This window comes from Photobacterium indicum (genome assembly GCF_003026215.1).
Classification (GTDB): domain Bacteria; phylum Pseudomonadota; class Gammaproteobacteria; order Enterobacterales; family Vibrionaceae; genus Photobacterium; species Photobacterium indicum.
The window spans coordinates 346,029-461,371 of record NZ_PYOC01000001.1; the positions used below are offsets into that span (position 1 = coordinate 346,029).

The following is a 115,343-nucleotide window of genomic DNA, read 5'->3' on the forward strand; positions in this document are numbered from 1 at the left end:
CAGTTGAGGACATTATTAACCAAACGACACCTATGTAATTAACCCCAGACCGGTTTAAGCAAGAGCAGCAAACTCTGTTAACAATAGCTGCTCTTCTTTCTCCAAGCGAGCAATGGGATTTGCGTATGAGGAATGCTTGTCTGTGTTTAATGGTTTAGGTTGGCAGTCTATATCGTAATATCTTAGGCTGCGCCGAAGAAACGGATAAGCGGCTTCATTACGTTTGTGGGAGAAATAGAAATCTAGTGTTTCACCCTGTTTATTGATACTACGGTAAAGATAGTGCCATTTCCCTTTCAGGTAGGTTTCATCGAGCTGCCACGATGAGTCAGTCCGGATGAATTGATGGCGACGATGGCAAAAGAGCACAAAGTAGAACCGCTGAGGATTAGTTTTATCAATGCTCTTTATCTAATACAAGATGAATTTATCTGGTGTGATGGGCGAAGTCCGGGGACGATTCCGAAAAAGCTGAAAGCCCTGAGAGAGAATGGTAGACGGTTAATCTTACCAAAGAAAAGAAAGCGGCCTTCATACCTACGAGCAGTATTACAAAGACCGAGAAAATAGCCGAATAGAAAAGCCACTCGCTCTTAAGCGAGTGGCATTAAGTGTAAACTCGGGTTTTATAGATAATTAGTTTTTATCGAGAAAGAGACAAATAGTTCTTTCTACCGTTGTTTATTCAACAATTAAGCAAGAAGCTCTTTTGCTGTATCAACAACGTTTTCAACTGTAAAGCCAAACATCTTGAATAGCTCGCCTGCTGGTGCAGACTCACCAAATGTTGTCATACCGATGATGCGACCGTCGAAGCCTACATACTTGTACCAGAAATCAGCAATACCCGCTTCAACTGCGATACGTGCAGTCACATCAGACGGTAATACAGATTCACGGTAAGCAGCATCTTGCTTATCGAATGTATCTGTTGCTGGCATAGATACAACGCGAACTTTACGGCCATCAGCAGTTAGCTGGGCGTAAGCTTCTGTTACTAACTCAACTTCAGAACCTGTTGCGATAAGGATAAGCTCTGGCTTGCCTTCACAATCTTTCAGGATGTAACCACCCTTCGCGATATCAGCAACTTGTGCATCTGTACGTGGTTGTTGTGCTAGGTTCTGACGCGAGAAGATTAGCGCTGTAGGGCCATCTTTACGCTCGATTGCCAGTTTCCAAGCAACAGCAGATTCAACCTGATCACATGGACGCCATGTGCTCATGTTTGGTGTTAGACGCAGTGAAGCAATTTGCTCTACTGGCTGGTGCGTAGGACCATCTTCACCCAGACCAATTGAGTCGTGCGTGTACACCTGAATGTTCTGAATTTTCATCAGTGCAGCCATACGCATTGCGTTACGTGCGTATTCCATGAACATCAGGAATGTTGCACCGTAAGGTACGAAACCACCGTGTAGCGCCATGCCGTTGATGATAGCGGTCATTGCGAATTCACGTACACCATAGTGGATGTAGTTACCGCTAAAGTCGCCAGCTTCTAGTGCTTTTGAACCCGACCACATCGTCAAGTTAGACGGTGCAAGGTCAGCAGAGCCGCCCATGAATTCAGGAACAAGCTTACCGAATGCTTCCAGTGCGTTTTGAGACGCTTTACGTGAAGCAATGTTTGCTGGGTTCGCTTGAAGATCTGCGATGATTTTACTTGTTTCAGCTTCCCAGTTAGCAGGAAGATCACCAACAGAACGACGCTTAAATTCAGCGGCTAGTTCAGGGTGAGCCGCTGCGTATGCTGCAAACTTCTCGTCCCATGCTGATTCTTTTGCAGAGCCTGCTTCTTTCGCGTCCCATTCTGCTGCAATGTCAGTAGGGATTTCGAAAGGACCGTGGTTCCAACCAAGGAATTCACGTGCCGCTGCGATTTCTTCAGCGCCTAGAGGAGCACCGTGACAATCGTGTGTGCCCGCTTTGTTTGGAGAACCAAAACCGATAATAGTCTTAGCACAAATAAGCGTTGGCTTACCTGTTTCAGCTTTTGCTGCTTCGATTGCCGCGTTGATTGCGTCAGCATCGTGACCATCAACCGCAGGAATAACATGCCAGCCGTACGCTTCAAAACGCTTAGGTGTATCGTCAGTGAACCAACCTTCGACTTCACCATCGATAGAGATACCGTTGTCATCCCAGAAAGCAACCAGCTTGCCAAGACCCAATGTACCCGCTAAAGAACATGCTTCATGAGAGATACCTTCCATCATGCAGCCATCACCTAAGAAGGTGTAAGTATGGTGATCAACAACCTTGTGACCGTCACGGTTGAATTGGTCTGCCATTGCTTTTTCAGCAATCGCCATACCTACCGCGTTAGTAATACCTTGGCCTAGTGGACCTGTTGTTGTTTCAATACCAGGTGCGTAACCGTATTCAGGGTGGCCCGGTGTTTTAGAGTGAAGTTGACGGAAGTTTTTCAGGTCGCTAATCGACAGGTCGTAACCCGTTAGGTGCAATAGTGAGTAAATCAACATTGAACCGTGACCATTAGAAAGTACGAAGCGATCGCGATCAGCCCATAGTGGGTTTTGTGGGTTGTGGTTCATGTGGCTGCGCCACAGTACTTCAGCAATATCTGCCATACCCATTGGCGCACCAGGGTGACCAGAGTTAGCTTGTTGAACACCGTCCATGCTTAGGGCACGGATTGCATTTGCCAGCACTTTGCGAGAAAGACCGTTATGTTCCATATTTATTTCACCAAAAAATTTAAACAATTCAAAAGTAAGAAAGCGGCTGGAAGGCCGCTTTCTGAAATACAATAAAGTCTTATAGACGCTCTGCGATCATAACTTCAAGCTTACCTTGGTCAACCGCAAAGTTACGGATACCGTCAGCCAGTTTTTCAACAGCCATTGGGTCTTGGTTATGTTCCCATAGGAATTCAGCGTGTGTCATTGCTGCTGGGCGTTCTTTAGTGCCATTGGTGTCAATCAGCTTTTCAACAACTTCACCCGTTGCTTCTTCAAGTTCTTGAAGTAGGTTAGGGCTGATAGTTAGACGATCACAACCAGCAAGCTCAAGAATTTCGCCGATGTTACGGAAGCTCGCGCCCATAACAACTGTTTTGTAGCCATACGCTTTGTAGTAGTCGTAAATGCTTGTAACAGAAACTACGCCAGGATCTTCAGATGGTTCAAAGTCACGACCTTCTTTCGCTTTATACCAGTCCATGATGCGACCAACGAAAGGAGAAATTAAGAATACACCAGCTTCAGCACAAGCACGTGCCTGAGCGAAAGAGAATAGAAGTGTTAGGTTACAGTTAATGCCTTCTTTTTCTAGGATTTCAGCGGCGCGAATGCCTTCCCAAGTCGACGCTAACTTAATAAGGATACGATCGTTAGTGATGCCAGCATCGTTATACATTTTAATAAGCTGACGTGCTTTAATTACACTGCCTTCTGTATCATAAGAAAGGCGTGCATCAACTTCTGTTGAAATACGACCAGGTACAACTTTTAGGATTTCTTTACCGATGTTAACGGCAAGCATGTCGCAGGTGTCTGCAACTTGCTGAGTTTTGTCATTGCTTTGTGCTTTAGCGTAAGCAATAGAAGCGTCGATAAGAGGAGCATATTCAGCAATCTGAGCTGCTTTAAGAATCAACGATGGATTTGTCGTTGCATCTTCAGGCTGATATTTACTGATTGCTTCGATGTCGCCAGTGTCAGCAACAACAGTGGTTAGTGCGCGCAATTGTTCCAGTTTAGTGCTCATATATCTCGACCTTCAACGTATTTGGGCTTGTCTCAATGCTAGCTTAAATTGGAGCTAGCAAAAGTATATTCACGAGTTCTTAACGTAATTCCTGCAAACCAAAAACATACCTGGTGAGCAAATGGGTTAGCTAAGAGCAATTGATGTTTCGATAATTGTCTTTTTGCAGGAATTTGTCAATTATCAACTGCATCAAAGCGTGCTTGGGTCTCATTTTTTATCAGCTAGGTCCTGTTTTTTGCTTAATTTGCTGTTTGAATGGACGGTTTCACTGTTTGTTCAGCGTAGCAAATGAATGAGCAAGTGATCTGTGTTGTGAGCGGATGCTCATTAATGGTGAGCAATTACTGTTGATTATGAGATGTCATAGGAGTGATGGTAGATAAGTTATCAAGCGTATGGACCAAATGATAAGTCGATCCATACGCTATTATGATGGCTTTAATTACAGGTTTATATTGCTGTAACTGTTATTTGTTGGTGAATTTCTTTTATTACGCACTGCAGTTCCTTCGCGAGTAATGCGATTTCGTTTTCTGGCGGCAATGCTTTTATTTTGACTTTCTTTTCGACGGTTTGAGCGGCTTGACTAACCTTAAATGCACCTATGCTGCCTGATGCTCCTTTTAATGAGTGGCTAATTAATATTGCCGCATCAAAGTCAGACTGTTTCAGTGCTTGTTCAAATTTACTGACATCATTAGCGTGCTCTTGTGCAAACATCATTAAAAATTGAACAACAATGTTATGGTCGTCGTCCATCATGTCTAGCAAAGTGCTCAACTCGATGTGCTTAAATTGCGTTGGGTCGAGGGGGATATCGAATGATTCAAATGAATGATCGGCGTTGCTTTGTTCACTGACTGGCTCAATATCGTGTTCGGTTGTAACGATCTCTGCCTCTTCAATATTGTTATTCATCAATAGCGAACTAGATGCTTTCGCGGGCATTGTCGGCGTAATGTCTTCTGGCTCAGCTCTTAGTGAGGCCATTGCCGTAATCTTGCTTTTGAATCGTTGTAATGCATCTTGCAATTTACGTTCATCAAGTGGTTTGGTGATAACGCAATCTGCCCCTGCATTGAGCATGTTTTTTTGGGTTTCTTCAAATACATCGGCAGTACATGCAAAGATGGGTATTTGGCAAATAGCGGAATTAAGAGCACGAATACGTTTAGTGGCTTCAATGCCATCCATTACTGGCATGTGATTATCCATTAAGATCACATCAAAATATTCGTGTTCGAGTATTTTGAGTGCTTCCGCACCATTTTCTACCGCGTGTGTATTAAAGCCATATTGTTTAAGGAATGACTCGATGATGAGCACATTCAAATTATTATCTTCAACAATAAGTACTTTTAAACCAATAAAAGCACAGCGATCAAATTCAATGTTTTGTTGTTTTTCTTGTTTATAGTAGCCTTGTTCGACCACTAAGGTAATGGTAAACGTTGAGCCTTTACCATATGTACTTTCTAACTGAATATCACCATTCATTAGGTTTACCAGCTGCTTAACAATACTTAAACCTAACCCTGTGCCACCAAACCGACGACTGGTTGATATTTCTGCTTGCGAAAATGGGTCAAAAATTTGCTGCATACGATCTTCAGCAATACCAATCCCTGTATCTTGAGCGGTAATAATGAGTTTTCTTTCTCTAGGGTTGTCGCATTGTTCTTGGTTTAACGACACCCTTACTTCACCTTTATCAGTAAACTTAATAGCATTGTTAATCACATTAAACAGTATTTGGCGAATACGAGATTTATCAGCAAAAAACCAACTGTTAGAGTCAAAGTGACATTGAATGGAGAAATCGAGACCTTTCTCTTTTGCTAGCGAATAGTAAGTGCTTTCAATTGTGCCGACTAAATCTGTAATACAGAAATTGGCTTTATTGAGTTTGAACTGTCCTTGTTCAATTTTAGAGAAATCCAAAATGTCGTTGAGTATCGACATCATGTGCTTACCTGAATCGAGCAATGTCAGAAGGTGATGTCTTTGTTCTTGCGTTAGGTCTGTTTTTAACAGTAACTGCGATAGCCCTAGCATCCCATTCATTGGGGTACGAATTTCATGCGAGAGGTTGGCCAAGAAGGTGGATTTCGCGCGATCAGCGGCTTCTGCTTTTTCTAATGCTTGGTTCAACCGCTGTGTATCATACGCAATTTTTGTCGCGCCTTGATTCAGTGCTTCTTGCAGTACTTGAAATTCATGTGGACCTTTAAGGGTATGCTGACTGGTGTAGTTACCAAGCTTAAAATGTGCTGCAAAACGTGTGAGTTTTGCTAGCGGTACGGTGATTCGCTTTGTAAGTACAATCGACAAAACCATGACAATACAAGCGGTAAACAATAGCGCCAGCATGAAATACCGGTAAAGGTAATCGATAGCTTGGGTTGCGACATGTTGCGGTGTAATAGTAACCAACGACCACTGTGATTTATTGTTATTGTTGAGGGTATTAAGGGGAGAAACTGTCGTAAGTAATTCATCGCCATAACGATTGGTGTAATGAGAAACACCATATTGCATATTGTTCTCACTAAATGCACCCGCACTATAATTCTGTTTAAAGTCGTTGAATACTTGTAGTGACCGTCCTTGATTTCTACCAGAAAGAATCGTATTACCATCATTGTTGATGATTAAAACATATTCAGCACTGGCGATGTTGTCGGAAAAGTAGGTTAGACTTTCATTAATCTCATTTAAAAGGTATTCAACGACGAGGTAACGGTCATCGCTCGCGGCTGTATCTGAATCATTGTTCACTTTCGTAATGAGTAGCAAGCAAGGTACAGAAATGAGATCTTGTGGCACCGAAATGAAAACATTATCGCCTGTCGCTGCCATTTGTTTAATGGCAGACTCAATGTTTATTAGGCCGAATTTGCGTAGTTCATTATGAAGAGTAACGGTTTCTAAAGAACGGGAGGAACGGCTAATAAAAAAGTCATCTCCTTTTTTCTCAACAAGGTGAATGGCATTAAAAGCTTGATCAACCTCAGTGAGCTTGGTCAGGTAGTGACTGATAAACCCTTGGCTGTCTGATGCAGGATATGACGCTATAGGTGCATCTTGCTCGAATATTGGTGAACTGGACAATACCTTTAAGCTTAATAATCGATTAGCGATAATATCATCGATGTTTTTGGCTGCAATGTTGGTGGGGCTACTGATCCCTTTTGCTATTTGCCCCAATGCCACAGTCGACAGTTTCTCACTGCTGATCCAGCTGTATAAGAAGGCTGGAATAATACCAACAGCTAACATGCTGGCTAATAAAATAGGTTTAATTTTGTTTGGAATTAACCGCATAACATCTCTTTTTATGAAATCCATTTCAATATCGAACGAAGGCACGTAGTGAGTACACGCTAACCATTACAGCATGAATAACGACTGAATGCCGATATTAACAATATTTATACATTTAGTATTGACTCTCTTACTAACAACTTTATCTATATCTGAATAATATGTGAAGATACCGATGCTTATCTGTTGATTATTGTATGCTAAGACGGGAAAGAAAAGCGGATTGCAAGGCAGGTTTTAGGTATATGCCCGCCTTGCTGGCAGAGGTTGTAAGGTAACGCATTGTAAAAGAGTTAATTAAGCAACTGTTCCAGTGTTAATGGGGCTGGCGTGAGTCCAACTTGTTGAGCTGGCGTTAGGCCTGATCGATCTTGATGGCAAAGGTTATGCCATGCTCGATAAATATCCAGTAAAGGTAGCAAACCTGCAGGGCGAAGCTTACGACGCGGTTCATTCACTAATTGCGAAAACTGATCATGGAATCGTTTTTGATATTCGCTAATACTGCGGTGTGATGCCAGCTCTAACCATTTAGCTTCGTTACCTTTGTCACCGCCTAAATGACTTATCCCTTTGTTTATTTCACCATGACGAGTAAATGCCCAGCGATCACGCCACCATCCCATTAATACGATATCAACACGCCCAGCTACTTGACCGCGTTGCCAGCCTGTATCTTCTACGACGTAAAGTGGGTTAATGGTTTTATTCTTAATCCGATCAATAAAAACAGAGACACATGCAGAGCGCAATAAGGTTTCTTGAGGCATAAATATTGCCAAAGATTCATTATATTCAAGCATTTGTGATAAGTGCAGATAATGCGCATAGACTGTATATTGTGGGCGGATTAAGCACCCTTTTGAAGGGTAATTAAACCGTGCAATATTACTGAGTGGATCTTCCATATTGGTACGATCTAATACTTCACGATACATCGCATCAACGCGCGCTAAAATACCTTGAGGGTGTGATGATGGTACTTCTACCAATTTAGGCGCAGGAGCTGCCATAAAGCGGGTATCATTTTTATATGGGTCGTGACTTTCGCTCGGATTTTGGACATCACTTTGGTGATAATTAACATGCTGCCCGACGATGTAGCCTGATGTGGCTTCACCGGTTGCAATCCATAACACACCATTATCACTATTAGGCTGTAATGGCTTCATGTCTGTCGCTAAGCTGAGTGTTTGTGCATGTTTAAACAAGCGAGCATCAAACATCGAGAGTTGACGACGGCAACGGCTGGCAATGTGTGAAAGCTGATCGTAGAACGATTTTGGGTTCATGCTCAAACGGCGGCAAATATCGCGGACAGAATAGCCAGTGAAAAGCATTGCGAGTAACTTCTGTTGCACAAGGTGTTTGCCATTAAAGCCAGACCAGCGATCCACGAAGGTTGTTTGACAGCATTTACAGCGGTAACGCTGTCGATCACCACTGTAACCAAAAGCATGGTAAAGGTGACGATGTGTCAGAACGGGTAAACCAAGGTTATCGCAGTCGGGATTGCAGCAGGCGGGTAAACCACTACTTTGCGCGACTTTTAGGCGAGTGACTTCAGCGACTACATCATGATTATTTAATACTGGTGGAAAAGCACCACACTCACGACATATTAATGTAGGACGATTAGGGTTAGTACGTTGCATAACATAGTGTTGTTCATCTTTGGAACCAAAGTTTTTGCAACTGACAGTTTTGCAATGATTTAGCTGTAAAGATTCATATGCTGGAGGTAGCAAGGTATTGTCTATGTTTGAGTGAAGTGTTTTCATCATAACAGCCTAACCCTATCCTTGTGCTGGAGCAATAAGATTGGGGGAGAAGGGCACTGGACAAAAGGCAGTAAACCTTCTGTCCAGTACGGCATTAGCGTTGTGCAAGTTAGTTGTTATTTTGTATTAATCGCTGAGAAAGAATCGACATGATTGTTTTCCCAATTCAAATTGTGTAAGACGCCACATTTTACAAAAAGTTGAGCTGCGATAATGCTCAATAACAACCTCCTTGTGACACTAACTTTTCCCTTTTTCGTATTTCTGTTTTTTTTGTTAATAGCGATGACATTGCGATTTTAATCAATGTCATTGATATTAATTCTGCGTTGGCAGAAGGGCGGCCAGAGAATCGGGGAAAACCCTAACCGCAATATCTTATTTTTACGCCTGAAGTTACGTAGCCTAGATGTTTACTGCTGTTTCTAGTGCCACATTCATCATTTCACCAAACGACTTTTGGCGATCTTCAGAGCTTAGTTTCTCACCACGTTTAATGTGATCAGATACGGTTAGAATAGTCAGTGCTTTAGCACCTAGTTCAGCGGCAACACCATAAATACCAGCCGCTTCCATATCGATACCTAGCATGCCTAGCTTTTCCATCTTATCGAAAAGGCCTTCTTCTGGGCTGTAGAATAAATCGGCAGAGAAAATGTTACCTACACGTACATTCACGTTCTGTAGGCGTGCTTGCTGTACAGATGTTTCTAGTAAGTGGAAATCAGCGATTGCAGCGAAATCGTGGTCATTAAAACGAATACGGTTCACTTTAGAGTCAGTTGATGCACCCATACCAATGATAACGTCCATTAATTTAACGTCGTCGTGTACGGCGCCACAGCTACCAACACGAATGATGTTTTTCACACCAAAATCTTTGATAAGTTCATGAACGTAAATAGAACATGAAGGGATACCCATACCGTGACCCATTACTGAAACGCGCTTACCTTTGTAAGTGCCAGTAAAACCTAGCATGCTACGTACGTCACACACTTGTTTTACATCTTCCAAGAAATTCTCAGCGATGAATTTTGCGCGAAGCGGATCACCTGGCATTAAGACTGTTTCTGCAAAATCACCAAGTTCAGCATTAATATGTGGAGTAGCCATAATTAGGTCCTAGAAATTTGATTAGAATAGATGAGTCTGTAAGTTAATACTTACGAGAAAAAGCGTTCAATAACTGTTTGGTAGGCAACACCACCAAGGTAAACACCTACGATTCCCATAATGCCAGACAATACGGGTGGTGCCGGTAACGGCAGTTTAACCGCAGTAAAGAATGCGCCGACAATAAAGCCAGCAAAAATAGCAAGCATGATCTCGCTCATGTGTTTACCCTCTGTGTGTTACATATCTACATAAAAAAGTAACGGTAAATAGGCTGCTCTATTGGTCCGATTTTTATCGGAAGGCGCCTTTAATCAATGCCAATTTAAATTGGTAAAGCTTACCGTTTGTTGTGTGGCTAGTTTATGGAACTGCTCTTTCTTGTCTCGAGATCATGATCACATTTTCATTTCTTCACTAACAAAAATAGCACCTTGATAACCAAATCTGTTGAAAGCGAGAGGGGAATCGTTTGCTAAAGCTCGATTTGTTGGTGCTGAATAAATTATTAATGATGTAAATATCAGTTGTTACCTATTGAATTGAAATGATTTTTGTTTTGATGTTCTGTGTGGTGAACAATATGAATACAAAATATGAATAATGTGATCTTGTAATGGTTTTCATTGGGTATTTACTGCTAATCCTGATTCGGGGTAAATTGTTTTACCCGCCTTGATTGTTTCGACAACCTGAATGGTATCTATCTCGCCAGCAGCGACAGTGAGTGGATTTTTATCGAGTATGACAAGGTCTGCGACTTTGCCTGCTTCTAATGATCCTTTTTCTGATTCCTCAAAAAACTGGTAAGCCGCATTGATGGTGATCGCTTTCAAAGCTTGAACCGGTGATATTCGTTCATCGGTACCAATAATAGTGCCCCCCCGAGACAGTCGGTTGACTGCCGTCCATACCATAAATAAAGGGTTTAAAGGGGTCACCGAGAAATCGGTATGGTTAGTGAACCGTAATTCTTGCTTTAAAGCTGACTGCATAGGATTGGACGTAAAAGCCCGTTCTTTACCTAAACTATTTACCTGTGCATCACCCCAGAAAAAAGCATTGTTGCTAAAAAAACTAGGGATAAGCCCAAGCTTTTTAAACTGATTAAAGTGAGAAGGGCGCATGAATTGTGAATTGACCACAACATGACGTTGGTTTTGTTTGTGATTGATTTTGAGTTCATAGTTAACTTGAATGACTGTGTCGATTGCAGCGTCACCATTCGCAGAGGTGTATACGGGTAAACCCTGTTCAACACTATATTGATAATATTGTTTGAATTTACTGTAAGGCATGATTGGCTCACTACGCCAAGCGGAATTCGTGTTATCCAGATTATCTGGGTCAGCATTTCCGGTTAAATACGGTTGGGTAAACCAGGCCCCTTTGCTTTGTGGCGAGCCATCCATGATAAGTTTCATTCCCCCGAGTTTTAAATGATCGGAGTATTGCGCGGGTTCAACGGTATTTTTGTCTAGAATGCTTTTTATATCGGTGAATAAAGGCAGTGAAATAACATCGAGGAAGAGTTGTTTATTCACCGCTGCTTGTTGTAGTAATTCAAACTCTTTCTGTAACGTTGAGCTATCAACAATCGTAGTGTAGCCATATTTTGCGTATTCCATTTGGGCTCGAAATAGAGAACCCAATAAAGCTTGTTCATCAGGTTTAGACAGTGTTCGATAAATAGGGAGAAAAGCAGCCTCCATTACTAAACCAGCGGGTTCGTTTGTGCCTTTAATCCGGCTAATAATACCGCCATAAGGAGTAGGTGTTTGTTCATTAATGTTGAAAGCTTCAAGCGCGAGTGAGTTCAGCACTGCACCATGGTTTGATACATGCATGATCATGACTGGATTCTCGGGAAAAACAGGATCAAGTTCATTGATCGTTATGTCGTATAACTCTTCTAATGCGGTGGGATCGTAACCATAAGCGATGATCCATTCTCCTTTTTTGATCGCGTGTTGTTCTTTGTGTTTAAGCAATGCTGCAAGCAAATCTATAAAGTTTTCGATTATGCCAACAGGGGGAGCTGAAATATTCGCCCAATTATTAATTTTAAGGACGGTTGTGAAGTGGCTGTGAGCATCAATAAAGCCTGGTAGCAGGGTTTTCCCCTTTAAATCGATGACGGTAGTGTTAGCATTACGGTAAAAATTGATTGTCTCTACATTACCTACAGCAATGATTCTTCCATCTGTAATTGCGAGTGCTTCTGCTGTTTCAGGGATTGCCATGGTTAAAATATTACCATTCAAATAGATAGTATCGGCTGAGGAAATATTGTCGGCATGCTGGTGTTTATCATCACAACTTACAGTAATCAGAATTATGGCGAGAATAGAAAAAACAATAAATAATCTGTTTAGCCTCAGACGTACATTTAATGCGTTATACATCTACATCACCTTCGCAATATTTTATTAGATCTTAGACGATAAATTCTTACTGCTGATATTGGCAAAATAATAAAAGGTTGAGCACGAAACACAGGATGTAAGTTGGCTTAGTTAATCAATATGGGCTAAAAGTTATAGATAGGAAAAAGCCCCTTTTATTTCATATTGATAGCTAAACGAAGGAACGTTGTAATGAAGAAATTATTGCTTGCTGCTACGCTCGTATTGACTTGCCTACCTGCTAGTGCCGATATACTAGGGATTTCTGTTGGTGCAAGTGCGGGTGCATCACGCGTTGACTATAAAGGTAACACTGATACTGGGTATGAATATGGTATTGATGGCACTTACCATATTAATGATATTTTTAGTGTGAATGTCGGTATCGTTCAGGGTAGTGCAGATGTGGATGATGATATTTCATCATTTAAAAATGACATTGATTATACCGCTGTACCAATCACGCTTCGTGGTGATTTACCGTTATTGATTGGTAGCCTTTACGCTAAAGCTGGTACGAGTTATTACGATGTTGATATTTCAAATGCGAGTTTTAAAGATGATGGCTGGGGATTTACTGGCGGAGCAGGCTTTGTTTTAACATTAATCCCACTAATCGATTTAACCCTTGGTTATGAGTATCGAGATATGGGTGAAGTTGAAAATAACGCCGTTGTTCTAGGTGTTGGCTTTAGACTTTAAATCAGCATAAAAGAAAGCCCATTAACTTATAACAACGAGTTGATGGGCTTTTTAATTTGCTGTTGAACATCAATGACGGATTAATGATCAAGGTAAAGGTAATTCTGCCAACTCTTCATCCGAATAAGGACTTTACGCATAATAGAGACATGCTCAAAGCTATCGGAATAAACCGCAATTTCAACACTCGTACCACGTGGTAGATTATATTGTGAAATATCATCGGTAATACGCAATGTTACCAATGGACGCCCTTGACGACGTAGAGCGTCAGTACCGATTAGCGTACCTTGTGCTTGAATTTGGCTTTCCCCTATTGCAGGAAGAACACCGACGACTTCACCTTGGAATGTTTTACCAGGTAATGCCTTGAAAATGAAATCAGCTTTAAATCCCTTTTCTAAGCGTAGCAGTGAGTTTTGTCGAAAAGCACCGACAAAAAAATCTTCTTCTTGGTGAAGAAAGGTCATTACAGGGCGTAATGGTACTGGCACTGCCATCATACCGGGGCGTAAGGTAAGCTGTGTAACGTAACCATCTGTTGGCGCTGTTACAACGGTTTCCTGAAGGTTGAATTGTGCTTTGGTTAATAGTGCACGAATTTGGGCAACCTTGGTGTTATCTCCCATTATTTCTGATTCAAAAGCCAGTTTTGCGCGGCGCTCTTCAGCTTTTGCTGCTTCCAATGACGCTTCTGCACTTAAGTAGAATTGGCGACGGTTATCAACATCTGATTGAGTAAATGCGCCTTTTTTATAGCCTTTTTCATAACGTTTGAATTGCTGTAACGTACGATCGCGTTCGGCTTTGGCTTTAAATGTTGTTGCTTGAGCAGCTTTATATGAAGCCTCTAGCCCTAACACCAATTGTTTTGCTTCGGCTAGCGAGGCTTGTTGTAAATTCACTTCTGCTTGAAAAGGCGTTGGGTCTAGTTTGAATAATACCTCCCCTTTTTTCAGTAGCACATTAGCTGTTACAGGTACTTCAATAACTTCACCTCGAACACCTGGAACAATAGGCGTTGTAACATAATATTGACCGCCAAGTGCCGTATGAGGGTGGTTATAGTTCATTAATAGAATCAGTGTGCCAACTAATGCAATGCCACCTAATACCGCTGTCGGTACAGTCCACTTGTTTAATGGGATTTTAAATATTTTAAATACAGCAATACATAATGCGGTATAGGTAAGAATAAGTAGTAAATCCATTAGATATCCTCCCCTTGTTGTGCTGCTTGAGCTGGTGGTCTTTTCGCTTGTGCTACTTCAAGCTGAGCCACTTTTTCAGTCAATTTTTCGACTTGTTCGGTTAATTGCCCTATTTCATGGTGAAGTTCACTTTGCTCGTTTTGAATTTTAGTAAAACCCCAGCCACGATCTTCTCTCCATAATGTGGACCAAATCCATAAGAAAGGCCATATAGCGTGTAATGTGAACAAGCTTACCCATCCTGCATAGTGGATAGCATCTTGGTGAGGGTGATTACGTTTTTTAGAAATTTCATAAGGGATATCGTGTATTGCAATGACGCCATAAAAAATGACGATAGCAACAAAGAAAAGTAACCCTAATGCGAAATAGTCGAGAAACATCCGTGCTCCTTAAAGTCTCTATTTGCAATGTAACGCTGGTAAGCCATAAGTTGTAACGTTGTTTAGCCTTGATTATTAACGTAATTTGTTAATAAGTTAACATTAACATCACAGTTGCATATATTGTAGTTCTAAATGATCTTTTATTCTGAAAAAAACAGATAAGTCATTGTCTTATAAGATTTCACATCAACATGACGCTTATTGTTATAAGCGAAATGAAAGATTATTCGGTAGGTTTTTTAACTCTTTTCTTCTTACAGAAGAATCACGCATTAAATTCAGTATTTTGTGCTTCAGAATTAGGAAACCATGCCGCTATAAGAGGTGAGTTACTTTTTTGTTTGAGGATGTATGCCAGATTTTATTATGTGGTTAGGATTACTTGTAGTGCCACTGATTTGGGGAGTGGTCAGGTATTCCTTTGTGGTGAAAAAGAAAGAAGAGCAAGCGAAGCAACAAGCATTGAAAGATGAAAGATACCGATTAGTTTTAGAAAAAGCGAAGATCGCAGAGCGAGAAGAAAAAATGTTTAAAGCCCAGACGGGCCATATACTCAGTCAGCTTTCGCTCGGTAAAGAATATGAATTGACCAATATTCGTGAAGCGCTTAATTGGTATAACAAAGCCGCTGTTTTAGATAATGATATTGGCCAAAATGCAATGGCACGATTGAGCCGTGCTGATATTGATGATCCGGATGGTGAAGCTAAATCTTTGTACTGGGAGGCGGTGGTAAAAGCAAAACGTAAAGATGAAGAGGCTTTGTTTACGTTGGGAAAAATTCTCATTCAAGGAAGTGGTGTTGAGCCTGATATTGGATCGGGTATTGAAAAGATCATTGCATCTGCCGAGATGGAATATGTTCCCGCGCAGCTATTTTTAGGGGATTGGTACGTTGCTGAGTCTAATTCGCTAAAAGAACCGCACAGTGCATTTATTTGGCGTTTACGAGCTGCAAAAAACAATGATATTAAAGGATTTATTAAAACGGCTTACTGTTACCAAAGTGGCATTGGGATCGAAAAAAATCGGATCTATGCTATTTATTGGTTAGAGCGAGCAGCTGAACAAGGCAATAGTGAAGCGCAATATCTAGCTGCTCAAATGCATTTAGGGTCAAACGCGAATGATGCTGCGGTAGCCTATATATGGTTTTCGATTGCTTATGCGTCGGGTTATAAAGATGCAAAACAAAGCCGCGATGAAGTGGTGCAACATATTGGTATCGAGTCGATTTTGAATATCCAGAACGTTGCTAAGTCAATATATAAAGCTTTACGCGAACAACCTGTTGCGTCACATTCTTTGATTCACCTTCTTGATCAGGTTTACGGGCGAGATGGTTATCAACCAACAGATGAAGAGCTGAATCAAATAATATCGGGCTGTACTGTGTCAGGTAATGTGTTACCGGAGACTGAACCAACGAAAGAGATTGTTACTGATATTCCGATTATTCCCATGTTTGCAGCTGAATCAGTAAAATCTAATGCTAATGTAACAACTAGTGCTGTGGTAACAAAGAGTGTTGCAGTAACAACGAGTGGGCAAGTAGCGGAAAAAAATGAGACAGCGACGAGCCAATACCAGCAGCAAAATTGGGCATCATCTTGGGATTCGTTAGCGAATAAAACTGAAGAGAAAGCAGCTTCTAAGTAGCAAGGTACGGTTATAAAGCGTGTGCTATTTGAATAACGTTCATATGATCAAGAGGCTCATTCTTCGAGCCTTTTGGTTTAGTCATTCAGCTTTCCCCTGATGGACGCTACGCTTAAATGTATTCTAATAACTGTGGCATTGCGTTGAGCTGTGTAACATTGGGATGTTCAATTTGTTCTGATTCTGGGGTTGCGAGAAAATGGAAAGTGCGAATATCTGCGTTAATGCCAGCCATTACGCCAGTTATCGTATCGTCAACGAAAATACATTGATGGAGTGGGATACCCATATTCATTGCCGCAAGATGAAGTAAATCAGGTTCAGGTTTCCAACTGTTTGCTTCGAAGGCACTATATAGCTTCCCATCAAAATATGGAAGTAAGCCTGTTAAACCCAATATGTGCTCAATTTTATGAACAGGAGCATTCGACGCGATACACATTTCATAATTATTGTTCGTCAGAGTGGCTAATAACTCAGGTACACCTTGTATGGGTTGTAAGCCCTTTTCAAATAGCTGATTACATTCTTGACGATATATCGGTTCAAGTACATCGAGAGAAATCGTTAATCCAGCACGTTTGCAGGTTTCAGTTAGAATATCAGCCATCTTTCCACCTTGGAAATGACGCATACAATCGTCAAGGTCGAGTGTTACACCAAACTTGGCAAAAATATTGACTAATGCTTGATTACATAGCTTTTCACTATCAACTAATGTGCCATCGCAATCAAAAATAACACACTGAATAGGCCTTTCCTTTTTCATGCTACATGCTCCTAATTTCATCTCCTATATACTGTTAATACAGCAAAAAAGTTTCTACAAGATGTATATAAGTATTTTGTTATCTTTAACCATTTTAATCGGAAAGTTTGCGATATTGAGCAATTAAAATATTCGTTTCAATATAAAGAATTATCGACGATTTATATCAATGTGAGATATTGTCGTTGCGAGTAACATACTATACTTTTTAACAAAAGCAGATAAAGGCAGTGTTGTCGTTTTATTGTGTTATGAACATAGAGTTGTTCTTATCAGAAAGTGCCAATAAAAAAGTGCATAGATAAGGTTCTAGTCAAAATGCAATAAGGGGGCCGCGAACAATTAGGGTGTTTCTATGTCTTCAAAATCATCTTCTACCATCTTTTCCACATGGATTGGTGGCTACGAAATAAACAAGCATGTTACCAATCCCAATATCGAAGTGGGTGACTTCACGTATTATTCTGGTTACTACCACGATAAGCACTTTGAAGATCAATGTGTACGTTACTTACTCGGAGATAGCTCTAGCCAGACTGTATGGGAATCAGGGGTGTTCGGTGATGTCGATAAACTGATCATCGGTAAATATTGTTCTATTGCATCTGGTGCAACGTTTATGCTGGCTGGTAATCAAGGGCATCGGCACGAGTGGGTATCGTCTTTTCCTTTTGATTACGAGGTTTTTGGCGATAAAGTAAAATCTGGCTTCGAGCTTGCTGGTGATACCATTATTGGCAACGATGTCTGGATAGGCAGTGAATGTGTCATTATGCCTGGCGTAACAATTGGTGATGGTGCCGTTATTGGCGCACGGGCTGTGGTGACGAAAGATGTTGAACCATACACCATTGTTGTTGGTAATCCCGGTAATGCAGTGAAATCCCGTTTTACTGAATCCCAAATTGAAATGCTGCTTGAAATGAAGTGGTGGGATTGGCCGATTGAAGTGCTGCAAGCCAATATGGATTTGATGTGCAGTTCTGATATTGATGGTTTATATCGGCGGTTCCTTCAGTTTCAGGATATGTTAAAAAGCACTGATGAATAGATGTGGGAATAATATACTAAGCTACCTCAAGGTTCTTACTGAAACGAGCATCTTGAAGTCACTTGGGTATAGGGCATGGTACGGTTGATTGGAACAATACCATGGCCCTATTTTTAATTTCCTGCTGTTTATTTCACGCATTGCAATCAGCGCATATTAACTGTGCTTCACCTGCTCGCTGTCGAGTACTTTTATTTTGTGATGCGCCAGCTCTTTCTTGGGTAATGTTGTTTGCGTTTTGTTGTGTACATTCACATGTATCCCATCGTGTGTCATCAGTTGATCGGGCGGTAAATTTGACGGATCCGCATCTAAATTAATGGTCGGCTTCACCAGAGCATAGTCCATAATATTACGCGCAATTGGTGCCGCATATTTACCCCAGCCAGCATTTTCTAGCACAATAGCCACTAATACCTTCGGGTGGTTCAATGGCGCAAAACCTGTAAACAGAGCATGGTCACGAAGGTGTTCTGCCACCTCTTTCGAGTTGTATTTCTGGCCTTTTGCTAAACCAAATACCTGGCTGGTACCAGTTTTACCACCCGCTTCATATGCCAAGTTTTTAAACAGCTTACGTGCAGTTCCCGAAACTATTACGCGGTGCATGCCTTCTTTCGCTAAATCCCAATTCTGCTTTTTCGCTTCACTGATACGTGGGTAATCTTTGAACAGCACAGGTTCAAATTGCCCACCTTCCATTACAGCTTTTAACAAATGTGGGCGATGTACCACGCCTTCATCTGCGACCACAGCAGTCGCTTTCGCAATCTGCATCGGTGACGCTGTCCAATAGCCTTGTCCGATACCAACCGGAATGGTATCGCCTTGATACCAGGCTTGGTGGTAATGAGCATGCTTCCATTCTCGGGTTGGCATATTGGCGGTACTTTCTTCGTTGATATCAATGCCTGACGGTTCACCATAACCGAATTTGTTCATCCATATCGATAAACGGTCGATCCCCATGTCATACGCTACTTGGTAGAAGAAGGTATCGACAGATTGTTCGATCGCTTTTACGACATTCACTTCACCGTGCCCCCAACGTACATCATCGCGGAATTTACGGCTTTTCGAATGAGGAATACGCCACCAACCAGGAAAATTGCGTGTGGTGTTTGGCGAAATTACCCCTTCACTTAACGCAGCTACGGCAATCTGTGGCTTTACTGTCGATCCCGGTGGGTACACGCCCAATGTCGTTCGGTTCAATAATGGGTGATCAGGGTCATTCAGCAATGCATTGTAGCGCTTCGATGATATGCCATGCACAAACAAATTCGGGTCGTAACTTGGGCTAGACACCATCGCCAATACCGAATTATCACGTGGGTCTAACACTACGATTGAGCCTCGGCGGTGATAATCTTCCATCTTGTGCGTGATCGGGTTTTCTTTTTTGATGGTTAGTTGTTTGTTTGCGTATAACTGCAAGCCTATATCTATATTCAATTTGATATCTTGACCCGAAATAGGCGCGACATAATCGAGTGTTCGTACTACGCGGCCGCGACTATCAATTTCGACTTTCTCGTAACCCGATTGACCGTGTAACGTGTCTTCGTAATAGCGTTCAATTCCTAACTTACCGATGGTGCGTGTTGCTTTGTAATTGGTGTACTTCTCTTCTTCTTTTAGACGGCGAATATCACGGTCATTAATTTTACCGACGTATCCCAATACATGTGTTAGGTTCGCACTGTACGGGTAATAGCGTTCAAGGTAAGCATCGACATCGACTCCATCATAGTGAAATTGATTCACCGAAAACTCGGCAACTTGTACTTCACTCATCTGTTCAATTAAAGTAACCGGGCGGGTGCGCAACGTTCGGTGCATGGCTTTTTGGAATTGAGCAATGTCGCTCTCGTTCAAGCCTAATAAGCTTTTTAACGACGCTAAGGTCGCGTCTATATCGTGCACTTTCTCGGGCACTAATTCGAGGGAATAGACTGGCGTATTCTGCGCCAATAACACCCCGTTACGATCGTAGATACGACCACGGTTTGGCTCAACAGGAATGACTTTGATACGGTTATTATTGGAACGCGCTTGATATTGGCTGTGGTTTTTAACTTGTAAATGGTAGAGGTTGGTAAGCAATACTCCTACACCGACAAGCATAAATAGGAAAGCAGTAATGGCGCGGCGAGTAAACAGCGCCATTTCGGATTGGTGATCTCTGATTTTTACTTTTACTTTTTCTTTCGACATAACAACGCTTTATGATTGAGAGGCGACCACAACTTTGCCTTCTATACATGAGACGTTTATTAGCAGGATCTGACGGAGTGAATATGGCGTTTATCTATTCGTTTAAGCTTATACCTACGAGAACATCAGGTTTAGCTCGAACTCTATTGATTACGCGCGTTACAACCCAACATTGTAGACAGCGAACCTGATGTAAGTCACTCTAACCCACACGTTAAAACTGCAAACTAAGATGCTGAAATCATAGCGCTTGGCGTCATTGCGTCTGTAGGGATTCAGCTTCTTCTTTACGCTTATAATGGCGGCTAGTGCCGTTGTTCCCAACATTTTTGAAGTGCTAATTCCAATGGAGTGTGTGTTATTTCACTATTATTGATTTGCGGGAAGGTGTTATGAGGACACATCCCTCCTTGTTGCCATAATGTCCGTGCCTTTAAAAAACCCCTAAATAAGGGGGAAAATAAGGCGATAAATTCCATTATTGTCCAATGTAAAGGAGTAACGATTACTGGCTTTCCACTGCTTAACGCTAGGCAGCGTGCGATATCATTAATGCTCGCGGTATGCCCTGAATAATAGAGCGTATCGAAAGTGTTAAACTCATGCTGTTGATGGGTAACGATGTGGACCAAATTTTTAGCGAGGTCGGGCAAATAGGTCCAATGATGTTTCATGGCTTTTTCGCTAGGTGATTGCAAAAGAAGTTGATGCTCAGTTTCTTTTACTAGCATGCCTAGGTAACACTTTCTACGCGTAAAACCGAGTGTATGTCCACAGCCCATAACTAACACCCTTACACCAGATTGGCTTGCATGGTATAGCCTGTTGTGCAGTTTATGTGGTAGTGCAATTTTAATAGGCTTTTTTTGATGCCAAAAAGCAAACGAGGGAAGTTGATTTTGTTTAATGTGGTATTTGTTTGTTGTGATGATTAATTGGAGGTTAAAAAACTCCGCTAATTGAATGATTTGTTCTAACGGAAAGATAAGGTTGTCGCGTTGATTAGTATTGGTCTCTGGTTGATGAATAAAAATAGCATCAACATCTTCGACTAGATCATAAAGAAAGTCTAAATCAGTATGAGTGAGTTCGACCAATGTTAAATTACCAAGAACTGGCGCATTAGTTTCGTTTTCCTTGATTACCCCCATAACCTCCCAATGTTGTTCTATTAATGCTTGGCAAAGGTGCTTACCCATTTCCTCACAGACACCAAAGACTAATGCATTTTTCATTCAATATCCTCATCTATGCGAGTTACCTCATCTATTTAATTAAGCAGTCTGTCGTGGATTAACGATATAGTAAACCTACAATAAAGTATGGTGGATATACGAATATGAATAGCATGGAATGAGGCAGTATTCGGATATTTCTAGCAGTGGCTGAACATGGAAGTATGTCTGCTGCTGCGCAAGTTGTGGGAATGTTTCAACCGACGATAAGCCGTCAAACTCTGCTTGTAGAGAAGGAATAAAAGACGAATTGCAGTAGGATCTTGGAATCAAGCGATAGAGGTTATTCTAACTTTAATTTCTAAGCGTGAAATATATCGTAAATCAATTAAAAATAGAGTTATTACTCTTTCTTATCTTGTTGTTTTTCATTGTGGTTTATAGTTCATAAAAAATGATTAAAAACTAAAGTGTTTATCTGTTTTAATTGATGAAGAATAAATGGCAAGCATATAAACAGACATAATTTTTTGCTCTGGGAATCTCCCAAGGCTTTTTGACGGTAGAGTAAAATGAAAAATATTATTTCAAAAGTAGAAGTTCTTAAGAACATTGGTATTAAATTTGATGAGGAAAATGTTAAATCTTGCCTTGTTCATTACGAATTAAAAGGCAAAATCAGAGAAGTACTTAGCCTTGCTGAAGAGTTAGGTTTGGATATTACGAAAGATAAAACCAAATCTAGTGTGTCTGTTGTTGTCAGTAATTTTTCAGATATAGATGGTTGTCGAAAAAAGGTGTTAAACCAGGTGTATCAAGAGCAAACACCGTTGATTATTGCAACTTTGAAAACAACAAACATTTTTAAAGAAATACTGTTCACATTAGGTGAAGCAGTTGACCGAACAAAATATTACAAGTAATGACTATGCCTCTTATTATGAATAAAGAACGATTAACAAAACTAATTTCATCAGCAAAATTTTATGAACTCAATTTACATGATGACAATATTAAAGCGTGTTTGATTGCAGTGTATATGTATGAAGATTTTAATGATGAACACCTAGATTTTACCTTAATGGAAGCTTACCGATCTCAGCCGACAGTGTTTATTGGAGCACTTCGCAAAACAAAGGAATTTCGTTGTTGCCTTGAAGTCCTCAATCGCGAAATTGAATAAGTCATAGAATTATGTCGTGACTAGGCATGAATATGATCGTGTTGTTATTAGCTCTAGATTTGGTGGCGCTTGGGGGCATTAAGATCGGTTGAGAAAGGAAACGTTGGTGTCATTATCAGCAGTGAAATTCAAGCAGATGATGAAACCCGTGTATAAATAGTTTGTTATGGTGAACATCATGATACTGCTTGGTTAATGACAGCCAGTGTCTCTTTGACGAACAAGCAGAAAGAGCAATGTTACGTTTTTCTTTTAAATATAAGTAATAGTAGTCAGTGAAATTAATATGAAAGTTGTGTTCGATAAAATAGAAGAGTATCAAGAAATCACAGGGCAAGAAGGTGACCATATTGATGAATTAAAATTATATGTGAAATGCTATTTTATAAAAGGTAAATTCTTTAACGACCAAGATAAGGCGATGTTATCTCAAGGCATTCTAAAAATGTTGCAGTGTGAATTTAAATTTTGTGAATTAACATTTAATTATGATGGTCTTGATATAATTACGGATATAAATAATATCATTGTGCGTAATGTTCTTGTTGCATAGTGTAAACTTTAAGCTAGACATCATCTTGTCATTATATGGTGTCTTTTTTTATGAGAAAGAAAAGTGGTTGTATTTACATTTGATTCAGTGGATTTAATTTGTTCGATGTTATTAACTGTTAACAACATCGAAAAAGCAGCAATATTTTATAATGATGGTAAGAAACTTTGCAAAGTCGTTGGTTTTGATGTTGTTAATGATGATTTTGAAGTTAATGGTATGAGTGTGGAGTATGAGCGTCAATATGTTCTTTCACTGTTGGATGGCAGTACTCTAAGGGTAAGATTAATAGGAGATACGATGGTGGTTGAGTCTTAAAATATAACTTTATCACCAAATTTCAGATACTGACCGCTAATGCGGTTCACTTCACAGATGCTCCGGAATGACCGCAAGACAAACCTTGAGTTTTGCGGTTATCTTTTTCTATCTGAATCACAGTAAACGTACTCACGGCTAGCATTAAGCAGGTTAACCTCACGATAAAGACCGATTTTTCATTTCAGACTCAAGCTGGCGGCGAAATCCCCCCCAACCTTGATAAAAAATAGATTCGTTAGCCCTGATTTAGCCGCTACGGTCTTGCCATATATTTAGCTTCTTTATTTTATATTTCAGTGTGGTGGTGTTGCTAACAGATAATATGACACTTAAAAAAAACTTTTTTATCAAATAACATGATGTCGACATTATTACTATCAAAGTTGTTACTTATCGTTTTTGTTAACCAAATAAGGCTGAAAGAAAGAGATAAAACTAAAATGAGAAATAGGGTCATGGTGATAATTTTCTGTTTCATTCTTAGTAAGACCTTAAATGATAATGTTGAGATATAAATTTCATTTGATGACGTTGTGTCAGTCGCTGTTCAAGCATACTTAGATTTGAGTACTTTTTTGATATCGAAAACAGTGGTAGCAAGAGATGTAATTACTCATTTGAGATCTTGGTTTTAGTGAAGGCAGTGATGCTACCATCTAGGGATGGCAGCATTCTTTTCGCTATTACAGCACGCTTAATGCTGCGTCGTAATTGGGTGCATCAGTGATCTCACTGACAAGTTCGGTGTATAGCACTTGCCCTATTTCATTGAGAACAATCACGGCACGTGCGGTTAAACCAGACAACGGCCCTTCACCAATACATACGCCATAATCTTTCGCAAATTCGTTTGAGCGAAAGCAGCTTGCCATCATTACGTGTTCAATATTATTCTGCTCATTGAATCGACTGGTTGCGAATGGTAAGTCTGCAGAAATGCCTAGAATTACAATATCGGTATGCTCTGTTGCTAATTCATTAAATTTAATGACACTGTTTGCACAAACTGGCGTATCAATACTTGGGAATATATTTAAAATAACTTTTTTCCCAAAAAATTGGTTGAGTGTTATATCTGTTAAGTCGTTACCACACAGAGAGAATGATGGTGCATTCTCTTTGATTTCTGGTAATTGACCTGTGAGCGGTACGGAATTTCCTGTGAAAGTGACTGTAGTCATTTTATGATCTCTTTTTTATAATAATGGGTGGTTAGATGTATTGTTTTGCAATTGTAATCGCTTTTGTTAAATCAGGTGTTGTAGTCAACTCAGGTACACGTTGGATATGACGGATGATGTTATTCTTATCTACAACAATGATGGTGCGGGTCAATAAGCCGATACCAGCAATTTGTGTACCTGTTTTTTGACCGAAGCTATGCGATACGGCATCTGATAAGAAAGTAATTTGCTTGTTGATCTCGGCAGCTTTGGCAAAGCGAGATTGTGCAAATGGTGTGTCAGCACTGACAGCTAAGAAATCAATACCTGAAGTATTGTTAGCATTCAGGTAGTCGCTTAGTTCGTGCAGTTGCTCATCACATACAGGGGTATCGACAGAAGCAATGATGTTGTAGATGCGTATGTTCTTTGATGGTGCTGTTGTATCGAAATCACTAAGGTCATTTTGTTTAAGCATAATGCTCGGCATCATATCGCCAAGTTTAACCGCGTGACCAGTCAGTTGTAATGGGGCTGTTTCAAGTGTGACGGTATTACCGATGCCTAATGGTGCAGAATCGGTGACAGTACTGAATTGATTGGCTGCAAGCGTTGCTGTTGATAAAAAGCAAGCTATTAAAGCAGATAAGGTTGTTTTTTTCATTGATTATAACTCTTATTGTTGTTAGCAGAATAAAAAATCCTACTTTCGAATTTAATTAACGTATTACTTTATTAATGATTTGAACGCAGCACTATAATCAGGCTCATCAAATAGGTGACTAATAAGTTCATGATGTTGAATCTTACTTTTTTCATTAATACAAATAACAGCACGTGCTGAAAAACCAGCGAAAATAGAGTCGGAAATTAAGGTGTTGTAATCATGCATAAAGATTGGTGAATGGTAGCATGATGCAAATTTAATATAATCTAACCCTTCGGATTCAATAAATCTAATAAGTGCAAAAGGAGTATCGATTGATACACACAGTACGGTAATGTCTGTTATATATTTAAACCTCATTGCCCATAAGTTGAACTCTCGAATAGTGTTGGCACAAAGAGTTGAGTCCACGCTAGGAAATGTATAAATAATCAGCTTATTTCCTTCAAAGTGCTCAAGTGTAACCGGTGAAAAGTGAACGCTTGTTAATGAAAACTGTCGAGCCTGTTCGCCAATATTAACCGGCACACCTGTTATTGCTATTGATGCGTTTTTATAAGAAATATAATTCATTTAAATACTTAGTGTTACGCTAGTAATAAACCAACATGTGTTATTTGCTTTGGAGCTAATATATTGAAATATCATCGCTTTTAATAATTAACTTTTCATAATTTTAAAATGCCAATAGAATCATTAATATAGAGAGGAGTTATAACTCTAAAGTGTTTTTTTTGTGACTGGTATCATAAAAAAGCGCTTTTTTTCATTCCATGAATTAAATGTTCATATGATAAATGTCATTATTTATAGACATAAATGCTCAAGCTTGCCTGTTAAAACAGCAGTCAATAGGTGCCCTGGTGCATATTAATTGTGATTATTTATTATTGATTAGTGTTTTATTGTTGGTTTGTGTATGATTCTTTCAAATAGTTACATATAATGAAAAGCCATAACATATAGAGAAAATTATGTGGATATTTCATCCTCATCAACGTGAACAGCTCCATAACTCAAAGCTTAATGTTTATAAACGTATTAAATCGACAGATTGTCAAATTTTAAAACTATTGGTTAAGCATCAAGGTCAATTAGTCAGTAAAGACGTACTAAATAATAATGCTTGGGAAGATAGGATCGTTTCAGATGCAAGTTTAACGCAAGCAATAGCACAACTACGATTAACACTCGGGGATAGTGGGAAAGAGCAAAAAATAATAAAAACACTACCTCGGAAGGGCTACATGCTAATTGAGGGGCATGTTGTTTTTTCTGACGATTATGACAAAACAGCAAAGTCGACAACGAGCACTTCATTAAGTCAGAATGAGGTGAAAGTTCACGTTAAAACAGAAGATGATAATAAGACTGAGGCAAAAATAATTCAAAACATTCATTTTTTATACCAATTAAATTGGTGGCGCAGAATGAATGTTTTTTTTATCTTAATTATTTTACTGTTTGCTTCTTTTTTCTATTACCGTTTAGGGAATGTTATGATTCAGCGATGGTCACTAGAGCCAAATACGTGGAATATAACAGACGTCGGTGGTACAACGTATCATTACGATAACCATGGTGGTAGTGAAATATTGTATAAACAGGTTGTTAGCAAGTTAAACCAGCATATTACCGATCTATTTATTTCAAAGAACCCTGGCCAGTTCTATGTATCGTGTATTTATCGTTGCGTAAAACTCAACGAACAATCCGTTAAAAACCTCTCTTTTTCTATGGATTATTCTTTCCTTGATATGCGGAACATCATTAATGAACAATGTCGCTAAATACACACTGGTATTGTACTGCTTAGGAGCATTGTGTGGAGCGGTGTACTTGTTAGGTTCAAATGAGTTATTTGTGAGTAAAGTAATTAATAACCGTACGAACCCGATAGTTTTTAGTGAAGGAGTTGCCTATGGTAAAAATAGTGTCAACCGTTATCGTGAAGTGCACTCTATCCTTCGTTTATTCTGGGGAATGCACAGCATGAAATCGACTGTTTTATCTTCAAACTCTGATGATAAGGCATATAACCAATCGTATTCGATCCATTTTTTAAGCAGTAACTTGTTTTCAGTATCGATGAGCGCAGGCAATCAAAAGAAACGGTCTAGTTTGGGGGCAGATCTCTCAGAAGCCCATTTAAATGTATACCCACGAGACGAGGTTTTTCAGATCGTAAAGAAAACGTCGGCACTTATATGTTACTCAAGCTTGAGTACATCAGCTGTAGATTGTGTACAATTTGTAAGATGATTCCTGAAATTTATGGTGAAAATATTATCACCGTACTATTGTTCGACATGTGACTGTATGTAAATTCAAACTTGTTGTACAAATGAAATTTTCGTCTTCATAGGCAATTTTGATAAATTCATAACGTGGAAAAGATCGTTGATTAACCTTAAAAATATCCTTCTCTATCATCGAATCGTAATTATTATTAGTGAGAGTCAGAGAGGAGATTACGTCACTACCTAAAAATTTAATCGAATATGTATTGTTGTAAAGCTTCACTTCTCCCTTAGTGCTAATTGAGGCTTGTACTGTGGAAAATCCCCACAAATCCGTAATGATTGAATTAAGCTCTTTGTATGCATTACTATCACCATTAAGAAAGAGCTCCTTTTCTGAATAAAAAGCGGGAGAACCATACTGTTTTATTACTTCAGGACGGTTTGAAAAATTTACTATCACTAGAGTTAGAAAACAGAACAGAGAAAGAAAAATATAAATATATAGGATTATTTTAATTACATGCTTCACGTATTTTTCCTAGTATTAATTCAAACGGATAATTATCAGCAAACGAGATATTATATGCCTTATCTTGATTGTAAGTCTTGTTATAATAAATACACGAAAGATAAAACCTATCAGGATTTTTAAATATAAATATATGACTAATCGTGTCGGGGATATCATCTTTCAAATAAAGGTATAGTTTTTCACTTGCATTTCCTCTATCTAAATGAAAGTGGGTGTTATATTCCTTTTTTATTATCATTGATAAATTAACTAGCCCTTTCTTCTGATGAAAAATGTTGTATATGTTATAAAAATTAACCGTGGCAATAAATAAAAAAACAATGAGAAATGAATTCTTGATTTTATTGTTTACATATTTTCTGTAGAAAAATTTAATGCTTTCAATGCTCTCATTAAGTAAGAGCATGTTGGTGTTTTTTTCTATGTTAATAATGGTGTGGACGTTTTTTTCTTCAATATCAAATATTGAGGTAATTGATTGAATTAAAATAACATTACCAGGTAGTAGCATGTACCCTTCACGAGGTTTGGTTTTTATTATTTTTTGCTCTTTTCCACTATCTCCCAATAAAAATCGAAGTTGGGAGATTGATTGAGTAATGTTATTTTCCGATACGGGCCGCCCCCCCCATACCTCATGCATGATTAATTTTTTTGTGACATAGTGACCCTCATTACTTATCAGTAAATACAGAGTGTCTGACTCTGTAGATTTTATACGTTTTACTTTTCCTGTTACCACATGGATTAACTGATGGTAAGCTGTGGGGTTAAAATGCCACAAAATTTATACTCACTAATTTTTATACATTTATTTTAAGTAATTAATGTCACATGGAAAATGAAATTAAAAATGCAAACAATTATTTCACAATGTGAATAAAAAGTCGATTATTAACATATCTAGTGCCCTTACACCAGCTTGGCTTGAATGATTGTTCTAACGGAAAGAGAAGGTTGTCGCGTTGATTAGTATCGGTCTCTGGTTGATGAATAAAAATAGCATCACCATCTTCGACGAGATCATAAAGAAAGTCTAAATCAGTATGAGTGAGTTCGACCAATGTTAAATTACCAGGAACTGGCGCAGTAATTTCACTGTCCTTGATTACTCCCCATTTCCTCACAGACTAATGCATTTTTCATTCAATATCCTCATCTATGCGAGTTACCTCATCTATTTAATTAAGCAGGCTGTCGTGGATTAACGATATAGTAAACCTACAATAAAGTATGGTGGATATACGAATATGAATAGCATGGAATGGGACAGTATTCGGATATTTCTAGCAGTGGCTGAACATGGAAGTATGTCTGCTGCTGCGCAAGTTGTGGGAATGTCTCAACCGACGGTAAGTCGTCAAATTCTGGCGCTTGAAGAGCGAACTGGATTACATTTATTTGAACGTTCAACAAGTGGTTTAAAGCTGACACCAGTCGGTCGACAATTGCTAGAGTCAGCTAAAGATACAGCGCTAGGAGCAGAGCGTTTTTCTCGTCAGGTTAACGGTAGCTCAATTGAAGAATCGGGCAATGTACGTTTAGCAGTGAGTGAGTTATTTGGTTTTCATTTTTTACCTGATGCTTTAGCTGCATTTCACCGAATGCACCCTTTAATTAATGTTGAGTTGATTGTGTCGAATGAAAAAGTGAATTTAAATAAACGCGATGCAGATATTTCGATATGCCAGCAAAAGCCGGAACAGCCCGATCTTGTCGTCACGTATTTAATGAGCAGATCATTGGGTTTTTTTGCTCATGAATCCTATATCGATGATGTTGGTTATCCTAAAACACCAGATGACATTTATCGTGCACCGCATAGCGTTATAGGATTTGATAACAGCAATATGTATATTAACGAGGCTGAAAAATCGGGGCGTAATCTAACCAAAAATCAATTTACCTTTCGTACTGATAGTTACCAAATGCAACTTAATTTGATTCAAGCACAAGCTGGTGTTGCTGTTACGATTGCAGAAGTTGCTAAGAAAACGGCTGGCTTGATTGAAATGTTCGAAGATATCCCATTGCCTAATATTGCATGGTGGCTAGTTTGTCATCGAGATGTGCAGGTGAACCCTCGAATTCATCACTTAATGGTTTTTTTAAGAGAGTGGTTTCAAAAACAAGATGAAAAATTATAGAGAAATATACCTATTATATTACTTGCCTAAAGTGGTGGTTGCCATGTCACCTTTTCGTCCTACCTCCTTTTATATACCACGTTCAAATAAGACTTAGAGTACCTTCATTTTTGAACAACCAGAGTGTGCAATGCGTGAAATCACCCTTTTCTTGCATTAAAGGTGAATATTTATCGCATTCAATCTTAAAAATAATTGAAGCAAGGAAGATCCTTCGCTTCTTTTACTCAACTAAAGTTGAATGTTTGCTGGCATTTTGTTCGGATAATCGTCATTTACCCGATAAAAATTGATCTAAACCAGTATCGCTTAAATTTTTAGCCTCGAATCAAAACAAAAGTTGAGACTTTCAAAAAAAATTGAGTATGATGTGATTATATAAATAAAACGAAGATAATGCTGAACGGCACATTTTTCGTTGCAAAGTTTGATTGACGTGTGTTTGGACAGCATTTTGTCCTGTTTACCTTTTTTCTGATGAGATAACCATGAGCAATTCTTTAGTTCTTGTAATCAATTCTGGTAGTTCTTCACTTAAATTTGCATTAATCGATACGGTTAGTGGCGAAGCAACCTTAAATGGTCTTGGTGAGTGTTTTGGTCTTGCTGACGCAAACGTTAGCTGGAAAATCGACGGTAAGAAACATGAGTTTCAACTAAGCGATAATGGCAACCACCATAAGCAAGCAATTGACCGTATTGTTGCTTTACTTGAAGAGCAAGGTATTAAACAAGATATCGTTGCTGTCGGTCACCGTGTTGTACACGGTGGTGAGAAGTTTACTCAAACTGTCAAAATTGATGAAACTGTCTTACAGGAAATTGAGAATCTTAGCGATCTAGCACCGCTGCATAACCCTGCGCACGTTGTAGGTATGCGAGCTGCTATTGCTGCTTTTCCTGCATTATCTCAATATGCAGTGTTTGATACTGCATTCCACCAAACAATGCCTGCAAAAGCATATACTGGTGCAATTTCAAGCAAACTATATGATGACTACGGCATTCGTCGTTACGGTTTCCACGGCACAAGCCACTACTTTGTGAGCCGCGAAGCCGCGAAAGTTATTAATAAGCCGATTGAAAAAAGCAGCTTTATTTCAGTACACCTTGGCAATGGCGCATCAGTTTGTGCAATTAAAGACGGTCAAAGTGTTGATACAAGCATGGGCTTTACACCGTTATCTGGCTTAATGATGGGCACACGTTGTGGTGATTTGGATCCAGGCATTATTGAATTCTTGCTGAAAAAAGGTTGGTCTCCAGAGCAAGTATTTAAAGAGCTAAATTCTAACTCTGGCTTCTTAGGTGTATCTGGCTTAACAAGTGACTGTCGTGGTGTTATCGAAGCGATGGAAGAAGGTCATGTTGGTGCAACACTAGCATTTGAAATCTTCACTTACCGTGTAGCAAAATACATTGCCTCTTACATGGTGGCATTAGATGAATTAGATGGCATCATCTTTACGGGTGGAATTGGTGAGAATTCATTACCTATCCGTAGCCAAATTCTTAAGTCTCTTAAGATCTTTGGTTACCGTGAAGATGAAGCAGCAAATGCTGATGCACGTTTTGGGAAAGACGGTGTTATCACGCAGGCAAATACACCTCTCGCAATGGTTATTCCAACCAATGAAGAGTGGGTAATTGCTAAAGAATCTATGGCGCTTTTACACGCTTAATAGATTTTTCCAACCTTTTAAAGGTTGGTATTGCCAAGTTGCCTATGAACTTGGCAAAGCCCTGTTTGGAACGCAGGGATTACGGAACGGGAAAACGGCTCTGAGTGTATGCTCAGAGCCGTTTTTTTATCAACGGTAGTACAGCAATCCATCAAGAGAGATACATTTTATGATGTGGCTTCGAAGCTGGTTTTATGGAGGCTGTTAGCAAACTTTTTCACTACTACTTCACCGTTAGGCGCTGCTTGATACTGCCCTGCGTGAGCGGCGCTTCTATTCGCAGTTTTCACCGATTTTCAATCATGGTGATAGTGTAATTCTAGTGGGGGACAAAAAAGCGTGTGAACTCTTTGAAACGAGCCTCATATCGCTAATATGCTTTCACTCCCATTAATGAGTTAGCTGCTAAACTTACGACTCAGCCCCCTATTTCACTTTAAAAGACTCTTTGTATCGTTTGCTTTGGCGGCTTTTAGTTCATAGCTTTGAATCCGTGTGTTGAATGCTGTGAGAGGAATAGGCAAAAAAATCATGAAAGTGGGCTGGCTACCTACAATAGATGTCATAGGGCAAATAGCATACATCTCAAAGTAAGGTGAGTTATGGGAAATAATAATGAAAGTAAATTATCCCGCCGAGATTTTTTAAAAAATGCAGGGTTAGCTGCTCTGTCTACAGGTGTTGGAGGAAGTTTGGTTGGCTCCCAGCCTGTAAATGCTCAAACTGAACAAGCTGAAAGCAAGGGGATCTCCAAGCGGCCTAGTGGTGGTTCTTATAATATCCTGATGATTGTCACGGATCAGGAACGTCATATGGCATCCGACGAACTACCAGTAGGATATCAATTGCCGGGGCACCAACGTTTAGCCAAGCGCGGCGTTGTATTTGACAACCACCAAGTTGGATCGTGCGTATGCACCCCGTCACGCTCAGTGATATATACAGGGCAACATATCCAGAATAATGGCATGTTCGACAATACCAATTTTCCCTGGTCTGGCAGTATGTCGACAGATATCGATACTATTGGCGATTTGTTACGCAAGGAGGGGTATTACACCGCCTATAAGGGGAAATGGCACCTCACCGAAGAATTTGAAACTGCCAATGAACTACATTTCCCCCAAAAGATCCTCGTTGAAGAAATGGAGCAGTATGGTTTCTCCGATTATTTTGGGATCGGAGACATTATTGCGCATACTGAGGGTGGCTATTTGCATGACGAAGTCATCTCCGCGATGAGCCGAAGCTGGCTACGTGGCAAGGCAGAGCAGCTTCGTCAGGAAAATAAGCCATGGTTTCTGGCAGTCAACCTAATCAACCCCCACGATGTAATGTATTACAATACTGATCTTCCCGGTCAGGCACAGCACTCGGGAGGGGCGATGATGCGGATGAATCGAGAGCCGAATAACCCCCTCTACCAGAAAGAGTGGAACGTCAGTCTGCCTGAATCTCGCAGCCAACTTATTCAAGAAAAAGGGAGGCCCACCGCACATCTGGACTATATGCTATCCCGCGGTGCGATGGTTGGGGTCGTTCCCAATGTTGACGAGCGTTGGCAGCGCCTGAATAACTATTACCTTAACTGTATTAAGGATGTGGATAACAGGATAGTCGAAATATTGGATGAGCTGGATAACCTCGGTATTGCTGACAACACAATTGTTATTTTTACCGCAGATCATGGAGAGCTGGCTGGAGCCCACGGGTTATCAGGAAAGGGGGCTACGGCTTACCGTGAACAAAACAATGTGCCTTTTATAATTGCACACCCTGCCTTTGAAGGAAATAAGCGCTGTAAAGCTGTGACCTCACATGTGGATATAGCAACGACCTTGCTGAGTATCGCTCGGGGAAAAACGGCCTCAGTTAAAGATCTCCCAGGCAAAGATATAACGACCCTTCTCGGTAATCCAGAGGCGGCGGCAACCGATGCCCTTCGCGTCGGGGCATTGTATAACTACAATATGTTGGCTTATTTGGACGCAGCATTCTTTACCAGCATTAATAAATTCTTTGCTGAAGGAGGGAAGCCAGAGGAGATCGCCAACCAAGGCTTTCGACCAAATTTAAAAAAACGCGGTGCTATTCGCAGCATCTGCGATGGGCAATACAAGTTTAACCGTTATTTTTCTCCTCTTGAGCATCATATACCACGCTCTATTGAGCAATTGTTCGCATATAACGATATTGAGCTGTTCGATCTGAAAAACGATCCGCTAGAAAAGAAAAATCTCTCTCTTGATTATCAGAAATACGGTGATCTCATCCTAACGATGAACAATAAACTTAATTTACTCATAGAGCAGGAAGTGGGAGAAGATATAGGGCAGATGTTGCCGGGGGACGATGACGTTGGCTGGAGGCTCTCCCCTGACATAAAACATCTGAGACTGTAACAGTGTGCCAAAAATTTGTCAGTGCAATCATATTGATCACCCAGCCAATGAAGAGTGGGTAATACCAAATCCATTAATTATCTGATCAGTTCAGCGAGAGTTAAAATGTTTTTAGGCAAGGAGATAAATTGAGGATCTAGTTGCTCTAAGTTGAAATTTATTAACGCAGTATAAAAGTATTTTAAACTCGCCCAAAGGGAACACCACTGAAAGCCAACTTCTGTGTCTAGCGATTTCAAAAGAGAACCACTCTTCTATCAAACACTATCCTTGAACTTGACTCCCAGTGGTATTCTGAATGGGCAGATAATTAATGGAATTGGTATAATTGCTAAAAAATCTATGGCGCTTTTACACGCTTAATAGATTCAAACTAGCCAGTATAAGGATGGTTTTGCCAAGTTGCCTATGAACTTGGCAATACCCTGTTTGGAACGCAGGGATTACGGAACGGGAAAACGGCTCTGAGTGGCCCATGATTCTTGAGACAGTGATGGAGACCGTTAGATAGCATGGCATCAGCGCTGTTTATTTTTGTGTGAGATGCAGTGGTTTACTGATCAGGCGAGCAATCATTTTATTAATCGCTACCATCTGCGGCGCATCTTTACTGTAGTAATTATACGGTGGAAGATTGTTGGTACTATAACCCCAGAAATCCCAACATCCTTTGGGATTCATAGGGTTTAGCGTTGATTTTTTAACTTGAGGGAAGAGCACAATCGTGCTGTTGGTATCTGCGGCTTCTAAATAACCCGTTTCTTTTACATATGTTGTCCCTATTACGGAAACGCCTTGTTCACAGCCATGTACGGAGACATGAACGTTACATTGCTCTGTACGGCAATTTTCGGGTATATACACAAACGCGGTTTCGTTCATGCTCGTGAGTGGGCTGTCAAAAAAGGCACTCTGATTAAACTCAATGAGTTCGCCGCTTAATTCCTTGGCCGCAGGGTTCTGGGCTCCGTATATGTGTTCGAGAATACGCTGGGCCTGCGGAATATCGCAATCATTGATATACGGTTCTTGAGTTTTGTCGCACTGGGTGTCGTTTTGATCTGTGGTGATAAAGGCATGGCCTGCGTCAATTCGGTTGTTGTACAGTAGGTGATCGTCACTCACTCCTAGTTTCTGGTAAAACTCGGCGGTGGTGTCTACAACGCCTGTCACGACGGTTTCATCACTTGCTCCAGAGAAGATATATACCTTGTCATTCTTCAGATTGTCTACGGCATCAATTTTGCCGGAATCGGCTGTTTGTTTCGCAAGATCGACCAAAAAACCACTGTTTGGGTACATCATTGACGGGCAGCCGACAATGCTGCCTTTACAGGGATTCATACAGGTCGTTGTTGCGCTCAGAATTGGCGTAATAAACGGGTTGCTGAATGGGTTGTTGCCAGCACAGTTCCATGGGCCTCCTGCTACTATACCTGCACCAACCAGATCTTTAGAGTAGGCAACATGGAATTGAGCAGCCATAAAAGCACCGGAGGATAACCCTGATATGGAGGTTTCGTTGGGAAGAGCATTCAGTGCAGGAAGTTCTGTTTGTGTCGCAAGGACTGTGGTGCTAAGAGAAATAAACAATAGAGCAATTGTGATTCTAAGTTCCTTTATCATGTTTGCCTCCTGGCAATTTATAATATTAACAATAGGTATCGGTTTTGTGTCCTTACAACATGGTGTTGAAACTATGTGGCGTTAACACAAAGATTGCGTGACTTGAAAATGTTGTACACGCTCGGGTTGCCTGTGGGCAATATTCCAGGATGAGAATATGCACATGTGAAATAGGTTGCATCTTTGTTTGTGATTTACGAAAGAAGAATGCGGTTGAGGTATGATTTTCTGGCGTTTGAGTTGTGGGCTTTGCAAGGAACATTAATGCAGGTCAAATAAATCGGTAACGGCCCTGAACCATTCAGGGCCGTTTCATTGTTTGCCCAGCAAAGCTGGCAAACCCGTTCACTTGAAAGATAGTGCAGCCACCCCGATTAACGGGAAGACAATCTGAATGGCAAGGGCGTCACTGGCTAACGGTGGGGGCTGAAGGAAGCCATAGGAAGTTGGTTGGTATTGCCAAGTTGCCTATGAATTTGGCAATACCCTGTTTGGAACGCAGGGATTACGGAACGGGAAAACGGCTCTGAGTGTATGCTCAGGGCCGTTTTTTTATGCGCACGAAGTTATCATTTTAAATAGGCACTATTTTTTCTAAATCGGTATACGCCCTGAATACAAAAAAGGTCAGGGAAACACCCACCTGACCTTTTCTCATACCACAGCAGGGGTAGTGATTAAATAAAGATACTTGAAAGGAAGAAGCCAACAGGTACAGCGCTTACAATTCCCAACGAACCCGGTAGGAAGAATGGGTGGTTGATGATCAGCGAGCCATTCCACCTCTTACTTAAGAATGACCCAGTGTCATCAGTCGCAATAGCGAAAGCCGTGGTTGGGTAGATGTTAGTCATATACAACGCACTAACAGCAACAAAGCTAGCCAAGATAGTACCGGCATCTACACCTAAGGTAGCCGCAATTGGCACTAATAATGCGCTGGTAGCCCCCTGACTAAACAGCAGGGCACTGGTAGCGAAAAAGACGACTGCAAGTAATGCCGGATACTCGTTTAATACACTGCCCGCAAGATCTTTAATTTCACCAATATGGGCACCAATGATGGTAGAACTTAGCCACACAATACCGAGAATAACAATCAAAGATTCAGCACCATCCCTGAAGATTGGGGCATGCTTGATTTCTGATAATTGCACCTTACATGTCATCGCCATCAAGAATGAAATAAATAGCATTGTAATGACAATAATATCTTTAGATCCTAATGTGTGGCCAATCACTGATTTAAACATCAGCATGCAGACAATGAAGATAACACCAGCTAGGAATAACATCACCGAACGTTTGGCTTCTGGGGTCGGCTCTGCATCTTTTTCTTCATCGGAACTAAAGTTAACTAGGCCTTTTTTCACGCGCTCTTGATAGATAGGGTCTTCAGCCAGCTCCACACCCTGCTTGCTGGCAACAAAGGCCGCAACCGCAGAGCCAACTAGTGCCGCAGGAAAGATCACACAGAGGGCATCAAAAAAGTTTACGCCCATCTGCTCTACCACAACATACATAGCAGCTGTTGCACCAGATATAGGCGAGGCAGTAATCGCGATTTGTGACGCGACAACAGCCGAGCTTAACGGTTGGCTTGGGCGAACCCCATTCTCTTTGGCAACCTGTTGAATGACGTTTAAAACAGACATGGCGGTATAGCCAGTGCCTGCAAGGGTTGTTAATATAAAGGTCGTAGCAGGCGCGAGGATATTGATATATTTAGGGTTATTGCGCAACATTTTCTCTGCGCATTTAACCATGTACCCCATACCGCCAGCTTGCTGCATTACGGATAAAGCAAGAATGACCGACATGATGATCAAAATAACAGAAACAGGTATTGTTCCGGGAGATAGGCCCATTATATAGACAGCAATTACCATCCCTACACCACCAGCCAATCCGACACCTATACCACCCAAACGGGCGGCAAGTATGATACAGCCCAACAATAAAATAATTTCCAGTAACAGCATAATAAATCCCTCAATTTTTTTTATATTTATATTACGACATCAGTGTTGAACTGAATTGCAAATTAATTACGGGTAGACAGGCCTCAGATAACAAACCACGTCCGCTAGTTTGTTAACACTGATAAAAATTGTTCGGTTCAGCCTTTTTTAGAAAGCATTTCTTTGTGAAAACTCATCGAGCAGTTGAATTACTGACCTCCGCATCTTGTTCACAAATAAGAAAACACTCTAACAAGTTGAATGTTTATTAAATTCTAAGCAGTCAAAACCCACAAACAATTCTAGTCTTTCTTGTTTTCCTTATGGCGGAGTTTTAATATCTAATTGTTATTAATGGATATTTATATGGTCCCCATACCATATGATTTAGATAGGTTAATAAGTTAAACCATCATAAGAAAACCAACTTTATTATTTACAACAATCATTCGACCTGTGAATTTATAAAGACTCTACTTAGCTTTCGATTGTGTTTGAAATGCCTAAATCAATTCTGTTATGCGGAAACAGCATCATCATAATCTATATTTGATCACAGAATATTTTTCACGATCATGGCTGATAACTAAACACACACTATTGGCTCACTATTTATTAACCAAAGTATGAATAACCCAACAAAAGCAAACTCAAAAACCAACAGAAAGAGGCAGTCTTTCATAAAGTGAAAAATAACAATTTGGCTATTAATTAGATTAAGCGATGATTTGTAATACATGAAACACCTACATTAATCACAAAATAGAATCTGATTACCATAGCTTTAATGTAATGAACCATTTCACTCCATAACATACCGCGAGGCTATGAGGTTTTGTCGCAAACTGGAGTGCTGAGTTATGATCTCCTCTGCTCTCATTTCTTACACCTTAAACAAAAAACGACTGATACTGCTTGGGTGTAATGGCTGTACGCTTTTTAAAATGACGTTGAAAGTGTGCTTGGTCGGCAAAACCTAGTTGTCCTGATGCATCTGTTAAGGTGTTGCCTGCTTTGAGCAGTACCTTTGATTTCTTTATTCGCTCATCCAATTGCAACGCATGGGGTGGCATGCCATAAATCGTATTAAACTGTCGAATGAGATGGTAACGGCTTAGACCTGCTTCTTTTGCTAAATCACTTAACGTGTGATTACTCTCTAGTTGGTCAAGTAATTTCTCATGAACTCGCTTTATATCGGGTGAGGCCTGTTTTTCAGTCTTTGGGAAAGCGATCTTATTTTGCCCAAAATATCGGGTTAAATACTGAATGAAGATACTTTCTGATAGTAGAGGGTTCGGTTCATTCATTAAAGTATCGAACAGGACATTAAATTCGCGGTATAGGTTAGGATCTATTTCATAGCGGTTTGAAAAGGGGAGGTAATCGATATTATAATTATTGAGCATTTCAGATTGAAGAGTCCCGATCCAATGTGTATCAATAAATAACATTCGATAAGACCAATCATCAGCGTCGGGATTACAGCAATGAATATCACCTGGGTTTATGGTGACTGTGTTTGTCGCCTCGATACGGTTTCTTTTATTTAAGTTCTTATAATTGGCAGAGCCGCGGTCGATGACACCAAGCGAAAATTCATCATGAGAATGCGCTTGGTAACAAGCGGCTGACTTTGATGCTTTGCGGATCTCCACAAAAGGCAAGGTTTCGCATTGTATTAGAAAAACGGTGTCGTCTGGCTTCATTGCTACTTCCTTAATATCCCCAAAACATGTGCACCACTGTCCCACCTAAAAGTAACCCCATCACAATATTAAAAGTGACTTGTCGTTTTGTGGTGGATAAATAACGCCCAATGTAATTCCCTGCTGCTGCCCATGCAGAAACACCTAAAAAGCATACCACAAAGGAGATGGCGCAAAAGATGACTAAGTACAGCATAGTGGGTGAGTGTTTCAATACAAATAAGCTTACGCCAGACATCGCGACAAGCCATGCTTTTGGGTTTAGCCCTTGAGATAAGACCCCTTCAAAAAAAGTAGGATGAACTGTATTTTTCAAGTCTTCAGTGTTTTCAGTGCCAACAGTAGTCGCAATTTTAAGCGCCATATAGAGTAAAAATAACCCGCCAAATAATGTAAGCCACCCTGTCATTTCAGGTAGGATTATCAATGCTTGTTCTAGCCCAAGCCCACAAAGTAATACGATAAAGGTATAAGCGAATGTAGCGCCAAGAACATGAAAGACGGCTTTTTGATACCCAAATTGTGCCCCAGCACTGGCGGCGATGATATTGACGGGACCCGGTGATACAGCACCAACAAAAGCAAAGACTGACATCGAGAGTAAAATTGACTGCATAATGGCTCCAATCTAATCTGGTAGCTATCAGCCTAAAGGGGACGATGATGTAAGTATTGAACGAAATTGCTCTGTCCAGCAGTTACTTCAAGCAAACTGGGTATAAATTGGCTTAATGGAGTACGATAATCAATATTACGCAAGTCATCGTTATGTCTATGTATTTATTGACAACCAAAAGGATTTTTACGTGGTTAACCTTCGAGAAATGCGTGTGGATGAGTATCCCGCTTACTGCGGCTATTTCATTGCTTACCATAACCAACGAGCATTCGCGCTGTATCAAGCCGTTGGGTTTACAATCTCGGGCTACAATATGTCAAAAAATATAAGCATGTAATTACGTGTTCTCTTAACCCAATATTATATCGCCCAAGATGACCCGTTGTCTGATTTTGAAAAAACGGCTCTGAGGGTATGTTCAGAGCCTTTCTTTCTCTTGGTATTAGAAGTTAGAGGCTGCTTACTTTAGATCCATCTTTGCTGTCTTTTGCGTTTTCCTCAAGAAAGTCCATTACTTGCTTTCTCTCTGCGGGGTTTAATCCTGCCCGAGGGAACATACTTTTGGTAATGCCTTGCCATTGTACTTTGGTGTATTGACGGGGATCTTTTGCTGAATGACACATGGTGCAACGTTGATAAAAAAGCTTCTCCCCAGCACTTTGCTTAACATCATTTAGCTTTATTTGATCGACAGCTAGGGTGATATTCAGCTTGGCAATATTAGTGCCGTTGTCTATGGCTAATATTTGTGGTGGTTCAAACGCCAAGTTTGATGATTCTGAGTCTCGACAGCGTTGAATATATGCTAAACAGGTATTTGCACTGTTGGCTTGGCTCAACTCACTGGAAGCATTGCTAGAGGTTAAAACATTAATCGCCCCGCTGTTACAACGTCCCTGACTGTCAAATTGTAACCACGCGCCTTCTTCGAGGCTGATCACCCCTGGCATGATCTTTTTAGACACTTTTGCGCCTGCAATAAGTCGTCCCCGATCATTAAAGATCTCTACTAGCTGACCAGAACGGATCCCATGTTTTTCTGCATCTTGATCATTGATCAGTACGTACTGTCTTCCTTGTACATCTTCGCGTTTACGTACATCTGCATTTGCCATTTGCGAGTGTAAACGCATATACGGATGAGGGCTAACAACATGCACGGCATTGGTTTTTGCATTACCAAGGTATTCAAACGGTTCAATGAAGGTTGGCATGGGTGGGCAATCTTTCACTTCAAAATCAGCAATGTCTTGGCAGAAAAGCTCAATTTTTCCTGATGTGGTATGAAGTGGAAATTGTTCAGGATCTTGATAGAAATCCCCATGCCTTACCCAGTCATTGGCAGATTCAGCGATAGGGAGGTGCGCGACACCTTGTTGCCAAAAGTCTTCAAATGGCAAGGTTGCTGATGAGGCTTTATAAGCACGTTTTAAAATATCATTGAAGGCTAAACCATCGGTAAATTGCTCTTCAACACCAAATATTTTTGAGAGTTGACGGAAGATCTCAAAGTCATCCAAGCTTTCGCCATAAGGTTGGATTACTTGGCGCATCGCATAGATTTTATCGTTACTGTATGTGCCGCCAGAGGAGAGGTCATCACGTTCTAGTGAACTCGTTGCAGGCAGTACGATGTCAGCATAGCGGGAAGAAGCACACCACCAGGGATCTTGGCAAATAAAGGTATCGACCTTTTGGTTTAATGCCGCAATCAACTCATTGGTATTTTGTTGATGTGATAAGAGATTATTGCCTGCGTTATAGATGACTTTAATGTCAGGGTAGGTATATTCGATGCCGTCACGGGTAAAGCGTTTACCTGGGTTATTTAACATTTCAGAGATACGCGATGCAGGGCAAACTTTATCTACCGGATTTTTGCCCTGTGATAAACCAACAGGCAATGCTTTACCTGATTGAGGCATACCGCCGTTGCCATAGTGCCAGCTAAAACCAACCCCTTCTCCGGGCTTGCCTATTTTACCCAACATAGCTGCAAAATTAATGATCGCCCAGTGAACCATTTCACCATGATCAGCCCGTTGAAGTGACCAACCTGCGGCAAACTGTGTTTTTTTGTTTGCGAATAGCTCTGCCATTTCTTTGATCTTTTCAGCAGAAATACCAGTGATTTTCTCTGCCCATTGTGGTGACTTCACAATCCCATCATTTTCGCCCATCAGATGGTCAATATATTTATCGGCACCCACGGTATAGCGCGCTAAATACGTTGGGTCATACAGTTCTCTTTCATAGGCATATTGCGCCATGGCAAGAAATAGGGCGGTATCGGTATTAGGTACTATTTTTACCCAGTCAGCATCTAGTTCATCATCGGTACGGGTACGCTGTGGGTTGATCGAAATAAATTTAATGCCTTTCTCTGCAAACTGTTTCCAGCGAGGGTACATTTGATGATCTGCGACGCGAAATTCAATGCGGTTATTTTTCCAAGGGTCACAACCGATGAGTACAAAGACTTCGGTATGCTTTTCAATAACAGGCCATGCTGTTTGTGGTGAGTAGACTTCCATATCACCAATAACATGAGGCAAGATAACTTGAGATGCGCCACCAGAGTAATCACCCGTTGTTGTACTCTGCCCACCGATTAAATTAAAGAAACGCCCCTGCAATACTTGAGGTCGCATTAAACCTGCATGAGACCAACCCCCATAAGAGCTACTAAAAATAGCCTCATTTCCAAACTCTTTGGCTGTGGTTTGAATGCTATCGGCCACAAGAGATAAAGCCGTTTCCCAGCTGACTCGTACAAAAGGTTCTTTCCCGCGTAAATGGGGCTTATTGTCACCTTTCGGATCTGCAAGGTAAGATTGTCTTACCATGGGATATTTCACCCGAGTTTTATCATAGACACGGCTCAGAAGGCCTTCGGTCAACATTTCAGTTGGCATCGCATCCAGTTCTTTACGGGGCTGAACACCAATTAAAATACCGTCTTTAACTATCGCGTTAAAAGGCCCCCAGTGACTTGCGTGCGGAATCACATCAACATCATCGTCAGCAAAAATTTTCGATGCAGGAAAGATCGCTAAACCACCCGCTGCGGCAACAGCTGTGGCAATAGAGGTTTTTAATAAGGTACGACGAGAAATAGCCATCATCATTTTCATTTTTGTTAGTTGTGACTACGATACTAACCCCATAAAGAGGTATTTTAAATATACATTTAATCAATTTTATATTTAAGAAAGGTTATCTATATACATGAAAATGATTCATCGACGTGTATCGATAGCCGTTACTGAGTGGATAAGCTACTTGCTGTTTTTTTTTTCGGCCAGTAATAAAAAATATAATGCCATCCTACCCACAAGACTAACCCTGTCGCAACGGTAATTTCAAATATGCCTAATCGTTCTAACCAAGCCCAGTGTGGATGATCCAGTACTAGCCAGTCGGTTAAACGGTCGATCGATACCGCACTAATTACCGAAGGAAAAGTAACAGCTGCTAATGATGGTTGAAACCGATGTTTTAAAAGATCGAAATAACACAAATACACCAGAATAGTCATGGTGATACCGATGCCTGCTAATGCGCCCACTAATACAGGGTCGGGTTCAGCGACATTCAGTAAATAAGCTGTTAAAGAAAGGTTGACGGGAGCTGCCATAATGGCCAATGTCGGCCTTGCTGGACGAGGCATTCTACCTGCAAAGCACAAGCGATATAGCACAACAGGTAGCATGATAAAATATACAGCGATACAGAAGTGCGTCATGGTAACGGCTAAATCGGAGTGTCCTAGTTGAGCGCCTGCTAACGTGCCACTGATAGCACCGACAGGGTATAAAAACCAACTAGGGTAGAGATTGATTAAGCGGAATTTACGAAGCTGAAAACTAAAAAAAAGTATCATCATAGTAAAATGAAGCAGTAAGGCAGGGTACCAAAGTAAGCGGGCACTCACTACATGCATAGAAGACCAATAATCTGATAAAACTAGCATAGTCATCGACATCGGTGCCATTAAACTGCCATAAAGCGGGTGTTTTAGATCGACAATAAATAATTGCGGATTGAAGATATATTTGAGTACTACAGGTATTAATAGACAGGCACCAATAAGAGCACATATTCCGCGAATAATATCGCCACTAGTGGGTAAAAAGAGTGACCATGCTAATCCTAGCCCTGTAAAAGCCAATGCTAATGCGGCTTGGGCTGTAGGAACTTGTTGTAAAGCAACGCCTATTACTGACATCTATATCACAATCCTTCTGATTTCGATTCATTTTCGTGGGGCTAAGAATGCTCTCAAACCTGGCGCTAGAGAATCCGTTACAAATGTTACACTAAAACAACATTGTATTGTTTAATCGATGCTTAAAAGTGGCATTTTAAGTCAACATTTTATCGTCGTTTTAGTGGTGAAAGTCAGTGTAAATCTTTGGATAAATGAAATTTTGCAGTTGTCTCTATAGATATAAAAAAATAATTTGCTTAATTCGCAATCCTTGACCATATTTAAGTTGTGACCTGTATTGAGTGTTTAAATGGTTTAGCTTCTCGGAGGATATGAGCGGTACTCGTCTTACTCAGAATGCAGGTTTCAGGGGGTGTTTGATGATTACATCAGGTACCTTGTGATACAAAGCAACAAAGCAACAAAGCAACAAAGCAACAAAGCAACAAAAGTAATAAGTAAAAGAAGCAAAGTAACAAGTAAAAAAGTAAGTAAATGTGTAATGCGAAAAGCACTAAGTCGACAACTTCAGTGTTAACAATTTGGTAGATACACCGAAAATTTGTTTTACTTCGCCAATATAGACTAGTTCGATAAAGCTACTTATAGCATCGAATACGGCATACTCATCGTAATGAGTGGCGAAGACAGAAAGACGATATACAGTAAAAAACCTTGCGTGTGCTGAGTAGGTAGACGAAGGTAAGTAAATCGAACAAAGCCGCACTGCAATGGTGCGGCTTATCTTTTGGTTTCGATAAACTGTCCATTATTAGCCTTCTGCGTTGAAGCCATTGCCGTGATGGTGACTGACGTATCTGAATTTCCTAGAGCGTACCCATGAAGGCAAGCGTGAGTTAGCCTTTGATGATGACACTTACCGCACCTTGCCTCCCGCGATATTGGTCATTTTCCGCGGCGGCAGAGAATTAATTTAATTTATCAGTCAGAATTGTGACGATTTGGGCGCATGAAATGGGCTATCAGGTCTACTATAAAGTGGGTAAGCTTTCTATTTCGCCGCAGGTGAAAGCACTACCATCATTAACGAAGCGGTTACTACTGCGAGTTAACCAAAAAGGACAGATGATGACCCATTTAAACCAAGCTCAAGCCCTGTTTAAAGAGCATTTAACCATTGAATCACTGCGCCATCTCGACAAGTTGGAGAAGCTGACCAGTGGCGAAGAGGCCGATCAGATCGGTGAACTCTGGGAAGTGGTGATGGCAGATGCAGATGAGGCCGTACTAGAGCAAGCCCGAGAAGAAGGGCTGATTTAATGGCAGGTGCTAACTATTCAATCACCTTAGAAGGCAATGTTCATGCACTGTTTTTATGGGTATCCGTAAATCATTGCCATCATTGGTCAAGATAAACAACTAATAAGTCGGTCTCAACGGCATTTGCCAATTTGGGTACAGATGAGAATAGACGACTCAAAAATGTATGATGGTGGCCGCAAACAACTAAATCGATATCCATTTCTTTAACTATTCCTGATAGTTTTATATGAAGATCGCCTATGACGACTAAGGTATCTGTAATCGGATAATCACTCTGATCCGCCAGTGTTTGTAACTCTTTCTGTAATGTCAGTTTTTCTTTTTGTGCCAAAACCACCTTATCAACATCCACAAAAACAAATGAAAGTTTGCAATTAGCGCCTTTAGCTAATGAGATCGCTTTATCAATCACTATCTGGCTGGATTGAGATAAATCAACAGCCACTAATATGTGCTTATAGCTCATTACTTTTCTTCCAGTTAGTTATTATATGCTTACCTTAAGTCTAGCACCGGAGAGGTTCACTCTAATTCAGAAAACCAAGAAAAACCAAAAATAATCGGCTTAAATTTCAATCAAAAGTGACTGTTGTTTGTCGGATATCATCGTTAAACCGTGAACCGTACAGATGTTAAACTCTTGGCTGACTCATCTGTGCCCCGAAATGTGTTGTACGTTTTAAGACAGTTCATGAGTAGCATAAAGCAAAGCAGGTAGATCTTGATATTATTGAATATACTTATGTACTGTTGCTAATAACGTATTATTTTTACACTACCTTTAGATTGTGATTGTAACGGAAGGAGTAAAGTCATATGCCACTTTTTGCCTGTCCAACTTGCGAAAAACTAATTTCGAAACGAGCCAATAGCTGCCCACAGTGCGGTGAGCCAGACCCATTTAACTACTATAGCCGCAAGAGTTGGATTGAACGTTTAGTGTGGACAGTTGTGATAGTGGTAATCGTAGTCTTTAGCTGGCAGGTGTTGTTCCCAATGTTAATGGAAGCTGTGCGCTAACTATCTAGCGGTTTCATTTGCCAAACCTCGCGGGCGGCTACAGTTTTTCATTATTTCAATTTAATTTTGATAAATATTATAGTTATTATCATTGAAATAGTTATCTATATGTTTTTAAAGGCTTAAAAGCTCTTATCCACAAAAACAGTGGGTAACTATGGCTTGGGTATATAACCATTGCCTCTAACAGGCAGTTTATCTTAATCAGATTATCGTTAGAGGCGGTTAATAATCTCGGGCCGGTTTCTATATGCCACATTCCCAGTATGAGTTTTTATTCATAAGCGTTTAATTATCCTTCTGTAAATACCACTTAGGGAGTGTTTAATTATGGTGCTAACTGTAATATTAAGACTGAATAGTGACGTTAAAAGTCAAGAAATTGACCCTTATTGCGCTGGGTCACGATTGCTTTAAATACCTGTGGGGCATTGTATTTTTATGCGGCATCATTTGATAAATTATGCAGTTGTAATAGACATTATCACTAAGGTTAATCATGCCTAACCCATTTCGCTCGATTACAATTCGAACGACAATATTATTAGTTTTTATCATCCCAACTTCTTTTTTATTATTCTTTATTGGAATGCAAATTGATGCTGCAAATAAGCAACTTGTTAATGCAGAGGTATCAAGTGAAACTATTGAGCTGTTTAATCTTTACGATGAAGTTGCTCATCAATTTGCGGTTGAGCGTGGTTTAACTGCGGGGGTTATCGCTGCGAAAGGGCAAGGTACGCAGCGTGATAAATTGAATAATCAGCGTAACGTTGCTGATCAGGCTTACCGTAATTTAGTTGAATTTAAACCAGAAAGCCTTGATATGGTTTTAGTGCGTGATTTGTTGCGTGCTGTACAGAATGAATTAGATAATCGTCAAAGTATTCGTACGCAAGTGGATCGTTTAGCCATTGTTGATTCACCTTTTGCTTATTATTCAAATGTGAATACTTTATCGCTCGATAACCTATCTATGTTGCTAACACAAATTAGCAACCGTGATTTAAAACAAGAACTGCAAGGGTTGCTGTCTTTGCTTGTCGTTAAAGAGCAAGCAGGTAAAGCTAGGGGGGCATTAAACGGTGCTTTTGCAGGTAAGCGTTCTTCGTTAGACCAATATGCCCAAGTCAGTAGCTATATTGATGCCGAGCGTTACGCTTTACGTCAAGCTAACATGTTATTGGAAGGTGATGCTAAACGTCGTATTAGTGAAACAGCGCAAGCCAATACTTGGCAGCAAGTGATGACAATTCAACAACAGTATTTATCTCAGAAAAATACGTTGTCATCCATTCAAGGCCCGACAGCTTCTGTATGGTTTGATTTAGCCACTCAACGCATTGGTTTAGTTAAAGGGTTACGCGATAGTTTGACTGCTGATATTTTATTAAAAGCTCAAGCTAATCGAGACAATGCGAGCTTTGTTCGATTACTGTATATCAGCTTAAGTGTTTTGGTGATCTTGCCTTTGATCTTACTAACTATGCAGTCAGTTATAAAGCTGCGTCGTCGTGTATCTGGCTTTACGCAAAAGCTAGATATTATGGCTAGAAATAAAGATCTCACCGTACGTTTATCTGATGACCAATCTGATGAAATAGGGGAAATAGCTCGTCATTTTGATGGTCTTGCTATTAGTTTGAGTGACACTTTAGCAAAGTCACTTCGTGTTGCGAGTCAGACTCAACAAGAAATGGTGGCTATGGTCGCGTTAGTTGATACCGCTCGTACGGTGAGTGAGCAGACCCACCAACGCTGTGACAGTATTGCCGCTGCGATGACTGAAATGGCGCAAACGAGTGATCAAGTTGCAGGCATTACAGGTGAAGCACAAACGAGCACTGATTTGGTGAAAACCAACGCGATGGCTTGTTATGATCAGGGGGAACAATCTTTTGTTACCACAACACGCTTGCTTGATAGTGTTAATCAAACTTATGAGTGCATTGAAGGGCTAGAAAAGCAGATGGTTAATGTATCTCAGATCCTTGATACGATTAATGCAATCTCTGAGCAGACGAACTTACTTGCTTTGAATGCTGCAATTGAAGCTGCCCGTGCAGGTGAGCAAGGTCGTGGTTTTGCTGTAGTCGCTGATGAAGTACGAACTTTGGCACAGCGTAGTAAGCAATCAACAGAAGATATTCGACATTTACTTGATGGTATCGGTGAGAATGCCAAAGTGTCATTTGTGAACATGCAGCAAAGTCGTGAAGCGAGTTATGAAACTCAAAGTGTTGTGTCAGAAACGAAAACACTAATGGAAGCGTTGATTGGTACTGTAAATGATATTGCAGAATTCAACACCAGTATCGCTACCGCGTCAGAGCAACAATCGCAAACAACAAACACTGTTGATTCCGATGTTGATAATTTATTAGAAATGGCGCAAAGCACTAATCAAACGATTGTTAGTATTCATGCTGAAATGGATATTGTTCAACAACGTATGGCTGAATTAGTGCATGAAGTGACGGCATTTAAACTGGATGTTGTTTCTAATTAATTTTTAATTGGTTCTTATTGATGAAAGGATTCACGCATGTGGATCCTTACCATCACGTTAAATCCTATTGTCCCCTTCACCGCGAATATAACCCAATGCGTCACAACGTTCATCGATGTTATCAAAGTTCCATGTTGGGAACATTTTTACATCTCGATGAGTTTTGTGGGAGTAAATTTCAAGTAGAGCAAAAAAAAGCCCTAATCTGACAAGCAGAATAGGGAAAATATTTCTATAAAAGAATTTATAGAAAATAACGTGTAGAAGATAACTTGTATGGTTTCATATTCCGTCAGTGGGAATTGTGATGTTCGTCCAATATTTGACGGTAAATAGAGTTTTAACTCTAAAATTTACCGTTGAAATATGATTATCAAAGTAACCAGAATTGCCAGCCTGAATGTTTTGATGCAGAGGTTTGGATCCACAGTGAGGGAATGCGACTTAGAAAGTGAGGGCAGGTTTGCTCAAGATTGAACTCTGCTATTAGTTGAAGAGCGTGCCCTAAGACCCGCTCTTCAATTTCTAGCACTACGTTCTCTTTTTTAATTCTATTCTTGCCAGCGTTTGAAAATCAATGATGTATTGATACCGCCAAACGCAAAGTTATTGCTCATAATATATTGGCAATTAATATTGCGCCCTTCACCGCGAATATAATCTAATGCACCACAACGTTCATCGACGTTATCAAGGTTCAATGTTGGGCTAAACCAGCCCGTGTGCATCATTTCTAAACTCAGCCATGCTTCAATGGCACCACAGGCACCAAGAGTATGACCAAAATAGCTTTTTAGTGAGCTAATCGGTGCTTTATCGCCGAAGATGTTGGCTGTTGCATTACTTTCTGCAATATCACCCTTTTCTGTCGCCGTGCCATGTGCAGAAACGTAGTCGATAGATTCTGGTGACAAATTCGCATTTTTTAACGCCATTTCCATACAAAGTTGCATGGTTTCTTGTTGTGGCTGAGTAACATGAGCCGCATCGCAGTTACTGGCGAAGCCAACCAGTTCTGCATAAATTTTGGCACCACGTGCAATAGCGTGTTCGTATTCTTCTAGTACCAAGGTACCTGCACCTTCACCAATCACTAAACCATCGCGATCGGTATCATAGGGGCGAGGGGTCGTTTTAGGTGCATCATTCTTGAGGCTAGTCGCGAACAAAGTATCAAAAACCGCCGACTCTGTTGGGCATAACTCTTCAGCGCCGCCTGCAATCATGACTGTTTGGTAGCCGTGCTTAATCGCTTCATAGGCATAACCGATAGCTTGGCTGCCAGACGTACATGCGCTACTGGTTGGAATAACACGACCACGAAAACCAAAGAATAAACCGACGTTAACCGCGGTTGTATGGGGCATCATTTGCACATAGGTTGTAGCGGTGATGGCTCTGGTGCTCTTTTCATTTAGCATTACACCAAAGGCACCAATAGCGGGGGTACTACCAGTCGATGAGCCGTAAGCAATGCCGGTTTCACCGTTAGTCAGTACGTCGTTATCGAGTAACCCGCTTTGTATTAGTGCATTCTCTGTCGCTAAGGTTGAGAGTTTGGATACCCGACCCATAGAGCGAATTTTTTTACGGGTATAATGCTTAGGCAGTGAAAAGTCATTAATAGGCGCGGCAAGTTTTGTATTTAAGCCATCATATTGTTCATAATCGACCATATACTGGGTCGCATTCTCACAAGCACGCAATTTAGGCTCGATGGCCTTCCAGTCATTTCCTAAAGCAGTTACGCCAGACATGCCTGTTACAACAACACGACGGATCATATTAGTCCTCCATTTACCGAAATTACTTGGCGGGTTACATACGCCGCGATATCAGACATCAAGTAGCTAACAAGACCCGCGACTTCTTCAGGTTCGCCCATGCGACGTAATGGTACTTGTGGCAAGGCATGTTCTTTAACATGTTCATCAACCATACCTGTATCGATTAAGCCGGGTGCGACGCAGTTAACCGTAATTTTTCGTTTAGCAAGCTCGAGTGCTAACGATTTGGTTGCACCAATGACGCCTGCTTTTGCTGCGCTGTAGTTGGTTTGGCCACGGTTACCTATAATGCCAGAAACAGACGCTAATGTAATAATACGGCCACCTTTGCGTTTCTGTACCATTGGCATAACGCAAGGGTGAAGTACGTTATAAAAGCTGTCGAGATTGGTATGAATAACACCGTCCCACTCTTCTTCTGTCATCGCTGGGAATGCGGTATCGCGGGTAATACCTGCGTTACTGACTACACCATAGTAGGCACCATACTCAGCAATGTCGGCTTCAAGTTGTTCACGGCATTGAGCACGATCACTGATATCAAATTGAATGATACGACCCGAACCGCCAGCGTGCTGAATATCACTTAATGTTGCTTCTGCGCCAGACTTGTCGCTCATGTAATGTACTGCGATAGTAAAGCCGTCTTTAGCAAGCTGTGTAGCAACAGCACGCCCAATACCTTTGCTCGCGCCTGTTACTAATACCTGTCGGGTCATGAAAGATTCCTATTTTCTTGAGAGTGACCAATCATTTGATCTAATTGTTCTGGTGATGGTACAAATGCATTTAATTGGCTCGTGGCTAATAATGCCCCTTGGTGTTCAATGCGGCAGATGAAAACGGCCATTCCATTATTTTCCATTAGGCGTTCAGCATAAATATCGAGTAAATCGCCTTCATTAAAGGCACTGCATTCTGCTTGGTAGCGGCGACAACCGAGTAAAAAACCAATGGGTGAAGGTTTGCCTTGTTTCCAAGCATGGTACCCCGCCCAACCTGCCACAGATTGAGCCATGAACTCAATGCCGACATGCCCAGAAATGCTGCGGGTTTCAGGATCGAAAAAAATGCAGCTTTCGTTGATATTCACCTGGCAATGAACATGTTCTTCACCTACGTCGATGAGCTCATCAACCAACACCATAGGTGTGTCATGAGGAATAAGTTGATGCAGATGTGGAATATTAGTCATGTGTGTACCCAAATATCAGGCTAATGTTATTGCCACCAAAGGCAAATGAATTACTTAAAATCGCGGGCTGAACAAGCTTCGTATTCGGTTCAACTAACGAAATGGGGGCAAGGCTGTCTGCTATTTCACCATCATTGATTTGTACTGGAAGATCAATGCTGTAATGCAATATGTGCCAACAAATAGCGGCTTCAACAGCACTGGCTGCCCCTAAAGTATGGCCAGTAAACGGTTTTGTTGAGCTTACTGGTGTTTTTGTACCAAAGACACGATGAATCGCCTTCGCTTCCATTTCGTCATTTAACGGGGTTGCTGTACCGTGGGCATTGATGTAGCCAATGTTTTCTGGGTCTAGCCCTGCATCATCCAGTGCTTTGCGCATTGCTTCTTCTGCACCATTGCCTTCTGGGTGTGGCGCCGAGATGTGGTGGGCGTCAGAGCTATCACCAACACCTAACAAAGCGATCTGCTGTTTGGCTTGTTTTTCGTCAGACTCTGGCGTTAAGGCTAACAACATGAATGCGGCCGCTTCACCAATATTAATGCCATCACGGTTTTTGCTAAAAGGGTTACATAAGGTGTTTGAAAGTGCGTCTAAACCGTGGAAACCATTTAAGGTTAGCTGACAAAGAGAATCGACCCCACCGACGATAACAGCATCAACAATGCCCATTTTTAATAATCGTTTGGCTGAAAGAAAAACCCTACCGCTTGAAGAACAAGCCGTTGAAATGGTATAGGTTGGCCCTTCTAGCCCTAAATAATCAGCAACAAATTCAGCGGGATTACCAATTTCTTGTTGGTAGTAATGATAATCAGCAGGAAAAGTGCCGTTATCCATCTGCTGGCTTAAGGCTTTCTCGCCATCTGAAATACCCGAGGTGCTGGTGCCGATGATTACAGCGAGACGATCTTTGCCATATTGATTAATCGCATGCTCAATCGGTGCAGTAATTTGCTGCAAGGCTGATAGTGCAAGGCGATTATTGAAAGTATCTTGCTGCTGGTAGCGTGCTGGCACAGCGGGTAGGGATTCGCGTATTTTACCTACAACCGTGTCAGAACCATCATTCAACCAGCCTTTTACTGGCAGCATATCGGGTGAAGTCCCTTGCTGCAGGCGTGAATGTATTTCTTCTGCATTTTTGCCTAGCGCAGAATGGAACCCACAGCCATGAATATATACAGGCGTTATTTTTCTTTCTCTTTTTGTGGTGTTCAGCATATTAATTGTCATCGCCTTTCTTATTATTATTGGTTGTAATCTAACGTTTTAATGGTAATTGTGTAGCCAAATTGATGGTTGATAAAGGTAATATCACCATCAAGGTGCTGTGGTGACTGATAGCTAATATCAGCGACAACAATACCGTTATCATCAATGAGCTGGCGGTGTTGTGCCGTTTCTATTAGCTGCCATCCCACATCTTCTAGTGGCTTATGCCATGCATCTAACGGCCATAGAGTCAGCATTAAGTTAAACAATACTTGCTCAGGCTTGGGCAGCGTATCCCCTAATCCTGGTAAGACACTGGCTTCAATCGTCTGGTTTTCATAGGTTAAGCTCAGAATACGAGATCCCCACGATGAAAAGCCAGCCAGTGCCAACTTCTGACTATCGACTTGCAGTTGCACGGGTAGCTGGTGGGTTTGTTCTGCCCACTGAGCGGTGATCAATTGGCTTGCGGTTAATGAATGCCCTAATTGGGCCGCTGTCGGTAATGTGACCAAGGTATCGGGTGCAATACTAACTTGATTGGCTTGTTGTTCAGGCTTCATCGCACAACCGCTGAAGGTGAATACCAACATGGCTAATGCGAATGGCTTGAATGGCATTTTCTGCACGATTGAACGTTGGGTTATGGGGAACATTATTCATTCACCTCATTGTGTCGAGTATTATTAGTCTGTTTATCGTGAACCGACATGGATTGAACTGACATAGACAAAGGGGCGAGTAACCACGCCACGATAATGCCGGTAAGCACGGTAATGCCAAAACTGTGTATCGCTTGGGTCGCACTCAAGGCCAATAAGCCAAATGATAATAGTGTCGTTGCTGCTGATAGGCTGATTGCCAGAAATGTACTTTGGGTCGAAACTGATTCCGAGTTGCCTTCAGCGTTATCATCAATAGCATGATCCTGCTCAGCAAAGAATAGGGTGTAATCTATCCCAATCCCCAAAATTAATATTAGCGCGAGCAAGTTAAATAAGTTTAACGGTACACCAGTAATTGTTGTGACGGCTATGCCTACACAGCCAGCAATAACTGGCGGTAAAATAAGTAAAACGCCCTTCTTCATGCCATAGCGCCAAGCAAGCAATGCCCAAATTACCAATGTTGCACCAATCAGTAATTCTGTCACTCGTACTCGGTATTCACCAAATAGTAGGGAGATCTCATCCGCTTTATCAAGGTAGCTTATATTAGGCTGCTGACTTGCGAACTGTTGAATAATCTTGGGTTGGTGTACATCGCTCAACATAATGATGGCAGATTGTATGCCTTGTAACTTACCCAGCCACATAAAGCGCAATGGGTCAGCAACGGGGGACGCCAGAAAATCATCAATGGTTAGAGGAGTAAATGTTTGTTCAAATGCTACAGGTGCATTGAGTTTTAACTGCTGTGTTAATGCATCGCCTTGCTGCTGATAAAGCTGTTTTACTAAGGCGAAATTATCGCGTTGAGTATTTTCAGACGGCAGGTACTGGCTAATGCTTTGGTATCCACCCAATGCACCTTGCTGTTGGTACGTATCAAGCTGCTGTGCCACTTGCTGTAATTGGTTTAGCAGATCTTGTTCGTCGGCTGCTTTTACTAACAACATTTGCTGGCTACTACTTACGCCGGTGATGGCTTTAATCGTTGCTTCTTGTTGTTTCAAATCAGACGGTAGTGCCTGTAGTTGGCGAATATCATCGTTGTAATCGGCATGATAAACACCAGCCAAGGCTGCGAGGAATATGATCGAAGGGAAAGCAACACGAATAACCGGTTTTTGCCATAAATCTAACCATGCTGTCATTGTGAGCATGAAGGGCAAAGTACCGCGCTGTTGGCTAGGTTTACGCGCTAAAATCGGATACCAGCATACGACTGTTGCGTAAGCCGCGGTTAAGCCAATGGCAGAGAATAAAGATAATTGCTGCAAGCCAGGGAAAGGTGCGATAAGCATACCAAGGTAGCCAATTAAACTGGTAATAAGCCCCAAAGTGATAGCTGCAAAAATATGATGTAAACCTTGTTGTGCATTCCATTTATTGCCTGCCGCTAAACGGTCTGTAAGGAAATGGAATGCGTAATCGATAGATACGCCAATTAAGCTGGCACCGAATACCAAGCTGAACAGATGGACTTTACCGAAAATAGCGACGGTTAATACAAATGCTGACAGTAACCCACAGCTAATAGACAGTAAGGCAAGAGCGATAGGTAAAGCGCTGCGATATACCGCCAATAGTAAGACGATAACGCCAAGCAGCGAGCCTAGCCCTATGGTACTTATTTCACTCTTAGCGCTTTCAGTGCCGTGTGCTGCATAGAAGATCACCCCTGTGTGCAGTACGTCGACATTATATTGCTGACGAATATTATTTTCTAACGTGGTGAGTGCAGGCAACTGGCGTTGAAGACTTAAGCTATAGGCTGAATCTGATAAATCGGCAGTAATTAATATGTAATCTTTGCCTTGATAATCCGTTGTTAAAAAGCCATCGGTTAATTGAAAGTTGCCTGATTGCTTCGTTAGCTGAGAAAGAAAATCACGAAAGAGCAGAAACGGATCACTGCGCAGTTCATTGCCAGTTACCCCTGAAAATGGGTTATAAAGCGCTTGAAGAACCTGCTGGTTTTGCAGCTCAGGGGTATGTTGCAAGCGTGTTTGTTGTTCTGACGTCAGTAGTTGAAAGCGTTTAGGGAAATATAACTCACCCCAAGCTTGTTGTACGTTCTGATTGATTCTACCTGTGACTTTGCTGAATAGCCCCACCGTTGCTAGTTCTGTTGATAATTGCTCAGAAGCCGCTAATAACACTTGTTTATCTTGGCCTCCGATCAGAAAGATAACTTTATCGCTCATGCTATTCGCGACCTGATCAAAGGCCTCTTGTGCGATAGGATCTTGCCGATTTTCCGGTAGCAATGCCAGAATATTGGTTTCTATTGGTGACTGGCTACGCACGGTCAATTGATACCCTAAGGCACCAATAAAAACTAGAGTGATGAATAACCAAGCAAAGGCAAGTTTAGAATTGGAAGGCACGTTGTTCTTCTACAGTCAGTTCAGCAGGGGCTGTACGTTGGTTGGAAAATGTAATGTCAGTCACATCGCCACGAATTTCGGTTAACGTTAAATGGTTAATGAACGTAGCGCCATTGATCGTGATTGTCTTAAAGACAGCATTTAAAGGAGCTGCTTTAGGCGTAAGCACTAACTGCCACTCTTCTTCTTTATTAGGCTGTTGGCTTAAGGCAAGCTTAAACTGTTCAGTTAATTGGCTAGTATCGCCTTTAAATAATGACAGGAATACGTGGCTAAAATAGAACACCATCGGGTTCTCACTTGCAGAAACCACCTGTGCGTCTTGATTGCCAAATTGCTGGCTTAACTTGTCTTTGGTTAGCACTAAGGCAACGGGAAAAGGGGTAGTTTGCTGCCACAGCAACCCTTGCTTTTCTGCTAATAGAAATTGCCCTTGCGAGGTTAATGGTGCATTGAACATTTCCATTTTTCGAGTTTGTTCAAAGTCGCCACGAACAATCGGCTGATTCGATAATTTCTCTTGCAGATCAGGTAATGTAATTGCGTTTGATGAAAAACTGATAAGCCCTGCACATAGACTTAACCCAAGAGTGACGTTGTGTAATAAACGCTTAGCTGTTGTTCGTGGGGTGCGAATGTCGCCACTCGCGATATTACTCTGTGCCGGCATGCCATGTCTCCACTTTATCGGTGAATGCTTTAGGTGAAACAAAACACATCTCACCATCTTCAATACCAACTGCAACTTGCATGGTATGTGCTTTGGTCATACGTACCCCTGATTCTGCATCGTAAATAACGTAATCAACCCGCAGGCGGTTTTCCCATTCGGTCAACGTTGCAGTAATACGGATTTGATGATTAAACGGGATAGGCTTAACGTACTTAACCCGCGTATCAATGATCGGCCACATGTAACCAGAAGCCATCATGTCATGGTAGCTGTAGGCAATTTTTTCCATCAAAATACGGCGAGCTTCTTCAAAATATCGGAAGTAGTTACCGTGATAAACCACACCCATGGGATCGGCATCTTGGAAAGATGTCACCATAATGATGTCGGCATCTAGAATACGGTGTTGTTCTGTCATTTAAAAAAGCTCCGTGTTTGATCATGCATCGCTGATGGTGAGGATCAGTAAAGATCCCAATGCTGCTGTTGAATCATCTCGATGAAATGACGTAGATCCCCTTCTAGTGGGCGATCTTCAATAACAAATTCGAAATCATTAAGCACAGCTTCCGTCATGGATTTCAGCGCAGGGCTAAAGTGGTTCTCGTCGAGCTCATTATGGCGCTTGCGGATCTCTAGCGCTTGCGTTGCCGCTAATAGTGAAGCCGCTGTCACTTGCTCGGTTAATTGCAAAACACGTAAACAGTCACGAGAGGAAATGGTGCCCATGCTGACTTTGTCTTGGTTATGACATTCAGTAGAACGTGAGAACACACTGGCTGGCATGGTGTTTTTTAATGCTTCGGCTGTCCATGCGGAAATACCAATTTGTACTGCTTTAAAGCCGTGATTAATTGGTTTACGTTCGCCTTCTGCACCAGTTAGGTTAAACGGTAGTCCATTATTGAACTTGTAATCCATCAACTGCGCCATTTGACGATCCAGAAGATCGGCAATATTAGCAACGGCGGTTTTTAAAGTGTCCATTGCCATCGCGATATGACCGCCATAGAAGTGACCACCGTGTAGAACTCGCTCGTTTTCGCCATCGATAATTGGATTATCGTTGGCGCTATTAAGTTCATTTTCGATCATCTGGCGTAGCCACGGTAGGGTATCTTGCAATACACCGATCACGTGTGGAGCACAGCGTAGAGAATAACGATCTTGTAGGCGATCACTGTTGCGTGGTGGTGTATCCGCTTGAAGATCTGAACGCAACCAGCTTGCAATTTCCTGCTGGCCAGGGTGCGGTTTTACAGCAAATAATGCTTCATCAAAATGGAAGTCATTACCATGCATGCCTAAAGACACCATCGCTGTAATACGGGTTGCTAACTGAGCAAGGTATTCGGCACGTTTGTAAGCGATACAAGCTAATGCTGTCATCACTGAGGTACCGTTCATCAAGGCTAGGCCTTCTTTAGGCTTTAGCTTGATCGGTGTAATACCTAATTCGGCAAATACGTCTGCTGTTGGTCGAATCTCACCTTTGTAGATAACCTCTCGCTCGCCAATTAATACCGCAGCAACATACGATAGCGGGGTTAAATCGCCACTTGCGCCGACAGAACCTTCCTGAGGAATACGAGGTGAAATATCGTGGTTAATTAACGTTACAAGCTGATTGAGCAAATCGTGGCTCACGCCAGAAAAGCCTTGAGACAAAGAACACAAACGCGTCGCTAATACTGCACGGGCTTGCTGGTGGTCAAGATTTTCACCTAAGCCACAGCCGTGAAAACGGGTTAAGTGAAGTGGTAACTCATCAACAAGGTTGGGTGGAATCGCGACAGTGCATGAATCACCATAGCCTGTTGTTACACCATAAATAACCCCTTCTTCTTTCAAAAGGCGCTCTAGAAATGCAACGCTACGATCGATCTTCGCGGTGTATTCAGGGGTACTGTTCATGGCGGCTGGTGCGCCATTGGCGATAGACATAACATCTTCGATGGTGAGACGTTCTGCGCCAAATGTAATAGGTTGCTGAGTATTATTTGTCATTATCTTTTCCACTTAACTGCCAGAAATTAAAGAAGTTGTACCATTGTAGTGGTGCTTTCATCGTGTAGTGTTCTAAACGATTTGCATATTGATTGACCACCTGAGTAAGGGCTTCTTCACGTTGACCTCTGGGTAGTTTGATTTGTTCGTTAAAAGGTTCAAAGTAGACATCAAAGTGCGGTGTCTTTTGATTATCATCCCTAAGTCCAAATAAGAGGTAAACCGGTGCTTTTAGCACGGCAGCCAACATGAATGGACCTTGAGGAAATGGTGCTGGTTGGCCAAGAAAATCAGCCCAGACAACACGTTGTTCTTTGGTGACAGAGGTACGATCGCCAACAATGACAATCCATTCCCCTTGTTCAATTTTTTGTTGTAGTAAAATAGCAGTATCCGGTCCAAGCGTGCTGACTTGAATAAGATTGAGATCAGAATTTGGGTTAACAGCCTTCATAACGGCATTAAAACGTTCAGCATGTTCGGTAAAAACTAACGCGTTAATTTTTATATGTTTATGGCGACGGCTTAGTGCTCGGCAAAGTTCTAAATTACCCAAATGGGAGCCGACAATTACCACGCCACGCTGTTGCTCGACAATGCCGTCAAAATGTTCTTGACCATGTATGGTCAGGTTTTTCTCAGAAAAGTCGCCGCGCCATGCGGATAGTTTATCAAGCATGGTATGGCCAAAAGACAATAAATGGTTATAGCTGCTGAGCTTTGCGGGTAATGCTATATTTTGCTGTTGGGCGTGTTTTTTAAGCTGATCAAGGTATTCTTCTGATGCCTTACGTGCAGCTTTGCCCGTCAGGTAGTAATACGCCATAACTGCTTTTAATAAAAGATTAAATGCACTACGCCCCAATAACGCATATACCGCTAACAACGCTTTTATGCCAATGATCGTGCCGCGTTCAGTATGCGATGACCAGTGTTGTTGCTGGCTGGGTTTGCGTTTTAATAGCTTAGGAATTCGCGGTAACATGCCAAAGAATAAACGAGTGTGCATGGCACTGATTTTTACGTTATCCCACAATGCATCGAAGTGAGAGATCCCGCCTTCAGGATAGATCACCTTGGTATCGATAAAGCGGATATCACAATCGTCCCAATACATGCGTACCATTATTTCGGTATCGAAATCCATGCGCTTACCAATATTATTACGTTCTAATATTTTGATAGTACGACCAATAGGGTAAGAGCGAAAACCGCACATACTGTCTTTGATGGTGAAAGAAAGTGTCTCAATCCATACCCAAATATGAGTAGCGTAACGACCATATAAGCGTGATTTAGGCACCGATTCGTCATATACCGGCTGACCAGAAATAAGCGCTGTAAGATGTGCTTTTGATTCTGTAACGAGTTTGGGTAAAGCGTCTAAATTGTGCTGCCCGTCTGCGTCTATTTGAATTGCATGGCTAAAACACTGCTTATACGCTTGATAGACCCCTGCGGTAACAGCACTACCTTTTCCTTGATTCTCTGAAAGCGTGATAACAGTGACGTTGTCACGCTTTGATTGCTCACACAAGATGGTTTTGGTGCTTTCTTCGCTACCATCGTCAACTACGATAATAGGGAAGCCATAAGGTTCAAGCGAGTCAATAACAGCAGGTACTGTTTCACCATGGTTATAACAAGGTATCAGAAAACAAGGATGGAAGGTTGTCATTACTTGGCATCCAATTTAATACGACCAGAAGAGTGGGTGCCTTTATCTGATGTATAAACGAAATGTAATTTCTGTTTTTCATCTGACCATGTTAACGATAATTCGACGGTACTATCGGGTAAAATAGGCTCTTGAAACTTCACCACTTCCATCCCAGCAAAAAGAGGGTTGGCATGAAGTAATGTTTGACCATAATGCATAGCCCAGTCGATTTGCGTAACACCTGGTAGTAAAGGGTGAGATGAAAAGTGACCTTGAAAGTCCAATATATCAGCATCAGCTTTTAGCGTGAGCACGGCGCTATTGTCTGAAATGCGTTGAGCAATAATTGTAGGCTTACGTTTTATCATGATGATCTTATCTATCGTGTTGATTTTAATCGATGAACAATTGTTCTAAGTCTCGTACTAAACGCTTACCTTGGCTATTTAGCGGGATTTCATCAACAGTTCGGTAGCGGCGGGGCACGCCAACAGGTTCTACTGACTGCCGTAAGGCTTGGCGTAATGTTAGCCAAAACTTTCCTTTGCCTAATTCATCAATGGTTTTCTTACCATTTTCAGACAATGTAATAACGGCAGCCAGAATTAAGCGGTTGGTTTCTTCCAGTGGCAATACAGCCGCTTCTTCAATCCAATCTAGCTCGCATAAACGACGCTCTACTTCGGTTAAAGAAATACGTTTTTCTTCTATTTTTACAATACGATCGGCTCGCCCTTTTAGCATAAAGGTACGCTCACTTAAGCATGCGCACTGATCGCTGGTTTGATACCAATTGTTAGGGTCGATAAAAGGCGATAATAAACGTAAGCAGCCTTCAGCATTTAACATCATATTAATTGCTGGAAATAGTAACCAAGGGGTAGTGGCATCTTGTTGTTGTCGGTAACCAATTCCACCAGTTTCAGTGCTGCCAAAGACTTCAAAAGGGCGTTGTTCAAACAGATTATGGCTGTGTTGTGCAGCATCCAATGACAGTGGGCCACCGGAAGAAAAAATTGCACGATACGGCTTAGACATATGTTCTTCAGTGAGCCGTTTTAACAACGCAGGGCTGCTAATTAGAGTGGTGTCTTGGTTTGCGTGTGCAATGACTTGTTCTGGGTAAATAACATTTAAGCGTTCAAATGCACGACCAGAACATAATGGCCATAAAACACGAAATAATAAGCCATAGATATGCTGATGCGATACGGTACTGGTAATGGTTGAGTTTGAAAGCTTTTCACCCCAAACCGCATCAAGTTGTTCAATTTCAGCATCGAGTAACGCAAGCGTTTTGTCTATTGCCTTAGGGGTGCCGTTTGACCCTGAAGTAAATAGCGTTAAACAAATAGTATTAAGAAGTAATGATGTAAATGGGGGGCTATTTGTTGTTTGAGAGTCACTCATCGCAATGAGCGATGCTGCATCTACGGTGAATAGTTCGATGTCTGTGGTACTAAGATCGGCCACGCCATCGTGTAAAACGGCATCAAAGTGTGGTGCTAGTTCAGCTAAAGCTGCTGGCTGGTAGTTTCCTGGTAAAATGATGTGGCGATTAGCGTGTGCGGCAGCCATAAAGGCGACCGCAAAAAAATAGCTATCGTCAAAGCAAATAGCCCAACGTTGGTGTTTACTGGCGGTAAGTTGCTGGGTTAATACATTTACATCTGAGCGGAATTGTGACCATAATACGTTACCGAGGGCTGTACGGTTAGATGCCGTGTTTTCAGAATCAGTGCAATTTAATGGAGCGATAACTACTGGTTGCGTATCGGGCCAAGGTTGAACCATCAAGTTAGTCAGTGATTTTAAGGTCATAACGACTTCTGTTTCTTTCATGGTGCTTTATTGTTCCTGCTTTCTTTTAACCCATTGACGAACAAACCATTCACCAATAAATAAGCTACCGGCAAATAAGTAGCTGATGAGTCCGTTGTACAGGGTCCAGACTTCTAACGTCATAAAGCATGTTGTTAATGCAATTGAACCGTTGATGATAAAAAAAACACACCAAACTTTGGTTACAGTACGGGTATAACGAATACCACTAGCTGGTAATTCAGGTTCTTGTAAGCGCGCAAAGCGTTCAATCAGTGTTTGCTTTTGCCATAAACTGGCACTGAACAAACCTAGCATTAAGGTATTAACGATAACGGGATAGAAGGTAAACCATCCTTCCTGCTTAAACAGGCTGCCAAGTAAAGCCAGCACGATACCAGCGCCACCACTAAGCCAAGCAATGTATTTTAGTTCGGGTAAGCGAGTTTGATTACCAGCAATGATCCGCAGCAAAAATAGCACCACTAGCAATCCAGCAACGGCACCGAGCCCCCAACGACTAAGCCCGTAGTATACGGCTAATGGATAAGCTAACAGTGCAATTGCTGACAGTATTGTCAGCCAGCGCATTATTCAGCCTTTAGTAGTTCAACGACAGCATCTACAATGTCATCAACGGTGCGAACTGCTTTAAATTCGTCAGGTTTAATTTTCTTACCCGTTAAATTTTGTAGGTGAACAACAAGATCAACGGCATCAATGCTGTCTAAATCAAGCTCTTGATAAAGTTGTGCTTCAGGTTTGATGTCATCAACATCAATCTCAAATAGTTCAACCAATGCATCACGTACTTGGTTGAAAACTTCGTTACGGTTTACTTCTGTCATAATGTATACGCTTTTTCTGTGCCCACAAATGTTGGCATTACTTATGGCTAGATATAATGTTTAGTTAGGCTTTGTTCTTTGAAATATAACCCGCAAGGTTAGCAACAGATGCAAAGTGCTCGCGTGTATTGGTATCGTCTGCATCGATAATAATGTTGTATTTTTTCTTGATGGCTAAGCCAAGTTCTAATGCATCAATTGAATCGAGCCCTAAACCGTCACCAAAAAGAGGTGCATCCGTTTCAATATCATCAATCGTGATATCTTCAAGGTTAAGCGCTTCAATGATGAGTTCTTTTAATTCGATCTGTAATTGTTCCACTTGTGGCCTACTTATTCTATTTGAGTGCTTATTGTTATTCTGAAGGTGGAAAAAGCACCGTAGCAAGATGATGGTTAACATGTCTTGCTGCCGATGTTGCTGAATCAGCCTCACAGATAAAAGGTGTAACGGGTATCTTACCTTTCACTTCCACGTGAAAAAAGGGTTTAGTATCCGGTACCTGGTACCATTTCTTCTCTTTTGTCAAAAAACTGGGCGTAACTGTAATATGGATGACGCGTAAGTCTGCTTTTGTTCTGACTGCAATTTGTGCAGCCCCACGTTGAAGTTTAGATGTTTTGTTTGGTGTCGTACGTGTACCTTCAGGAAATACGAGTAATACGTTTCCACTTTTTAAGCGTTGATTACAGTCTTCAATTAAGCTTTCTGGATCTCGATTTGGTATATATCCTGCTGCCTTTACAATGCCTTTTATAAACGGATTGTGCCAAATGCTGGCTTTAACTAAACAATCGCACTGTGGTAGGCACGAGGCAATAAGAACGTAATCAATCAGACTTGGGTGATTGGCAACAATTAAGCAATTACGATCTTGTTGTAGTGTTTCTACGCCAGTAAGTTTGTAATCTATAGCGCCGAACAAACGCATTGTTCGGCAAAAAAAAGCAAAGGACTGCTGAATAATCGACTGTACACGCATTTCGCGTTGATGCTGATTGTTAGTCGATATTGCTATGATCGGAAAAACGATAAAGGTAAGACAAAGCGCCCCTAAACCAAAAATAGAAAAACACAAACCAGTAGCAAATACTCGCCACAACTTGTTGATGTTCTGTTTGACTGTAAGAGGCTGATATTCCATCGTTCTAACGCTTCCAATGCCAGAGTGTGCGGGGTGCTGCAATCGTCCACTCTTGTTTACCGCTAAGTAAGTTAGCGATTACATTCAGTGTTTGTGGGTATTGCTGTTTTGACTCTTGTACGTTTTTATTTTTGAGCCCAGCTTCCCAAGCTAACTGATAGCCATCTCCACTCGAAAGAATCATACCCAAGGCATAACCATGGTATGCAGGCGTATTTAGCTCTGCGGAATCAAATTCTTGATAAGGATCAGGAAGAGGCTCATCGAAATCAACCACCAACACTTTATGTTCAGGGTTATCACTTAGATAAGCAGCACTTTCAATTAAAGCAGCGTGAAGCGTATTCTCGCAAGCACCTATTGAGGTAACCGGAATCGCCTGCTTTGTTGCTATCGTGTATAAACCTGCAGCCGTATTGTGTACAGACTGAGAGAATGCAATCGGTGAGGCATCTTCACCCACTAAGATATCTTGCATCAACTTGACTGTTCTTGTGAGTTCGCCGTGGCGGCTGGCAAAAACAATATAGTCAATTTTATGGTTTTCCGTTAATGCGAGTGCTGTTTGCATGGCAAGTTTACTTAAAGAGCTCATTCGACGACGCATCATCGGCGGTATCAAATGATGAGGTACAGGCGTTAGTGGTTCTGGCCACTGCTTTTGATTGCTAGCCCATTCTTGCCACGCATTAAGATCCGACAACCCCGGAGATAGCGCGATAAAATTAATTACATTGAAATGTACACTGTTCATTTTTGGTATTGTATACTCGTTGACTTGTTAGTTCCATCAGAAATATTTATGATTTCATCATTAATGGTTCTTTGTGTGAATTCATTATTGTGATTATTTACTTATTTACAATACAAAAACACTCATAAGTGCCCATTTATTAAGAAAAAGGAGAAACAATGAAACTATTAAAAGGTCTGACCATTGCTGTAATGTTATTGGCGGTTTCAGGTTGTGGACGAGTACAGCCAATCCATAATGTAGAGAATACCCCAGTTGCTTATAATCTTCAAATTTCGCAGGTAAAACAAGCAATTATGGAGTCTGGCATGAACCGTGGCTGGATAATGACTGAAACTAAACCCGGAACTATTCGTGGTGAATATTCTACGCGTTCTCATGTTGCAGTCATTGATGTGGAATACAGCAATAAAACCTACTCAATTAACTATGTTAGTTCAGAGAACCTTAATTATAACGACGGTGAAATACACCGTAACTATAACCGCTGGGTAAATAACTTAGATGTAGATATTAAGAAAAAACTGGCTATGCTAGCGCTTTAATTATTAAAATCATTTAAGGGCTTATATCGTAATAGCTACGTCACATTATATTCATTTGGTTGATTATAATATGACATGTTGGTTGTGGAATTCAGAAATGCGCCATATTTTTGTCTCTGAACAACATGGCATTATGATAAGTTATTAAAACTTATACCCAAGCTACCTCAAGGTGCTGGATTCATCTTGAGGTAACTTGGGTATACATACTTTACTTTTCGCTTTCATATTGGATTTGTCTGTGACTTTATATCAAAACGACCCATTTAATGCACTAGATGCAAAAACAGAAGCTCAAAAATTGGCTTTTGCTCCTATCGTTTTTCATACCGCAAGAACACTACGTGATTTAGGTATTCTTGCTGCATTAGATCAAGCGGGTAAGCAAGGGCTCAATGCGGTTGATATCGCAGCAAAAACCAATGTGAGTGAATATGGTGTAAAGGTCTTACTTGATATGGCATTGAGTGCGCATATTGTTACGTGGGATAAACCTAATTATGTTTTGGCGAATCTAGGCTATTTCTTAGCGAATGATGGGATGACTCGTGCCAATATGGATTTCACTGCGGATGTTTGTTACGCCGCAATGATGCATTTGACCGAAGCGATAGAAGAGGGGACGCCTGCTGGTTTGAAAGAGCTGGGTGATTGGACAACCATCTACGAAGGTTTGTCTCAGTTGCCAGAAAAAGCGAAAGAGAGTTGGTTTAATTTCGATCACTTTTATTCAGATCGTTCTTTCCCTGTTTTACTCGAACGTGTGTTTGAGGGTAAACCCAAACGATTATTTGATATTGGCGGCAATACGGGTAAGTGGGCATTGCAATGCTGTAATCATAACCCTGATGTTGAAGTGACCATTATTGATTTGCCTCAGCAGATTGAAATGGCATTAAAGAATGCGGATGAAAATGGTTTTTCAGAACGTATAAAAGGTTATCCAACTAACATGTTGGATGCTTCTAATTCACTACCTACGGGTGCTGATGTGTGGTGGATGAGCCAGTTCTTAGACTGTTTTTCACCAATGGAAATACTCAGTATTCTACGTCGTGTACGTGCTGCTATGTCTGATAATGCGACTGTCTATATTCTTGAGTTATTCTGGGATTCGCAACGCTATGATGCCGCTGCATACAGCTTAAATGCCACTTCGTTGTATTTTACATGTCTTGCGAATGGCAACAGCCGTTTTTATCGAAGTGATGATTTTTTAGAAATTGTAAAAGAGGCGGGCTTTGTGGTTGCGACACGTACTGACGATATTGGTCTTGGTCATACTTTATTAGAACTAAAAGCGGGCTAATTCTAGAGGCTGTGAAACGTTCATGTCATTACTATCGGCAGAGCTTTTTCAGCCTTTTTATTCACTTAACGTTGGCAAGTTGGTATTCGTAACTTGTAATGAGACAGTGTTTGAATCAGTGGCTTCAAATAATGGAGTCGCTTGTTCTAACCAATTTACAATACGCTTTTGATTATCAGGGAATGCGTTTGTCATAGCTCGAGCATGATTACAAGAATCTAATCGCCAGAAATCTTTGTTACCAGGTAGCTGTTGATAAATTTCTTCACCTGACGCGATGGGTACAATACGATCTGACTTGCAATGAATAACTAAGGACTGTATTTCAGGCAAGGTCGCTATAATCTCTTTGGCCGCGTACTTATCTCGTATTATGAGATGTGCAATCCATGAATATAATTCGCTAAACATGCCTTTATCTAAGACAAACTTGGCCTCATCAACATAACTTGTAAACGATGAATCAATTATGATGCCATTAAGGTTTATTGGATTATCTGCTAGTGCCCGCAAAAATATATTACCGCCAGTAGATGTAGCAATAATGAAGGTGGGTTGCTGCGTATTTATTTGTGATTTTTCTACATGCTTCAAGATACTTATCGAGTCTAAATAAGCAGATTTGTCGCCAACACTGCCTGTTGAATGACCAAAGCCGGAATAGTCAAATACCATCACATCGTATCCATGTTTCGCGAGCCAATCGACTTTTTCTTGTGTTTGTTCCATATGCCCGCTATTGCCATGGAAGTGCACAATAAAACCTCGATGCTGAATATCCTCTTCTGCTGGTATCCATAAATGGGCAATACGATTACCAGACACTGACTCTATCCAGCGAATATCTGGATTAAGGTATTGTGCTTTAGATGGTGTGAAAAAGGCAGTGTTTGCACATCCTTGAGTAAAAAATAAGATAACTATCAAGCCAATAATATTTTTCATTACCACCTCCCCGATTTTATTATTTGTACGGAAGAAAGTAGAAAATGGATCATACCAATCTCATCTCATTATTTTTATGATCTTGAGTGATGATTCAAAAGAACTTGCATTCATTAAATGTTAGTACCCTAGGGGATTCATCACGAAGAGAATGCAAATAGTTTGGTATAATTCTCATAATAGAAATTACAATGATTTATGAGCAAAAGAAAAGATGGGTTGTTATATACCTAGTCACCTCAAGATGCTGAAACGATCAGCTTGAGGTAACTTGGGTATAACGTAATGGTCTTTATTTAAAGCTCACTGCCTTTTTTGAGGATTTACCGTTTGAGTTCAAAACAGCGTACGCAAGTTGCCATTATTGGTGCAGGCCCTTCTGGCTCGGTTGCCGCAGCATTACTTCACCAAAAAGGGATTGATGTGGTGGTACTTGAAAAAAGTCTTTTCCCTCGTTTTTCAATTGGTGAAAGCCTGCTACCAGCCTGTATGGAAGTGATAGAAAAAGCGAATATGCTATCAGCGGTAAAGCGTGCCAATTTTCAATTTAAGGATGGTGCGGCTTTTCATCGTAATGGCAAATATACCTGTTTTAATTTTACGGACAAATTTACCGAAGGTGCAGGCACTACGTTTCAAGTACAGCGGGCAAACTTTGATAAAGTGCTTGCCGACGAAGCGGTTGAGCAAGGTGTTGAAATTCGTTATCAACATACATTAATGAATATTGATCTTGCGGGTAAGCACTCAGTACTAACTGTAAATGATAAACACGATAAGAGTTATGAATTAGAGGCTGATTTCGTATTGGATGCGAGTGGTTTTGGGCGGGTGCTTCCACGTTTATTAGCATTAGAAGAACCATCATGTTTACCGACACGAAGGGCGGTATTCACGCATGTAGTCGACAATATCGATACATCAGCACCAGAAAACCTCGATTACGATCGCAATAAAATTTTAATATCGGTTCATCCCGATAATCCAGATGTGTGGTATTGGTTAATTCCATTCAGTAATGGAACGTGTTCGTTTGGCATCGTTGCTGAGCCGGCATTTTTTGCTGGTTACCCAGAAAATAACATCGCAGCAATTAAGCAGCTTGCGAGCGAAGAACTAGGGTTATGTCAATTATTAGCCAAGGCAGAGTTCCCCAACCCTGCGGGTGAAATTGGTGGTTATTCTGCGAATGTAAAAACCTTATGCAGCGAGAAATTTGCGCTGTTAGGCAATGCGGGTGAATTTTTAGATCCAGTGTTTTCTTCTGGTGTCACCATTGCGATGAAATCATCCGAAATTGTGACAGATTTATTGATTCGGCAATTTAATGGCGACTCGATTGATTGGCAGAAAGACTATGCCGAGGCATTAATGATAGGGGTTAATACTTTTAGAGCTTATGTTGAAGGTTGGTATTCTGGTGAGCTGCAAGATGTGATTTTTCATGAAAACCCCGATCATAAAATTAAACAAATGATTTGTTCTATTTTGGCTGGGTACGCATGGGATACGACGAATCCATTTGTTGCTCAACCTGAACGGCGGTTGCGTATGATTGCTGAAATTTGTAGAGATACGAAAAGTTAACAACTCTATCTGAAACGAGCATCTTGAACTAACTTGAATATATCATTAATGCGGCTGTTTTTATAAAACAGTCGTATTTTTTTTGCGGTTAAGCAAATGAGTTAATTCATATTTTCATTCTTGTATGGAACTACAAGGTTATTGCATTTCCATGATTCACTACGTATGTTAGTGAGGTATATTGGGTATCGACAAGTAGCAGATCATCTTCGCGAGTTTTAATCACCTAACAACGTTAGACATTTTGTAAACTGATCCTAGTTACTTCAATTATTGTTTTGTTATTCACTATTTTTCCTGCACAAATATTTGACCATCTACTTGTTAAGTATGGCATTACTCATTTAAGCAAAAAGGCTATTCATGCATATTACGAATAAAACATTTACTGAACACGATTTTAGTGAGCAAGATCTTCAAGATGCTCGTTTTGAAAATTGTCAGTTTTATCGTTGTAATTTTAACCGTGCAAATTTATCTGATGCCGCGTTTATCGAATGCCAATTCATTGAGCGCGGCGACGTGGATGGTTGTCAGTTTGAATATACAAAATTAAAAGATGCTAGTTTCAAGCATTGTGATTTGAGCATGGCGCAGTTTCGAGGTGCTCAGTGCTTTGGTATTGAATTAAGAGATAGCCAGTTAAAAGGGGCTGATTTTGTGTTGGCCAGCTTTGCGAATTACATAACTCACAATACCTTTTTTTGCTCTGCTTATATTTCTCGTTGTAATTTATCGTATGCTAATTTTGAAAATCAACGCTTAGAAAAGTGTGAGTTATTCGAAAATAAATGGAATGGTGCCAACCTATTAGGTGCTACATTCAAAGGGTCTGATTTAAGCCGTGGTGAGTTTTCGCCAGAAGCATGGGGACAATTCGATATGACGGAATGTAACTTGTGCCATGTTGATCTTACTGGGCTTGATATTCGTCGAGTGAGTGTTGCAAAGGTGACTATTTGTGATTGGCAGCAAGAGCAATTACTTGAACCTTTAGGGGTTGTTGTACTACCTGGTTAATCATCGTTTGTTAGAAGGTGTTGCTATAAAAAAGCGATGAAAAAACGAAGAATAAGGTGTGAATACTATCTATCCAAAGAGGGCTATTGGATAGAATACTTGTACTTTAGGGCATGTCGAGGTTTTATATTCTGGCCGAACCTGAAACCTCAACACGCCCTAGTTACGAACGATATTTATTTTTTCGTGCGTACGTACAGTTCTTCAACTTTTGTTCTTGCCCATTCCGTTTTACGTAAAAACTTTAGGCTAGATTTGATGCTTGGATCTTGGTTAAAGCAGCGAATATTGATGCGATAGCCTAGTTCTTCCCAACCATAATGCTCGACAAGTTCAGTTAATAGCTTTTCGAGAGTGATGCCGTGAAGAGGATTGTTTGTTTGAGTCATGTTTATTGCCAATGAAAGAATCTAACGCAAGTATATCAGTTTATATACCCAAGTCACCTTAAGGTGCAGGATTCAAAGTAGCCTCAGTGTGTTTAATTCAAGGGAAATATGTGTAGGAATGGCATTCCCATCCAACCATTCTTTTATCCTCTTTTTTGTTATTTAGGTATGTTATGACACAACACAGACGCGCAGATTTATTGATAGTTTGTGCAACATTACTGGCTTCGGCGGGTTGGATTTTCTCTAAGCAAACCATTCAAGGGCTCCCGCCTTTTGGATTTATTGGTTTACGGTTTGTACTGGCCTCATTGCTTATACTTCCTTTTTGTTACCGTTTATTTAAGCAAGTGAGCCTGAAAGACATCGCGCAATCGTCACTGGTCGGTATGTTGTTGGGGGCGGCATTACTGACTTGGATCTATGCGATTTCAGTCAGCGATACCCTTGGCGAAGGGGCGTTTATTATGAGCCTTTCTATGCTATTGGTTCCGTTAGTAGCATGGCCGTTATTTAAACAAAAACCAAATCGTCCTTTTTGGATTTCGTTACCCTTTGCCATTGTTGGTCTGGTTTTACTATCGCTATCAGGCGGTGGTTGGCATCAATCAGTAAGCCAAGTGTGGTTTTTATTAGCAGCTGCATTATTGGCATTACAGTTTAATTTTAATAGTCGATACGCGCAGCGCATTCCCACGTTATTACTGACGTGTGTTCAATTATTTGTAACAGGTGTGATGGGGCTGATTGCATCATTAATGTTTGAGCAATGGCCACAAACGGTTGATTTAGAAATTTGGGGCTGGTTCGCCTCTAGCGTATTGATTGCAACAAGTATCCGTTATGTATTACAAACAGCAGGGCAGAAACACACGAGTGTGGCTAATGCTGCCATTATTATGGTTTTAGAACCGGTCTGGACGGTGTTTTTGAGCATTCTATGGTATGGCGAGAAGATGCCAGCAGAGAAGATAATAGGGTGCTCATTAATCCTTTTTGCGTTACTGCTTTATCGAGGCTGGTATACCATTACTGGTAAGCTATTTAAATAATCAGCTTTCACGCAGAAGTCACTCTAAGTTTAGTGTCTTGAATTAGCTTGGTATACAAGTGCTAAACAAAAACAGCCCCCTATTTTCACTAAAATGGAAATAGGGGGCTGTTTTTGTTCATGGTAATTGATTTTAACACATCAAATATTGTTGTTTTACTGGCTCTTTTTTAGGTGATATTTGCTGGTTTTTCTTACTTAATGCAGCACATCGAGGGCAGCCATTACCCGCAAGATGATTCGATGGAAGCTGCTCAAATTCACCATGTAGTGAACAAATAATTGTGCCCTTTGTCCGTACGTTTACATAGCCAAATAAGCTGTAATCATAGCGTTCGCCGTGAATACATTGAGCCTGTTGCGTAAACTGTTCATTGGTTTTTTTTTTGCCTTTTTTGGCGCAAAGCGGGCAACCTACACCACGTAAATGGGCATCGGGGCGTTGCTCAAAATCCCCATGTTCGGGGCAGGTAATAATGGCTTTAGAAAGCGCACCGGTATAAATAAATTTCGAATAATCGTATTTACCCGCATGTACCTTTATCGCTTCATTTACGATCACTTCGCGGTTTTTTGGGTACGATTTCGAACATTTAGGACACCCTTTACCTGAAAGGTGAGCATTCGGGCGCTGTTCAAAATCACCATGCACAGGGCATGATATTAGCCCTTTAGTCAGTGCGCCTAAGTATTCAAACTGGCTATAATTATATTTTTTACCATGCAACTTTTGGGCTGATAAAACAAATTGTTCCTTTGTTTTCTTTTCTTTGCCTGCACATTTAGGACAACCTCTGCCAGCAAGGTGTGCATCAGGGCGTTGTTCGAAATCACCATGTAGCGTGCAAGTTATGAGGCTTTTTGTTTTAGCATTCAGGTAAATGAAATTTTCATAGCGGTATAGTTGGCTATGAACATGATGCGCTTCTTGAATAAATATTTCGGTTGTTTTTTTCATTTAATTGAACCGCCAATGATTATCACTTTAACGAATACTGTTTCATTACATGGTAGATATGCGATGAAGTAGCAATTATTTACTCGTAAATGCATGTGTAAATATATTTATTAATAAGTATTATTATGAATAGGAGTAAGTTCTTAATAACCGTATGCTCTTGTTTTATATGTTTCTCTTTTATTGAAAAACAAGCAACACTCAAAAATGAAAATCATTGTTGCATTTTTTATGATAGCGGTCACAGTTTGTATGATGTAAATTTCAACCATCAAGTTTCTAATGAAGATCACGTCGATATTAATGATTCCAAAACTTTTTTATAAGTGTAGGTGACACACATTGCAGCTTTTGTAATTAAATAAAACGTTGGATGTTTATTTAAATAGGGATTCCTTTTGATTTAAATATGCCATTAGTATTTTAAGTGATTACATGTATTGTAATGGTGGTAAAGGATGGACGTTATTTTCTTGATTGGGTAAGTATTTTTTTAAGGAGTGGTGAAATATAAATACTGTTTAATGTAAGAGGGATAATCTATGGAAGTTCCTTCCAGTCGTAGTGATATATTATTAGCTGCAAAACAGATCTTAATAAGTCAAATTATATGTGGTGCAATTTATTTGCCCTATGTCGTAATGTCTTCTGATCTATTGGGTATCGAATCTGCGTTGATAGGTATGGCTATTGCTGTTATTCCATCGATGATGGGAATGATAACAGCAACGTTTAAAGTAAAACTAAAGAAAGATAGCAGTATCAGTGAGTTAATAAGAGTTACTAGAACGGTCAAGCTTGTGTACACCGTTGTTATGTTCATTTTAGCCTTCCGGTTCATGGCATTGAGTAATGTAATAATGTTATCTGCTTATGGCATGACATTTTTAGGATGCTTTTTAACCCCGATACTTAATAAACCTCAATTTAGGATGACGTAAGGTGGATAATGTCAGTTCCGCTCACGAATATATTGAGCACCATCTAACCTTCCTCACATTAGGAAAAGGTTTTTGGAGTATTAATATTGACTCCATGATCATGGTTTGGATGGTAGGTTTACTTTTCATTGGTGTATTTAGATATGTTGCAACCCGAGGGACTAAAGGTGTTCCTGGTCGCCTGCAATGTTTTATTGAAATAACTTTTGATTTTGTAAATAACCTAGTTAAAGAAATATTTAAAACTGAAGATAAGCTCATTGGTCCATTAGCTCTTACTATTTTTGTCTGGGTCTTTTTGATGAACAGTATCGATTTATTACCTATCGATTTTGTTCCTGCATTAACCCGATTATTTGGTGTCGAGCATTTCAGAGATTTACCATCAGCTGATGTGAATGTTCCTGTATCAATGGCGTTAGGTGTCTTTATATTAATTATTGGTTATACCTTGAAAAACAAAGGTATTGTCGGGTTTATTAAAGAGCTAACAACACAGCCATTTGAACATCCATTGTTATACCCAGTGAACTTCATTTTGGAATTAATTACATTAATTTCAAAGCCAATTTCACTCGGCTTACGACTATTCGGCAACATGTACGCAGGTGAAATGATATTCATCTTGATTGCATTAATGCCTTGGTGGATGCAGTGGGCATTGAGTGTACCTTGGGCCTTGTTCCACATACTGATTGTGTTCTTACAAGCTTTCATTTTCATGGTACTAACCATTGTTTACTTAGCTATGGCAACAGAAGAGCACTAGTTATTTAGCGTCTTAGCTATTAACAACCTCTAGCCACTATTTATCTTATTTATCGTTAATTTAATTTATAAAAAATTTGGAGTCATTCATGGATATCGTAAGTGCAGTTCTTTACGTTGCTGGCGCACTATTAATTGGTTTAGGTGCGGCAGGTGCTGCAAGTGGTATTGGTAACTTGGCGGGTAAATACCTTGAAGGTGTAGCGCGTCAACCGGATCTTACTCCAATGCTTCGAACTCAGTTCTTCATCATGATGGGCCTTGTCGATGCGGTTCCAATGATCGGTGTTGGTATTGGTCTATATATCATTTTCGCTGTTGCTTAATAAATGACTACTGCGGTGATACAGCGCGAAGTACTTGATGTTTAGCGCTGTTGCTACCAAGCATTAATTAAAGAGTGAGGATGTATGAATTTAAATGCAACCATGCTTGGCCAAGCAATATCCTTCGTGATTTTTGTATGGTTATGTATGAAATACGTATGGCCACCATTGACCGCATTGATTGATGAACGTCAGCGTGAAATAGCCGAAGGGCTTAGCCAGATGGATCTAGCGGCAAAAGAACTTGAATTAGCAAAAGCCAACGGTGATCAACTGATGGTTGAAGCGAAACAAAGTGCAAGTGATTTGGTTGAACAAGGCAATAAACGCCGTAGCCAAATTATTGAAGATGCCAAGCTAGAAGGTGATACCGAGAAAGCTCGAATCATTGCTCAAGGTCAATCAGAGCTTGAAAGTGAGCGTAATCGCCTAAGGCAAGAACTTCGTCAAGAAATGTCAGATCTGGTTATCGAAAGCGCGGAAAAATTGATTAAACGCAACCTTGATAATGCTGCAAACCGTGAATTTGTTAATAAGCTAATTACGGAAATGTAATCGGGGAGATCACCATGTCAGATCTAAAAACGATAGCTCAACCTTATGCCAAAGCCGCGTTTGATTTTGCTTTAGCCAATAAGTCGCTCGACCAGTGGGCACACATGTTAATGATAGCTGCAGATGTTGCTCATCAGCCCGTGATTCTTCAGGAAATCAAAGAGATTGATTTCAAAGGCGCGAAAAACGCCGAGGCTTTTACGCTGATGTTTTTAGATATCTGTGAAGGCTTACTTGATGAACATGGTCAGAACTTTGTTCGAGTGATGGCAGAAAATGGCCGATTAATTGTTCTTCCTGACGTTCTAAATCTTTTCATGGAAATGAAAGCGGACTTTGAACGCACTATAGAAGCGACAGTGTTATCTGTTGAACCACTAACGGAAGAACAAAAAGTTAATTTGGTTAAAGCATTGGAAAAGCGTCTTTCTCGCAGTGTTGAGTTGGATTGTCAGATAGATGAATCGCTTGTTGGCGGCATGCTTATCAAAGCTGGAGAGCTGGTTATTGATGGCACTCTCAAGAGCTCGATGAACCGACTAGCAAGTAGTCTACAAGCGTAACGGGTAATAGATATGCAATTAAATTCAAATGAAATCAGCGATCTAATTAGACAACGTATCGCAACCTTTAATGTGACGAGCCAAGCTCGCAACGAAGGTACTATCGTCTCAGTAAGTGACGGTATTATTAGTATTAATGGTCTTGCTGATGTTATGCAAGGCGAGATGATTGAACTACCAGGTAATCGCTACGCATTGGCGCTAAACCTAGAGCGTCATTCCGTAGGTGCTGTGGTAATGGGGCCGTACTCGGATCTTGCTGAAGGTCTTAAAGTAAAAGGGACTGGACGTATTCTTGAAGTACCAGTTGGTCGAGGTTTACTGGGTCGTGTTGTTAATACGCTAGGTCAAGCTATTGATGGTAAAGGCGCAATTGAAAACGATGGTTATTCACCTGTCGAAATTATTGCCCCTGGTGTTATTGAACGTCAATCAGTCGATCAGCCTATTCAAACGGGTTATAAAGCGGTTGATTCCATGGTGCCAATTGGTCGTGGACAACGTGAACTGATTATCGGTGACCGTCAAACGGGTAAAACGGCTATGGCGATCGACGCCATTATTAACCAGAAAGATTCTGGTATTAAATGTGTTTACGTCGCGATTGGTCAGAAAGCATCAACCATTGCTAACGTAGTACGTAAACTGGAAGAACACGACGCATTAAAAAATACCATTGTGGTGGTTGCGACTGCATCTGAAGCTGCTGCACTACAGTATCTAGCACCTTATTCTGGTTGCACCATGGGTGAATATTTCCGTGACCGTGGTGAAGATGCACTGATTGTTTATGATGATCTGTCTAAACAAGCGGTTGCTTACCGTCAAATTTCACTTTTGCTTAAGCGTCCACCGGGTCGTGAAGCTTTCCCTGGTGATGTGTTCTACCTCCACTCTCGTCTGTTAGAACGCGCATCTCGTGTAAACGTTTCTTATGTTGAGCGCTTTACTAAAGGTGAAGTAAAAGGCAAAACAGGGTCGTTAACTGCACTACCAATTATCGAAACCCAAGCGGGTGATGTATCAGCTTTTGTTCCGACAAACGTGATCTCGATTACTGATGGGCAGATCTTCCTACAAACGCATTTATTTAACTCGGGTTTACGTCCAGCGGTTGACCCAGGTATTTCGGTATCTCGTGTTGGTGGTGCTGCGCAAACAAAAATTGTGAAGAAACTGTCGGGTGGTATTCGTACTGCACTTGCACAGTATCGTGAACTTGCGGCTTTTGCTCAGTTCTCATCAGATCTTGATGATGCAACACGTAAGCAACTTGATCACGGTGAAAAAGTGACAGAGTTGATGAAGCAGAAGCAGTACGCTCCAATGTCTGTTGCAGAGCAAGCGATCGCTATTTTCTCTGCTGAAAAAGGCTATTTAGGTGATGTGCCGCTAGCCAGTATTGGTGATTTTGAATCCGCATTAATGGCGTACGCGAAAAGCGAACACTCGGCGTTGCTAGATACTATCAATGAAACGGGTCAATACAACGACGATATTGAACAAAGCCTGCACAAGTTACTGAAAACATTCACCGCGACGCAGTCGTGGTAAATCGAAACAGGGTAAATACAGCGTGGTGAATCTCGCTGACATCAACCCATCGTGAATGTTGATAGGAGCTAAAAATGGCAAACGCAAAAGAAATTCGCACCAAGATAGCGAGCGTACAAAATACGCAAAAGATCACCAGTGCAATGGAAATGGTTGCCGCAAGTAAGATGCGGAAGGTGCAAGATAACATGGCGGCAACCCGTCCTTACGCTGAGAATATGCGTAAGGTAATCAGCCATGTTGCATCGGGCTCATTAGAGTATAAGCACCCCTATCTTGAAGAGCGTGAAGCAAAACGTGTGGCGTACATCATCATATCCTCAGATCGAGGCTTATGTGGTGGCTTAAATACCAATCTGTTTAAGCAAGCCTTAAAAGATATGCGCCAATGGCAAGAGAAAAATGTTGAAGTAGATTTGACGTTAATCGGTTCAAAAGCTATTTCGTTTTTCCACCGTTTTGGCAATGTCATTGCACAAACATCAGGCCTAGGTGATAAGCCTAAATTGGAAGATCTGTTAGGTGCTGTTACAGCCATGCTTGAGCACTTTGATGACGGCAAAATTGATCGCTTGTATTTGGTATACAACGAGTTCGTTAACACTATGGTACAGAACCCACGTGTAACGCAATTATTGCCTCATCCAGATAAAGATGATTCGCAAGACAGTAAACCCAATGATGAAAATAGTCGCTGGGATTACATCTACGAACCTGATCCAAAAGACATACTCAACGCTTTAATGCTGCGTTACATCGAATCTCAGGTGTATCAAGGCACCGTTGAAAGTATCGCTTGTGAACAAGCCGCACGAATGGTCGCGATGAAATCGGCGACAGATAATGCAGGCGACATTATTAACGATTTGCAGCTGGTTTATAACAAAGCCCGCCAAAGCGCTATTACCCAAGAGCTAAGTGAAATCGTAGCCGGTGCACAAGCCGTTTAAACAGAATTCAGAGGATATCAAATGAGTACTGGTAAAATTGTCAAAGTCATCGGCGCTGTCGTTGATGTGGAATTTGACCAAGATAGTGTGCCACGTGTTTATGATGCTTTGAACATCATTGATGGCGATAACAGCTCTCTTGTACTTGAAGTACAGCAACAAATTGGTAGCGGAGTCGTTCGTTGTATCGCAATGGGTTCGTCAGATGGTATGCGCCGTGGTTTAACCGCAGTGAATACGGGTGAACCGATTACTGTGCCAGTGGGTGAAGAAACCCTTGGTCGTATCATGAACGTATTAGGCCACCCAATTGATGAGTGTGGTGAAATTGGTCAGAAAACCTCTTACCCAATTCACCGCGAGCCACCATCATATGAAGAACAAGCGAACAGCACTGAACTATTAGAAACTGGTGTAAAAGTTATCGACTTGATTTGTCCGTTTGCTAAAGGCGGTAAAATCGGTCTGTTCGGTGGTGCGGGTGTGGGTAAAACCGTCAACATGATGGAGTTAATCAATAACATCGCCAAAGCCCACTCAGGTCTGTCTGTATTTACAGGTGTGGGTGAACGAACACGTGAAGGTAACGACTTCTACTACGAAATGAAAGAAGCCGGTGTACTTGATAAAGTTGCCATGGTTTATGGCCAGATGAACGAGCCCCCAGGTAACCGTTTACGTGTTGCACTTACAGGCTTAACCATTGCAGAGCGCTTCCGTGATGAAGGCCGTGATGTACTGTTGTTCATTGATAATATCTACCGTTATACCCTTGCGGGAACAGAAGTATCAGCCCTGCTTGGTCGTATGCCCTCTGCGGTAGGTTACCAGCCAACATTGGCTGAAGAGATGGGTGTGCTGCAAGAACGTATCACATCTACGCACAAGGGATCGATCACCTCGATTCAAGCCGTTTATGTACCTGCGGATGACTTGACGGATCCATCACCAGCTACAACGTTTGCTCACCTTGATGCAACGGTTGTACTGTCGCGAAATATTGCTGCATTAGGTCTTTACCCTGCGATTGACCCATTAGATTCAACCTCACGCCAGCTTGATCCATTGGTTGTTGGTGTTGAGCACTATGAAGTTGCTCGTGGCGTACAAACAGTACTGCAACGTTATAAAGAACTGAAAGATATTATTGCTATCTTGGGTATGGATGAATTGTCTGAAGAAGACAAATTGACCGTAGCCCGAGCACGTAAAGTCGAACGTTTCCTGACTCAACCTTACCATGTTGCTGAAGTATTCACGGGTCAACCGGGTATTTTTGTATCACTGAAAGAGACATTGAATGGCTTTAAAGGCTTATTGAATGGCGATTACGATGACGTTCCAGAACAAGCATTCTTGTACTGTGGCTCTATCGAAGACGTTATCGAAAAAGCGAAAACTATGTAAGTTTGAGGAGGATTTATGGCTATCGGCGTTACTCAGAATACATTCCAACTCAACATTGTGAGTGCAGAAGGTCCGTTATTTAGTGGTAAAGCACATGCTTTGGCTATTTCGGGTCTTGATGGTGAACTTGGTATTCGCCCTGGTCACTCTCCTTTGCTGAGTCGTATTAAACCTGGCGTTGCTTATTTTCAAACTGATTTGAAAGGGGATGACGAAATTCTCTACATTTCAGGCGGTATTGTTGAGGTTCAACCTTCATTAGTGACGGTATTGGCTGATACAGCTATGCACGGTAAAGATATTGATGAAGCTCGTGCAAATGAAGCACGACGTGCAGCAGAAGAGAATATTAATAAGCAGGGCCACGATATCAACTTTGCGCAAGCGCAGATGGATTTGGCGAAAGCAATGGCTCAGTTACGTGCCGTTGAATTGACCCAAAAACAGAGGCGTCGCTAAATAACTCCAGTACATCACTATCGATCGAATGCTCTGATATGTACCGATATCAGAGCATTTTTTTTTCTGTAATTTGAGGCAACTTGAATTAATCTAATCGCGATGGAGTGATTATATATTGGTTCCATTAGATGGATAGAACTGTAATAAAAAGTAACATTGGTTTATTTGTTTAGAGCTAACGTATAAACTGACGGCTCAATTATTTTACAAATAAGTAAAAACGGAGAACAAAGTAATGCGCTTTTTAGCTAGTCCAATGTTCTCAAGCCTATATCGTATTTACCTATCCTCTCAAGCAGTCGCCGTTTACCTCCCCAGTAATTAATCTTCCTATTCGTTCACTCAATGTATCTAAAACGTTGAGATAGATAGTAATGGAATTAAGCATTGCCAGTGAGCTTGGTCGCTTTCAACACTGAGCCTCTCGTTAGTGTTTTCTGCTCATTACTTCATGCTATCTCACATCGTTAATATAGAGCACATCTGCAAGTGAATTTCACATCTTACTCCCAGATTATCTATATCTCCTCAATGGAGGACATGTGTCATTTTTTATTGCTTCTCAAATCTTAGCTGGATTGGCTTCGCTATTCGATATCGCCTCATTCCAGTTTAAAAATCGAAATAAACTTTTAACGACTTTATTTATTTCCGCATTACTAATTGCTGCTCATTTTGCCTTGTTAAAAGAGTGGACAGCTGCATGCTTGCTTGTCATTGGGGCATGTCGATACTTAGCCGGAATCTTCATATCCGATCCTAGAATGAAATGGCTATTTTATTTGGTCACACTACTGGGCACGGCGCTAACCTTCAGTGGTATCGCGAGTGTATTGAGCTGTATCGGGTCGCTATTTCATACTAAGGCTTCATTTAGTCATAACGATAAGCTTATGCGTTGGCTTATGGTTATAGGTACTGTGGTTTGGCTTATTCACGACATCATTGTTGGATCTCCAGTCGCGGTATTATTGGATGTTCTATTTATTATCAGCAGTGCTATTGGCTACTATCGAATACATATAAAGAAACTATTACTCCTAACCTAAGCTATTCAATTGAATTCAGCCTTTGACAACTCGCCGCGCGTCAAAGGCTGATTCTAAGTGGAGCTGCAATAGCAATATAACTTTATATAGATGGTGATTTTGATTACAATTCATATGGTTACAAAATCTGCTAGAACATTAGGAGGCTTTAAATAAACAATAATGGTGCGGCTGGATGGTATTCACTTCCAGTGAATTTAGCTGTTCCCAGCTTACTGTGTAGACTTTGTCTTGGAACACCTTGGATAGATGCATTTATTCATATAAAAACGCCTGCGTATTTGCAGGCGCTATTATTCTTATAAATAAGTATTATTACCAAGTGTATTTAATACCAACACGATAACGAAGCTGACGCTCATCTGTTGTGCGGTTTAATTTCACTTGCCCTAGTTCAATAAATGGACGCCACTTTTCACCATCTTTCATATTGAAAGCATACATTAAGCGAACATTATGCAAATAATCGGTTGAGCCGTTATCAAATAAAGCTTTGCCGTTGCCTTCCATTTCCTTCCAGAACTGAAATTCGTACTGGAAATCCCAATCTCCTGTTTTGTAACCTAGCCAGGTATCAAACTGCTGAATTTTAGAGTGATAGCTATTGCCATCAGTGCCTTCTTGACTGTAATCCCATAGTTTCCACTTATATCGACCTTGGATGCGGAAGCCATTATCAAAAGAATAATTTAAACGTGCGTAAGGTACATAGACCAAGCCATCAGGATTAAAATCTAATGAGGAACCAAATACACCTGTTAAGTTAGGCTTAAGCTTTGTGTAATAGAAGATTGATAATTCAGATCCATTCATCGTCATGGAATCATACATTTTGTCTTCTTCGTCGTTGTTATAACGAGCATCTAATTCGAAGCCGATATTCTTTCCTGTATCGATGAAGGCTTTTACGCGATCAGAATGTTTGTTATTTCCGTCTTTATATTCGTGTCGATACTCTACGGTCGTTTTATAGTCATTTGCCACTGCATGTGAGGTTGTTGCCAATAGCATAGAAGCGGCAACAAATTTAAGTGTCGTTTTCATAATAACCTTTCTAATTGTGTTTAGGATTGTGTCAATAAATTAGGTGTATGCATTTGCTGCTGATGCTGGCACTTCTGTTGGGCGCCAAGGATCACCGGTATGCTCTAACCAAGGGAGTAGTTCTTCTTCGATCAACGAAGCCACGATGCTTTCATTCTGTTGTGCGATGTTTTGCATCTGGTATAGGTCGTTTTGGTTGTCGTGTAAAACGAAAGTAAGAGGCTTACCTATTTTGCGGTCAACCATTAAGGTGTAGCGATCGGTTCGCACACCACGACGACCGTAGGATTGACCACCGTAAGGCATAAACGTATACATTTGAGATGTCGGTCTGTTGTCGCCTTCTAGTCCATGGACACTGTTGGCATAGTTAAAGCCTTCCACTGTGTCTGGGATTAGTTCTGGCATTCCCATTAAACCGAAAATGGTTGGGTAGATGTCAGGTGCAGAGAAGAGCAGATCATCTTGGCGTGGTGCAATTTTACCGGGCCAGCGGAACATCATTGGAATCCGCATTGCCTCTTCATAGTGGACATTCTTGGTGGGCTTACCGTTAGAGCCCATACAGCAGCCATGATCTGAGAAAAATACCACCAAGGTGTCTTCTTCCAGACCAAGTCGGTCAAGTTCATCAATAATCCGACCAAATTGCGCATCTACACCGTGTACCATTGCCATGTACTCTTTGAAGTACGCAGGCCCATACCCTTCTTGATAGTCTTTATCCCATTGAACATTTGGTCGGGTATTAAGGCTTTCAGAAGTGTCATTCTGATAACGGTCGAGATATTTTTTCGGCACTTCATCATAAGGAGAATGCGGAGGATTCATAGAAACAACCAGCGTAAACGGTTTGTTACTATCACGGTATTTTCCGTCTTCATTTCGCAGGTATTTTATGGCTATATCGGCTTCATGCTCAGGGCTCCACTGATTCACTTTGATTGGCTGATCACGCGGTGTCTCATTGGTCCAATACATGGGTGTTAAATGTTTATCGTAAGTACCGTAGGCATACCAAAAATCAAAACCATGACGACGATCCGGAGCTGTCCAATCATTCCAGTAACGGCCTTCCATCGGATTGTTATAACTCGGAATGAAAGGAGCCTCTGGCGTATCAAGGTGCCATTTCCCTATATACCCCATGCTGTAGCCTTGGTCTTTTAGTACATCAGACCAAGTGCGAGTATTTTTCTTTAGCTCAATACCAAAGTCTTTGCCGCCAAACTTACCGGGCATGGCTGTGTGGCTATTACCCTGAATACCATTACGGTATGGATATTGACCTGTCATCAGCATGCCTCTAAATGGAGTACATAGTGGGAAGTTGGAAACGGCTTGGTGAAGAACAGCACTCTGGTTGGCAAAACGGTTGATATGCGGTGTATCTGAAGGATCTTGATTCATAAAGCCCAAAGACTGGGCACGCATTTCGTCTGGGAAAACAATCAATAAGTTAGGCTTCTTTATCTTAGTATTCGATAAAGAGGAGTCCGTAGGGTTTTGCTGGGCTGAAGTACAGCCAGAGCTCATCGTTGTAGCGGCAACGGCACTGGTTGCAGCCATTCCTTTTAGCAAACTTCGGCGGGTGATAGACATGTTCAACTCCTGAACGTGAGATGTATTGGATAAAAACAAGTGAAAGCAAAATGCTTTCATTTATTGTTTTAATTATTAAATTTCGCATTTGCACTTCCGATTTATTGCGGATCGTAAGTTATCGAAAGCTTATTGACTGTGTATTCGATCACAGAAAAGAAATCGAAAGTAAAATAGTGCTTTTTACGAAAGGGAGATGAAAGGATGTACGCTTAAAAAGTGAAAGGCATGCCGCATTAACGGTGTTTACGTTTGGCAATGGGTCTTTCGAAGGTTATGATGTCATCAAATGCGTAAATGTACGCAAGTGTAAGTGTAAGAATGCGAAAGAATGTGAAAGAGATCAAAAGTTTTCATTTTACGCATTGTTGCTTTCGTTTTTAGGTGTAAGCTGTATTCGAAATCAAGCGAAAGAGATTTTGCTGGTTTCGTAAGGAGACAAAGTAAAGTGAAAAGTGCTGTCGAAAGACGTATGGAAATCGTTAGCCTGGTTAACCGTGATGGTAAAGCTCGTGTTGAGGATCTTGCTGCACAATTTAATGTCTCTAGTGTCACCATTCGCAGTGACCTTAGTTTTCTGGAAAAAAATGGCTATGTGGTTCGTTCACACGGTGCGGCAATTCCGAATTCTGGGGTAATAGCAGAGCTGACTGTTCATGAGAAACGCCGTCAAAATGCCGGTATTAAGTCTCTTATTGGTCAGGCGGCAGCGAAACTGATTGAAAGTGGTGACACGGTTATTCTGGATTCGGGTACTACAACGCGAGAAATCGCGTCTAGTTTGAAAGCACTAGATGATGTAGTGGTAATGACCAACGGTCTAGATGTAGCAATGGAGTTGGCATCAGCACCTGGAATTGAGGTTTTGATGTCTGGCGGTGTACTTCGTAAAGGTGCACTTTCTTTTTCTGGCTCGCAAGCAGAAAGCAGCTTAAAAAATTACCGATTTGATAAGGTATTTTTAGGTGTAGACGGTTTTGATTTGCGAGCAGGTATCACCACACACAGCGAACAAGAGGCAAGCCTCAATCGCTTGATGTGTGAAATTTCTGAACAGGTTATTGCAGTTGTCGATTCTACCAAGTTTGGTAAACGTAGCTGTCACATGATTCGAGAGTTTGGAAATATTGATATCTTGGTAACAGATTCTGATATTCCTGAAGACTATTTACAGGGTCTTCGTGAAATGAAAGTTGACGTTATTATTGTTGAAAAAGGAAATTAATCGCTAGCTCCATTGCCACATCTTAGATGTTGACTATGGAGTTAGTAAATGAACACCCTTCTAAATCTCGTTCAGCGCCATAAAGCAGGCGATAAAAATGGCATTTATTCTGTCTGCTCTGCTCATCCGCTAGTTATTGAAGCGGCGCTTACTCAGGCGTTGAGCGATGATTCTTTATTATTAATTGAAGCTACCTCCAACCAAGTAGATCAATTTGGTGGTTATACAGGTATGACACCTGTTGATTTTCGTAATTTTGTTTTAGAACAAGCGGAAGCGCTTCACTTTCCAACAGAAAACCTCATTCTTGGTGGCGATCACCTTGGTCCTAACCGTTGGCAGCATCTTGTTGCTGAAGAAGCAATGAACAATGCAGATGTTTTGATTACTGCATACGTTGCGGCAGGTTTTAAGAAAATTCACCTCGATTGCAGTATGTCTTGTTTAGGGGATCCAATCCCATTATCCGATGCGATTGTCGCAGAGCGTGCTGCCCGTTTAGCTAATATTGCTGAAAATACGGCGATTAATGTCTTTGGTGCCAGCGATCTGGTTTACGTTATTGGTACCGAAGTGCCTGTACCTGGTGGTGCCGCGGAAGAATTGGCTGAGCTTGAAGTAACGTCAGCCGAGGCTGCAAACGAAACAATTCGTAGCCACAAAGAAGCATTTGAAAAAGTCGGTGTTTCCAGTTGCTGGTCTCGGGTTATAGGCCTTGTCGTACAACCTGGAGTTGAATTTGATCACACAGGTGTTATCGATTATTGCTCAGAAAAAGCCCAAGCATTAAGTAACGTGGTTAATCATCACGATCACCTTATTTTTGAAGCACACTCAACCGACTATCAAACCGATAAAGCGTATAAAGCGCTGGTTGATGATCATTTTGCCATTTTGAAAGTCGGCCCTGCACTTACCTTTGCTATGCGTGAAGCACTCTTCAATCTGTGTGATATCGAAGCTGAAATAGTGCCTAAAGCACACTGCTCAAACCTGAAAGAACAGATAGAGAAGCAAATGTGTGACGCTCCTGAATATTGGAATAAATATTATCAGGGCAATGAATCACAGCAGCGTTTTGCTCGCTGTTATAGCTTTAGTGACCGTATTCGCTACTACTGGCCAGATCAAAATATCCATGCAGCACAAGGTAAGTTGTTCGACAACCTTACGCGTACCGGTATTCCCCTTCCATTATTGAGCCAATATCTTCCCGAGCAATTTCATGCTGTGCGTGAAGGACAAATAAGCGCAGATCCAAAAACATTGGTTCTTGAAAAAATTCGTCAGGTACTTCGCAGTTACGCGAAGGCATGCAAACTAAATAAAGATTAAGAGGTAGTACATGAACCAATATCTTGGTTATTCCGAGCTTGAACTTGAACGGCTTAATGCATTCTGGACGGCAAAAGAGATTGAGCAGCAGCCATCTTGCTGGCGTAAAACACATGCCATTATTCAAGAGTGCCTACCTGCAATTAATGCATTCATGAGCAACGCACTAGCGCAGCCTAATTTACGTATTGTATTGACTGGCGCGGGCACATCGGCTTTTGCGGGTAGTGCATTAGCACCAGCGTTATCAAAGAAAACAGGTTTACGAGTCGAAGCCATTGCTTCTACTGATTTAGTCTCAAATCCAGCCCAGTTTTTTGCGGAAGATCTACCAACGTTATTAGTGTCATTTGCTCGTTCAGGCAATAGCCCTGAAAGTGTAGCAGCAGTAGAACTGGCTAATCAGTGCCTTACAAATTGTTTTCACCTTGTACTGACGTGTAATGGAGAAGGGCAATTATATAAAAACGCTGTCAATGATAATAAATCGTTTGCATTGTTAATGCCTGAAGAAACAAATGACAAATCCTTTGCGATGACGTCAAGTTTTTCGTCAATGATGTTAGCCGCTTTTTCAGTTGTTACATCTGGTAACGATTACACGAAAGAAATCGAAAGATTTTGTAAGTGTTCTGAGGGGCTAGTCAAAGAAATTAATAATAATATCAGTAGTATTGCAGGAGATACTATTCAGCGCGTCATTTACTTAGGAAGTGGAGGTTTGCAGGGCTTGGCTCAGGAATCAGCATTAAAATTGCTTGAGTTAACTGCTGGTAAAGTTGTGGCATGTTTTGATTCTCCGCTAGGCTTCCGTCACGGACCTAAATCTATTGTTGATAATGAAACAATGATTGTCGTGTACATCTCTAATAACCCTTATACCCGCCAATATGACCTCGATCTTCTTAGTGAACTTCGACGTGATAATACCGCTAAAAAAGTGATTGCTATTACGGCTCAGCAGGATGAGTTAGTGACCAATGGTGATTACTATCTGGTACCAGATATGGATTCAGCAACGGATGTTGAATTGTTATTTCCCTATATGATTTTCGCCCAAACGTATGCGTTTCATCGCGCCATCGCGTTAGGCAATACACCTGATAACCCTTGTCCAACTGGTGAAGTAAACCGCGTTGTTCAAGGTGTGACTATTCATAAACTTAATAATTAGAAAATGATGAAAAGGTAGAACTCTTATGACAGCACCTAATATTGTTTGGACTCGTATTGATGAGCGTCTTTTACACGGTCAAATTCGTATTACTTGGGGTAAACACACCGAAGCAAACCTTATTTTAGTGGCTAATGATGATGCCGCAGAAGGGCCAAATGCCGCCTTTATGCAGGCAGGAATGAAAGCATCAGCCGGTGGTGAATATGCCGTACGCTTTTTTTCTATTCAGAAAACAATTGATGTGATCCATAAAGCATCGCCAAAACAGAATATTTTTGTTTTGTGCAACAACCCAACGGATGTTGCACGTCTTGTTGAAGGTGGGGTGCCAATTACCCACTGTAATGTCGGCAACATGCACTTCCACGAAGGTAAACGTCAGATAGCGAAAACGGTATCTGTTGATAGTAAAGATTTGGATGCATTTGAACGTATGGTTGAGCGCGGCGTGACGTGTACTGTACAGAACACACCGGATCAAAACCCGATTAATGTGCTTGATCTTGCAATGGATAACGCATAAAGCCAATCAGTAAATCATAGGTAAAGGAATAAATTATGTTTTTTGAAGCGATGCTTGTCGCGGTATGGGCGTTCTTCTGTGGTATCGATAAATACGATGTCGCATTGAACATCCACCGTCCGTTAATTACCGGACCAGTTGTTGGTCTGATCATGGGTGATATGCAAATCGGTTTGATTGCCGGTGCAACACTCGAACTTGCTTGGTTAGGCTTAGTGCCGAACGCTGGTGCTCAGCCACCTGATGTAACCTTGGGTACGATTGCTGCGGTTGCTTTTGCTGTGATGACAGGGCAAACAGCTGAAGTTGCAATGGGTGTTGGTATGCCTATCGCAGTACTGATGCAAATGCTTGTAATTGGCTTTTTCGCTGTTACGTCATTCACGATGGGCAAGGCAGATAAATACGCAGAGCAAGGTGATTCTGATGGTATTGACCGACTCCTGCTTTCAACACTTGGCTTACGAGCGCTTCTCTATTCTGTTGTGGCATTTATCACAGTGTACTTTGGCGAACACGCGGCAACGTGGATTGATGAAAATGCACCGAAAGTATTACTTGAGGGGCTAGGCATTGGCGCGAAGATGGTGCCAGCAATTGGTTTTGCAATGCTACTTAAAATCATGTGGTCGAAAGAAGTGGCGGGTGTGTTCTTCATTGGTTTCGTAATGACAACATACCTACAGTTGCCAATTATGGCAGTTGCAATTTTAGGTGCATCAGCGGCGGCATTGTACTTCTTCTTTAGCGGTAACGGTAATTCAAATAATCAAGATAAGGAATTCGAAGATGGCATCTGATATTACAGCTGGCACGCTAGCCGATAAAAACACCAAAACGTATGAAAATTTAGTTGATGATGTTGATGCATATGAAGATACAACAAAGCGCAAAGTAATCTCGAAGAAAGACCTGTGGATGTGTGCATTACGCGGTCTGTTTATGGAAGGTAACTTTAACTTTGAACGTATGCAGGCTGGTGGTTTTGCTTATTCCATTATTCCAGCACTGAAGAAAATTCACGGTGATAATAAGCGTGATTTTGCCAAGTCATTAAAAAACCATCTGCAGTTCTTTAATGCCAGCCCTAAATTGTTCACTTTCTTACTGGGTACAGCAGTAGCAATGGAAGAGAACAAAGAAAAACCTTCAACAGTGAATGTTATGAAGGTTGCAGGTATGGGACCAACAGGCGGGATCGGTGATGCCCTTGATCACATGACGCTAATGCCACTGACCTTAGCACTGGGTGCATCAATTGCACTTGAAGGGTCTATTGCGGGTCCGTTTGTTTTCTTCTTTCTGTATCAAGCAGCTCACTTCTTAGCCTACTTTGGCTTGATGTTCATGGGGTATAAAGCGGGTACCGCTGCCATGGTGAGCATGAGTGATACCACCGAGAAGCTGGCGAAAGCCGCCAATATCATGGGTATCTTTGTTATCGGAGCTTTGTCCGCCACCTTTATACGGGTTCAGACGACCGCATCGTTAGAGATGGGAGGGGCGACGGTTGAATTACAAACCGCCTTATTCGATAAGATCATGCCTAACATACTGCCCTTAGCCTTAGTGTTCTTTATGCTCAAAATGGTTAAAGGTACAGGGTTCTGGGCTAAGCCACCGGTTCTAATTTTCGCAACCTTGGCTGCAGGTGTTGTGGGCCACTTCTTGGGTATTCTTTAAGTAATCACATTTCGATATATCAGGGGGGAGTTATTCCCCCCATATCAAGGATTTTTAGATGATTGGTATTGTTGTTTCAGGTCATATTCATTTCGCATCTGGTATGCAGTCAGCCGTTAAGGCGATTGCGGGCGAACAAAAGCAAATGGAATTCATTGATTTTGTGGAATCTATGTCGACGGATGAATTGGAAGCCAAACTTCGCCAGGCTGCATTGTTGGCTGATTCTGGTGACGGTGTACTGTTTTTGACTGATATTCCAGGGGGATCGCCGTGTAATCGCGCACTGGCGATCATGATGGATATGCCAAATATCGAACTAATTGCAGGGGCAAACTTACCAATGATTGCCAATGCAGCATTCGAACGCGAAGACGTTAGCTTACAAGAGTTAGTTGAGACACTGTTGGAAATTGGTGCTTCTTGTATGCAAGACATGCGTAAAGAATTAGAAGCGGTGATGGAATCAGAACCAGTTGCTGAATGTGAAGACGGACTATAAATATGCGTTATGCCTTACTTGCAGATCGAGTATTTACACCTGAAGGAATCGTGACGGATACGGCAGTTGTAATTGCTAACGGCAAGATCGAAGCAGTTACTGCCGCTATACCGACAGACTGTGATGTGATCCGTCTTGAAGGTCAATCATTGTTACCGGGCTTTATCGATATCCATATTCATGGTCGCCAAGGGGCTGATGTGATGGATGCGACTGATGAAGCATTGCAAAACATTGCCAATGCCTTACCGCAAACGGGTGTTGTCGGTTGGGTTGGTACTACGGTAACAGCGCCTTGGAACGATATCTTAAACGCGTTAACAGGTGTACGTACTTTTATCGAGAAGAAACAAACCCATGGCGCAGAGCTGTTGGGAAGCTTTTTAGAGGGACCGTATTTTACAGAACCACATCGAGGTTCTCATCCCCCTGCTTTTTTGAAGTCACCAACGATTGAAGAGTTAGAACAATTAAAAGAAGCAGCATCAGATTCATTGATTCGTGCTGCAGTAGCCCCCGAGACTAAAGGTGCGATGGAAGCCATTAGCTGGCTCACTGAACATCAAATTAAAGTATCGGTTGCTCATACAGATGCAACATTCGATCAAGTAACGGAAGCCCACCGTCGTGGTGCTGATTGCGGTGTGCACTTGTTTAATGGTATGCGCGGGCTTCACCACCGAGAGCCCGGTTGTTGTGGTGCTGTTTTATACCACGACATGCTAGCGGAACTCATTGCCGATGGTATTCATGTGAATCCCGTCATGATGCAGCTTGCTTACCGAATGAAAGGGTATCAGGGGATTGCATTGATTACTGATTGCATGCGAGCAGGTGGATTAAGCGATGGTGAATATCAGCTTGGTGCACAAACAATCACAGTGGCTAATGGTGAAGCTCGTAGCCCATGCGGTTCGTTAGCAGGAAGTACCTGCAGCTTGGATCAGGCATTGCGTAACATGGTGTTTGAAAGCCACGTACCTGAATGGGAAGCGGTGCAAATGGCATCGTTTGTTCCTGCTAATTATCTGGGACTTGCTCATCGCCTTGGCAGTATCGCTAAAGGAATGGAAGCCAGTCTTACTGTTATGAATGAAGCATTACAAGTGCAAGGCACATTGATTAACGGTGAATGGGCATACCACACCGAGTAATAAAATAATCGTTGTCTTGTCTTGAAAATTAAATTGATAGAGGTTTTAAAATGGAAATTCGTCAACCAATTCATAGTGAGCATGCGAAGCAACTTGATACAGCTGGTTTGCGTGAACAGTTTCTGATTGGAGATATGTTTCAGGCAGGTCAAATCAACCTGACTTACAGCCACATCGATCGGATTATTGTTGGTGGTGCAGTGCCTACAACCGAAGCGCTGATGCTTGAAGGTGGTAAGGAGATTGGTGTTGATTACTTCCTTGAGCGCCGTGAACTAGGTGCAATTAATATCGGTGAACCAGGTTTAGTTACCGTTGATGGCGAAACGTTTGAGATTGGTACCCGTGAAGCGATTTACGTTGGTAAGGGAACGAAAGAAGTTAAGTTTGAAAGCGTTTCAGCAGAAAAGCCAGCACGTTTCTATGTAAATAGTGCTCCTGCTCATATGACTTACCCAACACGTAAAATCACACGTGAAGATGCATCTCCAGAAACACTTGGCAGCCAAGAAAATTGTAACGTACGTACTATTAATAAGTACTTACACCCAGCCGTGTTGCCAACCTGCCAGTTACTAATGGGTCTGACCGAGCTAGCACCAGGTAGCCTATGGAATACCATGCCTTGTCATACTCATGAGCGCCGTATGGAAGTGTATCTCTACTTCAATATGAAAGATGACAATATCGTTTTTCATTATATGGGTGAACCGCAGGAAACCCGTCATATCGTTATGCGAAATGAGCAAGCAGTGATCAGCCCAAGTTGGTCAATTCATTCTGGTGTTGGTACTGCCGCATATACCTTTATCTGGAGTATGGTCGGTGAAAACCAGACGTTCCATGATATGGACCATGTTGCGATGAGTGACCTTAAATAATCCCCACCTTATTTATTACTAGCGGTATGGCTACGTTGCCTATTCATCTTGCATTACTGAACGTGTCGTGCCGCATTAAAAAGTTATCAGGAATTTTAAAATGAATATATTTGATCTATCAGGAAAAGTTGCCATCGTAACTGGCTGTAATACAGGGCTTGGCCAGGGTATGGCGTTAGGGTTGGCAAAAGCAGGCGCAAATATTGTGGGTATTGGGCACCAACCAGCACCGGAAACTCAGGCACAGATTGAAGCGATGGGTCGTAAATTTCACTACATTACTGCCAACCTAATGGCACAAGATAAACTAGAAGCGATTATTGCTGAGGCGGTAGAAGTAATGGGCCAAGTCGATATTCTGATCAACAACGCAGGTATTATCCGCCGTGAAGATATCCTTGAATTCTCTGAAGAAAACTGGGATGACGTTATTAACATCAACCAGAAAACATTATTTTTCTTGTCTCAATCGGTTGCTAAGCAGTTTGTAAAACAAGGCAACGGCGGCAAGATTATTAATATCGCGTCAATGCTATCTTTCCAAGGTGGTATCCGTGTTCCTTCTTACACAGCAAGTAAATCTGCAGTTATGGGGCTGACCCGAGCACTTGCCACGGAATTGGCAGAGCATAATATTAACGTTAATGCGATTGCACCGGGCTATATGGCAACCGACAACACAGAAGCGCTGCGTGCCGATGAAGCGCGTAATGCTGCAATTCTTGAGCGTATACCTGCTAACCGTTGGGGTTTACCTTCAGATCTTGAAGGTCCAGCAGTATTTTTAGCTTCATCGGCAAGTGATTACATTAATGGTTATACGATTGCCGTTGATGGTGGTTGGTTAGCACGCTAAGGAGAACACAATGGCATTAGGTACGAAGCAAGACATTCTCGATACCATGAAGCGAGTGTATCGTTATCAAGCGGCTAACCAAACTCGCAGTGTGATCCGTCGAAGCGGCAAAACCCGTTTCATTAAAGATACCGACTGGGAGCGAGGTGTATTTTGGTCTTGTGCGTCTGCGGCATGGTTGGCAACCGATGATAGTGAATATCTTGAAGGTGTAATGAACTATGCCTTGCATACAGGTTTCCGAGCGGGACCCAATGCTCGCTTTGCAGATGATCATATCTGCTGTCAGGCATACCTTGATGTATATCCTGTAGTGGATCAGCCAGAGGCACTAGAGCCAACGATTAAAGCGCTGGATATTATGATCGATAGCCCCGAATTAGGGCGTAAAGATTGGTGGTGGTGTGATTCACTATTTATGGCACCGCCTGCATTTGCCGCACTGTCAAAGCAAACTGGTGATGCGAAATATCTAGAGTATATGAATACCGCGTACTGGGATTCAGTCGATCACTTGCTTGATCCTGAAACCGGTTTGTTTTACCGCGATTACCGTTATATCCCAGACTGTTCAGGTAGTGAACTTCGTGAAACTAACGGCAACAAAGTATTTTGGAGCCGTGGTATTGGTTGGGTACTAGCATCGGTTCCGCGCTTGATGGCACGTATGCCCGAGGATTATTCCGAGCGTAGCCGTTACCTTGAACTGTTTAATAATCTGGCTAGTGAAGTGATTCAGTATCAGCAAGAAGATGGTTTTTGGCGTACCAGCTTACTTGATCCTGAAAGTTTCCCTGCCTCAGAAAGCAGCGCAACTTCGTTATTCTGTTATGGCTTAGCATGGGGAATTAATAACGGTCAGCTTGATCGTGACATTTATTTACCTGTTGTTGAAAAAGCTTGGCAAGCATTACAAGGCTGTATTCACGACAACGGCATGATTGGCTGGGTACAGTTACCCGCCTTTAATCCTCGCGATGTAAAGTTTGAACATAATATCGATTATGGCGCAGGGGCATTTATGCTGGCCGCAACTGAAGTCGCTCATTTAGTAAAATAAGGTGGCTAGTACATAACGTGAAAAAATTAAAAGCTGATTTTATTTCGATAAGGTCAGCTTTTTTATTCTAAAGAGTACGGTATCCATGTCAGAACAACACATTTATCTGATTGCGCAACTATTTGGTTTTTTTAGTTTTGCGATTGGCTTGTTTGCCTTTTATCAGAAGCAAGATACCAAGCTGAAATTATGGATGGCGGGGTTGTGCCTAGTAAATACGCTTCACTTCTTATTGCTGAATTCTTTTTCTTCTGCTTTTTGTGCCATGGTGTCAATAATTCGTAACTTGATCACTATTAAAGTCCGCTCCAGACGGGTGATGATGGTTTTTATGTTATTTAGCATTACAGGATTTTTCTCGATACAACGCTCGAGTGAAGCTCTTGGCGTTATGGGAATGTGTGTAGGTACCTACTCACTGTTTATGCTCGACGGAATAAAACTTCGATTGGGTTTGTTGACAGGCTCATTGCTATGGCTCGGAAATAATATCGCTTTGGGTTCGATAGGCGGTTCGTTGCTTGAAGCCTGTAGTGCGAGCATGAATGCTGTGACGCTATATCGACTATATAGTGATAAAAAAGCACTCGTGGTCGATACGGATTTGGTTAAGTAGTTTTGATTAACAATGTTAGTTTGGGAAGAAAAAGCCACCTAGACAGGTGGCTTGATAATAATAAATGCACAGCGAAAGCTTGGGGAAAACGTTAATTATCTTATGTTGTTAGTCGGCTTGCTGTGGTGAATTGGTAGATGCAGGCTGCTTTTGAGCAAATTTATTTACCCATAGTGAGATAGCACCGTCACCTGTGATGTTACATGCAGTACCAAAGCTGTCTTGTGCCATATATAGGGCAATCATCAGGGCCAACTCAGCTTCCCCAAAGCCAAGCATAGAAGCCATTAGCCCTAGTGCCGCCATCACGCCGCCGCCCGGAGCTCCTGGTGCTGCAATCATGGTTATGCCTAGCATCATGATAAAAGGCAGCATCTCAACCAAGGATGGCAGGGCAATATGCTGACTTAGCGCTATCACTGCCGTGGAGCAGGTAACCAGTGTAATTGTGGACCCTGACAGATGAATAGTGGCGCACAGCGGGATGGTGAAATTGGCAATAGACTCATCAACGCCATTGTTTCTAGTTTGACGCAAGGTAACAGGAATAGTGGCAGCTGAAGACATGGTGCCAATGGCTGTAAAATACGCCGGCAGCATGTTTTTGATTAGTTTTATCGGTGATAAGCCCAACGCTAAGCCTGTTATTGTATATTGAATTGTGATCCAAACCCAATGCATAAAGACGGCCAGCGCAAGGACGACACCAAAGGTTTTTAAAGTCGTAAATACAGTGCCTTCTGCTGCCATTTCGGCAAAGATGCCGGAGATATAGAACGGGAGCAGCGGAATAATAACTTTTGATAACAGCAGGTCAATGATACTGCGGCCGTCATCGGCAATCTCTTTGAGCCGGATACTGTTAGTAATACTGATCCCCACCCCAAATAAGAAGGCGGTTGCTAGTGCGGTCATTACCCCAAACATTGGCGGGATTTCCAAACTAATAAAGCTGGTCAGTTTAGCGCCTGCATCGGTTGTAGTTTGATCTGGTGCTGGTAAGCCTGTTATCACTGAGCTGGCGACTATAAACGCCAGACTGCCAGCAATGACGGTTGAGCCATAAGAAAGCGCAACAGTTTTACCTAATAGGCTACCTGAGTTTTTCGGCAAACTGGCAATGCCACTGGTGATGTAGAAAAGAATAATTAAGGGGATGGTAAAGCCAATCAATTGGCCACCGAGCGATTTTACTGTCAGCAGTATGCGGATAACTGCATCGGGGGCAAAAAAACCGAGTAAAATACCTGCCATGATACCGGCAATTAATTTCAATATTAATTTCATTAAGTTATTTCCTGATGTGTGTTTGATAACGGTTAAGCCAGTAAATTATAATTTCTCATTGATATGCACTTATTGGCATTTTATTCTTAGAGTATGGGTTTTCTGGAGTATTATTTTAACCGTTGGTACTATTTAGCATTTTTATGCATTATTGTCATTTTTTTTGAAAGTTTACTAAAAGATTTTATCTTGCAGACATTCATGAAAAGCATGGAGAAGTAAAGTATTACCTTGATGTAAGTAGAAGCTTGGCTTTGTACGATAAGGGAAGTATATAACTCTCGGTAAATAAAAAGAGCCGCACTTCTGATTGGCTCCTTGATGATTTATATATGTTTAGTTACGAATTAGATCACACCTTAATTAGGTTAAACCTCTGCGGTATGGCATCTATAGTTATGACTGTCACCAAGGTATTGCCATTTTCAATCTTGGTTGTCACTTGTGAATTATTACTTTCCAACTTCCACTCGCCTTTAATCGTAAATTGATTATTCATCGGCTGTGATAGGTCAAAACGCCATGGTCGGCTGTAGATACTGACTTCCACTTGTTCGCCATTAGCGTCGTTCTGTTCCGGATCTTGGCCTTCATAGAGTGCCAGATCGGGGTTAACTACACTGAATGATAGTTGATCTGCGCTTTCATTGATTTTTAGCATGACTTGCGACGGGGTATCCGAGGCAATGACCCAGTTTGTATCCGATAGCGTTGCTGGCTCAAAGAAGGCATAGGCCTCTACACCCTTTTCGCTACGAACTGCATGCACTTTGTTGTCTTGCTGAAGAACGGTGTAACTCGGCTTGATCGTATCTTGCGCTTCGATACTGATAGCATATTCATAGTGACCATCGACAGGGGCTTTACCATGGTCAATAACAGCTGAAGCAAATTGACCAGTTGTTGGTTGGCCATCATCCTCGTCATTGGAGTTTTGTGCCTGATAGCTAAATCGTACCTGTTCGTCGGCAATGTTTTTGACAAAGTAACGGTTACCCGCTGGGTCGAGGAATGTTGAATCTGTTGTAAGGGTCATATCGGTGCCGAGGGTGCTAATCGGATTACCGTTAACTTCTACCGGCTCAAGGTTGGGGATACTGTATTGAAACAGAGTGGTTTCGGTTTCATGCTGGCTATCATCATTTTTGATCCCTGAACCTAGGGCAACAACGGTATTATCAAACATGAAATATGACTTTCTAGCGCGCAGGCTTTGCTGCCCATATTTTTTGTGGCCGTGTAATTTCATCGCAAACATAGCGCTGTCATTATTTAGGGTATTCGCACCCGAATAAGTTTCAGTGGACAGCAACATTTCTTCTATACCAGCTCCGGGAAGCTGGTTAAGTACTGTTTTCAATTCGTTATTTGGTAAGTGTATAGTCGTTGTTCCTGGATATCGGTTCCAGTCCCAGCCATCGTGGCTAAAGGCTTGTTTCGATAAGTCTGAGGGTGTTATTTCAAGTTGACCATATTGAAGGTAGCGGCCATACAGATTATTAGCTTGGTAGGTCTCATTGCCGACTAAGTAGCGACTGAATCCTCGGGCTGTGGCTAACCAAGATTGGGTTGGTTTTGTTGGACTTTGTCCTCTCGCTATTGCCATTGATGCATAGTTCATTGCCCATACACCAGTTGGTTCCGCTTCCGCTGCAATCCCTTCAAAGGTGGGCTTTTTAACTAAATTTGCATAAGCAGCAGCCAAGTCGGGATCTGTAGCTTGCGTACTATCAGGTGATCCAGAAAGTGCTAACCACTTGAACGGTGTTGCAGAGATTTTTTGTTTGCCATCAGGATGACGGCCACTCAACACTATGGGGGTATGGGTTTCTTTTGTGTATACCCTCATTTTAAGCAAAACATCTTTTATCCGTTCATGAGCAGCCTGTGATAGTTGGTATGTGCTGCCGCTTAGGCCGAAGACGGCTCCAGATAATCCATTAAAAGCATCTTTTCCGTAGGCTGGGTAGTGCTGTGAATGGTGGAATACGCTGCCATCTGGTTTGAATCCACCACTTAATCCATCGGAAGCGAGTAACGTTTTGCTGAGCCAAGATTGTAGCTGCTTAAGCATCATGTCACGTTCTGATTGATCCGGTAATAGCAGGAAGCTTTTGACCATCCATTGTAGTTGGGTATTAAGAATGTCGACGTTGGATGAATTAATTTGATCGTCGGCTTCATAAACTCGGCCAGTGGCATTGAACCACATCATAGATTGTTGAACAGGCTCGAGTAGTTGGTTGTCTGCCAGCAGTTGGCGTGCAATGAACATCGCATCGAAGTATTCACGGGTTTGGTAACCAACGTGTGTGATGATCTGAAAACCCGAGCCGCCTTCCCAACCTTGGTTGAGGGCGTATCGAGTTGCATCAACGAATACCTGCTCTAGCGAATCACGGTTTGCCGCAGAAAGAGAGTGAGTACGAAGAAACTTGGCCGTTTCCAGCATTGTTTTGCCTAGCGTCCGGATAGCCATGGTATCTGTCAACATGGCGAGGGTTGCATCTCCGACAATGCCAGCTTTTAAGAAGTTATGGCGCTTGGGATGATCAAGGGGTTCCCCTGTTACTGAGTTATCAGCGTTATATCGAATATTGAATGGGGTGTATTTTGCCAGATTGGCATCGATTTTTTCTTGGCTGATGGTTTGCTGTTCATTAACAGTAAGGTGTTGATCAAATTGACGGTAAAGAGGTGCGGCGTCTCCCTGAGTATCACTAAATTCTGCACTGAAGTTAAAGTGGGGATTTTCAGCTTTAAGCATTTGATCGTACATCAGTAATGCTGTCCAATTCTTGCTTGCCATGTCGACGACGGCTGGGTTGACAAAAGGCTGTTGGTAATCCGGTGTTGGCCAGCGATTATCAACAGGGACTGCCAGCATTACTTGGTCAAAAAGCAGCGCTCCAGAAGAGTCAGGGGCAGAGATCGTTAAGAGGTTCATACCTGCACTTGGTGTACCTTCCATGTCTCTATAGGGAACTGAAATCCCACGCCAGCCTTTGAAGTTAAGAGAATAGCTAAACTGAGCTTGAGATTTTTCTTTTGTACCAAATTGAAACGTAAGCTTTTTATCAGAAGCTTGCTCATTATAGACCCATGCCATGAAGGTGTAGGGGGTGGTGTCACTGTCGTTATTGGTGAAATCAATGCGCTGGTGAAAAGTGAGTTGGCTGTTTGGGCTATATGCCCATTTCAGAGCATGTGAGCCATCTTTGTAGTGCTCATTACTGATTGAAAGAGGTTTGGTTGACGAAGACGTAATCGCTTGTGGCAATCCCTCCTCGAAGAAGTACATATAACCACCAGGTTCAAGTTGTGCGCCCTTTCCATCAATGTTTTCATTTTCTGTGGGGGTTTGGATACTTTCACTTCCACAGCCAGCAAGGGCAATAATAATACTCAGGGCAAGATATCTTGGCTTATTCCACGCGTTCACTTGTCTATCCTTCTATGTTGTATTGTTTTATCGAAAGGCTAGCGAAAGTGTTGTGGTTGTTTTTTGATCTGAATCACAAGTGTAAATACATATTAACTTACGAATGCTTTTGTTTTTGATTTGTTGAATGTGAATCACAACAAATAAGTTGCTCACGCTTTCGATTTTTTGGTTTTTAGCTTTCGTTGTTGATGGTTACAACATAAAAGTGGAATGGCACCTTTCATTGCCTTTTGGTTTTTCTGTTAGTGTGACTTTTGTCGCTTTAGTTTTTCGTTTTCTTTCGTATTATCTTCGAAGTTCTTCGATGTAAACGGTAGGTATTGCGATGAGACAGTCACAACGTGCACGCTTTCACATGATGGCGAAACCAGCGAGCTATCGCTGTAATTTGAAATGTGATTATTGTTTCTATCTTGAAAAAGAAGAAATGATGCAAAATTCAGAGCAGAAAGATAATCGTCGTGTTGCTGGCACTGCAACTGCAGCAGTTTCGAAAGCGTCAGAAAACATGTCTGATGCAATGCTCAAACGTTATGTACGTGACTATATTCGCTCGCAAGATACAGATGAAATAGATTTTGCTTGGCAAGGCGGTGAACCAACTCTCGCTGGCCTTAATTTTTATAGAAATGCAGTGAAATACCAGCAGCAGTATGCTGATGGTAAGACGATTACGAATAGTTTTCAGACCAATGCTGTAGCGATTAACCGCCAATGGGCACAATTTTTTGCAGATAATAACTTTCTGATTGGGGTGTCTGTCGACGGGGCGCCTGAAGTCCATGATAAATACCGTATTTCAGTTAATGGCAAACCGACATTTGAGCGCGTAAAGCATGCTATATCATTGTTGAAAGAATTTAATGTTCAGTTCAACACTCTAACCGTTATCAATGATCAGAATTGGGATAAAGGCAAAGAGACTTATCAGGTATTAAAAGCTCTGGGTTCTGAACACTTTCAGTTTATTCCGATTGTCGAAGTTGAGCAGCATTGCCAGCAAAGTAATCGTGGTCATTACTCACCAACCACTGATGCAACCCTGACCCACTTTTCCGTTCCTGCTCATGGTTATGGTCAATTTATGACTGAAGTTTTTAACGAGTGGGTTAAGCAGGATGTTGGGCGTATTTTTGTCCGTATGTTCGATAGCATGCTGGCGACATGGATGGGGTATCCGGCTTCAGTATGTGTACAGGCGAAAGAGTGTGGTCAAGCCATGGTGATTGAAGCAAATGGTGATCTTTATTCGTGTGATCACTACGTTTATCCGGCCAATCGGCTTGGCAATATCACTCAGACCAATATTGCGAAGCTGGCAACTAGCAAGCAACAGCAGCGTTTTGGTAGCGTCAAATCCTCGAAGTTAACTCAGCGATGCCAGCAGTGTGATTTTCAGGCGCTTTGCTTTGGCGGTTGCCCTAAGCACCGCATCACCACCATCGAAGGTGAAAAGCATAAACAAAACTATTTATGTCAATCCTACCAACAAATTTTTAGCCACAGTGCACCTGCGATGCACTTGATGGTGCAAGAAATCCAACGAGGCGGTCTTGCCGCCAACGTCATGCCTATTTTAGCTAACTTACAGGCTAATAAATAACCCTATAAAAATAAAGGAGTACATCATGAAACTGTCCTCGTCAAAGAAGACGGTACTGGCTGGTTTTGTCGCTGCTGCGTGTGCGGTAACACCTATTACCTCTATGGCTACAGAAAAAGTTGAACAACCAAACGTTTTATTGATTGTGATGGATGATTTGGGTACTGCTCAGTTAGATTTTGCGATGGATAAGATTGATAAGGCAAAGTTGTCTGAACGTCCGGTGCCAGTGCGCTACGATGGTGACTTCGATAAGTTATACGATGCCGCTAAGCGTTCAATGCCCAATATTACAGAGTTGGCGAATGAAGGTGTACGCATGACCAATGCGTATGTGGCGACGCCAGTGTGCGGACCATCACGTGCAGGCATGATGACCGGACGTTTTCCGCATAGCTTTGGTACCTATAGTAACGATGATGCCAAGTTGGGTATTCCGCTGGATATTAAACTGCTCCCTGCACTGCTGAATGAAAATGGCTATGCCACGGCGAACATTGGTAAATATCATAATGCCAAAGTACGTAAGGAATTTAAGCCGTTAGATGAGCAAAGCCGAGATTATCACGATAACCAAATCTCGATTGCAGAGCCTGGATACGGACCGGAAGAGCGCGGTTTTGATTACTCCTATAGCTATTATGTTTCTGGAGCGGCACTGTATAACTCTCCGACAGTTTTTAAGAATGGTCAGAATACTCCAGCTCCGGGTTATTTAACTTATAACCTGACTAACGAAACCATTAATTTTATCGAAAAAGCTAACGATAAAGATCAGCCGTTTTTTATCAATTTAGCCTATAGCGTGCCTCACATTCCGCTTGAACAGCCAGCACCGGCTAAATTCATGGAACGCTTCAACACTGGTAATGTAGAAGTTGATAAATATTATGCCCACGTCAATGCGTCAGATGAAGGGATTGGCAAGATTATCGATAAGCTGAAGGATATGGGAGAGTATGAAAATACCCTGATTTTCTTCCTGTCAGACAATGGTGCCGTGCATGAATCACCGATGCCGATGAACGGTATGAACCGTGCATTCAAAGGTCAGCGTTATCGTGGTGGTGTTCATGTCCCATTTATTGCGCATTGGAAAGGTGTACTTCCAGAAGGCAATGTTGATGACACCATGATTTCAGCAATGGACATTCTTCCAACAGCCTTGGCTGCCGCAGGTATTGATATTCCATCTGAAATGAAAGTTGACGGTAAAAATATCATGCCACTTTTGAGTGGTGAAAAACAAAAACCACACCCGTATCTATACTGGGCTGGTCCGCGTGCACTTCATTATGACTCAAGTAATGCCGATTTCTGGAGCAACTACTGGAAGTGGATCACTTTTGAAACCAATGAGTTTATCCCGAGTAAGTACACTGAAAAGCGCTCTAAAGGGGAGTGGGCAATCAAGGATCAAAATTGGTCATTGCACTATTACGATGATGGAAAAGGTGAGTATGAGTTATATAACTATGCACAAGATCCGGCTGAGTCGATTAACCTTGCGAAAAAACATCCAGAGAAACTGAAAGAGCTGAAAGCTGCTTTTTATGACTGGATAAAGAACAAACCAGCCCCTATTGCCTGGGGACAGGATCGATATGAAATTTTAACAGAGTCAGCTAAATAACCATGATTAGGGCCTCGTTAGAGGCCCCTTTTTTGTGTTAGTGAATGAGTGAAATAATCATGCAAAAAGAAATAAGTACCAAACTGCGCCCGACTATACCTTATGAACATCCTGATGCTGCGATGTACCTCAAGCTGTGCAAAGAGAACCTAATTCGACTACATAATAAGAAGCCTGCCTATAGTATGCATGATGAAACTATTCGTCAGGTGTTCGACTCTGATACAGGGCATACTTCATATAGCTTACAAGAGCAATGTGAGCAGTTGGTACGCTATATTGCCGAAGCTTTTGAACACTATGCAGTATGGGACTATACCCATGCCTATTACCCTGGCCGCCCAAGTCAGCAAACCGCAAGAACGGATGCTATGGAAGGGGTTAGTCGAGTAATACCGACTTTGGCTGCATGGTTACATGCCAATGGCCAGGCAACGACTGTGATCAACGGGTTGAATAATAAAGCGATTGATGTTGCAGGGTTACTGCGAACCGCATTTCTTGCTGGTACCGACCCTGAGCACAAAGGTTATTGGGGCCAGTTGCATGATTATGATCAGCGAATTTGTGAAAGTGCTGATCTGGCGCTTGCGTTATGGCTGAGCAAAGAATGGGTTTGGGAGAGCTTCAGCTTAGCTGAACGAAAGCAGGTGGCAACATGGTTTAAGCAAGTGAATACTTGCCAGACCGTTGATAATAACTGGCACCTTTTCCCACTTACCGTCCAGTTGGTGATCAAAGATCTAACTGGGGAAGATACTATTGCTCATGATAAATATGCTCGAGTAAAAGAATTTTATGTTGGCGACGGTTGGTTCCGTGATGGAGCCCGTGGTAACTATGATTACTACAATGCTTGGGGCTTTTTCTATTCTTTATATTGGTTAGATCAGATCAATCCGGATTTTGACCCTGAATTTATCCGTCATAGTTTAACCACCTTCGTTGATAAATTTCGTTATTTCTTTACCCCTGAAGGGCTACCATTTTTTGGTCGCAGTGTGTGTTACCGATTGGCGGCTTCCGCGCCATTACTTGCAGCTATTGATGTAAAGGCTTCGAGCCTTTCGGTAGGAGAAGCGAAGCGTGCTTTTCGTACCAGCCTTGAATATTTCATTAGTCAGGGCGCTTTAGAGCATGGAGCACCAACACAAGGTGTTTTTTCTGATGATGCCCGATTAGTTGACAATTACAGTGGACCAGCCAGCAGTTTCTGGTCATTGCGGGCTCTGAATATAGCGTTATTTAGTGGGCAGCGCTCAGGGTTGTGGCAGACCGAAGAATCGTTACTTGAGGTTGAAAAAGGCGATTTTTCATTTGAAATTCCTGCTATTGAAGCCAGCGTGATTGGAACTTTCAAAACGAAAGAGGTCGTTGTGATCTTTCATAGTGACTATATCTTGCAGCAATCACCGCTAACCCGCCGCTTAGAACCGCAATCATGGTCTGATAGGGTACTTGAAAGGCTAGTAGGGCGAGCAGAAAGACCCAAAAACAACCTTCTTCGCAAGGGGGTTACGTGTTACACATCGAAAATGTTTCATTTCTTTTGATTTCAAAATCTTTCGCTTCGAAAGCGTTTGTGTGATCTGGATCTTTTTATTTGTTTTCACTTTCAAATATAATCAAACCGAAAGCTAACGAAGGTGATGAGGTTTTATATGTTTTTGGTTTCTTCCCGAGAAATGCTCCATAAAGCGCAGATTGGTGGCTATGCTGTTCCTGCGTTCAATGTTCACAATCTAGAAACTGTTCAGGTTGTGGTTGAAACGGCTGCTGAAATGGCATCGCCAGTTATCCTTGCTGGTACACCTGGTACTTTTTCGTACGCAGGTACTGATTACTTGGTTGGTATTTGTAAAGAGGCGGCGAAACGTTATGAAATGCCGATTGCTTTGCATCTAGATCATCATGAATCTTTTTCTGATATTTGCGGAAAGGTAGAGGCTGGGATCAAGTCTGCAATGATTGATGGTTCACATCTTAATTTTGAAGGCAATATTGAGCTTGTTAAGCAGGTTGTTTCCTTCTGCCATCGCTGGGACTGTTCTGTTGAAGCAGAGCTGGGTCGTCTTGGTGGACAAGAAGATGATCTGATTGTTGACGCAAAAGATGCACTGTATACCGACCCTGATGCTGCGTTAGAGTTTGTTAACCGCACAGGCATTGACTCACTAGCTATTGCTATTGGTACGGCACATGGCATGTACAAAAAAGAACCTCGTTTAGACTTTGACCGTTTGGGTATTATTCGTAGCAAAACGGACGTGCCATTGGTACTTCATGGCGCATCAGGTGTACCTGATGCAGATGTTCGTCGCTGTATCGAATTGGGTATCACGAAGGTAAATGTTGCGACAGAACTGAAAATCGCTTTCTCTGATGCTGTGAAGCAGTATTTTATCGAAAACCCAAATGCTAATGATCCTCGTCATTATATCGTTCCGGGCAAAAAAGCGATGAAGAAAGTTGTGCAGGATAAAATTCGCGTTTGCGGTAGTGAAGGCAAGCTTTAATCGTTAGCGAAAAAGAAAATAAGGCACCTCCCCCTGTGCCTGTTGCTCCTGACTATAGATGCTAATTATTCTCTTATTGTTAGCAGATATAGTCATTTTCTTTTCTTCGGTATGAACTGGTTACAGACAACAACTACGGATAGTAATTCGATGGCAAACCCTTCTACGGTAAAGCAAAATAAGATCGCCATTATTGGTGAATGTATGATTGAACTAAGTGGCAAGCCTTTTGCCTCTCAAACTCAGAATTTCGGTGGTGATACCTTAAATACTGCAGTTTATCTGTCGCGACTACTTCCATCTTTGATACCTAGTTATGTAACTGCTGTTGGTGCTGATACTTACAGCAAAATGATGTTATCCGCATGGGAAAGTGAAGGCGTTGATGCATCACTGACATTGGTTAACCCAGATAAACTACCGGGCATGTATGCTATTGAAATAGACGATGATGGTGAGCGTAGTTTTCATTATTGGCGCAATGATTCAGCTGCACGTTACTTGTGTGAGCATGAAGACTTCAATGATGTTGTCAGTAGTTTGAAATCAGTCGACTTGGTTTATCTTTCTGGTATTTCTTTGGCAATTTTACCCGATCACGGAAAAGTAAAATTATTGAATACGCTTGCACAGCTTAAATCTTCCGGGGTGAAAATTGCGGTTGATTCTAACTATCGCCCGCGTTTATGGCGTAATGCAACCGATGCTTGTGAATGGTTAGGTAAACTTTATCAACTAAGTGATATCGCTTTAGTAACAGCCGATGATGAAGAGTTACTGCTAGGTCGCAAGTTGTCTGAGCCTCAGGTGATAGCGCGCCGTCTGCACTCTCTTGGTATCAAACAAGTGGTTGTTAAGCTGGGCAGTGACGGTGCTATGTGGTCTCAAGCTGGTAACCAAGGTGTCGTGAGCGGCAACAAAGTGACGCAAGTCATTGATACGACAGCCGCGGGAGATTCATTTAATGCTGCTTATTTAGCTGCATGGTGCTCAGGTATGGAGATGGCAGAGTGCTGTTATTGGGGGAATAAGCTTGCTGCACAGGTTATTCAACATAAAGGGGCAATTATCCCTGTTGAACAGACTCGATATATAACGGAACTAATGAGTGACTAAGATAATGAATGAACAGTGGATTGAAACATTAAGAGCATTACGAGTAATGCCAGTTATCCAGATTGAAGATGCTAAAGATGCAGTAAAGCTGGCGCAGGTACTCAGTGACAATGGCCTACCAGCTGCAGAAATTACCTTTCGCAGTGCAGCGGCTGCCGAATCTATTCGCCTGATCCGCGAGGCACTCCCTGATCTTATTTTATGTGCAGGTACAGTGCTGACTCCTGCGCAGGTTGATTTAGCGATGAAAGCGGGGGCTGACTTTATTGTTAGCCCTGGGTTTAACCCAACAACTGTGAAATATTGCCTAGAAAAGGGTGTGAAAATTATTCCCGGTGTTAATAGTCCTAGTCAGGTTGAGCAGGCGTTGGAATTAGGTGTTACCGCACTAAAGTTTTTCCCTGCAGAAGCGTCTGGCGGGATCAATATGTTGAAGTCACTAACAGGTCCATACGGCAATATTCAGTTGATGCCAACAGGTGGCGTGAAACCAACAAACTTGATGGAGTATCTTGCGATTCCTCAGGTTATTGCCTGCGGTGGTACTTGGATTGCGCCAACGGCAGCTATTCGTGATAACGATTGGGAAACCATTGCAAACAATGTTCGTGAAACGTGTAAGTTAGTGAATGCCTAGGAGTTTAAAGATGACAGAGAAGCATGTTGCTGTTTTATTAGCTGATGGATTCGAAGAAGGTGAAGCTGTCGTATTTATCGATATTATGCGTCGATTAGATATTAAAGTAACGGTGTTGTCATGCATGGAAACGACAGCGTTGAATACCTATTTTGAAACACGTATTACAGCTGATGATATTCTTAAAAACTGTTACGACACGATGTATGACGCTGTAATGATGCCAGGGGGACCGAAAGGTACTGATAATCTGTCAGCCAATCCTATGGTGATTGATTTCCTCAAACGTCATATTAATGAAGATAAATATATCTGTGCCTTATGTTCATCCGGAGCCAAGGTATTAGCAGCTCATCAACTGTTGGGGCGGCACTATTATACAACAGGGGCAGGTTTAGATAAGAAATTCGATGATGGTCAGTTTCTCGATCAAAAAGTGGTGGTCGATGGTCAGTTTATTAGCGGTAAAGGGTTAGGTGTCAGTTTTGAATTTGCCTTTACAGTTGCAAAATATCTACTCGTTGATAACCAAGAAAAAGTCGATTGGCAGGCAAACCATATCTATTTTGACCACTGGCCACTTTTATCTACACCTGATAAATAGATTAAAAAGTCTAAAGATATTGTGTTCAAAACTTCGGATATGTGTCGGCTTCGCGACACATATCCTTATCTGTTCTACACCAACACTTGTCGTGTGTTCCTGATGTAATGATGGATCTGACGCTCGGTTTTCAAGTCAATCATCACTTCTGGCCGACAACCATTTGGGCAGGGCATACGCGGTGTTGTGCCAAACAATCGGCAGATCAATGGTCGTTCCCCGTACACAGTGCAACCCTTAGGACCTAGGTGTACACAATCAAACTCATTTAATGCAGCTTCATGTTCTGCGTCCGTTTTCACTGGCAGGCGCGACATTTCTTCCGAAGACGTCGTTACTGGTCCGCAACAATCGTGGCACCCTGGCACGCATTCGAACGACGGAATACGCTCGCGTAGAAGCGCGATTATCTCTCGGTTATTGTTCATTCATACCTAACTTTTGTGCAGTTCACGACTATATAATTCTACACCAAATTCACTCGAGTTTTGACAATGCCTTTAAATTTACCGCTGAGCATAAGTTGCACCACTACGAATTCTCCAGGCACACCACATACCATAACTGCGGAGTTAAACGCGTCAACGTGATGTTTTTTGTGTACGCCCGACTTGATACCTGAGAACTTCTCGATTCTCTTTTTCTGAGTAGAATTGATTGAGGTATATTGCACCACAACTCTCTATTACTTTACGTGATATTACATTAGTAGAATCACACGTGATAATTGCATTTTCAGTTAATACATTGTCTTGAACCCAAGACAACATGAACTTTGCGATACCTTTGCCTCTGGCTGAAGGTTTCGTTTCATAGCCAATATGCCCGATTACATTCTCGATATATGGATTAATACCATGCCGAACTCGTATTGCACCAAGAATCTCAATACCTCGAACACAAAAAAATGTTGAGGTTGGGGGCCAACCGTCAGGTAATTCGTTACCTTCTGAATAAGCTATCCTTTTCTTGAGATAAATCTGATAATTATCAAGGGCTGATTCATAACCATCGATTCCATCATCGACGCATTCATCAACATAGCTTTCGAATGCTTTTAAATATCTGATATCTGCTAGGACTATTTCCATATTTACCTTAGTACATAACACATGCTAACAGTGCACATTCAAAAACTATTATACTTTAACCCCAAAATGCCGAATGTTATAAGCATAGTGTTAACACATTTGTGTATGCTCAGCATGGCCATGAACTAATGAGGTGAAAGCCCTCTGTAGGAAAATTACCACTTAATATTCAACTGTTTGATATTAAATGTTAACTACTAGCGAATGGCAAGGGCTTTTAAGTGAGGGATGATCTAAAGGAAGTCGCTAGCAAAACTGCGAACTGATGAACAAGAGCATCATATGAGGCGTAGGTCAGAGGCAAGTTGGCACAAGACAACGAAGCCAAGTGATTTAATGATCACCGTAAATGATGCCGTTGTGTAGGGGCTGAGGGTTAGATACCCTCAGGCTACCAGATTAGGCCAATCACGGTTAATTAAGCAATGAAGATATTTTTTTGTTTATACGATCACAACCAGAGCTTATCGCATTCTCTAGCTCAAGGACTCCGCCTTTGATACCTAACTCATTTTTTAGAACAGCTATAACCTTTGGTATCTGCCTCATATGCTCTGAGTGCTTTTCGATTGCGAACAGAAAAACTTCAATCTGGTCGCTGTCAGGGTTTTGCTTTTTTAAACCAAGTTCAAAAAACGTTTCCGCTAAATCAGATAAGTAAGCCAAAACTGCCTTTGATGTATCTGAATCTGCTGCTGTATACATTTGACCAAAAATATACTCATTTTCTGACAGAATTTTGTTTATTTCCGATTGTTCCGTATTGGAATCTGCCATTTTGATTATTAATTGAGTCTGCCTATTAAGAGCACCAGAGATACTAAGAAGAGTATCCTTTTTTAAGTCTTTCTTATGGTTTTTGTAATTCCAAATATTTGTTCCAATAAATGTTATTAGAGCAACAACAATTGCAGTTATCGAAATTATTTCAGATATGCTCATAACTCTCCCTTGGCTTAACATTGAATTCAACGATCTGAGATCACCTCACTATGCTACCAGACTCTTACGGGGAGAGGTTGCTGATGCAGTTTTAAATCAGCAGGGAATCCCAAATGCTTCGTTTACTGCACACTTGGCTGCTTTGCGTTTTAAGCCACATTTCTTTCAACCAATGGCATCTATACTACTGGGTAATCCGGCTGAAGAGTTATTAGTGGCAATCCTAACTCATGAGGAAATGCAATATGAGAGCACTCTCTTTACCTCAGGCGAGAAAGCTTGTGTTGCTTTCACAATGTATTTCAACAAAGTCGCTAAAAGGTAGCGCGTATTCAGAAACCTTAAACGTTTTTGAGCGCTTAGGTTATGTGCAGATAGATACCATATCAGTCGTTCAACGCGCACATCACCATACACTTTGGAGTCGAAACCCCAGATATCAGGTTGCTCACCTTGATCAGCTCGTTGCAGACAAAAAAGTATTTGAGTATTGGTCGCATGCTGCCTCTTACCTGCCAATGAAGGATTATCGATTTAGCCTACCTCGTAAGACGGCGTTCAAATTGGGTCAACAAAGCCATTGGTATAAGAAAGATCACAAACTGATGGCAGATGTTCTTAAGCGAATAGAGAGTGAAGGCCCATTAATGGCGAAAGACTTTGTCTCTAAAAGTCATAAAACGAGTGGGTGGGGCAGTAAACCAACTAAACAAGCCTTAGAAACTTTATTCATGCAGGGGGATCTCATGATCGCTGAGCGTAAAAATTTTCATAAGGTCTATGACTTAACGCAGCGAGTATTACCAAATGATGTAGATACCTCAATACCTACAGAGCAAGAGTATGGGCAATTTTTAGTATTGAGTTACTTAAGAGCTCATGGCTTCGGAAACCTAGCTGAAATTACCTACCTACTTAAAAATATTAAAACGCTGGCTAGCCAAGCGTTGAATATGTTACTTGAAAGTGGCGATATCAAAAAAGTAATCATTAATGAGTCTGTTTATTTTGCTTGCTGTGATGCCTTATTTTTACTCGACAAGCGACTAAATAAAAAACAAGTTCACATTCTGTCTCCATTCGACAACTTGCTTATTCAGCGAAAGCGAACACAATCTATTTTTAACTTTAAATATTTTCTTGAATGTTATGTCCCTGCCGCCAAACGTCAGTTTGGTTATTTTTGTTTACCGGTTTTGTGGAATGGGAAGTTAGTTGCGAGGGCGGATTGTAAGGTTGATAAACAAACCAACATACTCAATGTGATTCACTTATTCATTGAACCGTCAGTGAATGAAAAAGAAACTTTTATGACTGCTTTAGAGGAAAAGCTTCAAGCGTTTGCTCAGTTTAACCAATGTCATCATTATGCGATTCAGAAAGTATCTACCCATACTGTCTAAAGTCATTTACCCATACTTGCTCCAATACATCCTTTAAGAGTCCACATTAAGCGCCGATGTTATTTTCTTTAAATCATTCAAGAAGAGTTGATGTACAAGATTACAATGGTCTATTTTTTGCTCAAGGCGCAGTTTTATATCCGATGCATCTTGATATATCTTTTTACTTAATTCATCACCTTTCATATGCGCTATACGAGATGTTGCTGTTATCAAGGTCGCGTATGACATAAAGGGGAGAACAAGTGTACCCTTGCCGTGTTCTATTTTTATCCACCCTTCAGCTTCTAGCATTTTAAGGGCATTTCTTAAAGTACAAAGACTAACCCCAATAATTCCAGACAGCTCTTTCTGATTTGGTAAAAAAAGTCCGTCAGCATAAACCCTATTAATAATACATTCGATTATATAATTTTTGGCTGTTACTACAGGTAGTTCAAGCATATACGTCACATAAGAAGTGTTTAAACACTGTTGAATCATACTCTAAACGCATCGTAAATTCACCCTGTTATCATGCGAGTGAATGTCCGAGAGGTCTGTTTGTTTCTGTTCACCTCAACATTCGGTACGTAAAATACCGATTACGTCAAATAGGCTAACTGACCTATTGTTTTGCATTTTCCTACACCACAGAGGTTCGTAGTAGAGATATTAGCGCTTCATTATGACTGATAGCCACTGAAAGTTTGTGACGGTTTTATCAAATATTTTAGCGAGGCTGTCGTATTCGTTTTGTTGCAAGAGATTGCATTGTTATCAATTTATCCGAAAAGGTTCATCGTGGTTGCTGACGAAGCCTACGCTTTTATTCATTAAATCAGTGACCATATTATGGCTAACATTAAACATCCCATAATTGATAATATCGGTATTAGTAGACACTGCCATGATTGCCATTTCTTGTTATATATCGCTTTGTTTGTATCAGCAAGTAGCTTTAATACTTTCTGCCTTTCTCTATCTTCTTTTAACGTTTTTTGCTTTGCATCCATCATCATGTACCTGCCCTTTATGATAGCTCTAGACTAACAACTCTTAGGTTTAATGTGTTTCGGATAGTGCCGAAGTCACCACGCGTAATATCAAATGATATTCTTCCATTGGTGTCTTTTATTGCGAATGCTTTGGCGCGAGTTTCTATATCAATGACCTCAGAAAGATAGACGTTAGCTTGATTCGATGTAAACGATACACGCTCTGATTCAGCCATAAAGAAACCGTCATTGGTATAACTAATTTTTAATCCGTACTTAAGTTCGTCAATTTCTTTAATCGTGTGGGGGTGAGTTTGCTTTGCTTGACCTAACATCATTTTTGTTCTCAACTTATTTAGGTTGGTATTACCGATGAAATTAAAGAAGCCGCCCTTATGGACGGCTACTGTTTGCTGCAAAAGTGTTCAGAGATTGCAACTAACTCGGTGGTGAGTCACTGCCCCCGATAGTAGGACTGCCGATTAAAAGACAGGAAGAGGCAGCAACTCGTGAATTAAAGTTTTAGTAGTAACAAGTCACAAGGCATTGCTCGTACTAATGGTTCAGATGGAGATAAAAACATTTGGGTCAGCATGTTTGATTTGTGATGACCCATTACTAATAGGTCAACGTTATTTTCAATCACACCACGATAAACCTCATCTTCTATGGTGCCAGAGTAAAGCAGGTGCTTATGAATTGGAGTACTTAAGCCATCAAGTAGCTTCCTCATCATGGCAACTGAATTATGATGGACTGCATCTTCATGCTCACTTAAGTCAACACTTAGAATACCGTCATAAAAGCTGGCAATATCCATGTCTACATGAATTATGCTTAACTTCGCACCATTCGATACTGCTATTTCTTCTGCTTTGTATACTAAAGAGCTAGCGTCCATATCCAAACCAACGGCTAACATTACGTGTTTATAGTGCATGTTTTTTTACTCCAAATTAGTTAAAGATACTTTGAACGCCAACGGTAATACCGTAGCCACCAAAGATAAGCCAAGCAAACAAGATAGCCGCGAGTAGGATTGGTTTAATACCTACGCCACGAATCTTTGCGATATTGGTATCGATGCCTAAAGCACCCATAGCCATAGTAAGGAAGAACACAGAGGCTTTGGTTAGTACAGACACTACTTCTTGTGGTATTAGGTCAAAAGAGTTAATACCTGCAATCACGACAAAGAACACAGCAAACCAAGGGATTGTAATCTTAGCCTTTTCCTCGCCAGAGTTTTTATCTGACTTGGATAGATATACGCTTAGGCCAATTAAGAATGGCGCAAGCAACATAACGCGAGTTAGCTTAACGATTACAGATGTCACCCCAACATCTTGACCCATAGTGTTACCAGCAGCGACAACTTGAGCAACTTCGTGAATCGTTGCGCCAGTGAATATACCCATCGTCTGAGCATCGATGCCAAAGCTTGTGTAAATCACAGGGAACAGGAACATAGCAATCGTTCCGAAAATTACTACTGTTGCTACTGCTACTGCTGTTTGGTGTGGCTTAGACTTCACAATGGGTTCAGCAGCGAGTATTGCTGCTGCGCCACATATTGCAGAGCCAGCCGAAGTTAACATACTTGTTTCTTTATCTAGACCAAGAACTTTCATGCCTAGCCACGAACCGCCAATGAAGGTTGTGGCAATAATGATTACATCAACAATCAAGCCTGTCATACCGACAGCAATAATCTGCTGAAAAGTAATGAAGAAGCCATAAAGGATAATACCAAGACGTAGAAGCTTCTGTTGACTGAATTTGATGCCAATCTGGCTGCCCTGCGGGATTGATTTTTGGAAGACATTACCGATGATCATCCCAAGAACGATACAGATAACGAGAGGGCTTAATTGGTAGTCTTTGCAGAATTGAAGATCTGCAAGTTGGAACGATACGATACCCATAACAAACGTTATAAGTAATCCGCTTAAATACTTCATGGATATATCCTTAGTTTCTGAACGGAGTGGATACTAAGGTACTTTGGTGTTTAAGAAAAACTTATAATATTTAAATGGTGGTTAAATATTATTTAACGCCATGGTTATTTGTTAACTTTATGATGTCTATTGATAAGTGGTTATTGAACTAAATAGGGACAGATATGTTTTACAAAATGAGTGATGACTTGTTTGATTGCGAGAAGGAAATTTGTGATAGGTATTAATGTCGCCATATGTAAGATACCGAATCGTTCGAATGCTCTGATATACAGTGATATCAGAGCATTTTTATTAGAACTCTGGTCTATTAAGCACTGGTGACCAGCTTACGGGTTGCTTTAAATTTCCTTAACGGTACTTTAGTCAGTAAGATTCCGCTTAGTAAAGGCAATAACATTAAGAGCGATTGTTCTGAAATAACAGTGTCAGATGTCGCAGCAGAAAGTGCTAAAGCAACCAACGGGAAAATGAGGAAACAGATTGATGCCGTAAAGGGTGTCGAAATCTGCCCAAGTTTAAAGTACGCCACAATACCGCCCACACTGGCGAAGATACCTAAATAGCCTAC

At 41.4% G+C, this 115,343-nt stretch carries 109 protein-coding genes and 2 pseudogenes (2 of these 111 cut by a window edge); 53 read left to right on the forward strand and 58 right to left on the reverse strand.

Features of this window, described 5'->3' with window-relative positions; translation table 11 throughout:
* On the forward strand, nucleotides 1–38 hold the final stretch of the coding sequence (locus C9J47_RS01450; protein WP_107251914.1) for an aerolysin family beta-barrel pore-forming toxin. It extends 1,435 nt beyond the left edge of the window; only the last 38 of its 1,473 coding nucleotides appear in the window; its start codon lies off the left edge, out of view; its stop codon occupies nucleotides 36–38.
* A gap of 46 nt (nucleotides 39–84) precedes the next feature.
* Here the strand turns inward: C9J47_RS01450 and C9J47_RS01455 are convergent.
* A pseudogene (locus C9J47_RS01455) lies at nucleotides 85–354 on the reverse strand (DDE-type integrase/transposase/recombinase); the annotation flags it as partial.
* Between C9J47_RS01455 and C9J47_RS27260 the strand changes: the two are divergent.
* A pseudogene (locus tag C9J47_RS27260) lies at nucleotides 346–570 on the forward strand (IS4 family transposase); the annotation flags it as partial. The pseudogenes C9J47_RS01455 and C9J47_RS27260 sit on opposite strands and share 9 nt — an antisense overlap.
* A gap of 122 nt (nucleotides 571–692) precedes the next feature.
* Here C9J47_RS27260 and tkt read toward each other — a convergent pair.
* The 7 genes from tkt to C9J47_RS01495 all read right to left on the reverse strand — a co-directional run bounded on the left by tkt (nucleotide 693) and on the right by C9J47_RS01495 (nucleotide 12,361).
* Complete coding sequence (gene tkt, locus C9J47_RS01465) at nucleotides 693–2,702, reverse strand: transketolase (RefSeq protein WP_107251915.1); 2,010 nt, start codon at nucleotides 2,700–2,702, stop codon at nucleotides 693–695.
* A 79-nt stretch (nucleotides 2,703–2,781) separates the two neighbouring features.
* Nucleotides 2,782–3,732 (reverse strand): transaldolase, encoded by a 951-nt coding sequence (tal, locus tag C9J47_RS01470; RefSeq protein ID WP_107251916.1) that lies wholly within the window; start codon nucleotides 3,730–3,732, stop codon nucleotides 2,782–2,784.
* A gap of 453 nt (nucleotides 3,733–4,185) precedes the next feature.
* Nucleotides 4,186–7,059 carry an ATP-binding protein gene (locus C9J47_RS01475; protein ID WP_107251917.1) on the reverse strand — a complete coding sequence of 958 codons (2,874 nt, stop codon included), beginning with the start codon at nucleotides 7,057–7,059 and terminating at the stop codon, nucleotides 4,186–4,188.
* A gap of 293 nt (nucleotides 7,060–7,352) precedes the next feature.
* A complete protein-coding gene (locus C9J47_RS01480) occupies nucleotides 7,353–8,843 on the reverse strand; it encodes a lactate dehydrogenase (RefSeq protein ID WP_107251918.1) in 1,491 nt (496 codons plus the stop codon).
* A gap of 402 nt (nucleotides 8,844–9,245) precedes the next feature.
* Nucleotides 9,246–9,956: a purine-nucleoside phosphorylase gene (gene deoD / locus C9J47_RS01485; RefSeq protein ID WP_006228740.1), complete on the reverse strand. Its 711-nt coding sequence runs from the start codon at nucleotides 9,954–9,956 to the stop codon at nucleotides 9,246–9,248.
* 50 nt (nucleotides 9,957–10,006) lie between these two features.
* Nucleotides 10,007–10,177 (reverse strand): XapX domain-containing protein, encoded by a 171-nt coding sequence (locus tag C9J47_RS01490; protein WP_006228741.1) that lies wholly within the window; start codon nucleotides 10,175–10,177, stop codon nucleotides 10,007–10,009.
* Between the two features lie 402 nt (nucleotides 10,178–10,579).
* Nucleotides 10,580–12,361, reverse strand: a complete 1,782-nt coding sequence (locus C9J47_RS01495) for an amidohydrolase (RefSeq protein WP_107251919.1) — start codon at nucleotides 12,359–12,361, stop codon at nucleotides 10,580–10,582.
* A 192-nt stretch (nucleotides 12,362–12,553) separates the two neighbouring features.
* On the opposite strand from C9J47_RS01495, the gene C9J47_RS01500 reads away from it, so the two are divergent.
* Nucleotides 12,554–13,063 (forward strand): porin family protein, encoded by a 510-nt coding sequence (locus C9J47_RS01500; RefSeq protein ID WP_107251920.1) that lies wholly within the window; start codon nucleotides 12,554–12,556, stop codon nucleotides 13,061–13,063.
* Nucleotides 13,064–13,143: 80 nt separating this feature from the next.
* Here C9J47_RS01500 and C9J47_RS01505 read toward each other — a convergent pair whose 3' ends face one another.
* Both C9J47_RS01505 and C9J47_RS01510 read right to left on the reverse strand, forming a co-directional pair.
* Nucleotides 13,144–14,274 carry an HlyD family secretion protein gene (locus C9J47_RS01505; protein ID WP_107251921.1) on the reverse strand — a complete coding sequence of 377 codons (1,131 nt, stop codon included), beginning with the start codon at nucleotides 14,272–14,274 and terminating at the stop codon, nucleotides 13,144–13,146.
* Nucleotides 14,274–14,657, reverse strand: coding sequence for a DUF3302 domain-containing protein (locus C9J47_RS01510; RefSeq protein ID WP_107251922.1), 384 nt, complete (start codon nucleotides 14,655–14,657; stop codon nucleotides 14,274–14,276). The genes C9J47_RS01505 and C9J47_RS01510 overlap by 1 nt, the downstream gene beginning before the upstream one ends.
* A 354-nt stretch (nucleotides 14,658–15,011) precedes the next feature.
* Here C9J47_RS01510 and C9J47_RS01515 point away from each other — a divergent pair, with 354 nt between their 5' ends.
* Complete coding sequence (locus C9J47_RS01515; protein WP_107251923.1) at nucleotides 15,012–16,319, forward strand: tetratricopeptide repeat protein; 1,308 nt, start codon at nucleotides 15,012–15,014, stop codon at nucleotides 16,317–16,319.
* Between the two features lie 112 nt (nucleotides 16,320–16,431).
* Here the strand turns inward: C9J47_RS01515 and yieH are convergent, their stop codons facing one another.
* The gene (gene yieH, locus C9J47_RS01520; RefSeq protein WP_107251924.1) at nucleotides 16,432–17,088 is read right to left on the reverse strand and encodes a 6-phosphogluconate phosphatase; all 657 of its coding nucleotides are present in this window, start codon (nucleotides 17,086–17,088) and stop codon (nucleotides 16,432–16,434) included.
* A 355-nt stretch (nucleotides 17,089–17,443) separates the two neighbouring features.
* Here yieH and C9J47_RS01525 point away from each other — a divergent pair, with 355 nt between their 5' ends.
* The gene (locus C9J47_RS01525) at nucleotides 17,444–18,139 is read left to right on the forward strand and encodes a CatB-related O-acetyltransferase (protein WP_107251925.1); all 696 of its coding nucleotides are present in this window, start codon (nucleotides 17,444–17,446) and stop codon (nucleotides 18,137–18,139) included.
* Between the two features lie 156 nt (nucleotides 18,140–18,295).
* On the opposite strand, the gene mrdA is transcribed toward C9J47_RS01525, so the two are convergent.
* Both mrdA and C9J47_RS01535 read right to left on the reverse strand, forming a co-directional pair.
* Nucleotides 18,296–20,356, reverse strand: coding sequence for a penicillin-binding protein 2 (gene mrdA, locus C9J47_RS01530; RefSeq protein ID WP_107251926.1), 2,061 nt, complete (start codon nucleotides 20,354–20,356; stop codon nucleotides 18,296–18,298).
* A gap of 305 nt (nucleotides 20,357–20,661) precedes the next feature.
* Nucleotides 20,662–21,591, reverse strand: a complete 930-nt coding sequence (locus C9J47_RS01535) for a Rossmann-fold NAD(P)-binding domain-containing protein (RefSeq protein ID WP_107251927.1) — start codon at nucleotides 21,589–21,591, stop codon at nucleotides 20,662–20,664.
* 134 nt (nucleotides 21,592–21,725) lie between these two features.
* On the opposite strand from C9J47_RS01535, the gene C9J47_RS27265 reads away from it, so the two are divergent.
* The 5 genes from C9J47_RS27265 (at nucleotide 21,726) to C9J47_RS01560 (ending at nucleotide 23,585) form a co-directional block, all read left to right on the forward strand.
* Nucleotides 21,726–21,833, forward strand: a complete 108-nt coding sequence (locus C9J47_RS27265) for a LysR family transcriptional regulator (RefSeq protein ID WP_281258908.1) — start codon at nucleotides 21,726–21,728, stop codon at nucleotides 21,831–21,833.
* A 270-nt stretch (nucleotides 21,834–22,103) separates the two neighbouring features.
* Nucleotides 22,104–22,454, forward strand: a complete 351-nt coding sequence (locus tag C9J47_RS01545) for a hypothetical protein (RefSeq protein WP_107251928.1) — start codon at nucleotides 22,104–22,106, stop codon at nucleotides 22,452–22,454.
* A gap of 17 nt (nucleotides 22,455–22,471) precedes the next feature.
* The gene (locus C9J47_RS01550; RefSeq protein ID WP_146150831.1) at nucleotides 22,472–22,714 is read left to right on the forward strand and encodes a hypothetical protein; all 243 of its coding nucleotides are present in this window, start codon (nucleotides 22,472–22,474) and stop codon (nucleotides 22,712–22,714) included.
* Nucleotides 22,715–23,000: 286 nt separating this feature from the next.
* Nucleotides 23,001–23,267, forward strand: a complete 267-nt coding sequence (locus C9J47_RS01555) for a hypothetical protein (RefSeq protein ID WP_107251930.1) — start codon at nucleotides 23,001–23,003, stop codon at nucleotides 23,265–23,267.
* Between the two features lie 63 nt (nucleotides 23,268–23,330).
* Nucleotides 23,331–23,585 (forward strand): hypothetical protein, encoded by a 255-nt coding sequence (locus C9J47_RS01560; protein WP_107251931.1) that lies wholly within the window; start codon nucleotides 23,331–23,333, stop codon nucleotides 23,583–23,585.
* Between the two features lie 686 nt (nucleotides 23,586–24,271).
* Here the strand turns inward: C9J47_RS01560 and tpx (C9J47_RS01565) are convergent.
* The 3 genes from tpx (C9J47_RS01565) to tpx (C9J47_RS01575) all read right to left on the reverse strand — a co-directional run bounded on the left by tpx (C9J47_RS01565) (nucleotide 24,272) and on the right by tpx (C9J47_RS01575) (nucleotide 25,991).
* Entirely contained in the window at nucleotides 24,272–24,769 is a 498-nt protein-coding gene (tpx, locus tag C9J47_RS01565) for a thiol peroxidase (RefSeq protein WP_107251932.1), read from the reverse strand.
* Between the two features lie 31 nt (nucleotides 24,770–24,800).
* On the reverse strand, nucleotides 24,801–25,415 hold the full coding sequence (locus C9J47_RS01570; protein WP_107251933.1) for a redoxin family protein: 615 nt from the start codon (nucleotides 25,413–25,415) through the stop codon (nucleotides 24,801–24,803).
* A gap of 63 nt (nucleotides 25,416–25,478) precedes the next feature.
* Complete coding sequence (gene tpx / locus C9J47_RS01575; RefSeq protein ID WP_107251934.1) at nucleotides 25,479–25,991, reverse strand: thiol peroxidase; 513 nt, start codon at nucleotides 25,989–25,991, stop codon at nucleotides 25,479–25,481.
* A 401-nt stretch (nucleotides 25,992–26,392) separates the two neighbouring features.
* Between tpx (C9J47_RS01575) and C9J47_RS01580 the strand changes: the two genes are divergently transcribed.
* Nucleotides 26,393–27,208: a winged helix-turn-helix domain-containing protein gene (locus C9J47_RS01580; RefSeq protein WP_107251935.1), complete on the forward strand. Its 816-nt coding sequence runs from the start codon at nucleotides 26,393–26,395 to the stop codon at nucleotides 27,206–27,208.
* Nucleotides 27,209–28,173: 965 nt separating this feature from the next.
* Here the strand turns inward: C9J47_RS01580 and C9J47_RS01595 are convergent.
* Nucleotides 28,174–28,977, reverse strand: a complete 804-nt coding sequence (locus C9J47_RS01595; protein ID WP_170107411.1) for a winged helix-turn-helix domain-containing protein — start codon at nucleotides 28,975–28,977, stop codon at nucleotides 28,174–28,176.
* Nucleotides 28,978–29,056: 79 nt separating this feature from the next.
* Nucleotides 29,057–29,320 (reverse strand): hypothetical protein, encoded by a 264-nt coding sequence (locus tag C9J47_RS01600; protein ID WP_245903245.1) that lies wholly within the window; start codon nucleotides 29,318–29,320, stop codon nucleotides 29,057–29,059.
* Between the two features lie 123 nt (nucleotides 29,321–29,443).
* Here C9J47_RS01600 and C9J47_RS01605 point away from each other — a divergent pair, with 123 nt between their 5' ends.
* The 3 genes from C9J47_RS01605 (at nucleotide 29,444) to C9J47_RS01615 (ending at nucleotide 34,424) form a co-directional block, all read left to right on the forward strand.
* A complete protein-coding gene (locus tag C9J47_RS01605; protein WP_107251939.1) occupies nucleotides 29,444–30,340 on the forward strand; it encodes a LysR family transcriptional regulator in 897 nt (298 codons plus the stop codon).
* Nucleotides 30,341–30,828: 488 nt separating this feature from the next.
* Nucleotides 30,829–32,022, forward strand: a complete 1,194-nt coding sequence (locus tag C9J47_RS01610) for an acetate/propionate family kinase (protein WP_107251940.1) — start codon at nucleotides 30,829–30,831, stop codon at nucleotides 32,020–32,022.
* A 602-nt stretch (nucleotides 32,023–32,624) separates the two neighbouring features.
* The gene (locus C9J47_RS01615) at nucleotides 32,625–34,424 is read left to right on the forward strand and encodes a sulfatase-like hydrolase/transferase (RefSeq protein WP_107251941.1); all 1,800 of its coding nucleotides are present in this window, start codon (nucleotides 32,625–32,627) and stop codon (nucleotides 34,422–34,424) included.
* Between the two features lie 528 nt (nucleotides 34,425–34,952).
* Here C9J47_RS01615 and C9J47_RS01620 read toward each other — a convergent pair.
* The 4 genes from C9J47_RS01620 to C9J47_RS01635 form a co-directional block, all read right to left on the reverse strand.
* On the reverse strand, nucleotides 34,953–36,050 hold the full coding sequence (locus C9J47_RS01620; protein ID WP_107251942.1) for an extracellular catalytic domain type 2 short-chain-length polyhydroxyalkanoate depolymerase: 1,098 nt from the start codon (nucleotides 36,048–36,050) through the stop codon (nucleotides 34,953–34,955).
* A gap of 677 nt (nucleotides 36,051–36,727) precedes the next feature.
* A complete protein-coding gene (locus C9J47_RS01625; protein ID WP_107251943.1) occupies nucleotides 36,728–38,032 on the reverse strand; it encodes an anaerobic C4-dicarboxylate transporter in 1,305 nt (434 codons plus the stop codon).
* Between the two features lie 869 nt (nucleotides 38,033–38,901).
* Nucleotides 38,902–39,720: an AraC family transcriptional regulator gene (locus C9J47_RS01630; protein ID WP_107251944.1), complete on the reverse strand. Its 819-nt coding sequence runs from the start codon at nucleotides 39,718–39,720 to the stop codon at nucleotides 38,902–38,904.
* 10 nt (nucleotides 39,721–39,730) lie between these two features.
* On the reverse strand, nucleotides 39,731–40,336 hold the full coding sequence (locus C9J47_RS01635) for a LysE family translocator (RefSeq protein WP_107251945.1): 606 nt from the start codon (nucleotides 40,334–40,336) through the stop codon (nucleotides 39,731–39,733).
* A gap of 190 nt (nucleotides 40,337–40,526) precedes the next feature.
* Here C9J47_RS01635 and C9J47_RS27555 point away from each other — a divergent pair, with 190 nt between their 5' ends.
* Nucleotides 40,527–40,676: a hypothetical protein gene (locus C9J47_RS27555; protein ID WP_245903247.1), complete on the forward strand. Its 150-nt coding sequence runs from the start codon at nucleotides 40,527–40,529 to the stop codon at nucleotides 40,674–40,676.
* A 112-nt stretch (nucleotides 40,677–40,788) separates the two neighbouring features.
* On the opposite strand, the gene C9J47_RS01645 is transcribed toward C9J47_RS27555, so the two are convergent.
* Entirely contained in the window at nucleotides 40,789–43,461 is a 2,673-nt protein-coding gene (locus C9J47_RS01645; RefSeq protein WP_107251946.1) for a molybdopterin-dependent oxidoreductase, read from the reverse strand.
* Nucleotides 43,462–43,601: 140 nt separating this feature from the next.
* Nucleotides 43,602–44,567 carry a TDT family transporter gene (locus tag C9J47_RS01650; protein WP_107251947.1) on the reverse strand — a complete coding sequence of 322 codons (966 nt, stop codon included), beginning with the start codon at nucleotides 44,565–44,567 and terminating at the stop codon, nucleotides 43,602–43,604.
* Between the two features lie 957 nt (nucleotides 44,568–45,524).
* Between C9J47_RS01650 and C9J47_RS27275 the strand changes: the two genes are divergently transcribed.
* On the forward strand, nucleotides 45,525–45,830 hold the full coding sequence (locus tag C9J47_RS27275; RefSeq protein WP_245903249.1) for a hypothetical protein: 306 nt from the start codon (nucleotides 45,525–45,527) through the stop codon (nucleotides 45,828–45,830).
* Nucleotides 45,831–45,909: 79 nt separating this feature from the next.
* On the opposite strand, the gene C9J47_RS01660 is transcribed toward C9J47_RS27275, so the two are convergent.
* Nucleotides 45,910–46,299, reverse strand: coding sequence for a universal stress protein (locus tag C9J47_RS01660; protein ID WP_011220189.1), 390 nt, complete (start codon nucleotides 46,297–46,299; stop codon nucleotides 45,910–45,912).
* 350 nt (nucleotides 46,300–46,649) lie between these two features.
* On the opposite strand from C9J47_RS01660, the gene C9J47_RS01665 reads away from it, so the two are divergent.
* The gene (locus tag C9J47_RS01665) at nucleotides 46,650–46,853 is read left to right on the forward strand and encodes a hypothetical protein (RefSeq protein ID WP_107251948.1); all 204 of its coding nucleotides are present in this window, start codon (nucleotides 46,650–46,652) and stop codon (nucleotides 46,851–46,853) included.
* A gap of 499 nt (nucleotides 46,854–47,352) precedes the next feature.
* Nucleotides 47,353–49,362: a methyl-accepting chemotaxis protein gene (locus C9J47_RS01670; RefSeq protein ID WP_107251949.1), complete on the forward strand. Its 2,010-nt coding sequence runs from the start codon at nucleotides 47,353–47,355 to the stop codon at nucleotides 49,360–49,362.
* 551 nt (nucleotides 49,363–49,913) lie between these two features.
* Here the strand turns inward: C9J47_RS01670 and C9J47_RS01675 are convergent.
* The 17 genes from C9J47_RS01675 to C9J47_RS01755 form a co-directional block, all read right to left on the reverse strand.
* Nucleotides 49,914–51,146 carry a beta-ketoacyl-ACP synthase gene (locus C9J47_RS01675; protein ID WP_107251950.1) on the reverse strand — a complete coding sequence of 411 codons (1,233 nt, stop codon included), beginning with the start codon at nucleotides 51,144–51,146 and terminating at the stop codon, nucleotides 49,914–49,916.
* Nucleotides 51,143–51,868, reverse strand: coding sequence for a 3-ketoacyl-ACP reductase FabG2 (locus C9J47_RS01680; protein ID WP_107251951.1), 726 nt, complete (start codon nucleotides 51,866–51,868; stop codon nucleotides 51,143–51,145). Before C9J47_RS01680 ends, C9J47_RS01675 begins: the two co-directional genes overlap by 4 nt.
* Nucleotides 51,865–52,344, reverse strand: a complete 480-nt coding sequence (locus C9J47_RS01685; protein ID WP_107251952.1) for a hotdog family protein — start codon at nucleotides 52,342–52,344, stop codon at nucleotides 51,865–51,867. The genes C9J47_RS01680 and C9J47_RS01685 overlap by 4 nt, the downstream gene beginning before the upstream one ends.
* Nucleotides 52,337–53,581: a beta-ketoacyl-[acyl-carrier-protein] synthase family protein gene (locus C9J47_RS01690; protein ID WP_107251953.1), complete on the reverse strand. Its 1,245-nt coding sequence runs from the start codon at nucleotides 53,579–53,581 to the stop codon at nucleotides 52,337–52,339. The genes C9J47_RS01685 and C9J47_RS01690 overlap by 8 nt, the downstream gene beginning before the upstream one ends.
* 14 nt (nucleotides 53,582–53,595) lie before the next feature.
* Nucleotides 53,596–54,216, reverse strand: coding sequence for a DUF3261 domain-containing protein (locus C9J47_RS01695; RefSeq protein ID WP_425440586.1), 621 nt, complete (start codon nucleotides 54,214–54,216; stop codon nucleotides 53,596–53,598).
* Nucleotides 54,216–56,612: an MMPL family transporter gene (locus C9J47_RS01700; RefSeq protein WP_107251955.1), complete on the reverse strand. Its 2,397-nt coding sequence runs from the start codon at nucleotides 56,610–56,612 to the stop codon at nucleotides 54,216–54,218. The genes C9J47_RS01695 and C9J47_RS01700 overlap by 1 nt, the downstream gene beginning before the upstream one ends.
* A complete protein-coding gene (locus tag C9J47_RS01705) occupies nucleotides 56,596–57,282 on the reverse strand; it encodes a LolA family protein (protein WP_107251956.1) in 687 nt (228 codons plus the stop codon). The genes C9J47_RS01700 and C9J47_RS01705 overlap by 17 nt, the downstream gene beginning before the upstream one ends.
* Nucleotides 57,266–57,703, reverse strand: a complete 438-nt coding sequence (locus tag C9J47_RS01710; RefSeq protein WP_006228771.1) for an acyl-CoA thioesterase — start codon at nucleotides 57,701–57,703, stop codon at nucleotides 57,266–57,268. Before C9J47_RS01710 ends, C9J47_RS01705 begins: the two co-directional genes overlap by 17 nt.
* A 44-nt stretch (nucleotides 57,704–57,747) precedes the next feature.
* Nucleotides 57,748–59,292, reverse strand: a complete 1,545-nt coding sequence (locus C9J47_RS01715) for an HAL/PAL/TAL family ammonia-lyase (protein WP_107251957.1) — start codon at nucleotides 59,290–59,292, stop codon at nucleotides 57,748–57,750.
* Nucleotides 59,282–60,970 carry a glycosyltransferase family 2 protein gene (locus C9J47_RS01720; protein WP_107251958.1) on the reverse strand — a complete coding sequence of 563 codons (1,689 nt, stop codon included), beginning with the start codon at nucleotides 60,968–60,970 and terminating at the stop codon, nucleotides 59,282–59,284. Before C9J47_RS01720 ends, C9J47_RS01715 begins: the two co-directional genes overlap by 11 nt.
* Nucleotides 60,970–61,320 carry an ApeI family dehydratase gene (locus tag C9J47_RS01725; RefSeq protein WP_006228774.1) on the reverse strand — a complete coding sequence of 117 codons (351 nt, stop codon included), beginning with the start codon at nucleotides 61,318–61,320 and terminating at the stop codon, nucleotides 60,970–60,972. The genes C9J47_RS01720 and C9J47_RS01725 overlap by 1 nt, the downstream gene beginning before the upstream one ends.
* Before the next feature lie 25 nt (nucleotides 61,321–61,345).
* Nucleotides 61,346–62,794: an AMP-binding protein gene (locus C9J47_RS01730; protein WP_107251959.1), complete on the reverse strand. Its 1,449-nt coding sequence runs from the start codon at nucleotides 62,792–62,794 to the stop codon at nucleotides 61,346–61,348.
* 6 nt (nucleotides 62,795–62,800) lie between these two features.
* On the reverse strand, nucleotides 62,801–63,364 hold the full coding sequence (locus C9J47_RS01735) for a COG4648 family protein (RefSeq protein WP_006228776.1): 564 nt from the start codon (nucleotides 63,362–63,364) through the stop codon (nucleotides 62,801–62,803).
* A complete protein-coding gene (locus C9J47_RS01740; RefSeq protein WP_006228777.1) occupies nucleotides 63,364–63,621 on the reverse strand; it encodes an acyl carrier protein in 258 nt (85 codons plus the stop codon). The genes C9J47_RS01735 and C9J47_RS01740 overlap by 1 nt, the downstream gene beginning before the upstream one ends.
* Nucleotides 63,622–63,685: 64 nt before the next feature.
* Complete coding sequence (locus C9J47_RS01745) at nucleotides 63,686–63,943, reverse strand: phosphopantetheine-binding protein (protein ID WP_107251960.1); 258 nt, start codon at nucleotides 63,941–63,943, stop codon at nucleotides 63,686–63,688.
* Between the two features lie 34 nt (nucleotides 63,944–63,977).
* Nucleotides 63,978–64,766: a lysophospholipid acyltransferase family protein gene (locus C9J47_RS01750; RefSeq protein WP_107251961.1), complete on the reverse strand. Its 789-nt coding sequence runs from the start codon at nucleotides 64,764–64,766 to the stop codon at nucleotides 63,978–63,980.
* A 4-nt stretch (nucleotides 64,767–64,770) separates the two neighbouring features.
* On the reverse strand, nucleotides 64,771–65,520 hold the full coding sequence (locus tag C9J47_RS01755; RefSeq protein WP_107251962.1) for a beta-ketoacyl synthase chain length factor: 750 nt from the start codon (nucleotides 65,518–65,520) through the stop codon (nucleotides 64,771–64,773).
* A 158-nt stretch (nucleotides 65,521–65,678) separates the two neighbouring features.
* On the opposite strand from C9J47_RS01755, the gene C9J47_RS01760 reads away from it, so the two are divergent.
* Together C9J47_RS01760 and C9J47_RS01765 are read left to right on the forward strand one after the other, a co-directional pair.
* Complete coding sequence (locus C9J47_RS01760) at nucleotides 65,679–66,065, forward strand: hypothetical protein (protein ID WP_107251963.1); 387 nt, start codon at nucleotides 65,679–65,681, stop codon at nucleotides 66,063–66,065.
* 241 nt (nucleotides 66,066–66,306) lie between these two features.
* Nucleotides 66,307–67,374: a methyltransferase gene (locus C9J47_RS01765; protein ID WP_107251964.1), complete on the forward strand. Its 1,068-nt coding sequence runs from the start codon at nucleotides 66,307–66,309 to the stop codon at nucleotides 67,372–67,374.
* Between the two features lie 57 nt (nucleotides 67,375–67,431).
* Here C9J47_RS01765 and C9J47_RS01770 read toward each other — a convergent pair whose 3' ends face one another.
* Nucleotides 67,432–68,319 (reverse strand): alpha/beta hydrolase, encoded by an 888-nt coding sequence (locus tag C9J47_RS01770; protein ID WP_245903251.1) that lies wholly within the window; start codon nucleotides 68,317–68,319, stop codon nucleotides 67,432–67,434.
* Between the two features lie 330 nt (nucleotides 68,320–68,649).
* On the opposite strand from C9J47_RS01770, the gene C9J47_RS01775 reads away from it, so the two are divergent.
* Both C9J47_RS01775 and C9J47_RS01780 read left to right on the forward strand, forming a co-directional pair.
* Nucleotides 68,650–69,906, forward strand: coding sequence for an NAD(P)/FAD-dependent oxidoreductase (locus tag C9J47_RS01775; protein WP_107251965.1), 1,257 nt, complete (start codon nucleotides 68,650–68,652; stop codon nucleotides 69,904–69,906).
* Between the two features lie 363 nt (nucleotides 69,907–70,269).
* Nucleotides 70,270–70,926 (forward strand): Qnr family pentapeptide repeat protein, encoded by a 657-nt coding sequence (locus C9J47_RS01780; protein ID WP_006228785.1) that lies wholly within the window; start codon nucleotides 70,270–70,272, stop codon nucleotides 70,924–70,926.
* Nucleotides 70,927–71,102: 176 nt separating this feature from the next.
* Here C9J47_RS01780 and C9J47_RS01785 read toward each other — a convergent pair whose 3' ends face one another.
* Nucleotides 71,103–71,315 (reverse strand): VF530 family protein, encoded by a 213-nt coding sequence (locus C9J47_RS01785; protein WP_107251966.1) that lies wholly within the window; start codon nucleotides 71,313–71,315, stop codon nucleotides 71,103–71,105.
* Nucleotides 71,316–71,488: 173 nt separating this feature from the next.
* Between C9J47_RS01785 and C9J47_RS01790 the strand changes: the two genes are divergently transcribed.
* A complete protein-coding gene (locus tag C9J47_RS01790) occupies nucleotides 71,489–72,367 on the forward strand; it encodes a DMT family transporter (protein ID WP_107251967.1) in 879 nt (292 codons plus the stop codon).
* A gap of 132 nt (nucleotides 72,368–72,499) precedes the next feature.
* Here the strand turns inward: C9J47_RS01790 and C9J47_RS01795 are convergent, their stop codons facing one another.
* Nucleotides 72,500–73,324 (reverse strand): hypothetical protein, encoded by an 825-nt coding sequence (locus C9J47_RS01795; RefSeq protein WP_107251968.1) that lies wholly within the window; start codon nucleotides 73,322–73,324, stop codon nucleotides 72,500–72,502.
* 542 nt (nucleotides 73,325–73,866) lie between these two features.
* Here C9J47_RS01795 and C9J47_RS01800 point away from each other — a divergent pair.
* From C9J47_RS01800 to C9J47_RS01845, 10 genes are all read left to right on the forward strand, one after another.
* Nucleotides 73,867–74,265, forward strand: coding sequence for a hypothetical protein (locus C9J47_RS01800; protein WP_107251969.1), 399 nt, complete (start codon nucleotides 73,867–73,869; stop codon nucleotides 74,263–74,265).
* 1 nt (nucleotide 74,266) lies between these two features.
* The gene (gene atpB / locus C9J47_RS01805; protein ID WP_107251970.1) at nucleotides 74,267–75,034 is read left to right on the forward strand and encodes a F0F1 ATP synthase subunit A; all 768 of its coding nucleotides are present in this window, start codon (nucleotides 74,267–74,269) and stop codon (nucleotides 75,032–75,034) included.
* Between the two features lie 88 nt (nucleotides 75,035–75,122).
* Nucleotides 75,123–75,359, forward strand: coding sequence for a F0F1 ATP synthase subunit C (gene atpE / locus C9J47_RS01810; protein WP_004730405.1), 237 nt, complete (start codon nucleotides 75,123–75,125; stop codon nucleotides 75,357–75,359).
* 84 nt (nucleotides 75,360–75,443) lie between these two features.
* Complete coding sequence (gene atpF, locus C9J47_RS01815) at nucleotides 75,444–75,914, forward strand: F0F1 ATP synthase subunit B (RefSeq protein WP_006228791.1); 471 nt, start codon at nucleotides 75,444–75,446, stop codon at nucleotides 75,912–75,914.
* A 14-nt stretch (nucleotides 75,915–75,928) separates the two neighbouring features.
* On the forward strand, nucleotides 75,929–76,477 hold the full coding sequence (locus C9J47_RS01820) for a F0F1 ATP synthase subunit delta (RefSeq protein WP_107251971.1): 549 nt from the start codon (nucleotides 75,929–75,931) through the stop codon (nucleotides 76,475–76,477).
* Between the two features lie 12 nt (nucleotides 76,478–76,489).
* Nucleotides 76,490–78,031 (forward strand): F0F1 ATP synthase subunit alpha, encoded by a 1,542-nt coding sequence (gene atpA, locus C9J47_RS01825; RefSeq protein WP_107251972.1) that lies wholly within the window; start codon nucleotides 76,490–76,492, stop codon nucleotides 78,029–78,031.
* A 74-nt stretch (nucleotides 78,032–78,105) separates the two neighbouring features.
* Entirely contained in the window at nucleotides 78,106–78,981 is an 876-nt protein-coding gene (gene atpG / locus C9J47_RS01830) for a F0F1 ATP synthase subunit gamma (protein ID WP_107251973.1), read from the forward strand.
* A 21-nt stretch (nucleotides 78,982–79,002) separates the two neighbouring features.
* Nucleotides 79,003–80,388 (forward strand): F0F1 ATP synthase subunit beta, encoded by a 1,386-nt coding sequence (gene atpD, locus C9J47_RS01835; protein WP_107251974.1) that lies wholly within the window; start codon nucleotides 79,003–79,005, stop codon nucleotides 80,386–80,388.
* A gap of 15 nt (nucleotides 80,389–80,403) precedes the next feature.
* Nucleotides 80,404–80,847 (forward strand): F0F1 ATP synthase subunit epsilon, encoded by a 444-nt coding sequence (locus C9J47_RS01840; RefSeq protein ID WP_006228796.1) that lies wholly within the window; start codon nucleotides 80,404–80,406, stop codon nucleotides 80,845–80,847.
* 545 nt (nucleotides 80,848–81,392) lie between these two features.
* Nucleotides 81,393–81,899: a YgjV family protein gene (locus tag C9J47_RS01845; RefSeq protein WP_107251975.1), complete on the forward strand. Its 507-nt coding sequence runs from the start codon at nucleotides 81,393–81,395 to the stop codon at nucleotides 81,897–81,899.
* 315 nt (nucleotides 81,900–82,214) lie between these two features.
* Here the strand turns inward: C9J47_RS01845 and C9J47_RS01850 are convergent, their stop codons facing one another.
* Both C9J47_RS01850 and C9J47_RS01855 read right to left on the reverse strand, forming a co-directional pair.
* Complete coding sequence (locus C9J47_RS01850) at nucleotides 82,215–82,943, reverse strand: oligogalacturonate-specific porin KdgM family protein (RefSeq protein ID WP_011220235.1); 729 nt, start codon at nucleotides 82,941–82,943, stop codon at nucleotides 82,215–82,217.
* A gap of 39 nt (nucleotides 82,944–82,982) precedes the next feature.
* Entirely contained in the window at nucleotides 82,983–84,545 is a 1,563-nt protein-coding gene (locus C9J47_RS01855) for a sulfatase family protein (RefSeq protein ID WP_107251976.1), read from the reverse strand.
* Nucleotides 84,546–84,993: 448 nt separating this feature from the next.
* Here C9J47_RS01855 and agaR point away from each other — a divergent pair, with 448 nt between their 5' ends.
* The 12 genes from agaR (at nucleotide 84,994) to C9J47_RS01915 (ending at nucleotide 95,557) form a co-directional block, all read left to right on the forward strand.
* Nucleotides 84,994–85,770, forward strand: a complete 777-nt coding sequence (agaR, locus tag C9J47_RS01860) for a transcriptional repressor AgaR (protein ID WP_011220237.1) — start codon at nucleotides 84,994–84,996, stop codon at nucleotides 85,768–85,770.
* A 48-nt stretch (nucleotides 85,771–85,818) separates the two neighbouring features.
* Nucleotides 85,819–87,105: a tagatose-bisphosphate aldolase subunit KbaZ gene (gene kbaZ / locus C9J47_RS01865; protein WP_107251977.1), complete on the forward strand. Its 1,287-nt coding sequence runs from the start codon at nucleotides 85,819–85,821 to the stop codon at nucleotides 87,103–87,105.
* A 10-nt stretch (nucleotides 87,106–87,115) separates the two neighbouring features.
* The gene (locus C9J47_RS01870; protein WP_107251978.1) at nucleotides 87,116–88,279 is read left to right on the forward strand and encodes an AgaS family sugar isomerase; all 1,164 of its coding nucleotides are present in this window, start codon (nucleotides 87,116–87,118) and stop codon (nucleotides 88,277–88,279) included.
* Nucleotides 88,280–88,304: 25 nt separating this feature from the next.
* The gene (gene agaV / locus C9J47_RS01875; protein WP_107251979.1) at nucleotides 88,305–88,805 is read left to right on the forward strand and encodes a PTS N-acetylgalactosamine transporter subunit IIB; all 501 of its coding nucleotides are present in this window, start codon (nucleotides 88,305–88,307) and stop codon (nucleotides 88,803–88,805) included.
* Between the two features lie 35 nt (nucleotides 88,806–88,840).
* Nucleotides 88,841–89,605, forward strand: a complete 765-nt coding sequence (agaW, locus tag C9J47_RS01880) for a PTS N-acetylgalactosamine transporter subunit IIC (RefSeq protein ID WP_107251980.1) — start codon at nucleotides 88,841–88,843, stop codon at nucleotides 89,603–89,605.
* Nucleotides 89,595–90,488 carry a PTS system mannose/fructose/sorbose family transporter subunit IID gene (locus C9J47_RS01885; protein ID WP_107251981.1) on the forward strand — a complete coding sequence of 298 codons (894 nt, stop codon included), beginning with the start codon at nucleotides 89,595–89,597 and terminating at the stop codon, nucleotides 90,486–90,488. Before agaW ends, C9J47_RS01885 begins: the two co-directional genes overlap by 11 nt.
* A 58-nt stretch (nucleotides 90,489–90,546) precedes the next feature.
* Nucleotides 90,547–90,990 carry a PTS galactosamine/N-acetylgalactosamine transporter subunit IIA gene (gene agaF / locus C9J47_RS01890; RefSeq protein ID WP_107251982.1) on the forward strand — a complete coding sequence of 148 codons (444 nt, stop codon included), beginning with the start codon at nucleotides 90,547–90,549 and terminating at the stop codon, nucleotides 90,988–90,990.
* 2 nt (nucleotides 90,991–90,992) lie between these two features.
* Nucleotides 90,993–92,144, forward strand: coding sequence for an N-acetylglucosamine-6-phosphate deacetylase (gene nagA, locus C9J47_RS01895; RefSeq protein ID WP_107251983.1), 1,152 nt, complete (start codon nucleotides 90,993–90,995; stop codon nucleotides 92,142–92,144).
* A gap of 50 nt (nucleotides 92,145–92,194) precedes the next feature.
* Nucleotides 92,195–93,025 carry a 5-dehydro-4-deoxy-D-glucuronate isomerase gene (gene kduI, locus C9J47_RS01900; protein ID WP_107251984.1) on the forward strand — a complete coding sequence of 277 codons (831 nt, stop codon included), beginning with the start codon at nucleotides 92,195–92,197 and terminating at the stop codon, nucleotides 93,023–93,025.
* A gap of 100 nt (nucleotides 93,026–93,125) precedes the next feature.
* Nucleotides 93,126–93,881 carry a 2-dehydro-3-deoxy-D-gluconate 5-dehydrogenase KduD gene (kduD, locus tag C9J47_RS01905; RefSeq protein ID WP_107251985.1) on the forward strand — a complete coding sequence of 252 codons (756 nt, stop codon included), beginning with the start codon at nucleotides 93,126–93,128 and terminating at the stop codon, nucleotides 93,879–93,881.
* Nucleotides 93,882–93,891: 10 nt separating this feature from the next.
* Nucleotides 93,892–94,941 carry a glycoside hydrolase family 88/105 protein gene (locus tag C9J47_RS01910; protein ID WP_107251986.1) on the forward strand — a complete coding sequence of 350 codons (1,050 nt, stop codon included), beginning with the start codon at nucleotides 93,892–93,894 and terminating at the stop codon, nucleotides 94,939–94,941.
* An 85-nt stretch (nucleotides 94,942–95,026) separates the two neighbouring features.
* Nucleotides 95,027–95,557, forward strand: coding sequence for a YgjV family protein (locus C9J47_RS01915; protein ID WP_107251987.1), 531 nt, complete (start codon nucleotides 95,027–95,029; stop codon nucleotides 95,555–95,557).
* A gap of 108 nt (nucleotides 95,558–95,665) precedes the next feature.
* Here the strand turns inward: C9J47_RS01915 and C9J47_RS01920 are convergent, their stop codons facing one another.
* Together C9J47_RS01920 and C9J47_RS01925 are read right to left on the reverse strand one after the other, a co-directional pair.
* The gene (locus C9J47_RS01920) at nucleotides 95,666–96,844 is read right to left on the reverse strand and encodes a dicarboxylate/amino acid:cation symporter (protein ID WP_107251988.1); all 1,179 of its coding nucleotides are present in this window, start codon (nucleotides 96,842–96,844) and stop codon (nucleotides 95,666–95,668) included.
* 352 nt (nucleotides 96,845–97,196) lie between these two features.
* Nucleotides 97,197–100,286, reverse strand: a complete 3,090-nt coding sequence (locus tag C9J47_RS01925) for a chondroitinase family polysaccharide lyase (protein ID WP_107251989.1) — start codon at nucleotides 100,284–100,286, stop codon at nucleotides 97,197–97,199.
* Nucleotides 100,287–100,614: 328 nt separating this feature from the next.
* Between C9J47_RS01925 and C9J47_RS01930 the strand changes: the two genes are divergently transcribed.
* From C9J47_RS01930 to C9J47_RS01960, 7 genes are all read left to right on the forward strand, one after another.
* Nucleotides 100,615–101,892, forward strand: a complete 1,278-nt coding sequence (locus C9J47_RS01930; RefSeq protein WP_107251990.1) for an anaerobic sulfatase maturase — start codon at nucleotides 100,615–100,617, stop codon at nucleotides 101,890–101,892.
* A 25-nt stretch (nucleotides 101,893–101,917) separates the two neighbouring features.
* Nucleotides 101,918–103,525, forward strand: coding sequence for a sulfatase family protein (locus tag C9J47_RS01935; protein ID WP_107251991.1), 1,608 nt, complete (start codon nucleotides 101,918–101,920; stop codon nucleotides 103,523–103,525).
* A 59-nt stretch (nucleotides 103,526–103,584) separates the two neighbouring features.
* Entirely contained in the window at nucleotides 103,585–105,078 is a 1,494-nt protein-coding gene (locus tag C9J47_RS01940; protein WP_107251992.1) for a DUF2264 domain-containing protein, read from the forward strand.
* A gap of 108 nt (nucleotides 105,079–105,186) precedes the next feature.
* Complete coding sequence (locus C9J47_RS01945) at nucleotides 105,187–106,041, forward strand: tagatose bisphosphate family class II aldolase (RefSeq protein ID WP_107251993.1); 855 nt, start codon at nucleotides 105,187–105,189, stop codon at nucleotides 106,039–106,041.
* A gap of 150 nt (nucleotides 106,042–106,191) precedes the next feature.
* Nucleotides 106,192–107,157, forward strand: coding sequence for a sugar kinase (locus C9J47_RS01950; RefSeq protein ID WP_170107412.1), 966 nt, complete (start codon nucleotides 106,192–106,194; stop codon nucleotides 107,155–107,157).
* 4 nt (nucleotides 107,158–107,161) lie between these two features.
* Entirely contained in the window at nucleotides 107,162–107,794 is a 633-nt protein-coding gene (locus C9J47_RS01955; protein WP_245903310.1) for a bifunctional 4-hydroxy-2-oxoglutarate aldolase/2-dehydro-3-deoxy-phosphogluconate aldolase, read from the forward strand.
* Between the two features lie 10 nt (nucleotides 107,795–107,804).
* The gene (locus C9J47_RS01960; protein ID WP_107251995.1) at nucleotides 107,805–108,398 is read left to right on the forward strand and encodes a DJ-1/PfpI family protein; all 594 of its coding nucleotides are present in this window, start codon (nucleotides 107,805–107,807) and stop codon (nucleotides 108,396–108,398) included.
* Between the two features lie 74 nt (nucleotides 108,399–108,472).
* On the opposite strand, the gene C9J47_RS01965 is transcribed toward C9J47_RS01960, so the two are convergent.
* The 3 genes from C9J47_RS01965 to C9J47_RS01975 all read right to left on the reverse strand — a co-directional run bounded on the left by C9J47_RS01965 (nucleotide 108,473) and on the right by C9J47_RS01975 (nucleotide 110,431).
* Entirely contained in the window at nucleotides 108,473–108,826 is a 354-nt protein-coding gene (locus tag C9J47_RS01965; RefSeq protein WP_011220258.1) for a YkgJ family cysteine cluster protein, read from the reverse strand.
* 153 nt (nucleotides 108,827–108,979) lie between these two features.
* Nucleotides 108,980–109,489: a GNAT family N-acetyltransferase gene (locus C9J47_RS01970; RefSeq protein ID WP_107251996.1), complete on the reverse strand. Its 510-nt coding sequence runs from the start codon at nucleotides 109,487–109,489 to the stop codon at nucleotides 108,980–108,982.
* 414 nt (nucleotides 109,490–109,903) lie between these two features.
* Nucleotides 109,904–110,431 carry a hypothetical protein gene (locus C9J47_RS01975; protein ID WP_107251997.1) on the reverse strand — a complete coding sequence of 176 codons (528 nt, stop codon included), beginning with the start codon at nucleotides 110,429–110,431 and terminating at the stop codon, nucleotides 109,904–109,906.
* Nucleotides 110,432–110,676: 245 nt separating this feature from the next.
* Between C9J47_RS01975 and C9J47_RS01980 the strand changes: the two genes are divergently transcribed.
* Nucleotides 110,677–111,834: a winged helix-turn-helix domain-containing protein gene (locus C9J47_RS01980; RefSeq protein ID WP_107251998.1), complete on the forward strand. Its 1,158-nt coding sequence runs from the start codon at nucleotides 110,677–110,679 to the stop codon at nucleotides 111,832–111,834.
* 33 nt (nucleotides 111,835–111,867) lie between these two features.
* On the opposite strand, the gene C9J47_RS01985 is transcribed toward C9J47_RS01980, so the two are convergent.
* From C9J47_RS01985 to C9J47_RS02010, 6 genes are all read right to left on the reverse strand, one after another.
* Entirely contained in the window at nucleotides 111,868–112,278 is a 411-nt protein-coding gene (locus tag C9J47_RS01985; RefSeq protein WP_170107413.1) for a winged helix-turn-helix domain-containing protein, read from the reverse strand.
* Nucleotides 112,279–112,649: 371 nt separating this feature from the next.
* Nucleotides 112,650–112,835, reverse strand: coding sequence for a hypothetical protein (locus C9J47_RS01990; protein ID WP_107252000.1), 186 nt, complete (start codon nucleotides 112,833–112,835; stop codon nucleotides 112,650–112,652).
* A gap of 11 nt (nucleotides 112,836–112,846) precedes the next feature.
* Nucleotides 112,847–113,149 (reverse strand): hypothetical protein, encoded by a 303-nt coding sequence (locus tag C9J47_RS01995; RefSeq protein ID WP_107252001.1) that lies wholly within the window; start codon nucleotides 113,147–113,149, stop codon nucleotides 112,847–112,849.
* Nucleotides 113,150–113,325: 176 nt separating this feature from the next.
* A complete protein-coding gene (locus C9J47_RS02000; RefSeq protein ID WP_107252002.1) occupies nucleotides 113,326–113,751 on the reverse strand; it encodes a universal stress protein in 426 nt (141 codons plus the stop codon).
* A 16-nt stretch (nucleotides 113,752–113,767) separates the two neighbouring features.
* Complete coding sequence (locus tag C9J47_RS02005; protein WP_107252003.1) at nucleotides 113,768–114,772, reverse strand: YeiH family protein; 1,005 nt, start codon at nucleotides 114,770–114,772, stop codon at nucleotides 113,768–113,770.
* A gap of 310 nt (nucleotides 114,773–115,082) precedes the next feature.
* A protein-coding gene (locus C9J47_RS02010) for a DMT family transporter (protein ID WP_107252004.1) crosses the window boundary here: on the reverse strand, nucleotides 115,083–115,343 show its final stretch. The gene runs 651 nt beyond the window's last position; 261 of the gene's 912 nt are visible here — the last part of the coding sequence; its start codon lies off the right edge, out of view; it ends in the stop codon at nucleotides 115,083–115,085.

Coding starts and splice junctions, on each gene's coding strand:
- C9J47_RS01580 (WP_107251935.1), top strand. CDS start 26,393: ATGTGGATATTTCATCCTCATCAACGTGAACAGCTCCATAACTCAAAG.
- C9J47_RS01990 (WP_107252000.1), bottom strand. CDS start 112,835: ATGATGATGGATGCAAAGCAAAAAACGTTAAAAGAAGATAGAGAAAGG.
- C9J47_RS01675 (WP_107251950.1), bottom strand. CDS start 51,146: ATGATCCGTCGTGTTGTTGTAACAGGCATGTCTGGCGTAACTGCTTTA.
- C9J47_RS01545 (WP_107251928.1), top strand. CDS start 22,104: ATGAAAAATATTATTTCAAAAGTAGAAGTTCTTAAGAACATTGGTATT.
- C9J47_RS01935 (WP_107251991.1), top strand. CDS start 101,918: ATGAAACTGTCCTCGTCAAAGAAGACGGTACTGGCTGGTTTTGTCGCT.
- C9J47_RS01635 (WP_107251945.1), bottom strand. CDS start 40,336: ATGCAGTCAATTTTACTCTCGATGTCAGTCTTTGCTTTTGTTGGTGCT.
- atpF (WP_006228791.1), top strand. CDS start 75,444: ATGAATTTAAATGCAACCATGCTTGGCCAAGCAATATCCTTCGTGATT.
- C9J47_RS01515 (WP_107251923.1), top strand. CDS start 15,012: ATGCCAGATTTTATTATGTGGTTAGGATTACTTGTAGTGCCACTGATT.
- C9J47_RS01760 (WP_107251963.1), top strand. CDS start 65,679: ATGAAACTATTAAAAGGTCTGACCATTGCTGTAATGTTATTGGCGGTT.
- C9J47_RS01920 (WP_107251988.1), bottom strand. CDS start 96,844: ATGAAATTAATATTGAAATTAATTGCCGGTATCATGGCAGGTATTTTA.
- C9J47_RS01650 (WP_107251947.1), bottom strand. CDS start 44,567: ATGTCAGTAATAGGCGTTGCTTTACAACAAGTTCCTACAGCCCAAGCC.
- tkt (WP_107251915.1), bottom strand. CDS start 2,702: ATGGAACATAACGGTCTTTCTCGCAAAGTGCTGGCAAATGCAATCCGT.
- C9J47_RS01965 (WP_011220258.1), bottom strand. CDS start 108,826: ATGAACAATAACCGAGAGATAATCGCGCTTCTACGCGAGCGTATTCCG.
- C9J47_RS01850 (WP_011220235.1), bottom strand. CDS start 82,943: ATGAAAACGACACTTAAATTTGTTGCCGCTTCTATGCTATTGGCAACA.
- C9J47_RS01985 (WP_170107413.1), bottom strand. CDS start 112,278: ATGCTTGAACTACCTGTAGTAACAGCCAAAAATTATATAATCGAATGT.
- C9J47_RS01500 (WP_107251920.1), top strand. CDS start 12,554: ATGAAGAAATTATTGCTTGCTGCTACGCTCGTATTGACTTGCCTACCT.
- C9J47_RS01525 (WP_107251925.1), top strand. CDS start 17,444: ATGTCTTCAAAATCATCTTCTACCATCTTTTCCACATGGATTGGTGGC.
- agaF (WP_107251982.1), top strand. CDS start 90,547: ATGATTGGTATTGTTGTTTCAGGTCATATTCATTTCGCATCTGGTATG.
- C9J47_RS01660 (WP_011220189.1), bottom strand. CDS start 46,299: ATGAGCTATAAGCACATATTAGTGGCTGTTGATTTATCTCAATCCAGC.
- C9J47_RS01680 (WP_107251951.1), bottom strand. CDS start 51,868: ATGACCCGACAGGTATTAGTAACAGGCGCGAGCAAAGGTATTGGGCGT.
- C9J47_RS01670 (WP_107251949.1), top strand. CDS start 47,353: ATGCCTAACCCATTTCGCTCGATTACAATTCGAACGACAATATTATTA.
- kduD (WP_107251985.1), top strand. CDS start 93,126: ATGAATATATTTGATCTATCAGGAAAAGTTGCCATCGTAACTGGCTGT.
- C9J47_RS01800 (WP_107251969.1), top strand. CDS start 73,867: ATGGAAGTTCCTTCCAGTCGTAGTGATATATTATTAGCTGCAAAACAG.
- C9J47_RS01950 (WP_170107412.1), top strand. CDS start 106,192: ATGGCAAACCCTTCTACGGTAAAGCAAAATAAGATCGCCATTATTGGT.
- C9J47_RS01510 (WP_107251922.1), bottom strand. CDS start 14,657: ATGTTTCTCGACTATTTCGCATTAGGGTTACTTTTCTTTGTTGCTATC.
- C9J47_RS01695 (WP_425440586.1), bottom strand. CDS start 54,216: ATGTTCCCCATAACCCAACGTTCAATCGTGCAGAAAATGCCATTCAAG.
- C9J47_RS01855 (WP_107251976.1), bottom strand. CDS start 84,545: ATGTCTATCACCCGCCGAAGTTTGCTAAAAGGAATGGCTGCAACCAGT.
- C9J47_RS01730 (WP_107251959.1), bottom strand. CDS start 62,794: ATGAAAGAAACAGAAGTCGTTATGACCTTAAAATCACTGACTAACTTG.
- C9J47_RS01940 (WP_107251992.1), top strand. CDS start 103,585: ATGCAAAAAGAAATAAGTACCAAACTGCGCCCGACTATACCTTATGAA.
- C9J47_RS01550 (WP_146150831.1), top strand. CDS start 22,472: ATGAATAAAGAACGATTAACAAAACTAATTTCATCAGCAAAATTTTAT.
- kduI (WP_107251984.1), top strand. CDS start 92,195: ATGGAAATTCGTCAACCAATTCATAGTGAGCATGCGAAGCAACTTGAT.
- C9J47_RS01955 (WP_245903310.1), top strand. CDS start 107,162: ATGAATGAACAGTGGATTGAAACATTAAGAGCATTACGAGTAATGCCA.
- nagA (WP_107251983.1), top strand. CDS start 90,993: ATGCGTTATGCCTTACTTGCAGATCGAGTATTTACACCTGAAGGAATC.
- C9J47_RS01705 (WP_107251956.1), bottom strand. CDS start 57,282: ATGCCGGCACAGAGTAATATCGCGAGTGGCGACATTCGCACCCCACGA.
- C9J47_RS01690 (WP_107251953.1), bottom strand. CDS start 53,581: ATGACAATTAATATGCTGAACACCACAAAAAGAGAAAGAAAAATAACG.
- C9J47_RS01750 (WP_107251961.1), bottom strand. CDS start 64,766: ATGGAATATCAGCCTCTTACAGTCAAACAGAACATCAACAAGTTGTGG.
- C9J47_RS01930 (WP_107251990.1), top strand. CDS start 100,615: ATGAGACAGTCACAACGTGCACGCTTTCACATGATGGCGAAACCAGCG.
- C9J47_RS01795 (WP_107251968.1), bottom strand. CDS start 73,324: ATGAAAAAAACAACCGAAATATTTATTCAAGAAGCGCATCATGTTCAT.
- C9J47_RS01555 (WP_107251930.1), top strand. CDS start 23,001: ATGAAAGTTGTGTTCGATAAAATAGAAGAGTATCAAGAAATCACAGGG.
- C9J47_RS01755 (WP_107251962.1), bottom strand. CDS start 65,520: ATGAACAGTGTACATTTCAATGTAATTAATTTTATCGCGCTATCTCCG.
- C9J47_RS01970 (WP_107251996.1), bottom strand. CDS start 109,489: ATGGAAATAGTCCTAGCAGATATCAGATATTTAAAAGCATTCGAAAGC.
- C9J47_RS01870 (WP_107251978.1), top strand. CDS start 87,116: ATGAACCAATATCTTGGTTATTCCGAGCTTGAACTTGAACGGCTTAAT.
- C9J47_RS01995 (WP_107252001.1), bottom strand. CDS start 113,149: ATGATGTTAGGTCAAGCAAAGCAAACTCACCCCCACACGATTAAAGAA.
- C9J47_RS01770 (WP_245903251.1), bottom strand. CDS start 68,319: ATGAAAAATATTATTGGCTTGATAGTTATCTTATTTTTTACTCAAGGA.
- yieH (WP_107251924.1), bottom strand. CDS start 17,088: ATGAAAAAGGAAAGGCCTATTCAGTGTGTTATTTTTGATTGCGATGGC.
- C9J47_RS01615 (WP_107251941.1), top strand. CDS start 32,625: ATGGGAAATAATAATGAAAGTAAATTATCCCGCCGAGATTTTTTAAAA.
- C9J47_RS27275 (WP_245903249.1), top strand. CDS start 45,525: ATGGGCTATCAGGTCTACTATAAAGTGGGTAAGCTTTCTATTTCGCCG.
- C9J47_RS01960 (WP_107251995.1), top strand. CDS start 107,805: ATGACAGAGAAGCATGTTGCTGTTTTATTAGCTGATGGATTCGAAGAA.
- C9J47_RS01490 (WP_006228741.1), bottom strand. CDS start 10,177: ATGAGCGAGATCATGCTTGCTATTTTTGCTGGCTTTATTGTCGGCGCA.
- C9J47_RS01665 (WP_107251948.1), top strand. CDS start 46,650: ATGCCACTTTTTGCCTGTCCAACTTGCGAAAAACTAATTTCGAAACGA.
- C9J47_RS01475 (WP_107251917.1), bottom strand. CDS start 7,059: ATGCGGTTAATTCCAAACAAAATTAAACCTATTTTATTAGCCAGCATG.
- C9J47_RS01625 (WP_107251943.1), bottom strand. CDS start 38,032: ATGCTGTTACTGGAAATTATTTTATTGTTGGGCTGTATCATACTTGCC.
- C9J47_RS01685 (WP_107251952.1), bottom strand. CDS start 52,344: ATGACTAATATTCCACATCTGCATCAACTTATTCCTCATGACACACCT.
- C9J47_RS01570 (WP_107251933.1), bottom strand. CDS start 25,415: ATGAAAAAAACAACCTTATCTGCTTTAATAGCTTGCTTTTTATCAACA.
- C9J47_RS01735 (WP_006228776.1), bottom strand. CDS start 63,364: ATGCGCTGGCTGACAATACTGTCAGCAATTGCACTGTTAGCTTATCCA.
- C9J47_RS01910 (WP_107251986.1), top strand. CDS start 93,892: ATGGCATTAGGTACGAAGCAAGACATTCTCGATACCATGAAGCGAGTG.
- C9J47_RS01610 (WP_107251940.1), top strand. CDS start 30,829: ATGAGCAATTCTTTAGTTCTTGTAATCAATTCTGGTAGTTCTTCACTT.
- atpE (WP_004730405.1), top strand. CDS start 75,123: ATGGATATCGTAAGTGCAGTTCTTTACGTTGCTGGCGCACTATTAATT.
- C9J47_RS01945 (WP_107251993.1), top strand. CDS start 105,187: ATGTTTTTGGTTTCTTCCCGAGAAATGCTCCATAAAGCGCAGATTGGT.
- C9J47_RS02005 (WP_107252003.1), bottom strand. CDS start 114,772: ATGAAGTATTTAAGCGGATTACTTATAACGTTTGTTATGGGTATCGTA.
- mrdA (WP_107251926.1), bottom strand. CDS start 20,356: ATGTCGAAAGAAAAAGTAAAAGTAAAAATCAGAGATCACCAATCCGAA.
- C9J47_RS01645 (WP_107251946.1), bottom strand. CDS start 43,461: ATGGCTATTTCTCGTCGTACCTTATTAAAAACCTCTATTGCCACAGCT.
- C9J47_RS01975 (WP_107251997.1), bottom strand. CDS start 110,431: ATGAGCATATCTGAAATAATTTCGATAACTGCAATTGTTGTTGCTCTA.
- C9J47_RS01535 (WP_107251927.1), bottom strand. CDS start 21,591: ATGAAAAATGCATTAGTCTTTGGTGTCTGTGAGGAAATGGGTAAGCAC.
- C9J47_RS01720 (WP_107251958.1), bottom strand. CDS start 60,970: ATGACAACCTTCCATCCTTGTTTTCTGATACCTTGTTATAACCATGGT.
- C9J47_RS01505 (WP_107251921.1), bottom strand. CDS start 14,274: ATGGATTTACTACTTATTCTTACCTATACCGCATTATGTATTGCTGTA.
- C9J47_RS01630 (WP_107251944.1), bottom strand. CDS start 39,720: ATGAAGCCAGACGACACCGTTTTTCTAATACAATGCGAAACCTTGCCT.
- kbaZ (WP_107251977.1), top strand. CDS start 85,819: ATGAACACCCTTCTAAATCTCGTTCAGCGCCATAAAGCAGGCGATAAA.
- atpG (WP_107251973.1), top strand. CDS start 78,106: ATGGCAAACGCAAAAGAAATTCGCACCAAGATAGCGAGCGTACAAAAT.
- C9J47_RS01620 (WP_107251942.1), bottom strand. CDS start 36,050: ATGATAAAGGAACTTAGAATCACAATTGCTCTATTGTTTATTTCTCTT.
- C9J47_RS01885 (WP_107251981.1), top strand. CDS start 89,595: ATGGCATCTGATATTACAGCTGGCACGCTAGCCGATAAAAACACCAAA.
- atpD (WP_107251974.1), top strand. CDS start 79,003: ATGAGTACTGGTAAAATTGTCAAAGTCATCGGCGCTGTCGTTGATGTG.
- C9J47_RS01820 (WP_107251971.1), top strand. CDS start 75,929: ATGTCAGATCTAAAAACGATAGCTCAACCTTATGCCAAAGCCGCGTTT.
- tpx (WP_107251932.1), bottom strand. CDS start 24,769: ATGACTACAGTCACTTTCACAGGAAATTCCGTACCGCTCACAGGTCAA.
- C9J47_RS01495 (WP_107251919.1), bottom strand. CDS start 12,361: ATGTATAACGCATTAAATGTACGTCTGAGGCTAAACAGATTATTTATT.
- C9J47_RS01980 (WP_107251998.1), top strand. CDS start 110,677: ATGAGAGCACTCTCTTTACCTCAGGCGAGAAAGCTTGTGTTGCTTTCA.
- C9J47_RS01740 (WP_006228777.1), bottom strand. CDS start 63,621: ATGACAGAAGTAAACCGTAACGAAGTTTTCAACCAAGTACGTGATGCA.
- C9J47_RS01790 (WP_107251967.1), top strand. CDS start 71,489: ATGACACAACACAGACGCGCAGATTTATTGATAGTTTGTGCAACATTA.
- C9J47_RS01480 (WP_107251918.1), bottom strand. CDS start 8,843: ATGATGAAAACACTTCACTCAAACATAGACAATACCTTGCTACCTCCA.
- C9J47_RS01840 (WP_006228796.1), top strand. CDS start 80,404: ATGGCTATCGGCGTTACTCAGAATACATTCCAACTCAACATTGTGAGT.
- C9J47_RS01780 (WP_006228785.1), top strand. CDS start 70,270: ATGCATATTACGAATAAAACATTTACTGAACACGATTTTAGTGAGCAA.
- C9J47_RS01715 (WP_107251957.1), bottom strand. CDS start 59,292: ATGACAAATAATACTCAGCAACCTATTACATTTGGCGCAGAACGTCTC.
- C9J47_RS01785 (WP_107251966.1), bottom strand. CDS start 71,315: ATGACTCAAACAAACAATCCTCTTCACGGCATCACTCTCGAAAAGCTA.
- atpA (WP_107251972.1), top strand. CDS start 76,490: ATGCAATTAAATTCAAATGAAATCAGCGATCTAATTAGACAACGTATC.
- tal (WP_107251916.1), bottom strand. CDS start 3,732: ATGAGCACTAAACTGGAACAATTGCGCGCACTAACCACTGTTGTTGCT.
- C9J47_RS01725 (WP_006228774.1), bottom strand. CDS start 61,320: ATGATAAAACGTAAGCCTACAATTATTGCTCAACGCATTTCAGACAAT.
- C9J47_RS01915 (WP_107251987.1), top strand. CDS start 95,027: ATGTCAGAACAACACATTTATCTGATTGCGCAACTATTTGGTTTTTTT.
- tpx (WP_107251934.1), bottom strand. CDS start 25,991: ATGAATTATATTTCTTATAAAAACGCATCAATAGCAATAACAGGTGTG.
- C9J47_RS02000 (WP_107252002.1), bottom strand. CDS start 113,751: ATGCACTATAAACACGTAATGTTAGCCGTTGGTTTGGATATGGACGCT.
- agaW (WP_107251980.1), top strand. CDS start 88,841: ATGTTTTTTGAAGCGATGCTTGTCGCGGTATGGGCGTTCTTCTGTGGT.
- deoD (WP_006228740.1), bottom strand. CDS start 9,956: ATGGCTACTCCACATATTAATGCTGAACTTGGTGATTTTGCAGAAACA.
- agaV (WP_107251979.1), top strand. CDS start 88,305: ATGACAGCACCTAATATTGTTTGGACTCGTATTGATGAGCGTCTTTTA.
- C9J47_RS01710 (WP_006228771.1), bottom strand. CDS start 57,703: ATGACAGAACAACACCGTATTCTAGATGCCGACATCATTATGGTGACA.
- C9J47_RS01605 (WP_107251939.1), top strand. CDS start 29,444: ATGAATAGCATGGAATGGGACAGTATTCGGATATTTCTAGCAGTGGCT.